The sequence below is a fragment of the Gordonia araii NBRC 100433 genome, from assembly GCF_000241265.1.
Taxonomy (GTDB): domain Bacteria; phylum Actinomycetota; class Actinomycetes; order Mycobacteriales; family Mycobacteriaceae; genus Gordonia; species Gordonia araii.
In genome coordinates this window covers 1-83,269 of record NZ_BAEE01000045.1, presented here as the reverse complement: position 1 = coordinate 83,269, position 83,269 = coordinate 1, and the positions used below count along the sequence as shown (strand labels likewise).

At 68.5% G+C, this 83,269-nt stretch carries 88 protein-coding genes; 59 read left to right on the top strand and 29 right to left on the bottom strand.

Annotated elements, in window-relative coordinates; genetic code table 11:
• The 7 genes from GOARA_RS07865 to GOARA_RS07835 all read right to left on the bottom strand — a co-directional run.
• Positions 1-262: hypothetical protein (locus GOARA_RS07865; RefSeq protein WP_040522207.1), on the bottom strand; the 262-nt coding region annotated here is incomplete at its 3' end.
• On the bottom strand, positions 259-1,029 hold the full coding sequence (locus GOARA_RS07860; protein WP_245548384.1) for an HTTM domain-containing protein: 771 nt from the start codon (positions 1,027-1,029) through the stop codon (positions 259-261). The genes GOARA_RS07860 and GOARA_RS07865, both read right to left, overlap by 4 nt.
• A gap of 72 nt (positions 1,030-1,101) precedes the next feature.
• Positions 1,102-1,317: a hypothetical protein gene (locus GOARA_RS07855; RefSeq protein ID WP_007321806.1), complete on the bottom strand. Its 216-nt coding sequence runs from the start codon at positions 1,315-1,317 to the stop codon at positions 1,102-1,104.
• Positions 1,318-1,408: 91 nt separating this feature from the next.
• On the bottom strand, positions 1,409-2,014 hold the full coding sequence (locus GOARA_RS07850) for an MspA family porin (RefSeq protein WP_245548383.1): 606 nt from the start codon (positions 2,012-2,014) through the stop codon (positions 1,409-1,411).
• 175 nt (positions 2,015-2,189) lie between these two features.
• Positions 2,190-3,785, bottom strand: coding sequence for an AMP-binding protein (locus GOARA_RS07845; protein ID WP_007321804.1), 1,596 nt, complete (start codon positions 3,783-3,785; stop codon positions 2,190-2,192).
• Positions 3,786-3,796: 11 nt separating this feature from the next.
• Positions 3,797-4,915: an acyl-CoA dehydrogenase family protein gene (locus GOARA_RS07840; RefSeq protein ID WP_007321803.1), complete on the bottom strand. Its 1,119-nt coding sequence runs from the start codon at positions 4,913-4,915 to the stop codon at positions 3,797-3,799.
• Positions 4,916-4,926: 11 nt separating this feature from the next.
• Positions 4,927-6,111: an acyl-CoA dehydrogenase family protein gene (locus GOARA_RS07835; protein WP_007321802.1), complete on the bottom strand. Its 1,185-nt coding sequence runs from the start codon at positions 6,109-6,111 to the stop codon at positions 4,927-4,929.
• 109 nt (positions 6,112-6,220) lie between these two features.
• Here GOARA_RS07835 and GOARA_RS07830 point away from each other — a divergent pair, with 109 nt between their 5' ends.
• The 12 genes from GOARA_RS07830 to GOARA_RS07775 all read left to right on the top strand — a co-directional run bounded on the left by GOARA_RS07830 (position 6,221) and on the right by GOARA_RS07775 (position 17,947).
• Complete coding sequence (locus GOARA_RS07830; protein ID WP_007321801.1) at positions 6,221-6,412, top strand: ferredoxin; 192 nt, start codon at positions 6,221-6,223, stop codon at positions 6,410-6,412.
• A gap of 129 nt (positions 6,413-6,541) precedes the next feature.
• A complete protein-coding gene (locus tag GOARA_RS07825) occupies positions 6,542-7,432 on the top strand; it encodes a 3-oxoacyl-ACP reductase (protein ID WP_007321800.1) in 891 nt (296 codons plus the stop codon).
• A gap of 57 nt (positions 7,433-7,489) precedes the next feature.
• On the top strand, positions 7,490-8,254 hold the full coding sequence (locus GOARA_RS07820) for an MlaE family ABC transporter permease (RefSeq protein ID WP_007321799.1): 765 nt from the start codon (positions 7,490-7,492) through the stop codon (positions 8,252-8,254).
• Between the two features lie 3 nt (positions 8,255-8,257).
• Positions 8,258-9,109 (top strand): MlaE family ABC transporter permease, encoded by an 852-nt coding sequence (locus tag GOARA_RS07815; RefSeq protein ID WP_007321798.1) that lies wholly within the window; start codon positions 8,258-8,260, stop codon positions 9,107-9,109.
• A 5-nt stretch (positions 9,110-9,114) separates the two neighbouring features.
• Positions 9,115-10,293, top strand: coding sequence for an MCE family protein (locus tag GOARA_RS07810; protein WP_007321797.1), 1,179 nt, complete (start codon positions 9,115-9,117; stop codon positions 10,291-10,293).
• A complete protein-coding gene (locus tag GOARA_RS07805; protein WP_007321796.1) occupies positions 10,286-11,344 on the top strand; it encodes an MCE family protein in 1,059 nt (352 codons plus the stop codon). Before GOARA_RS07810 ends, GOARA_RS07805 begins: the two co-directional genes overlap by 8 nt.
• Positions 11,344-12,546 carry an MCE family protein gene (locus tag GOARA_RS07800; protein ID WP_007321795.1) on the top strand — a complete coding sequence of 401 codons (1,203 nt, stop codon included), beginning with the start codon at positions 11,344-11,346 and terminating at the stop codon, positions 12,544-12,546. Before GOARA_RS07805 ends, GOARA_RS07800 begins: the two co-directional genes overlap by 1 nt.
• Before the next feature lie 2 nt (positions 12,547-12,548).
• On the top strand, positions 12,549-13,811 hold the full coding sequence (locus GOARA_RS07795; protein ID WP_007321794.1) for an MCE family protein: 1,263 nt from the start codon (positions 12,549-12,551) through the stop codon (positions 13,809-13,811).
• Complete coding sequence (locus tag GOARA_RS07790) at positions 13,808-15,124, top strand: MCE family protein (protein ID WP_007321793.1); 1,317 nt, start codon at positions 13,808-13,810, stop codon at positions 15,122-15,124. The genes GOARA_RS07795 and GOARA_RS07790 overlap by 4 nt, the downstream gene beginning before the upstream one ends.
• Positions 15,121-16,602 carry an MCE family protein gene (locus GOARA_RS07785; RefSeq protein WP_007321792.1) on the top strand — a complete coding sequence of 494 codons (1,482 nt, stop codon included), beginning with the start codon at positions 15,121-15,123 and terminating at the stop codon, positions 16,600-16,602. The genes GOARA_RS07790 and GOARA_RS07785 overlap by 4 nt, the downstream gene beginning before the upstream one ends.
• Entirely contained in the window at positions 16,569-17,336 is a 768-nt protein-coding gene (locus tag GOARA_RS07780) for an Rv1363c family protein (protein WP_138947596.1), read from the top strand. The genes GOARA_RS07785 and GOARA_RS07780 overlap by 34 nt, the downstream gene beginning before the upstream one ends.
• A gap of 2 nt (positions 17,337-17,338) precedes the next feature.
• Positions 17,339-17,947 carry a hypothetical protein gene (locus GOARA_RS07775; RefSeq protein ID WP_007321790.1) on the top strand — a complete coding sequence of 203 codons (609 nt, stop codon included), beginning with the start codon at positions 17,339-17,341 and terminating at the stop codon, positions 17,945-17,947.
• A gap of 133 nt (positions 17,948-18,080) precedes the next feature.
• Here GOARA_RS07775 and GOARA_RS07770 read toward each other — a convergent pair whose 3' ends face one another.
• From GOARA_RS07770 to GOARA_RS07760, 3 genes are read right to left on the bottom strand one after another with little or no spacing between them, the layout of a single operon-like run.
• Positions 18,081-19,574, bottom strand: coding sequence for an aldehyde dehydrogenase (locus GOARA_RS07770; protein ID WP_007321789.1), 1,494 nt, complete (start codon positions 19,572-19,574; stop codon positions 18,081-18,083).
• A gap of 52 nt (positions 19,575-19,626) precedes the next feature.
• Positions 19,627-20,289, bottom strand: a complete 663-nt coding sequence (locus tag GOARA_RS07765) for a class I SAM-dependent methyltransferase (protein ID WP_007321788.1) — start codon at positions 20,287-20,289, stop codon at positions 19,627-19,629.
• A gap of 10 nt (positions 20,290-20,299) precedes the next feature.
• A complete protein-coding gene (locus GOARA_RS07760; RefSeq protein WP_007321787.1) occupies positions 20,300-20,617 on the bottom strand; it encodes an antibiotic biosynthesis monooxygenase family protein in 318 nt (105 codons plus the stop codon).
• A 130-nt stretch (positions 20,618-20,747) separates the two neighbouring features.
• On the opposite strand from GOARA_RS07760, the gene GOARA_RS07755 reads away from it, so the two are divergent.
• Positions 20,748-21,554: an alpha/beta fold hydrolase gene (locus tag GOARA_RS07755; protein ID WP_007321786.1), complete on the top strand. Its 807-nt coding sequence runs from the start codon at positions 20,748-20,750 to the stop codon at positions 21,552-21,554.
• Between the two features lie 39 nt (positions 21,555-21,593).
• Here GOARA_RS07755 and GOARA_RS07750 read toward each other — a convergent pair whose 3' ends face one another.
• A complete protein-coding gene (locus GOARA_RS07750) occupies positions 21,594-22,484 on the bottom strand; it encodes an iron-sulfur binding domain-containing protein (RefSeq protein ID WP_040522204.1) in 891 nt (296 codons plus the stop codon).
• Between GOARA_RS07750 and GOARA_RS07745 the strand changes: the two genes are divergently transcribed.
• Both GOARA_RS07745 and GOARA_RS07740 read left to right on the top strand, forming a co-directional pair.
• Positions 22,483-23,136 (top strand): carbonic anhydrase, encoded by a 654-nt coding sequence (locus GOARA_RS07745; protein WP_040522202.1) that lies wholly within the window; start codon positions 22,483-22,485, stop codon positions 23,134-23,136. The genes GOARA_RS07750 and GOARA_RS07745 overlap by 2 nt on opposite strands.
• A 95-nt stretch (positions 23,137-23,231) precedes the next feature.
• A complete protein-coding gene (locus GOARA_RS07740) occupies positions 23,232-24,008 on the top strand; it encodes a hypothetical protein (protein WP_007321783.1) in 777 nt (258 codons plus the stop codon).
• 72 nt (positions 24,009-24,080) lie between these two features.
• Here GOARA_RS07740 and disA read toward each other — a convergent pair whose 3' ends face one another.
• A complete protein-coding gene (gene disA / locus GOARA_RS07735; RefSeq protein ID WP_007321782.1) occupies positions 24,081-25,157 on the bottom strand; it encodes a DNA integrity scanning diadenylate cyclase DisA in 1,077 nt (358 codons plus the stop codon).
• A 46-nt stretch (positions 25,158-25,203) separates the two neighbouring features.
• On the opposite strand from disA, the gene GOARA_RS07730 reads away from it, so the two are divergent.
• Positions 25,204-25,773 (top strand): PaaI family thioesterase, encoded by a 570-nt coding sequence (locus GOARA_RS07730; protein WP_040522200.1) that lies wholly within the window; start codon positions 25,204-25,206, stop codon positions 25,771-25,773.
• A 3-nt stretch (positions 25,774-25,776) separates the two neighbouring features.
• On the opposite strand, the gene radA is transcribed toward GOARA_RS07730, so the two are convergent.
• The 3 genes from radA to GOARA_RS07715 form a co-directional block, all read right to left on the bottom strand.
• A complete protein-coding gene (radA, locus tag GOARA_RS07725) occupies positions 25,777-27,168 on the bottom strand; it encodes a DNA repair protein RadA (RefSeq protein WP_007321780.1) in 1,392 nt (463 codons plus the stop codon).
• An 86-nt stretch (positions 27,169-27,254) separates the two neighbouring features.
• Entirely contained in the window at positions 27,255-29,075 is a 1,821-nt protein-coding gene (locus GOARA_RS07720; protein WP_007321779.1) for a YhgE/Pip family protein, read from the bottom strand.
• A gap of 235 nt (positions 29,076-29,310) precedes the next feature.
• A complete protein-coding gene (locus GOARA_RS07715) occupies positions 29,311-29,931 on the bottom strand; it encodes a copper chaperone PCu(A)C domain-containing protein (RefSeq protein ID WP_007321778.1) in 621 nt (206 codons plus the stop codon).
• A gap of 316 nt (positions 29,932-30,247) precedes the next feature.
• Here GOARA_RS07715 and GOARA_RS07710 point away from each other — a divergent pair, with 316 nt between their 5' ends.
• From GOARA_RS07710 to rlmB, 5 genes are read left to right on the top strand one after another with little or no spacing between them, the layout of a single operon-like run.
• Entirely contained in the window at positions 30,248-30,736 is a 489-nt protein-coding gene (locus tag GOARA_RS07710; RefSeq protein WP_007321777.1) for a CarD family transcriptional regulator, read from the top strand.
• Positions 30,737-30,767: 31 nt separating this feature from the next.
• On the top strand, positions 30,768-31,445 hold the full coding sequence (gene ispD, locus GOARA_RS07705; RefSeq protein ID WP_007321776.1) for a 2-C-methyl-D-erythritol 4-phosphate cytidylyltransferase: 678 nt from the start codon (positions 30,768-30,770) through the stop codon (positions 31,443-31,445).
• Between the two features lie 2 nt (positions 31,446-31,447).
• Positions 31,448-31,969, top strand: coding sequence for a 2-C-methyl-D-erythritol 2,4-cyclodiphosphate synthase (gene ispF / locus GOARA_RS07700; RefSeq protein ID WP_007321775.1), 522 nt, complete (start codon positions 31,448-31,450; stop codon positions 31,967-31,969).
• 11 nt (positions 31,970-31,980) lie between these two features.
• Positions 31,981-33,375 carry a cysteine--tRNA ligase gene (gene cysS / locus GOARA_RS07695; protein WP_040522198.1) on the top strand — a complete coding sequence of 465 codons (1,395 nt, stop codon included), beginning with the start codon at positions 31,981-31,983 and terminating at the stop codon, positions 33,373-33,375.
• A complete protein-coding gene (gene rlmB / locus GOARA_RS07690) occupies positions 33,375-34,328 on the top strand; it encodes a 23S rRNA (guanosine(2251)-2'-O)-methyltransferase RlmB (protein ID WP_007321773.1) in 954 nt (317 codons plus the stop codon). The genes cysS and rlmB overlap by 1 nt, the downstream gene beginning before the upstream one ends.
• Before the next feature lie 70 nt (positions 34,329-34,398).
• On the opposite strand, the gene GOARA_RS07685 is transcribed toward rlmB, so the two are convergent.
• Entirely contained in the window at positions 34,399-35,148 is a 750-nt protein-coding gene (locus tag GOARA_RS07685; protein WP_007321772.1) for a LamB/YcsF family protein, read from the bottom strand.
• Positions 35,149-35,236: 88 nt separating this feature from the next.
• Between GOARA_RS07685 and GOARA_RS07680 the strand changes: the two genes are divergently transcribed.
• From GOARA_RS07680 to GOARA_RS07670, 3 genes are all read left to right on the top strand, one after another.
• The gene (locus GOARA_RS07680; RefSeq protein ID WP_040522196.1) at positions 35,237-36,826 is read left to right on the top strand and encodes a carboxylesterase/lipase family protein; all 1,590 of its coding nucleotides are present in this window, start codon (positions 35,237-35,239) and stop codon (positions 36,824-36,826) included.
• Complete coding sequence (locus GOARA_RS07675; protein ID WP_007321770.1) at positions 36,826-37,347, top strand: DUF2599 domain-containing protein; 522 nt, start codon at positions 36,826-36,828, stop codon at positions 37,345-37,347. The genes GOARA_RS07680 and GOARA_RS07675 overlap by 1 nt, the downstream gene beginning before the upstream one ends.
• Before the next feature lie 211 nt (positions 37,348-37,558).
• On the top strand, positions 37,559-38,152 hold the full coding sequence (locus GOARA_RS07670; RefSeq protein WP_040522225.1) for a TIGR03086 family metal-binding protein: 594 nt from the start codon (positions 37,559-37,561) through the stop codon (positions 38,150-38,152).
• Here the strand turns inward: GOARA_RS07670 and GOARA_RS07665 are convergent.
• From GOARA_RS07665 to GOARA_RS07645, 5 genes are all read right to left on the bottom strand, one after another.
• Positions 38,149-38,985, bottom strand: coding sequence for a metal ABC transporter permease (locus GOARA_RS07665; RefSeq protein ID WP_007321768.1), 837 nt, complete (start codon positions 38,983-38,985; stop codon positions 38,149-38,151). The genes GOARA_RS07670 and GOARA_RS07665 overlap by 4 nt on opposite strands.
• A complete protein-coding gene (locus GOARA_RS07660; RefSeq protein ID WP_007321767.1) occupies positions 38,978-39,769 on the bottom strand; it encodes a metal ABC transporter ATP-binding protein in 792 nt (263 codons plus the stop codon). The genes GOARA_RS07665 and GOARA_RS07660 overlap by 8 nt, the downstream gene beginning before the upstream one ends.
• Positions 39,766-40,785 carry a metal ABC transporter solute-binding protein, Zn/Mn family gene (locus tag GOARA_RS07655; protein ID WP_007321766.1) on the bottom strand — a complete coding sequence of 340 codons (1,020 nt, stop codon included), beginning with the start codon at positions 40,783-40,785 and terminating at the stop codon, positions 39,766-39,768. Before GOARA_RS07655 ends, GOARA_RS07660 begins: the two co-directional genes overlap by 4 nt.
• Before the next feature lie 123 nt (positions 40,786-40,908).
• Positions 40,909-41,475, bottom strand: a complete 567-nt coding sequence (locus tag GOARA_RS07650; protein WP_007321765.1) for a TetR/AcrR family transcriptional regulator — start codon at positions 41,473-41,475, stop codon at positions 40,909-40,911.
• Positions 41,472-42,725, bottom strand: a complete 1,254-nt coding sequence (locus GOARA_RS07645; protein ID WP_040522192.1) for a cytochrome P450 — start codon at positions 42,723-42,725, stop codon at positions 41,472-41,474. The genes GOARA_RS07650 and GOARA_RS07645 overlap by 4 nt, the downstream gene beginning before the upstream one ends.
• Positions 42,726-42,810: 85 nt before the next feature.
• Between GOARA_RS07645 and GOARA_RS07640 the strand changes: the two genes are divergently transcribed.
• The 8 genes from GOARA_RS07640 to bla all read left to right on the top strand — a co-directional run bounded on the left by GOARA_RS07640 (position 42,811) and on the right by bla (position 50,230).
• Complete coding sequence (locus GOARA_RS07640) at positions 42,811-44,103, top strand: glycosyltransferase 87 family protein (RefSeq protein ID WP_170265639.1); 1,293 nt, start codon at positions 42,811-42,813, stop codon at positions 44,101-44,103.
• A 112-nt stretch (positions 44,104-44,215) separates the two neighbouring features.
• A complete protein-coding gene (mshA, locus tag GOARA_RS07635; protein WP_007321762.1) occupies positions 44,216-45,547 on the top strand; it encodes a D-inositol-3-phosphate glycosyltransferase in 1,332 nt (443 codons plus the stop codon).
• Positions 45,544-46,158 (top strand): type III secretion system chaperone family protein, encoded by a 615-nt coding sequence (locus GOARA_RS07630; RefSeq protein WP_007321761.1) that lies wholly within the window; start codon positions 45,544-45,546, stop codon positions 46,156-46,158. Before mshA ends, GOARA_RS07630 begins: the two co-directional genes overlap by 4 nt.
• A gap of 24 nt (positions 46,159-46,182) precedes the next feature.
• Positions 46,183-46,926 (top strand): phosphoglyceromutase, encoded by a 744-nt coding sequence (locus GOARA_RS07625; RefSeq protein WP_007321760.1) that lies wholly within the window; start codon positions 46,183-46,185, stop codon positions 46,924-46,926.
• A 39-nt stretch (positions 46,927-46,965) separates the two neighbouring features.
• Positions 46,966-47,268 carry a GNAT family N-acetyltransferase gene (locus GOARA_RS07620; RefSeq protein ID WP_007321759.1) on the top strand — a complete coding sequence of 101 codons (303 nt, stop codon included), beginning with the start codon at positions 46,966-46,968 and terminating at the stop codon, positions 47,266-47,268.
• Between the two features lie 74 nt (positions 47,269-47,342).
• The gene (locus GOARA_RS07615) at positions 47,343-48,662 is read left to right on the top strand and encodes a sensor histidine kinase (protein WP_007321758.1); all 1,320 of its coding nucleotides are present in this window, start codon (positions 47,343-47,345) and stop codon (positions 48,660-48,662) included.
• Positions 48,659-49,348, top strand: a complete 690-nt coding sequence (locus GOARA_RS07610; RefSeq protein ID WP_007321757.1) for a winged helix-turn-helix domain-containing protein — start codon at positions 48,659-48,661, stop codon at positions 49,346-49,348. The genes GOARA_RS07615 and GOARA_RS07610 overlap by 4 nt, the downstream gene beginning before the upstream one ends.
• A 9-nt stretch (positions 49,349-49,357) precedes the next feature.
• Positions 49,358-50,230 carry a class A beta-lactamase gene (gene bla, locus GOARA_RS07605; RefSeq protein WP_007321756.1) on the top strand — a complete coding sequence of 291 codons (873 nt, stop codon included), beginning with the start codon at positions 49,358-49,360 and terminating at the stop codon, positions 50,228-50,230.
• Positions 50,231-50,254: 24 nt separating this feature from the next.
• On the opposite strand, the gene GOARA_RS07600 is transcribed toward bla, so the two are convergent.
• The 3 genes from GOARA_RS07600 to GOARA_RS07590 form a co-directional block, all read right to left on the bottom strand.
• On the bottom strand, positions 50,255-51,289 hold the full coding sequence (locus GOARA_RS07600; protein WP_007321755.1) for an extracellular catalytic domain type 1 short-chain-length polyhydroxyalkanoate depolymerase: 1,035 nt from the start codon (positions 51,287-51,289) through the stop codon (positions 50,255-50,257).
• Positions 51,290-51,303: 14 nt separating this feature from the next.
• Entirely contained in the window at positions 51,304-52,545 is a 1,242-nt protein-coding gene (locus GOARA_RS07595; RefSeq protein ID WP_007321754.1) for an alpha/beta hydrolase, read from the bottom strand.
• 163 nt (positions 52,546-52,708) lie between these two features.
• Positions 52,709-53,539, bottom strand: a complete 831-nt coding sequence (locus tag GOARA_RS07590) for a DUF3109 family protein (protein WP_007321753.1) — start codon at positions 53,537-53,539, stop codon at positions 52,709-52,711.
• A gap of 89 nt (positions 53,540-53,628) precedes the next feature.
• Here GOARA_RS07590 and GOARA_RS07585 point away from each other — a divergent pair, with 89 nt between their 5' ends.
• From GOARA_RS07585 to GOARA_RS07550, 9 genes are all read left to right on the top strand, one after another.
• Positions 53,629-54,606: a Ppx/GppA family phosphatase gene (locus GOARA_RS07585; RefSeq protein WP_170265641.1), complete on the top strand. Its 978-nt coding sequence runs from the start codon at positions 53,629-53,631 to the stop codon at positions 54,604-54,606.
• Between the two features lie 11 nt (positions 54,607-54,617).
• Positions 54,618-55,922, top strand: coding sequence for an Rv0497 family membrane protein (locus tag GOARA_RS18910; protein WP_007321751.1), 1,305 nt, complete (start codon positions 54,618-54,620; stop codon positions 55,920-55,922).
• Positions 55,919-56,815: a sugar phosphate isomerase/epimerase family protein gene (locus GOARA_RS07575; protein WP_007321750.1), complete on the top strand. Its 897-nt coding sequence runs from the start codon at positions 55,919-55,921 to the stop codon at positions 56,813-56,815. Before GOARA_RS18910 ends, GOARA_RS07575 begins: the two co-directional genes overlap by 4 nt.
• Positions 56,812-57,726, top strand: a complete 915-nt coding sequence (locus GOARA_RS07570) for a thioesterase family protein (RefSeq protein ID WP_007321749.1) — start codon at positions 56,812-56,814, stop codon at positions 57,724-57,726. The genes GOARA_RS07575 and GOARA_RS07570 overlap by 4 nt, the downstream gene beginning before the upstream one ends.
• Positions 57,727-57,761: 35 nt before the next feature.
• On the top strand, positions 57,762-58,619 hold the full coding sequence (gene proC / locus GOARA_RS07565) for a pyrroline-5-carboxylate reductase (RefSeq protein ID WP_007321748.1): 858 nt from the start codon (positions 57,762-57,764) through the stop codon (positions 58,617-58,619).
• Between the two features lie 201 nt (positions 58,620-58,820).
• Positions 58,821-59,045, top strand: coding sequence for a helix-turn-helix domain-containing protein (locus GOARA_RS07560; RefSeq protein ID WP_007321747.1), 225 nt, complete (start codon positions 58,821-58,823; stop codon positions 59,043-59,045).
• Between the two features lie 198 nt (positions 59,046-59,243).
• Positions 59,244-59,345 (top strand): 30S ribosomal protein bS22, encoded by a 102-nt coding sequence (locus tag GOARA_RS19320; protein WP_003402602.1) that lies wholly within the window; start codon positions 59,244-59,246, stop codon positions 59,343-59,345.
• A 58-nt stretch (positions 59,346-59,403) separates the two neighbouring features.
• A complete protein-coding gene (locus tag GOARA_RS07555; RefSeq protein WP_007321746.1) occupies positions 59,404-60,465 on the top strand; it encodes an NAD-dependent epimerase/dehydratase family protein in 1,062 nt (353 codons plus the stop codon).
• Positions 60,466-60,591: 126 nt separating this feature from the next.
• Complete coding sequence (locus GOARA_RS07550) at positions 60,592-61,722, top strand: lysophospholipid acyltransferase family protein (protein WP_007321745.1); 1,131 nt, start codon at positions 60,592-60,594, stop codon at positions 61,720-61,722.
• A 21-nt stretch (positions 61,723-61,743) separates the two neighbouring features.
• Here GOARA_RS07550 and GOARA_RS07545 read toward each other — a convergent pair whose 3' ends face one another.
• Complete coding sequence (locus tag GOARA_RS07545) at positions 61,744-62,223, bottom strand: hypothetical protein (RefSeq protein WP_007321744.1); 480 nt, start codon at positions 62,221-62,223, stop codon at positions 61,744-61,746.
• Positions 62,224-62,243: 20 nt separating this feature from the next.
• Positions 62,244-63,380 (bottom strand): HAD family hydrolase, encoded by a 1,137-nt coding sequence (locus GOARA_RS07540; RefSeq protein WP_007321743.1) that lies wholly within the window; start codon positions 63,378-63,380, stop codon positions 62,244-62,246.
• Between the two features lie 80 nt (positions 63,381-63,460).
• Here GOARA_RS07540 and GOARA_RS07535 point away from each other — a divergent pair, with 80 nt between their 5' ends.
• From GOARA_RS07535 to mce1N, 10 genes are read left to right on the top strand one after another with little or no spacing between them, the layout of a single operon-like run.
• Positions 63,461-63,709 (top strand): glutaredoxin family protein, encoded by a 249-nt coding sequence (locus GOARA_RS07535; protein ID WP_007321742.1) that lies wholly within the window; start codon positions 63,461-63,463, stop codon positions 63,707-63,709.
• Between the two features lie 53 nt (positions 63,710-63,762).
• The gene (locus GOARA_RS07530; RefSeq protein WP_007321741.1) at positions 63,763-64,419 is read left to right on the top strand and encodes a redox-sensing transcriptional repressor Rex; all 657 of its coding nucleotides are present in this window, start codon (positions 63,763-63,765) and stop codon (positions 64,417-64,419) included.
• Positions 64,420-64,426: 7 nt separating this feature from the next.
• Complete coding sequence (locus tag GOARA_RS07525) at positions 64,427-65,782, top strand: glutamyl-tRNA reductase (RefSeq protein ID WP_007321740.1); 1,356 nt, start codon at positions 64,427-64,429, stop codon at positions 65,780-65,782.
• Positions 65,779-66,708 (top strand): hydroxymethylbilane synthase, encoded by a 930-nt coding sequence (gene hemC / locus GOARA_RS07520; RefSeq protein WP_007321739.1) that lies wholly within the window; start codon positions 65,779-65,781, stop codon positions 66,706-66,708. The genes GOARA_RS07525 and hemC overlap by 4 nt, the downstream gene beginning before the upstream one ends.
• A gap of 42 nt (positions 66,709-66,750) precedes the next feature.
• Positions 66,751-68,397 (top strand): bifunctional uroporphyrinogen-III C-methyltransferase/uroporphyrinogen-III synthase, encoded by a 1,647-nt coding sequence (locus tag GOARA_RS07515; RefSeq protein ID WP_007321738.1) that lies wholly within the window; start codon positions 66,751-66,753, stop codon positions 68,395-68,397.
• Positions 68,398-68,415: 18 nt separating this feature from the next.
• On the top strand, positions 68,416-69,399 hold the full coding sequence (gene hemB / locus GOARA_RS07510) for a porphobilinogen synthase (protein WP_007321737.1): 984 nt from the start codon (positions 68,416-68,418) through the stop codon (positions 69,397-69,399).
• 60 nt (positions 69,400-69,459) lie between these two features.
• Positions 69,460-69,771 (top strand): ArsR/SmtB family transcription factor, encoded by a 312-nt coding sequence (locus GOARA_RS07505; RefSeq protein ID WP_007321736.1) that lies wholly within the window; start codon positions 69,460-69,462, stop codon positions 69,769-69,771.
• A gap of 3 nt (positions 69,772-69,774) precedes the next feature.
• On the top strand, positions 69,775-70,329 hold the full coding sequence (locus GOARA_RS18905; protein ID WP_007321735.1) for an SRPBCC domain-containing protein: 555 nt from the start codon (positions 69,775-69,777) through the stop codon (positions 70,327-70,329).
• A gap of 45 nt (positions 70,330-70,374) precedes the next feature.
• Positions 70,375-71,091: a hypothetical protein gene (locus GOARA_RS18900; RefSeq protein WP_007321734.1), complete on the top strand. Its 717-nt coding sequence runs from the start codon at positions 70,375-70,377 to the stop codon at positions 71,089-71,091.
• The gene (mce1N, locus tag GOARA_RS07490; protein WP_007321733.1) at positions 71,084-71,689 is read left to right on the top strand and encodes a transport-regulating membrane protein Mce1N; all 606 of its coding nucleotides are present in this window, start codon (positions 71,084-71,086) and stop codon (positions 71,687-71,689) included. Before GOARA_RS18900 ends, mce1N begins: the two co-directional genes overlap by 8 nt.
• Positions 71,690-71,764: 75 nt before the next feature.
• Here mce1N and GOARA_RS07485 read toward each other — a convergent pair whose 3' ends face one another.
• Both GOARA_RS07485 and GOARA_RS07480 read right to left on the bottom strand, forming a co-directional pair.
• Positions 71,765-72,622, bottom strand: a complete 858-nt coding sequence (locus GOARA_RS07485; protein WP_007321732.1) for a hypothetical protein — start codon at positions 72,620-72,622, stop codon at positions 71,765-71,767.
• A 25-nt stretch (positions 72,623-72,647) separates the two neighbouring features.
• The gene (locus GOARA_RS07480; protein WP_007321731.1) at positions 72,648-74,627 is read right to left on the bottom strand and encodes an acyl-CoA dehydrogenase family protein; all 1,980 of its coding nucleotides are present in this window, start codon (positions 74,625-74,627) and stop codon (positions 72,648-72,650) included.
• 71 nt (positions 74,628-74,698) lie between these two features.
• On the opposite strand from GOARA_RS07480, the gene GOARA_RS07475 reads away from it, so the two are divergent.
• The 7 genes from GOARA_RS07475 to ccsB all read left to right on the top strand — a co-directional run bounded on the left by GOARA_RS07475 (position 74,699) and on the right by ccsB (position 81,726).
• Positions 74,699-75,589 (top strand): SGNH/GDSL hydrolase family protein, encoded by an 891-nt coding sequence (locus GOARA_RS07475; RefSeq protein WP_245548381.1) that lies wholly within the window; start codon positions 74,699-74,701, stop codon positions 75,587-75,589.
• A gap of 72 nt (positions 75,590-75,661) precedes the next feature.
• Positions 75,662-76,996 (top strand): glutamate-1-semialdehyde 2,1-aminomutase, encoded by a 1,335-nt coding sequence (gene hemL / locus GOARA_RS07470; RefSeq protein ID WP_040522184.1) that lies wholly within the window; start codon positions 75,662-75,664, stop codon positions 76,994-76,996.
• 12 nt (positions 76,997-77,008) lie between these two features.
• Entirely contained in the window at positions 77,009-77,677 is a 669-nt protein-coding gene (locus tag GOARA_RS07465) for a histidine phosphatase family protein (RefSeq protein ID WP_007321728.1), read from the top strand.
• 2 nt (positions 77,678-77,679) lie between these two features.
• Positions 77,680-78,276, top strand: coding sequence for a TlpA family protein disulfide reductase (locus tag GOARA_RS07460; protein ID WP_007321727.1), 597 nt, complete (start codon positions 77,680-77,682; stop codon positions 78,274-78,276).
• The gene (locus GOARA_RS07455) at positions 78,273-79,082 is read left to right on the top strand and encodes a cytochrome c biogenesis CcdA family protein (protein WP_007321726.1); all 810 of its coding nucleotides are present in this window, start codon (positions 78,273-78,275) and stop codon (positions 79,080-79,082) included. Before GOARA_RS07460 ends, GOARA_RS07455 begins: the two co-directional genes overlap by 4 nt.
• A gap of 2 nt (positions 79,083-79,084) precedes the next feature.
• The gene (resB, locus tag GOARA_RS07450) at positions 79,085-80,737 is read left to right on the top strand and encodes a cytochrome c biogenesis protein ResB (protein ID WP_373277736.1); all 1,653 of its coding nucleotides are present in this window, start codon (positions 79,085-79,087) and stop codon (positions 80,735-80,737) included.
• 14 nt (positions 80,738-80,751) lie between these two features.
• Complete coding sequence (gene ccsB / locus GOARA_RS07445) at positions 80,752-81,726, top strand: c-type cytochrome biogenesis protein CcsB (RefSeq protein WP_040522209.1); 975 nt, start codon at positions 80,752-80,754, stop codon at positions 81,724-81,726.
• A gap of 216 nt (positions 81,727-81,942) precedes the next feature.
• Here the strand turns inward: ccsB and GOARA_RS07440 are convergent, their stop codons facing one another.
• A complete protein-coding gene (locus GOARA_RS07440) occupies positions 81,943-82,677 on the bottom strand; it encodes a DUF6796 family protein (RefSeq protein WP_007321723.1) in 735 nt (244 codons plus the stop codon).
• Between the two features lie 411 nt (positions 82,678-83,088).
• Between GOARA_RS07440 and GOARA_RS20560 the strand changes: the two genes are divergently transcribed.
• On the top strand, positions 83,089-83,269 hold a 181-nt coding region (locus GOARA_RS20560; RefSeq protein WP_245548380.1), incomplete at its 3' end, for an MspA family porin.

Genomic DNA, 83,269 nt, shown 5'->3' with positions numbered 1-83,269 from the left:
TCGGGGAGTTCTCCGCCATGTGCTCGAGGTCGGCTGCGGCGAGCGGCACGGCCTGGCGAAGCGGTGTCCACACGTACCCGGGACGAACCCGCACGAGGCAGGGGATTCGCCGTGCGGCCAACTCGGCGACGAGCCAATGCCAGTAGTCGGGCGGCTGCCCGATCTCGGATTCCAGCACGACGACCGTGTCGGCAGCCGGCGGCACCTCCGGTGCGAGCAGGTAGTGGCGTGCGGCCCCGCGGGCCCTCCCGGCAGTGGTCATGGGGCGGGCGCGAGCCTTGCGCTGTGCCGTTGTCCGATCGCCCAGAACACGGCCGGGTAGGCGGCGCCGAAGGCGTAGACGAACTGCGGCAGCGACATCTTGGCGGCGACGACTAGGTGAAAACCCATCCCGGCTGCGGCGAGTGCCCGTGCGGCGCGCGGGTTGGGAACGAGGTAGAGGAGGGGATAACACACTTCGCCGACGGCCACGGTCCAGGTGATGGCCTGTCCTGCGCGTCGGTGATCGCTGAACCAGCGGTGCAGGGCCGGGTCGCCGAACGACTCGGTGCTCATGATCATGCGCACCGCCTCGCCGCTGTTCCACTCGTAGGAGGCCAGCTTCGCGACACCGGCCATCACGTAGGACAGGCCGAGCTGGACGTTCACCGCCGCCAGGTAGCGACGGGGGGCGGCGTCGCCCTCCGCGGCGGTGAGGAGCGCCATGACCGACAACGCGTCCATCATGTCGTCGGCACCCTCCCTGCCGAGATTGGTGCGCGCGGTCGAGAGACGGCTGAGCGCGAGGTCGCCCGCCGCGAGTAGGCCCTGGTGCCTCGGATTCCGGGTTGCGCACATGGCCACACCGAGGACGATCTTGAGAGTGTCTGCAGTGATCGCGGTCGCCGGCGCGTCGACCGCCTCGGCTACCCGCGGCCAGCGCTGAGCGAACCGCGGATGGCTGTCGGCGAACCGGCCGGCGAGCAGTCCGGACCGCCGATAGCCGTCGCGGGACCTGACACCGGCGACGCCATCGACGACACGAGCCACGCCTGCGAGCAGGCGTGACGTCGTGTAGCTGGCGTCGGGCCGGTGTCCTGCGTGTTGAGGACCAGCGCCCATTCAGTTGTTGATGGGGCGTTGCCCGGTGTTGCTGAGCGCGTAGATGCTCGCGGCGGAAGCAGCGACGGTGGCCAGCGACGACATCACGTCCGCCGACTGCGCCATGCTCGACATCATCGCGGTACGTTGCGGAACCGCGCTGACCAGCGGGCCGGTGCCGGCCGCCGTGGGCATGGCGCCACCGTTGAGCTGATCTTCGATCTCCCACATCTTCATGGCGATGTTTTCCTTCCACTGAGTGGTTTCACGAACGCTGCTGCGTTCGTGTCCGCGAGGGCGTGCCTCGGGGGTCTGGGCGCGCGACGGGTCACAGCGGTGTCACTCGTCCGTGAATGGCGTTCTGGTCATCGATCTCGTTGGTCCGGATCGTGAGGACCGAGAAGCTGCGAATGTTCGCCGTCCCGATGCAGCCGTCCACGGTGATGTGGCCATTGCGGACGGTCTGACTCGACTTGGCCGACTCCAGCGGCTTCTTGCCGAAGGTGACGATGACCGACCTGCCCGGCGAGAGCGACACGGAGATACCCGGCTGAATGAGCGCTTGCGGGCTGATCAGAAAGACCGGGCCGGTCTGCACACCGCCGTTGCCGCCCAGTCCGAAGCTGCCGCCGAGGCTCGGCGTCACCTCGTTCAGCGTGGCCATGCAACCGATCTGGTATCCCGACTCCAGCGTGGCGGTGATCTTGGCGCCCCGCTTCGCGGGCCGTACTCGAGAAAGTCCTGCCCAGGACCGCAGCGTCACGTAGGCCTCGCGGGAGAACCCGGATGCGGTCAGCGGCTGCACGCGAAAAACCTTCTGCCGGTCGGCTGCGACGGTCGCCCGCCAGCCGTCGTCAGTTGTCCACGTCCGCATGTGGGACGGCAACTTGATCGTGTCCGCCGATGCCTGGGCACCGCCTCCGACCATGGACATTCCAATTGACATAGCGACGGCCAAAATGACCCCCCGCGCCCCCCGCACCAATTCATTCTCCTCAACCGAACAACAAGTTGGGGACATGTATACATGGATATTCACCGATACGCAATCGCAACGTGGATTTTCGAGGCTGCAAAGGTTGGGCGGCGGGCCGTGATAAGCGGTCGCGCTACTCGGCGGCCGAATAGCGGCCGCTGGGACGCCTGCTCCAGTCGGCGTCGGCCGATTCGCCCGCCAGCGTGCGTTTGAGCGTCTTGAAGGTCGCGGTCTGCGGAAGTTCGTCGACGATCCGGACTCGGCTCGGCCACTGCTTCGGGCCGAGGTCGGGTTGGGCGGCGAGGAACTCCGAGAACTCCACGGGCGTCAGGTCGGGCGCGACGAGCGCTGCCCACAGCTCGTCGCCGATCTCCGCGCGGACGCCGTACACGGCGGCCTGGGCGATCCGGGGATGGCGGAGGAGGATCGTTTCGATTGGCGCGGTGCCGAGGTTCTCGCCGTCGACGCGCACCCAATCGCCGAGCCGGCCGGCGAAGCGGAGATAGCCGTCGTCGCCGACCCACCCCAGGTCGCCGGTCCGGTACACGCCTCCGCGGAGCCGCTCGCTCGTCGCCTCGTCGTCGTTGTAATAGCCGTCGAACAATCCGGGCCCGGAGAGGTTGACGATCTCGCCGACTTCGCCGGTCGGCATCGGGGACAGCGTCGTCGGATCGACGACGGCGACGGGCGGGCACAGCGGCCCCAGTGCGTCGGCGGGGGTATCGGGCGTACGCGAGATCGAGACGCCGCCCTCGGTGGAACCAAAGCCGTCCACGACCGTGCATCCGAAGCGGCGGGCAAACTCGGCGCGGTCGGAGGCGCTGGCCTCGTTGCCGTACACGACGCGGAGCGTGGAGTCGGCGTCGCCCGGCGCGGGTGGCACGGCGAGGATGTAGTGCAGCGGCTTGCCGACGTAGTTCGCGTAGGTCACGCCGTAGCGGTGGACGTCCTCGACGAAGCCCCGCGCGGAGAATGCCGGGCGCAATGCGATCGACGCGCCCGCGGCCAATGCGACCGCCCAGCCGGCGACCGTCGCGTTGGAGTGGAACAGCGGCATCGAGAGGTAGACGACGTCGTCGCGGCCGATGCCGAAACGGTCCGCGAGCATCACTCCGGGCGCGGCGAACTTGCGGTGACTGCACCGGACCGCCTTCGGATCACTGGTCGTGCCGGAGGTGAAGATCAACATGAGCAGGTCGTCGGGGTCGCGGTCCGCGATGACCGGCCCTTCTGGAAGCGGTTGCGCGGCAATCAGATTCGTCCACGCCGGATCTGCGACGTTGATGACGGGGATTGGCAGGTCGACGTCGTCGAACAGGCCGGCGGTCGTGTCGTCGACGAGGATCGCCTGGCAATCGGCGGTGCGGGCGTCGCGGGCCAGCGCCGCCCCGCGACGGGTGGTGTTGATGCCGACGATGACGAATCCCTCGATCACCGCAGCGCTCAACAGCGTGCAATAGTCGATCGAGTTGGGCAGCGCGACGCCGATGTGCGGCGGCCGGTCCTCGTCGAGCAGTTGCCGCGCTGCCGCACCCCATCGGGCGGCCTCGCGCAAGTGGTCGCGCCACGCCACGTATTCGTCCCCGCAGCGCAGTCCGCGGTCGGTGACACCGCGCAGGCCGTCCAGCAGCTCGCTGACCGTCCGCGCGTCGCCCACCGAAGGCACGGTCGGCGAGTTCTTGGGCACGGTCGGCGGGATATTGGGCACGGTCGGCGGGATATTGGGCACGGTCGGCGTCGTCAGGCGGGGTCGGCGGCGAGACGGTCGCCGAGCCGGGCCAGCACGGCGGGTTCACCGGCGAGCGCGTACTCGTTCTGCTTGGCGCGCAGGAAGTAGCGGTGCGTGGGGTGCGAAGTGTCCAGCCCGACGCCGCCGTGCACGTGGATGGCGGTGTGCGCCACCCGGTGCCCGGCCTGCCCGGCCCAGAACTTCGCGGTGTCGATCGCCGATGCGGCATCGAGACCCTCGGACAGCTGCCACGCGGCCTGCGTCGTGGTCAGGATCAGGCCCTGCACGTCGATGTAGCCGTCGGCGAGGCGCTGGGCGACCGCCTGGAAGGAACCGATCTTGCGGTCGAACTGCTCACGTTCGGCGGCGTAGGAGGCAGTGCGGCGCAACGCCTCGTCGAGGATGCCGGACTGTTCGGCGCACGCGGCAAGATTCAGCCGATCCACCAATGCCGCGACGGCTTCGGCCCCGGCGGCGACGACGTCGTCGGCGCCGACCGCCACGTCGCTGAAGTCGACCTGGGCGGTCGGCAGCAAGCCGGTCGACGGCGTCGGGGTGACCGAGACGCCCTCGCTCGTGGTTTCGACGAGCACGATGACCGGCCCGTCGTCGCCTTCAGCCGTCACCAGCAACGCGTCCGACCCCGCCGCGAACGCCACGTTCACCTTGGTGCCGCGCAGGACACCGTCGCTACCCGCGCCGCTCAGCGTCGTCGCGGCCGGGGCGTACGGGTCGTAGACGGTGTCTTCGTCGACGGCCGCGGCGATGACGGCCTCGCCCGCGGCGACGCGGGCCAGCCACTCGTCGCGCGAGCCCGACGTCCAGCCGGCCAGCGTCGGCAGCACGCCGATCGCCGTCGACGCGTAGGGGACGACGCCGAGTGCGCGGCCGACCTCGGTCGCGACCGCGACCGTGTCGACGGTGCTTTGGCCGCCGCCAACGCCGGCCAGGTCCTCGGGGAGTTCGAGGCCGATGAGGCCCGCCGCCCCCAGTTCCTGCCACAGTGCGGCATCCAGTGGTGCGGCCTGCGCTTCCAGTTCGGCGACGCGCTCGGGCGTGGAGATCTTGGTGGCGATGTCGCGGGCCAGCCCGGTCAGTTCGCCGGTCGTCTCTTCGGTGGTGAAGTCCATGGTCCTCTCTCCTATCGCCGGTACGGCTGGCCGAGGGCGAGCATGGCGATCATGTCGCGCTGGATCTCGTTGGTGCCGCCGCCGAAAGTGAGGATCAGCGACGAGCGCTGGAACCGCTCCAGCCGGCCGAGCAGGTGGGCGCCCGCCGAGCCCTGTCGCAGCGTCGCGGCCGGCCCGATCACCTGCATGAGCAGCCGGTAAGCCTCGGTGGCGAACTCGGTGCCGTAGACCTTCGTCGCCGACGCGTCGGCCGGGCTCGGCGCCTCGCCGGAACCCGCCTGCGAGGCGATCTTCCAGTTGATGAGCTTGAGGAACTCGACACCGGCGTGCACCCGTGCCAGGTTCGATCGCACCCACGGCGTGTCGATCACGCGGTCGCCGGCCGGGGTCTTGGTCTGCTGCGCCCATCGGGTCGTCTCGCGCAGCGCGGACTGGATGGGGGCCGCGCTGCACAGTGCGACGCGCTCGTTGTTCAGCTGGTTGGTCACCAGCGCCCAGCCGCCGCCGAGCTCGCCGACCAGCGCGGACTTCGGCACCCGTACGTCCTGGTAGTAGGTGGCCGAGGTGTCGACGCCGCCCATGGTGTGGACCGTGGTGTAGGAGAAGCCCTCGGCGGTGGTCGGCACGATGAGCATCGAGATGCCCTTGTGCTTCTTGGCCTCCGGGTCGGTGCGCACGGCCAGCCACACGTAGTCGGCGTAGGGGATCAGGCTGGTCCACATCTTCTGGCCGTTGATGACGAAATCGTCGCCGTCTTCTACCGCCGTGGTGCGCAGCGACGCGAGGTCCGTCCCGGCGCCCGGTTCGGAGTAGCCGATGGAGAAGTGCAGCTCACCCGCGGCGATCTTGGGCAGGAAGAACTTCTTCTGCTCGTCGGTGCCGAAGTGCATGATCGTCGGCGCGACGGAGTTGATCGTCAGGAACGGCACCGGAGCACCGGCGATCGCGGCCTCGTCGGTGAAGATCAGCTGATCCATCATCGACCGGTTGGCGCCGCCGAACTCCTCGGGCCAGCCCAGCGCCAGCCATCCGTCGGCGCCCATCTGGCGGACCACGTCGCGGTAGGCGTCGCCCTCGCCCATCTCGCCGTCGGCGGATTGGAGGGCCGCCCGGCGCTCGGGGGTCATCAGTTTTTCGAAGTAGGCGCGCAGTTCCCGGCGCAGCGCTTCCTGCGAATCGGAGTAGGCGATGCGCATTGGATCCAGCTTTCGTTCAGGGGGTTTGCTCGCTTGTTTCTGAAACACGTTCTAACCTGAAACGGCCGGCTCGTCAACCGTGGCGGGCCCCGAGGAGAGGAGTTGCGCGATGCGTATTACTTGTGACTTCGACTTGTGCGAGTCCAATGCCATCTGCGTCGGAATGGCGCCGGACGTGTTCGAGCTCGATGATGACGATTACTTGGTTATCCTGCAGGAAGATCTGCCGGAGGACCGTGCGGAGGAGATGCGCCAGGTCGTGGCCAGCTGTCCCAAGTCCGCCCTGACCCTGCACGAATAGACTCATCGACTTTTTCGGGGTGTCAGCCCACATCCCACAGCGAACCTGTATGGTGCGTTGGAACAGGTTCTAGTTCCGGTGCCGGGAGCGAAGCGAGCGGGCCGGGTCAAAGTTCGTCGGAGGACAAGCGTGAGTGAATCGTTGGACGGCCGCGTAGCCGTCGTGACCGGAGCCGGTGCCGGCCTAGGCCGGGCCGAGGCCATCGGCCTGGCGCGGGCCGGTGCGACGGTGATCGTCAACGACCTCGCGTCAGCCCTGTCTTCCAGTGACGTGCTCGACGAGATCGCCGCGGCCGGCTCGCGCGGCGTCTCGGTGGCGGGCGACATCTCCTCGTCGGAAACCGCGACGGAGATCATGCGCACCGCCACCGAGGATCTCGGCGGTCTGCACATCGTCGTGAACAACGCTGGCGTGGTCCGCGACACCATGCTGTTCAACATGACCGACGACGATTGGGACCTTGTTCAGCGGGTCCATCTGCGCGGCCACTTCCTGCTGAACCGCAATGCCGCCGCGTACTGGCGGGCAGCGGCCAAGAGCGGCGACGGCACCACCTACGGCCGGCTGATCAACACCTCGTCGGAGGCGGCGCTGTTCGGCCCGCCCGGCCAGGCGAACTACGCGGCCGCCAAGGCCGGAATCACCGCGTTGACCCTGTCGGCGTCACGCGCGCTCGGCCGCTACGGCGTCACCGCGAACGCGATCTGCCCGCGCGCTCGCACCGCGATGACGGCCGACGTATTCGGCGATGCGCCCGCGGACGGCGTCGACCCGCTCTCGCCCGAGCACGTCGTGAAGCTGGTCAACTATCTGGCCGGCCAGTCGGCATCGGGAGTCAGCGGCCAACTCTTCGTCGTCTATGGTCCTCAGGTCACCTTGATGGCCGCTCCGGAGATCGCCGAGGTCTTCCGCGCCGGAGGCGACGACTGGTCCGACGAAGAGCTGGAAAAGACACTGACCAGCTACTTCGGTGGCCGCGACCCGAAGATCAGCTTCTCGGCAACCGCCTTGATGAACTGACAACGATCAAGTACTGCGCATGGTAGTTTCGCCAAAGTCATGGGGGAAGGAGTGACGGTGCTCACCAGGCTCTCGACGCCGTTCGCTGCCTTCGGCGACTTCTTCGCACTCACGACCGAGGTGTCCCGCGAGTTGTTCCGCCGACCGTTCCAGTGGCGCGAGACCATTGAGTGTTCGTGGGCGATCGCCCGCGTCTCCATGGTCCCGACCCTGCTGGTGGCCATTCCGTTCACCGTGCTGGTCAGCTTCACCCTCAACATCCTGCTGCGCGAGATCGGGGCGCAGGACCTGTCCGGAGCCGGCGCGGCACTGGGCACGATCACCCAGATCGGCCCGATCGTCACGGTGCTGATCGTCGCCGGTGCCGGCGCCACCGCGATCTGCGCCGACCTCGGCGCCCGCACCATCCGCGAAGAGATCGACGCGATGAAGGTGCTGGGCATCAACCCCATCCACCGCCTCGTCGTGCCGCGCGTCATCGCGTCGACCGGCGTCGCCCTGCTGCTCAACAGCCTCGTGTGCACGATCGGCATCGGCGGCGGGTTCGTGTTCTCGGTGTACCTGCAGGACGTGAATGCGGGCGCCTTCCTGGCCAACCTCACGCTGCTGACCGGACTGGGCGAATTGATGATCTCGATGGTCAAAGCAGCGCTGTTCGGTCTTTTCGCCGGCCTGGTCGCCTGCTATCAGGGCCTCAACGTCTCCGGCGGCGCGAAGGGCGTCGGCGACGCCGTCAACGAGACGGTCGTGTACTCCTTCATGGCACTGTTCGTCGTCAACATCGTGGTGACGGCGGTCGGCCTGACGGCGACGGGGGGCTGAGCGATGGTCCTGCCCGAAACGACGACCTTCCGCCGCACCCGAGTCGCGCTGAAGCGCTCCGGCAGTTCCTGGGCCCGCCTGGGCGATCAGGCGTTGTTCTACTGGGACAGCGTCGTGTCCATCCCGCGCGCCCTGCGGCACTACAAGAAGGAGACGCTGCGCCTCATCGCGGAGATCTCGATGGGCACCGGTGCGCTGGCGATGATCGGCGGCACCGTCGTGGTCGTCGGGTTCCTGACGTTGTTCACCGGCGGCACGATCGCCGTGCAGGGCTACAACTCGCTGGCCAACATCGGCGTGGAAGCGCTGACCGGCTTCTTCTCCGCCTTCATCAACGTGCGCATCGCGGTGCCCGTGATCGCCGGCATCGCGCTGGCCGCGACGATCGGCGCGGGTGCGACGGCACAGCTGGGCGCGATGCGGGTCAGCGAGGAGATCGACGCGCTGGAGACGATGGCGATCCACTCGATCCCGTATCTGGTGTCCACGCGCATCGTCGCCGGCCTGGTCGCGATCATCCCGCTCTACGCGCTGGCGTCCCTGGCGTCGTTCCTGGCCAGCCGGATGGCGACGGTGTTCCTCTACGGGCAGTCACCGGGCGTCTACGACCACTACTTCAACACCTTCCTCATCCCGTCGGACATCCTCTGGTCCTTCGCGCAGGCGATCTGCATGGCCATGGCCGTGATGATGATCCACACCTACTACGGCTACACCGCGTCGGGTGGGCCGGTCGGCGTCGGCGTGGCCGTCGGCAACGCGGTCCGGACCTCGCTGGTCGTCGTCGTCGTAATCACGCTGCTCACCTCCCTCGCCATCTACGGCGCCGACGGCAAGTTCAACCTGGCGGGCTAGGGGCAATGGTGCGACGAGAAGAACGCAGTGTTGCGGTCCGCCGGACCGCCGCGGTCGTGATGGTCGGCGCCCTGACGCTGCTCATCGCGGGTGCGTCCGGGCAGTTCCTCGGCTGGTTCAAGTCCACGGTTCCGGTCACCGTCGTCGCCCCCCGCGCCGGCCTGGTGATGAATCCCGACGCCAAGGTGAAGCTGCGCGGCGTCGAGGTCGGCCGGGTGGAGTCGATCAGCGAGGAGAACGGCCGGGCCGTGCTGCGGCTGGCGATCAGCGCCGACCAGGTTTCGGGGATCCCCGGCAATGTCACCGCCGACATCAAGTCCAACACGATCTTCGGCGCGAAAGCCGTCACGCTGGTCGCCCCGAGCGAGGGGCCGGCCGGGAGGCTGCAGGCCGGGGCCCAGATCGACGGCGAGAACGTCACGGTGGAGCTGAACACCGTCTACCAGCGGCTGGTCAACGTGCTGGCGCAGTTGCAGCCGGACAAGCTGAACGCCGCCGTCGGGGCGATCACCACGGCGCTCGACGGCAACGGCGACGCGATCGGGCGCGGCATCGACAGCCTGTCGAAATTGCTGGGCAAGACCAACCCGCACCTGGACGAGCTCACCGAACTGATCAACGAGACCTCGGCGACGATGAATCTCTACGCCGACGCGATGCCGAACCTGATGCGCACCGTCGACAACGCGGTGTTCCTGGGCAACACGCTGGTGCAGAACACCGCCAACCTCGACGCGCTGCTGGTGAACGCGACCGGCATGGCGGGCACGATCAGCGGGGTGATCGAACCGAAGAAGGCACAGATCATCGCGATGCTCAACGACTCGAACCCGACCATGGCCCTGCTCGGCTACAACGCGCCGGGTATCGCCTGCTTCATCCGCACGGCGGCGGTCGGCGGCAAGATCGGCGCACCGATCTTCGGCCTGCACGACGGTTTGCTCAAGCTCAACGCCGGTCTGCTGCCGGGCAAGGACCCGTACCAGTACCCGCGGGACCTCCCGTGGGTCCGCGGCGCCGCCCCGCCGACCTGTGAGAACGGCCTCTCCAACCCGAGGACCAAGACGAAGGCGAACTTCCTGGTCATCGACAACGCCCCCCGCCCCTACCAGCCCCGCACCCAGCCCAAGGTGAGTACCACCAAAGTCTTCCAACTGTTATTCGGAGCGCCGCCCCGTGGATAGTCGCGCACGCAAGTTCCGCGCCACCGTGATCAAGCTCGGCGCCTTCACCACCGCGATGCTGCTGGTGTTCGTCGGCCTGGTTGCGGTGTTCAGCAGCTTCCAGGGTGTCCGTACCAACACGTACTCGGCCCTGTTCACGAGCGCCTCGGCCATCAAGCCGGGAGCGAAGGTCAAGATCGCCGGTGTCGACGTCGGTGCCGTCCGCGAGGTCGGCCTCAACGACGACAACATCGCCAAACTGGCGTTCTCCGTCGACCGCCAGCACGTGCTGCCGAAGTCCGTGCAGGCCCTCATCCGCTACGAGAACCTGACCGGCGACCGCTATCTGGAACTGCGCCGCGGTTCGGGCGACCCGGGACAGACGCTCGCGCCGGGATCGACCCTGCCGACGGCGCAGACCGAGCCGGCGCTGGACCTCGACAAGTTGCTGGGCGGCTTCAAACCGCTGTTTCGCACGCTCGACGGCCGTCAGGTCAACGAGCTGTCCAGCAGCCTGATCCACGTGTTCCAGGACCAGAACATGGGCCCGGCGCTGAACCACCTGCTGCGCACGACCGCAGAACTCACCGAGGCCCTCGCCGACCGCGACCAGCTGATCGGCTCGGTCATCGACAACCTGAACTCGACGCTGGCCACGCTCGACGCCGATCGGACCGGTCTCATCGACAGCATCGACCGGTTGGAGGTCCTGATGAGCGGGCTGGCCGGACAGCGGTCGACGATCGGTGCGTCGCTGAGCTCGACCGCGTCGGTGGCCAACAACATGGCGCGGCTACTCGGCGACACCAGGCCCGACCTGCAGGGCACGTTGCGCAACCTGGGACGCACCAGCGAGGAGATTCTGCGCGGCGAGGCCTACATCAGACCGCTGCTGTCGCGGTTGCCCGGCGACTTCAAGAAGCTCTCCAACCTCGGCAGCTACGGCGCCTGGCTGCAGATCTGGATCTGCCGTCAGCGGCTCATCTTCGGCGCACCGGGTACTCCGCAGCTGGTGATCCCGACCATCGACATGCTGGGCAACACCCAGAAGGCCGGCGGGAGGTGTCAATAGTGAATCTGCCCTTCAGCGCCTCGCGCAGCGGATCGAACGCCGCCGACGTCGAACGAGACACCGCCCGCGGTCAGCGCAGCCGCGCCGCCACCGGCATCATCGGGTTCCTGGTGACCGGTCTGGTCGTGCTCACCGCCTTGCAGATGGACAATCTGCCGTTCCTTTCGCCGGTCAGCACCTACCGCGCTTACTTCGACGACGCCGGCGGGCTGGTGCCCGGCGACGTCGTCTCGGTCGCCGGCGTCAACGTCGGCAAGGTCGAGGGCATCAGCCTGGCGTCGACGCCGGACGGCACCAAGGCGGCCGTCCGGTTCCGGCTGCAGGATTCGGTGTCGCTCGGCGTCGACACCCAGGCCGCGATCAAGACCGAAACGGTTCTGGGCCGGCGCAACCTGACCCTGATCCCGCACGGGCCGGGGCGGATCCGTCCCGGCGGCGAGATCGCCAACGAGAACACGGTGGCGCCGTACTCGCTGACCGACGCGCTCGACAACGCGACCGGTGCGCTCGAGGAGACCGACACCGATCAGCTGCGGACCGCGATCAACACCCTGTCGGACACGTTCTCGGCGACTCCGGCATCGGTGCGCGGCGCGGTCGACGGGGTCGCGCGGCTCTCGCAGGCGATCGCCGACCGGGACAAGTCGCTGCGCGAACTGCTCGGCAGGGCGAATCGGGTCAGCGCGATCGTCGGCGACCGCAACGAACAGGTCAATCGGCTGCTGCTGAGCGCCAACGCGCTGCTCGGCGAGCTGCAGAACCGTTCGGACGCACTCGACCAGATCATCACCGGCACGCGTGACGTCACCGCGCAGATCCGCGGCTTCATCGCCGAGAACAACGCGCAGCTCGCGCCGGTCCTCGACAAGCTCGACGGGGTCATGCAGATTCTCATCGACAAGCGAAGCGACCTCAAGAACGCCATCGACCGTCTCGGCCCGTACTCGAACCTGCTCGGTGAAGCGGTCTCATCCGGTCCCTACTTCTCCTCGCTCATCGGCGTGCCGACGTTCGGCGACTACACGGCGGTGTTCATGAAGGCGCTGCAGCGCAAGTACCCGGAGATCTTCCAGGCGTTCTGGTACACCGGCGGAAACTTCGACCCGACCCGCTACAGCATCGCGCCGGGATTCGACCCGAACAAGCCGCGGCCGCGCGCGCCGAAGGTCGAATACCCGTCGGGACCGCGGGGAGGGAGGTAGCCATGGCATACGGCAAGAAAGTGTGGCTCTCCCTGGTCGCCGCCCTCACGGCGGTACTACTGGTCATCGTCGGCTACTTCGGTTTCCAGAAGGCGACGACCGATACCGTATCCGCGTACTTCCGGTCGGTCACTGGCCTGTTCCCCGGCGACCCGGTGCGCGTGCTCGGCGTCAACGTCGGCCGCGTCGTCTCGGTCGAGCCGCAATCGGATTCGGTCAAGGTCCGGATGCGGCTGCACAAGTCGGTCGACGTGCCGGCCGACGCGAAAGCCCTGATCGTCGCGCAATCGCTGGTGTCGGGCCGCTTCGTGCAACTGGCGCCGGTCTACACCGAAGGCCCCAAACTTTCCGGCGGCGACGACATCCCGATGGAGCGCACCGCGATCCCGATGGAGTGGGACGACCTGAAGAAGCAGCTCACCCGCTTCACCGAAGCGGTCGGGCCGGACGGGACCGGCAGCAGCGCCGCCACCCGCGCGCTGGGTGTCGCCGACTCCAACCTGCAGGGCAACGGGACGGCGATCAACCGGTCGATCGTGCAGATGTCGAAAGTGCTGGGAACCCTGTCCTCGGGACGCGACGACCTCTTCTCGACGATCCGCAGCCTGCAGCAGCTCACCGAATCGCTCTCGTCGAGCCACGAGCAGTTGATGCAGTTCAACGGGAGGATCGCCACGGTCGCCGGCATTCTCGGCGACGACACCGGTGCACTCAGCGATGCGCTGAGCGGGCTGGATTCGGCGATGGTCGACATCAAGAAGTTCCTCGACAGCAACGGCCAGGCGATGACCAAGTCCATGCAGCAGGTCGCCACGGCGACGAACCTGTTGCGCGAGAAGGACAAGCAACTGCGCGGCCTGCTGCACTCGGCCCCGACGCAGCTGTCGAACTTCTACAACATCTACAACCCGATGACGGGCTCGCTCGGAGGCATCTTCGGCCTCGGCATGGGATCGAACCTCATCACCCTGCTGTGCGGCACGATGGAGGCCAACAACCGCCCCGGGCAGAGCCAGGCCGAAGTCGACAAGTGCGTCGACGTACTGGCGCCGGTGCTGAAGTCCATGGTGATCAACTATCCGCCGTTCCTGATCAACCCGGTGCAGGGCCAAGTCGCGCTGCCGCATCAGATCAAGTACCAGAACGCCGACGTGAAGGCGCGCGCCCAGCAGGGCATTCGCGACCTCGACGCGCAGACGCGCCGGGCCAACAACCTGCCGAACCCGCTGGGCAGCATGCTCGTGCCGTACGGAGCGGAGCGATGATGACCAGGACGGCAACGGCGGATACGAAGCGGCGCACAGCGGCAGCCGTCGCATTGGCGACGGCGCTGGCGACGGCCTTGGTCGGGTGTGGATTCGGCGCCAACAAGCTGCCCGTGCCGGGCGCGGCCGGTACCGGGGAGGGCGCCTACCGGATCAGCGCGATCATCCCCACGGCCGCCGGTCTCGTCACCAATGCGCCGATCATGCTGGAGGACGCGACCATCGGTTCCATCGGCAGCATCACCGTCGACGATTGGAACGCCCGGGTCGAGATGCGGCTCAACAAGGGCGCCCAGGTGCCCGCCGGATCGCATGTGATGGTCGGGATGACCAGCGTGCTCGGCTCGTCGCATCTGCAGATCGTCCAGCCGGACAACCCGAGCGGGCCGATGATGCGAGCGGGCGACACCATTCCGCTCGCCAAATGTCCGGAGCAGGAGAACCTGGCGCCGACCGCTGCGCAAGGTCAGACGATCCCCGATGTCAGTGTCGCCCAACAGATCTCGGTGTGCACCTTCCCGACGACCGAGCAGGTGCTCAGCTCGCTGTCGGTGGTGCTCAACGGCGGCGGGTTGTCCCAGTTCGGCGACATCGTCACCGAGGTGAACAAGACGTTCAACGGGCGCCAGGAGACCATCGCGAAACTGGTGCCGCGGCTCAACAAGCTCGTCGGGTCGCTCAACTCCCAGCGCGGTGACATCATCCGCGCGATCGCCGGTCTGGACCGTCTCACGGCGACGATGAACGAACAGCGCCCGACGATCGAGCGGGCGCTGGCCGACGGCCCGCGGATCCTGCAGCTCCTCGTCGACCAGCGTCAGCAGCTCGTCGATGCGCTCGGCGCGATCGGCCGGCTCTCGTCGACCGCCGACGACATCCTCAAGGCCAACAGCGACGACATCCGCCAGGCCGTGCGGGCGCTCAAGCCCACCCTCGACCAACTCCAGTCCACCGGTCCGTCGCTGACGCAGTCGCTCGGCGTGCTGTTGACCTTCCCGTTCCCGGAGTCGGCGATCGACAACGTGGTCAGGGGTGATTACGTGAACACCGACCTCAACCTGGATCTGACGTTCACCAGGCTGGGCGGCGGCCTGTTCCCGTCGGTGCTCGGCAGCCGCATCCTCGGTCCGGAGGCGCTCGCGGGCCGTCCGGCCGGTGCCGCCCGGCGCGGGCTCAACCCGTTCCAGTCGCCGATGCAACCGTCGGAGCGGCGCTCCGGCCCGCGCCGTCCCGGGCAGCGTCCCGCACAACCCAAACGGCAGGCCAACCCCAAGCCGCGCTCACCGCGGAACGAACAACGGGGGCAACGATGAAGATCACCAACTTCGTCCGATCCCAGCTGATCATCTTCGCGGTCGTGACCGTGGTCGCGATGCTGGCGATGGCCATCATCTACATCCGCATCCCGCAGATGTTCGGCGTCGGCGTCTACCGGGTGAACCTCGACCTGCCGACGACCGGCGGGCTCTACCAGAACGCCAACGTCAGCTTCCGCGGCGTGAACGTCGGCAAGGTCGACTCGGTCACCCTCACCGACAAGGGGGTGCGCGCCCGGCTCACCATCGATTCCAACGCGAAGATCCCGGAGAACTCGCAGGCGTCCATCCGGTCCGTGTCGGCGGTGGGCGAGCAGTTCGTCGAGTTCCTCCCGCCGGAGAAGCCGGACTCCTCGTCGCTGGGCAACAACGCGACGGTGGTGACCGACGACGTGCCGGTGGAGATCTCCACGATGCTCGACCAGGCCGACCGTCTGCTGACGAACGTGGGCGATTCCAAGCTGCGCGCGGTGATGGATGAGGCCTTCAAGGCGTTCAACGGGACCGGGGAACAGCTGCAGCGACTCCTCGATTCGATGACGCTGCTGACCGACGACGCCTATCAGAACTCCGACGCGATGATCGCGCTGGTGCGCGAGGCGGGCGACGTGCTCTCCACCCAGCGCCGCACCTCCGACGCCGTCCGCTCGTGGACGTCGAGCATGACCAGGGTGACCGATCAGCTGCGGGCCAACAAGCCGGAGATCACCGGCATCCTGGCCAAGGGCCCCGGCGTCACGTCGGACACCGGCCGCCTCTTCGAATCGATGCAGATCTCGCTGCCGCTGCTGGTCGACAACCTCGGCACGTCGGCGAAGACCATGGCGGTCTACCACCCGAACATGCGTCAGATCCTCGTGCTGTACCCGCGTCTGCTCGACATCCTCATCACCGCGGTGAACACCGGCGACGTCGAGCGCTACGGCGCGAACGCCGATTTCGCGCTGGGATTCCAGGACCCGGGCACCTGTACGGTCGGCTTCCTGCCGTTCGACCAATGGCGTCCCGGGTCGGCGACGACCGCTCGCGAGCTGCCGCCCGGTCTGCTGTGCCGGGTGCCGCAGGATCAGAACCTCGCCGTGCGCGGCAGCCGCAACTTCCCGTGTGTGGAATTCCCGGGCCGTCGCGCACCGACGCCGGAGGAATGCCGCACCGGCTACAAGCCCAACGCGAACCAGAACGTGCCGTTCCCGAACGGGTTGCCGTTCGGACTCAAATGGCAGGGGCCCGGACGCGGACCTGGGGTGGCTCCGGCCCGTCACCAGGGGGCCGGTGCGACCGGTAGCGTGGTACCTGCGACGCCGTCTCAGTTCCGGAAAGACGGCAACCAGCCCGCGGTGTACTCGACGACCTACGACCCCAAGACCGGGGACTACGTCGGGCCCGATGGCAAGACCTACAACGCCGGTCTCGGAAGGGACTCGCGAGGGAAAACGACAACATGGCAACAGATGATCAATCCGACGACCCGATGACCGAGGTATCGACGGATTCGGCTGACGCGCAAGGAGATTCATCCTCACCGGAGGTGACGAAGGCGGAGGACTCGGCGAAGGCCCCAGCGTCGCCGTCGGCACGTCCGGTCCGGGTCGCACCGCTTCGCCGTCGCGCCAAAGCGAAGGCGAAGCCCGCCGTGCCGGCCGGCGACGCCGGGGAAGAGCCGACGCCGAAGCGCACGCCGACAGTGAAATCCGGATCGTCGTTCGTGACGGTCGACCGCACGGATCCGGCCACCGCGGCCATCGGGATCGGGGTCGGCCTGCTCGTGGTGGCCCTGGTCGTCGCGTCGGTGCTGCTGGCCATCGGCGGCTACCGGGCCCAGCAGCGGGAGGATCTGCGGGCCGAGTACGACTCCTTCGCCCAGCAGGTCACGGTCAATCTGACGTCGCTGAACAAATCCAACGTCGACGGGATCCGCAAGACGCTGCTGGAGAAGACGAGCGGGACGGCTGCGGAGAACCTTCAGATGGTGACCCAGCAGATCATCACGCAGATCGAGCAGCACGGAATCCAGACCCAGGGCCAGGTGCTGTCGAGCGCCGTCACGAAGGCGGAACCGGATTTCGGTCAGGTGCTGATGGTGCTGGGGTGGAGCCAGCGCGAGGGCAATGCCGCGTCGGAGGTCGAATCCCAGGTGTTCCGATGGCGGGTGGAGATGCGTCGCATCAACGACCAGCTGAAGCTGACCAAGTTCGATTGGGTGTACTGACCGTGGCCGAGGCGAAGCGCAAGAAATCCGAAACAGGGGAGTCGGCCGAACGCCTGCCCACGGCGTGGTTTGCCGTCGCGGTCCTGGTCGCGGCATTGGTGGTGCTGACCGGGTTCCTCGGATTCCGCTACTACCGGCTGGCCGGGGTGGAGTCGGCGCGCGACTCGTCGCTGACGGCGGCGAAGTCCTACGCGCAGACGATGTTCAGCTATGAGCCCGAGAACGTCGACGAGAAGATCGCGCGGGCGCAGGGATTCGTCATCGAGGGTGCGCGCAAGGAGTTCGACGAGCAGGTCACCCAGCTCAAGATGGCCCACAACGTCAAGAGCAACCGGATCATCTCGAAGCTCGACGTCGCCGACGCCGGGGTGGTGACCAACACGCGCACGACCTCGACGGTGCTCCTGTTCCTGAATCAGTCGGTCACCAGCAAGGCGGAGCCGAAGGTCCGCATCGACCCGAGCCGCGTACAGTTCACGATGGTCCGCCAGGGCGGCGACTGGAAGATCAACTCCATCGAGATCTTCACCGACGACTCGCTGCGCAAGATCGTCGAGAAGCAAGGCGGCGACCGAGCGCCGGCTCCTTCCGGCGAACCCGCCCCGCGCTGACCCGCCGACTGGGCACCTCACCCCCGCCGAGTGGGCACCTCACCCACGCCGAGTGGGCACCTGACCTTTGCCGAGTGGACCAAAGAATTCGCCGACTGTGCCCAGGCGGGCGCAGCCGGCGAATCGAAAGGGATCAGCTCTGCGACGAGTAGCCCATCGGCATCAGGATCGACTTGTGCTCGAGGTAGGACTCCAATCCCTCCCGACCGTTCTCCCGGCCGATGCCGGAGTTCTTGTAGCCGCCGAAGGGCGACGCCGGATCGATGGCGTACCAGTTGATGCCGTAGGTGCCGGTGCGCACCTGCTTGGCGATCTCGACGCCGCGCGCGATGTCGGAGGTCCAGACCGAACCGGCGAGGCCGTAGTCGGAATCGTTGGCGATCGCGATGGCCTCGTCGACGGTGTCGTAGGCGATCACCGAGATGACCGGGCCGAAGATCTCCTCGCGGGCGATCGTCATGTCATTGGTGACGCCGGTGAAAATCGTCGGTGCGACGAAGTGGCCCGAGTCGAGACCCTCGGGGCGCCCGCCGTCGAGCACCGCGGTGGCTCCCTCGGACTTGCCCTTCTCGATGTAGCCCTCGACCTTGGTGCGCTGCTTCTCGGTAATGATCGGCCCGAGCTTGGCCTCCGGATCGCTGGGAACACCCGGCGTGAAGGTCTTGGCGGTTTCGACCATCGCATCGACGATCTCGTCGTGGCGGGAGCGCGGCACCAGCACACGGGTCTGCGCGACGCAGGCCTGGCCGTTGTTGAGCAGCCCGGAGAAGACCAGCATGTGGATGCTCGACGGCAGGTCGACGTCGTCGAGGACGATGGCCGCCGACTTGCCGCCCATTTCCAGCGAACAGCGCTTGAGCAGTTCGCCGCAGCGTGACGCGATGATGCGGCCGGCAGCGGTGGAGCCGGTGAAGGTGATCTTGTCGACGTCGGGGTGCTCGACGAGGGCCTGGCCGGCTTCGAGGCCGCCGGTGACCACCGAGAGCACACCCTCGGGGACGCCGGCCTCGGTGAAGATCTCGGCGAGCAGGTTCGAGTCGAGCGGGGTCTCGGGTGCGGGCTTCAGCACGATCGAACAACCCGCGGCGAGAGCCGGCCCCAGCTTGTTGCAGATGAGGAACAGCGGGACGTTCCACGCGATGATCGCCCCGACGACGCCGACGGGCTCGCGGACGACGAGGCTCTCGCCGAACAGCCCGGTGCGCTTCTCCTCCCACTGGTACGCCTCGGCGGCGTCGGCGTAGGCGTTCAGGACGCCGGTGCCGGGGAGCTGCTGCAGTGTCGCGACATCGCTGGCCGAGGCACCCATCTCGGCGGAGATGAGGCCGGTGATGTCGGCGGAGCGCTCGTTGATGAGTTCGGCGGCACGGCGCAACACCGCCGCGCGCTCAGCGGGAGTCTTGGACCGCCAGATGCCGGCGTCGAAGGACTCGCGCGCGACCTTGACGGCGGCGTCGACGTCAGCGGTGTCGCCGTCGGGAACCGATCCGACCTTCTCGCCGGTCGACGGCGAAATCACGTCGATTCGCTTGGCGGAGTGCGGAGCGACCCACTTGCCGCCGATGAACAGATTGGGCTGGTCACCGCTTCCGACGAGGGTGTCGGCTGCGGTAGCGGTCTCGGTCATGCGTGTGCTCCAAGGTAGGTGATCTGGTTCACCTCCGATACTAGAACACGTTCTACTTATCGACCAGGGGTGACGGAGGATCAGATCGTCGCCGCGGGTGCGTCGCGTCGTCGCGCGCCCGCAGCACGGCGCTGATCGAACCCCCGCTGCGGGTCGAGGCGGGGTCCATTCGAGTGCGGGTCTCGACCACCGAGAAGCCGGCGGCGTCGAGCCGTCGGGTCAGGTCGGCCGTTGGCCAGTACCAGGCCGGGTAGACCTTGTGCTCGAACCGGACGAGTTCCGGGCCTTCGAAGAAGCCGACCAGCAGCCGCCCGCCCGGCTTCAGCACGCGCGCCACATCGTCGAGCACGGGGTCGAGGGCGGCGGGATCGACGTGAATCAACGAGAACCAGGCGAGGATCCCGGCCTTCGACCCCGGCGGGAAGTCGAGTGCCCCGGCGCGACCGACCGCATAATGCGCGTCGGGATAGCGCCGGCGTGCTTCGTCGATGAACTCGGGAACCGGATCGACCCCGACAACGCTCGCGCCGTCGTCGTGAAGGAACGCGGTCCACTGGCCAGGGCCGCACCCGACGTCGACGATAGGACCGTCGATGTCGCGCGCCCATGAGGCGACGAGGTCGCGGTCGCGCGGGTCGGCCGTCTCGATGGTCCCGCAGACCTGGATGTATTCGGCTACCCGCGATGCGTAGGCATCGCGGACCGGCTGCGTCACGAGGAGTGCGTTATTGCGCCGACGCCGGCTTCGCGTCGATGACCACCTCGAACTCGAGGAGGTTCGCGCCCGACGCGACGGTGTTGCCCTTGCGCTCGCCGGCATGCGCGGCCCGTGCGTCGCCGTTGGCCCAGTTCTGGTAGTCCTCCTCGGACTCCCACTGCGTGTAGACGAAGTACCGGTCCTCGCCGCTCGTGGGGCGCAGCAACTGGAAGCCCAGGAAGCCCGGCGACCCGTCGACGGTGTGCGCGCGGTTGGCGAAGCGCTTCTCCAACTCGGGGCCCGCGCCTTCGGGGATGCTGATCGCGTTGATCTTGACTACTGCCATGACCCCACCCTAGCTGCGCCGACGCTCACTCGACAGGGACCATCGCCTCCAGCATCGTTTCGCCCGTGCTGCGCCGATCGACGCTGGATGACCGAAATCATGACGCGCGGGCCGGGCTACAGTCTCAACCGTGACCGACTCCGACTCGCTGACCGATCACGGGGGCGACGGCCCGCCCATCTTGCTGCTGCACGGATTGATGGGCCGCGGGCGCACCTGGTCGCGACAGGTCGGTTGGCTGCGGCGCTACGGACGCGTCTTCACCGTCGACGCGGCGTGGCACACCGGTCCGATACCGCCGTCGACGAAGGTCGAGCCCGACGAGATGGCCACCGAGCGTTTCGTCGACGACATCGCCGACGTCCTGGCGCGCATCGGGCGGCTCACCGGTCGCGACGACCCCGCGGTCCTGATCGGCCACTCGATGGGCGGATTGCACGCGTGGTGTACCGCCGCGAAGCATCCCGACCTGGTGCGCGGCATCGTCGTCGAAGACATGGCGCCCGACTTTCGCGGTCAGACGACGCGCAACTGGACGCCGTGGTTCGAGACGTGGCCCGACCGGTTCACCTCCGTCGAACACGCGCAGGAACTCTTCGGCGAGGTCGCGGGCCGCTACTTCTACGAAGCTTTCGACGATGGGCGCCTGCACGGCGACCTGGACGTGTTCATCTCCATCGCCGACGAATGGGGGCGCCGCGACTACTGGTCGGCGTGGGAGCGGGTGGAGGTGCCGGCACTGGTCCTCGAAGCCGGCTTCACCGTCACCCCGCCCGGCCAGATGGCGGCGATGGCGCTGCGCAACGTCAACGCTCAGCACGTCGTCGCGCCCGGCGCCGGCCACCTGATTCACGACGACGCGCCGGAGTTCTTCCGGGGCGCGGTCGAAGCCTTCCTCTCGGCCCTTCCTCCCGCACCGATCCGCACTTCCCGATGAGATCGCGTCGGGAACTGACGATTCGTGCGGGAGGAGTGATCAGCCGCCGAGCCGGAACAGGCCGTCGTCGGTGATCTCGACCAATCCGTCGACGAGCAGCGAATCCAGCGCGCGGGCCCGCTGGCCGGGGTCGGCCGGCCACGCGGCGTCGAGCCGGTCCCGCTCGACCGGGCCGGTCCGGTCGCGCAGCACGTCGAGCAGTCGTCCGCGCGCCTGTCGGTCGGTGCCCTCGTAGCGCTGCACGCGTTTGCGCGGTTCGGTCGAGGCGGGTCGTCCGGCGGCCACCCACGCGCAGGACCCGACGATCGGGCAGGCGTCGCAGCGCGGGTTGCGGGCCGTGCAGACCAGGGCGCCCAATTCCATCAGCGCCGCCGAGAAGCGAGGCGCCGTCGGTGCCGGTTCGCCGTCGGCGCTGCGCGGCGCGATCGCCGAAGCGTCGTCGAGATCGGACCGCCGCGCCGTGGAAGCGTCGGCCCGGCCGTGACAGGCGCGCGCGATGACGCGGCGCACATTCGTGTCGACGACGGGAACGGCGCGGCCGTAGGCGAAGCAGGCCACCGCCCGCGCGGTGTACTCGCCGACGCCGGGCAGTGCGAGCAACGCGTCCACGTCGTCGGGCACGACGTTGTCGTGTTGTGCCGCAATCGATTTCGCGCAGGTGTGCAGCCGTTGCGCCCGTCGCGGATAGCCGAGCTTGCCCCACGCCCGAAGCACGTCGGCGCCGCTGGCGGCGGCCATATCCGCGGGAGTCGGCCAGCGGGTCACCCATTCTCGCCACGGCCCGAGCACGCGCGAGACGGGTGTCTGCTGCAGCATGAACTCGCTGATCAGGATGTGCCAGGCGGTCGCCTCGTCGCGGCGCCACGGCAGGTCCCGTTCGTGGACGTCGAACCAGGCCAGGATCGGCCCCGGTGGCATACTCAATCCCATGTCCGCAGCCTCACAACGATTGACGCCAGCCCAGGCCTGGGCGAACCTCAAGGCCGGGAATGAACGATTCGTGGCTGGTAAACCGGAGCATCCCAACCAGGGTATCGACCACCGCGCGGTCCTCGCCGCAGGGCAGGCGCCCAACGTGGTCCTGTTCGGCTGCTCCGACTCGCGGGTCGCCGCCGAGATGATCTTCGATCAGGGGCTGGGCGACATGTTCGTCGTGCGTACCGCCGGCCACATCATCGACTCGTCGGTGCTCGGTTCGCTGGAGTTCGCGACCGAACTCCTGCACGTTCCGCTCATCGCCATTCTCGGCCATGACTCCTGTGGCGCCGTGGGTTCGACCGTCGCGTCGCTCAACGATCTGACCATCCCCGGCGGCTACATCCGCGACATCATCGAACGCGTCGGACCGTCGATCCTCTCGGCGCGGGCCAAAGGCAAGACGCGTCTGGACGAGTTCGAGGCCGAGCACGTCGTCGAGACGGGGCGTCTGCTGATGCAGCGCAGCCAGTTGATCCGTCAGCGCGTCGACAGCGGCGAGGTCGCGATCCTCGGGTTGACCTACCATCTGGCCGACGGTCGCGTCGCGCTGCGCGACGTTCTCGGTGACGTCGACGACCAGCCGGCCGAGCCCGACGAGGTGTAGCGGCCCGCAGCCGCGTTCGCTGTGATCAGCGGCAGTATTGCGACACGCCGGATAGCCTCATCGGTCAGGTAGTCGGGGGCCGTTAGCGTGGGAGTGTGATCGAACCACAGGGCCCTTTGCCGCCAGAGATCTACTGGCGTCGGCGCATCGTCGCCGGTGTCGGTGCTCTGGCGTTCGTGGGACTGGTCGTCGCGCTCATCATCTCGGCGCTGCCGTCATCCCCCGACGATCAGCAGGTCGCCGCCACGAGTTCCGCTCCCGCCCCGGAGCCGAAGGAGCCGCCCGCGCAGCCGGGCGAGAACAATCAGGCCGGCGGACAGCAGCAGAACAACCCCGACAACAATCAGGCGGCGCCGCAGGGCGGTGACCCGGCACCCCAGCAACAGCAGCCCGGCGAGGCTGCGCCCGCTCCGCAGGGCCCGGTTCAGCCGACCGACGCCGCGGCGGGAGTTCCGGCGCAGAATCTGTGCACCGATCAGAGCCTTTCGGTGGTGCTGTACACCGACAAGTCGACCTACAAGGTCGGTGACCAGCCGGTATTCACCATCGCCGTGACCAATGGCGGGCTCACCGAGTGCACCCGCGACATCGGCAAGGCAGCCCAGAACGTCGTCGTGCGGTCGCTGGACGGCACGCGCACGCTGTGGACGGCGCGGGACTGCTCGCCGCTGCGCACGGTGCGCAACGTGGCCTTCCAGCCCGGTCAGCAGGAGCGCGACACGGTGACGTGGTCGGGGACGACGAGCACTCCCGGCTGCAAGACCCCGCGCGAGCCGATTCCGCCCGGCGCCTACCGCGCGATCGGCAAGATCGGCGAGCGGGAGTCCGCGCCGATCACCTTCAACGTCGTCGCACCGGCCCAGCAGCCCTGATCTCGCTCCACCGTTCCGTTCCCGCGCCCTCGGCCGGTGTCGCGCGACCGTAATCGCGGCGCGTGAACGACGTCAGAACCGGTCGAGGCTCACCTCGGCGAGGCGGGAGAGTCCCTCGCGGATGTGCCTGGCCCAGATGCTGCCGATGCCTTCCACACCCTGCAGGTCGGCCGCGCTACTCGCCAGGAGCGCCTGCAACGACCCGAAATTGGCGACGAGCCGGTCGATGTGGGCGAACTGCAATCGGGAGATGCGCGCCAGCAACCGGTATCCGCGGGGAGTCATCGCCATGTCCAGCGCCTCGACCGTCGTCGGGTAGCCGAAGGAGCGGCCGATGAGCGACAGGTCGAGCAGGTCGGCGTCGGAGAGCGCCTCGATCGACGTCAGCGCCTGCTCCAGCTCCTTGATGGTCGGAGGCTCCGGCGACGCGTAGTAGTCGCGGACCAGCAGTTCGCGCATGATGGCGTTGTCGCTGATGAGCTCTTCGCGCTGCAAGCGGACCTGTCGGCCGTTGGTGCCCAGTTCCAGCAGGTAGAGATCGATCTCGTCGGAGACCCGTCGGACCATTTCCATCCGCTGCGCGACGCTCATGACATCGCGAAGCGTGACGTCGTCCTCGATCTCCGAGCGCGACAATTGGCCCAGCACCTCGTCGAGCCGGGAGCGGTAGCGCTCCAGCGTGGCCAGCGCGACGTTGGCGCGCGACAGGATCGGATCGGGGCTCTCGACGACCTTCCGGGTGCCGTCGACGTAGACGCTCACGATCGACATCGACGCGCTGACCGAGATCACCGGAAACCCGGTCTGGATCGCGGTGCGCTCGGCCGCGCGGTGCCGTGTGCCCGACTCCTCGGTCGGCAGCGACGGATCCGGCATGAGCTGCACATTCGCCCGAACGATCCGGGAGCCGTCGGTCGAGAGCACCAGGGCGCCGTCCATCTTCGCCAGCTCCCGGAGGCGGGTCGGGGCGAATTCGACGTCGAGATGGAACCCGCCGTCGCAGATCCGCTCGACGTTCTTGTCGTGGCCGAGGACGATGAGAGCGCCGGTCCCGCCGCGCAAGATTCGCTCGAGTCCGTCGCGCAGGCGGGTGCCCGGTGCGACGCGGGCAAGCGTCTCCCGGGTGAGGTCGGACATCGGTGCGGTCATGGGTGCGCTCCAGCGGGTAGGCGTGGCGAAACTAGACTATCGGTCTGTGAGAGGCAGTTTCGCAGTACCCGACGACCTTGAGCCCTTGAGCCGCCATCCCAAGGCGACGCCGCCGGGACAGCCCATCCGGTTCCACCACGCGCTCTGCTACGGCTGCGGCGACGATGCCGTCAACGGTTTGCACGTCACGGTGACCGCCGGCGAGGGGCTCGGATCGACGGCGACGATGAACGTCGCATCCTGGATGGAGGGCGGCCCCGGCGTGATTCACGGCGGGATCCTCTCCGCGGCGTTTGACGAGGTGATGGGCACGACCGCGCTGCTCATCGGGGTGCCGGTGGTCACCGGTCACCTGGAGATCGACTTCGCCCAGCCGATCCCGATCGAATCGTCGTTGCGGTTCACCGCCACGATCCTCGGCAAGCAGCGCCGCAAGGTCTACACGAGTTCCGCGGCGTATATCGACGGCCCCGACGGTGCGGGCGAGGCGAAGCCGGTCGCCACCAGCCAGGCCCTTTTCATCGGCATCGACCCGCGCCAGCATTTCTCCGAGCACGTGGCGAACTCGCAGCGGCCCGACGAACATCAGCGGTGGGCCAAGTACTCGAGTCCGTAGCGGTCAGAAGTCGACCGACGGCCGGCCGTCGGGCATGCACGCGTCGACCGCCTCGGCGAGATTCGCGACGCGGGTGATGCGGATGCCCTGCGGCAGGTCTTCGCGGTCGGCACCGGCGGCGGGAATGACCGCGTGACGGAAGCCGAGCCGTTTGGCCTCGGCCAGCCGCCGGGTGAGCGCGCTGACCGGCCGTACCTCCCCGGCGAGGCCCACTTCGCCGATGGCCACGGTGGTGAACGGGATCGTACGACCCTTGACCACCGACGCTACGGCCATGGCGATCGCCAGGTCGGAGGCGGGTTCGGTGACCTTCATGCCGCCGACGGTCGACGCGTAGACCTCGGACTTGCCGATCTTGTCCAGGCCGAGGCGGGCTTGCAGCACCGCCAGCACCATCGCGACGCGCGCGCTGTCCAAACCGGAGACGGCGCGACGGGGGTTGGCCATGTCGGTGCCGTTCGCCAGCGCCTGCACCTCGCCGACGAGGGCGCGTTTGCCGTCCATCGTGACCAGGACGGCCGAACCGGTGACGTCGCCCTGACGCTGGTGCCAGAAGATCCCCGACGGATCGGTGACCTGGTGGATTCCGTTGTCGCGCTGCTCGAAACAGCCCACCTCGTCGGCGGCGCCGAAGCGGTTCTTGATCCCGCGCACCATCCGCAACGGAGAATGGCGGTCGCCTTCGAAGCTCAGCACGACGTCGACGAGGTGTTCCAGCGACCGCGGTCCGGCTACGGCGCCGTCCTTGGTGACATGGCCGACGAGGATGACCGCGACGCCGCTGTTCTTCGCCAGCGACACCAAGGCCGTGGTGACGGCGCGGATCTGCGTGACGCCGCCGTGCACTCCGTCCGACTCGGTGGCCACCATCGTCTGCACCGAGTCGACGATCAGCAGCGACGGGTCCACTTCGGCGACGTGGCCGAGCACCGTTGCCAGGTCGGATTCGGCGGCCAGGTAGACGTTCTCGTCGACCGCGTCGGTCCGCTCGGCACGCAGCCTGACCTGCCCGGCCGACTCCTCGCCGGTGATGTAGAGCGCCCTTCGCCCGCCGCGCGCCCAGTGTTTGGCGGCCTCCAGCAGCAGCGTCGACTTGCCGACGCCGGGCTCGCCTGCCAGCAGGATCACCGACCCGGGCACGACGCCGCGGCCCAGGACGCGGTCGAATTCGCCGATGCCGGTGGGGATGACCCTGGCGGCTTCGGAACCGACCTCGGTCAGGCGCTTCGCCGGGCTGCTGGGTGCGACGCTGGCGGCGGAGCGGCTCTTCGTCGACGCGACGGCGGCTTCGTCGACGGTGCCCCACTCGCCGCACTCCGGGCAGCGGCCAACCCACTTCGCCGGCTGGTGCCCGCAGGCGCTGCACCGGTAGACGGCTCGAGTCTTAACTGCCACCAAGCCAGCCTAAACGGACCATCGGACAACTCCCCGGCCTCGTGCCGGCCGGGGAGGCCGCGCGTCGGTGGACGCCGCCCTGACCGTCAGATCGCTGGCGCGGGCGTCGCCACGAGTCCCTGTGCGCGTTCGTAGCGGGTGCGCTGGACCTTGGTGGCGCCGACCATGAGCGCGAGTCCGATCAACCCGATCACGATCAACGTGAACAGGGCGGACCAGAATCCGGGCACACCGTTGAAGGCGGCGATGTAGCCGTCGCGCACATAGGTCAGCGGTGAGATCGGGTGCAGCCACTGGAACGGCTTGGGAACGGTCTCGACCATCCAGATGCCTCCGTAGGAGAACAACTGCAGCATGAGCCAGGACAGCGATGCCAGGGTGCCGACCACGTAGCCGAACAAGGTGTACAGCACGGAGACCAGTGCGGCGTTCATCAATGTCGCGGCCGCCGTTATCGCCACGACTTGAGCCATGTTGGCCGGATCGGGCATCGGGTCGCGCGTGACGAAGGCGAGGATGCCGACCAGGACCATCACCCCGAGACTGATGCCGCTCACGGCGAGGGCGCGGCGGCCGACCTTACGCAGCGAGCGCGGGGTCTCGTTGTCGGTGACGAAACGGTGCCCGCGGAACGTCAGGATCACCATGATCGGCACGAGCATCGAGGCGATCAGCAGAATCGTCGGCGCGCCGCCGGGTCCGCTGAACTGGGCCTTGGCGACGTGGTTGGTCTCCTTGGTGACCGGCGTGGCCATCAGCTGAGCGAGTGTCGCCCGCGCCTGCTCGTCGCCGAAATCGGGGGCCTGTTGGGCACCGTTGGAGAGGCCTTGGTTGAGGCGGGCCGCCCCGTCCTGCAGACGCTGCGTCCCGTCGGCGAGTCGGCCGACGCCCTGGTCGATGGCGACCATGCCGGTGCTCAGCCGCGAGGCTCCGTCCTGCAGCCGGGCACCGCCGTCGACCAGCTTGTTGACACCGCTACGGTACTGCGCGGTCGGACTGGTCAGCTGGTTGGCGACCTCGCGACTGCCCGCTTTCAGGCGGGAGAGACCGTCGATGAGTTCGGCGAGCTTCGCGATCTGCGGGTTGCCGGGCGACAGGGCCTGGGCCTGCTTGATGGCCTCCTGCAGCTCGGCCAGCTTGGCGGTCGAGGTGAGGCGTTCGATTCCGTCGGCCACCTGGGTGGCGCCGTTGCCTAGCTTGTCGGTGCCGTTCTGCAGCGTGACCAGTCCCTCGGCCAGGGTGGTCGCGCCCTCGCTGAGCTGCGCCGAACCGTCCCGTGCCTTCTTGACGCCGGGGACCAGGTCGTTGGCGACACTGCTGTTCAGGGTCTGGGTGCCGTCGCCGATCTGGGCGGAGCCGTCGGCAGCCGCCCGCAGACCGTCGCCGAGTTTCTGGACTCCGTCGACGAGACCGCCGACGGTGGTGGACGCGATGCCCTTGAGGACGCTCTGGTGAATCTTCTCCATCGCCGAGCCGCCGATCTGGGAGGCCTTGAGCGTGTTGTAGTCGTTGAAGGTCACCGTGATCATCGACGCGGCAGCACCCGGAGTCGTGATCGTCTTCAGGTTCTTGCTGAAGTCGCGGGGGATGTCGATGACGAAGTAGTACTTGTCGGAACTCAAGCCCTCGTACGCGGTCTTCACGTCGGTCCGCTTGAAGTCCAGCGAGCCCGACTTGATGAGGTTGTCGGTCACGCGTTGCCCGGCGTTGGTCGTTCCGCCGTCGTCGGTGAACCCGTCGTCCTGGTTGACGATGGCGACTGGCATGTGCTTCACGGTCTTGGTCGGATCCCAGAGGACCCACATGTAGACGGCGGACAACACCAGGGGAACCATGACCAGGACGGCGATGACGAGGCGGGCGACCCGAGATCGTTGCAGGCGCGGCTGTGGGGTGGGAGAGGACATGACACTGCTTTCAGGACGGGTGGCCGTGGTGGTGTGACGCTGTCGGATTGAGAGCAGCGTCACTAGATTCTGAAACACCGATGTTTCAGAATCAAGCTTAGGGTGCCGCCTAGGCGGCGCGGGTGGTTATCGCGACATGGCGTCGCGGACGAAATATGAAACATGGTCCTGCAGGGCACCGAGGGGACGCGATCCCTCGACGGCGCTTCAGGGGGCTATCGGAAAGTCGGTGCGCTCAGTGGCGACCGCCGCCGTGTCCGGGGTCTTCGACCTTGTCTTTGCGTTCCAGCGTCGCACCGGCGTCGACCGGGGTCTCGACGGTGACGGTCTCGGTCTTGCCCTGGGTGGAGAAGGTGAAGACCAGCGGAACAGCGAGGCCCGGGGCCACGGTCTTGCCCGCATTGGTGAAGGTCGCCTGCAGGAGTTCCTGACCCGGCGCGGCCGTCATCCCGTCCGGCGTGCCGGCGCGCAGTGCCAATCCGGCGGGAACCGTGGTGTTGCCCGAGAGCGTGACGGTTCCGGTCGGGGCCTTGATGGAGACGAGCTTGCTGGCGTTGACCGGGTCGTCGTTGGCGACGACGAACGCGAGCTGGAAGGGGCCGCCCGCGGCGAAGACCTTGGCCGGGTCGTCGGCATCCGGGTAGACGATGAGCACGTCGCGCAGGGCCAGTTTGCCGAGGTCCATGTTCGCGCCGTTGATCGCCGGCGCCTGGGTCGCGGTCTGGGAGACCTGGCCCGCGCTGCATGCGGTTCCGGCGAAGACCAGGGCTGCGCCGACGGCGACGGCGAGCGCGCCGCGCAGTTTGCGGTGCCGGCCGACCGGCTTGACGAACGCGGACTGGGAGAGCAGTGACACCGTAATCCTCCAGCTGGTGGTCTCAACGGTTCCCGCGGGTGGTCAGCCACCCGGAACCTCACTACGCAGCGTAGTGGGCGTGCCCGCGTCCCGTCCGCCGGGGTAGCGAGATTCGTCGAAAATTCCTTCTCCCGCGGTCGGGCTCGCCGCGCCACATCGTGAGGCCCAGGTGGGCTGTACCACAGTCGGTAGTAGGTGGCGATAGTCGCCCTGGCCAGCGGAAAGGTGGCTCAACAGCCGCTTGACCTGCACCGTTGTGCAAAGGCTGTCCGGGCCGCGTGTTAGACTTACCTCAGTTGAAAGGGGCGCTAAGTTCATGAATTTCAAAGTTGGCGACACCGTTGTGTACCCCCACCATGGTGCCGCGAGGGTCGAGGACATCGTTACCCGCACCATCAAGGGTGAGCAGGTCGAATACCTCGTATTGAAGGTCACCGACGGTGACATGACCGTCCAGATCCCCTCTTCGAAGTTGGAGTACGTCGGGGTTCGCGACGTGGTCGGCGCGGAAGGTCTCGACCAGGTCTTCCAGGTATTGCGTGCGCCGCACACCGAGGAACCCACCAACTGGGCGCGCCGCTTCAAGGCGAACCAGGAGAAGCTGATCTCCGGCGACATCATCAAGGTCGCCGAGATCGTGCGCGACCTGTGGCGGCGCGAGCAGGACCGCGGTCTGTCGGCCGGCGAGAAGCGCATGCTGACGCGTGCGCGCCGCGTCCTGGTCGACGAGCTGTCGCTGGCTCAGAACACCGACGACGAGAAGGCCTCGAGCATTCTCGACGAGGTGCTGGCCGCCGCTTCCTGAGCGCGCTCACTTCCATCCAGCGCAGCCGCACTTGTCGACATCGGTCATCATCCCGGCCGCGGGGTCGGGGGTAAGGCTCGGTGAAGACCGCCCGAAGGCGTTCGTCGACCTCGGCGGGGCCACGATCTTGGCCCGGACGGTTTCGTCGGTGCTCGCCGCGGACGGTCTGGACCTCGACCGGATCGTCGTCGTGGTGCCGGGCGAGTTGATCGACGCGGTTCGCTCCGACCTGGCCGGCATCGACTCCGCGACGATCGTGGTCACCGCCGGCGGCGACGAACGCACCGATTCGGTTCGCGCCGGTTTGAACCACGTCGCCGGTGATTTCGTCCTCGTCCACGACGCGGCCCGGCCGTTCACTCCGGCCGCCGTGTTCCACAGGGTGGTCGAAGCCCTGCGCGCCGGGTTCCCGGCCGTCGTACCCGGGCTGCCCGTCGTCGACACGCTCAAGCGCGTCGACGACGACACGGTGATCGAAACCGTCGACCGTGCCGTCCTGCGCGCAGTGCAAACACCGCAGGGCTTCCACGCCGACGCGCTGGCGAAGGCGTACCTGGCCGCCGACGGGGGAGTCGCCACCGACGACGCCGGGCTCGCCGAACGAGCCGGTTTCGGAGTTCATGTCGTCGCGGGCGATCCGGACGCCTTCAAGATCACGACCCCGTGGGACCTGCGGCTGGCGCGGGCCATCGCGAAAGGCTGGGATTGACCATGCGAGTGGGAATCGGCACGGACGTGCACCGGATCGCTCCTGGCGTTCCGTGCTGGATGGTTGGCCTGCACTTCCCCGACGACGACGGGTGCGAGGGGCATTCCGACGGTGACGTCGGCGCCCACGCACTCTGCGACGCGGTGCTCTCGGCCGCCGGGCTCGGCGACCTCGGCTCCGTGTTCGGCGCCGGCCGACCCGAATGGGACGGGGTGACCGGCGCGGAGATGCTCGCCCACGTGGCGAAGCTGGTGGCCGCGACCGGGCTCGTCGTGCTGAATGGAGCGGTGCAGGTCGTCGGCAATCGCCCGCGGATCGGCCCGCGGCGCGAGGAAGCGTCGGCGGTGCTCTCCGCGGCGCTCGGCGCACCGGTCTCGGTCTCGGCGACCACCACGGACGGTCTCGGGCTGACCGGCCGCGGAGAGGGTATCGCGGCCGTGGCCACCGCACTCGTCACCGGCGCGGGGAGCGGCGGCGAACCGGTGGGGTCCAGCGGCGGCACCGACCCCGGACTCGACCGGTAGGATCGCAGGTCGTGACCCTACGCCTGTATGACACCGCGACCCGCGACATCCGCGAGTTCCGCCCGTTGACCGACGGCCGGGTGACGGTGTACCTGTGCGGCGCGACGGTCCAGGGTGTTCCGCACATCGGCCACGTCCGCAGCGGCATCGCCTTCGACGTCCTGCGGCGCTGGCTGGCGCATGAGGGCAACGACGTGCTCTTCGTTCGCAACGTCACCGACATCGACGACAAGATCCTGCGCAAGGCCGACGAGGCCGGGCGGCCCTGGTGGGAGTGGGCGGCGACCCACGAACGCGCCTTCGACGACGCCTACCGCGCTCTCGGGGTGCTGCCGCCCTCGGCCGAGCCGCGCGCCACCGGCTTCATCCCGCAGATGATCGGCTACATGCAACGGCTGATCGACCGCGGCCACGCCTACGTCGCCGACGGCAACGTCTACTTCGACGTGCAGAGCCTCCCGACCTACGGCGCGCTGTCGGGGCACAAACTCGACGACGTGCACCAGGGGGAGAGCGCGGGCACCGGAAAGCGCGATCCGCGCGACTTCACGCTGTGGAAAGCGGCCAAGGAGGGCGAGCCCTCGTGGGATACGCCGTGGGGCCCCGGGCGCCCCGGCTGGCACCTGGAATGCTCGGCGATGGCGACCAGCCTTCTCGGTCCGGAGTTCGACATCCATTGCGGCGGAATGGATCTGGTCTTCCCGCATCATGAGAACGAGATCGCGCAGAGCCACGGCGCCGGCGACGGGTTCGCCCAGTACTGGCTGCACAACGGCTGGGTGACGATGAGCGGCGAGAAGATGAGCAAGTCGCTCGGCAACGTCGTCGCGATCCCGGAGATGCTGCGCAAGGTGCGCCCGGTCGAAATGCGGTACTACCTCGGCAGCGCCCACTACCGGTCGATGCTGGAATACTCCGACGGTGCGCTGCAGGAGGCGGCTACCGCGTACAAGCGCGTGGAAGCCTTTGTGCGCCGGGTGGATTCGCGTGTCGCACCGGTGCCGGTGGGCCGGGTGAGCGCGGAGTTCGCCGCCGCCCTCGACGACGATCTCGGCGTGCCGGCCGGTCTCGCGGTGATCCACAACGCCGTCCGGGCCGGAAACACCGCGCTGGAGAACGGCGACGGGGACGCCGCCGTCGAGATCGCCGCGCAGGTACGGGCGATGATGGACATACTCGGCGTCGATCCGATGGCTCCGAATTGGGTTGACGCGGCAGATGATTCGGCCGCGATGGACGCCCTCGATGTGCTGGTCCGGGCCGATCTTGACCGTCGCGCCCAGGCGCGGGCGGACAAGGACTGGGCGGTCGCCGACGAGGTGCGCGACCGGCTGGCGAAAGCGGGTGTCGAGGTGACCGACACCCCCGACGGTGCGCAGTGGTCGCTGCGTGAGGCAGGTGCGTGATGGCCGGTAACTCCAAACGACGCGGCGCGGTTCGCAAGTCGGGGACGAAGAAGGGGCAAACGGTCGGATCGGGCGGTCAGCGCCGTCGTGGTCTCGAAGCGCGCGGCGCCACGCCCAAGGCCGAGGACCGGGTGTACCACCCGGCCCACAAGCGGGCAAAGGCCGCGGCGAAGAAGCAGACCGCGCAGCGGCGCTCGCGCAAGGACGACGACGGGCCCGAGTACGTGCTCGGCCGCAATCCCGTCGTCGAATGCCTGCGTGCAGGCGTCCCGGCAACGGCGTTGTACCTGGTCACCGGTGTCGAGGCCGACGAGCGGGTCACCGAGGCCGTGCAGATGGCCGGCGCCAAGGGCATCTCGATCCTGGAGGTGACCCGCAACGAACTGGACCGCATGTCGTCGAACGGGCTGCATCAGGGGATCGGCCTGCAGGTCCCGCCGTACGTGTACGCCCATCCGGACGACGTCATGGCCGACGCACTCGCGTCGGGGCAACCGCCGTTGCTCGTGGCGCTCGACAACATCACCGATCCGCGAAATCTCGGTGCCGTCATCCGGTCGGTCGCCGCCTTCGGCGGGCACGGCGTGCTGATCCCGCAGCGACGCAGCGCCAGCGTGACGGCGGTGGCATGGCGGACGAGTGCCGGAGCGGCCGCGCGACTGCCGGTCGCACAGGCGCCGAACCTGACCCGCACCTTGAAGGATTGGGCCAAGGCGGGCGCGCAGATCGTCGGACTCGATACCGAAGGGGCGGTCAGCCTCGACGAGTACGACGGCACCGGCCCGACGGTGATCGTCGTCGGCTCCGAGGGCAAGGGCTTGTCCCGGCTGGTCCGTGAGACGTGCGACTCGGTGCTCTCGATCCCGATGGCCGGCGACGTCGAAAGTCTCAACGCCTCGGTCGCCGCGGGCGTGGTGCTAGCCGAGTTCGCCCGCCAGCGTCGCCAATCCTGACCCTGATCCAGCGTCGTTTCGCTGTTCCCGCCTCGATCGGTGAGGGTTCGGCGAAACGTTGCTGGACCGGTCAGCGGGTGATCGGGGCCAGGTCGACGCCGGCCGTGATGAGCGCGTCGCGTGTCGCGCGCGCGTGCTCGACCGCGCCCGGGGTGTCGCCGTGCAGGCAGATCGACTCCGCGTCGACGGTGATGGTCGAACCGTCCACGGCCGCGATGGTGCCGGTCGTGACGAGTTCGACGACGCGCCTGGCGATTTCGGCCGAATCGGTGAGCAGTGCGCCAGCCTCGCTGCGGGGAACCAGCGTCCCGTCGGCGCGGTATCCGCGGTCGGCGAAGGCCTCGGTGATGATCGGCAGCCCGGCGTCGCGGGCCAGCTCGAGGACCACCGCGCCGGGCAGGCCCATGATCGCGAGTTCCGGGTTGACCGAGCGGACGGCTTCGACGATCGCGGCCGCCTGCTCCTCGTCGCCGACCACGGTGTTGTAGAGGGCGCCGTGCGGTTTGACGTAGGTGACTCGTGCGCCGGTCGACGACGCCAGCGCGGCGAGGGCGCCGATCTGATAGACGATGTCGGAGCGGAGGTCGTCGGGATTCATCGCCATGTACCGCCGGCCGAAGCCCTCGCGGTCGGGGTAGGACACCTGCGCCCCGATCGCGACGCCGCGCTCCTGTGCCGCCCGACACGTTTGCGCCAGGATCGTCGGAGAGCCGGCATGGAAGCCGCACGCGACGTTTGCGCTGGTCACAACGGTCAGCATGGCGTCGTCGTCGCCGACTCCCTCTCCGAGGTCGGCGTTGAGATCGATGGTCCTTGCCACGTTATCGATGGTAGTTGCCGTCGGGAAATCCCCGTCGCGGGCTTGCCGCGGCAACCATCGGCCGGCTCGGAGGTTTAGGCTGGCAATCATGACATCGATGAATGACTTGATCGCCACCGCCGAAGGCTTGGTTCTCGGTGTGCGCGGCAAGCGCGGTCGTGCCGGAACGATCAGCTGGAAGGGCATCCCGTTCGCCGCGCCGCCCGTCGGGGAGTTGCGCTTCCGCGCGCCACAGCCGCTGACCCCGTGGAAGGGCAAGCTCGACGCGAAGGCCTACGGCACCGCCGAGATCCAGGACAAGGTGTACACGGCGGTCGGACCTGGCCGGTATCAGCCGACCGGCGAGGACTGCCTGACGCTCAATGTCTTCTCGCCGGACCGCATTTCGGCCACGCCCCGCCCCGTCATGGTGTTCATCCATGGCGGCGCCTACCTGCTCGGCACCACCGCCACTCCGCTCTACGACGGGGCGCTGCTCGCCAAGGCCGGCGACGTGGTGGTCGTGACCGTGCAGTACCGGTTCGGCCCGTTCGGGTACCTCGACTTCTCGCAGTACTCCGACGACAGCCGGACCTTCGAGGACAACCTCGGCCTGCGCGACCAGGTCGCGAGCCTGGAATGGGTGCAGCGCAACATCGCCGCGTTCGGCGGCGACCCGGACAACGTCACCGTCTTCGGCGAGAGCGCCGGCGGGTCGTCGGTCACGGCGCTGCTGGCCACCCCGGCGGCGAAAGGGCTCTTCACGCGCGCGATCGCGCAGAGCCCGGCCAACGAACTCAACTTCTCGCGCGAGGTGGCGAACCACTTCGCGCAGGAGGTCGTCAAGCAGTTGGCGGACCCGGATTACCGGATGGGCAGCGGCGGTGCCGAGATCGATCCGGCTCGCGCGCGCGAACTGCTTGAGAACGCGAGCCCGCAGCAACTGCACAAGGCGGGCAAGCGTTTGACCGCGTATGCCCCGCATTCCGGCAACGGGGAACTCCTCCCGTTCGGGCCGGTCTTCGGTACGGATTACCTCCCGCAGCATCCCAACGCCGCCGCGCGCGACGGCAATACCCACGCGGTGCCGCTCATCATCGGGACCAACCGCGACGAAGCGCTGCTCTTCACCCGCGGCATGAGTCTGCTCCCCGGCAAGGAGCGCAACAAGATGGAAGGCCTCCTGCCAGAGCCGGAGCAGATCTTCGTCAGCGTCGCCGACGCCGCGGCGCGCGCGGCCCTGGTCGAGGCGTACAGCGACGGCCGTCGCGGTGACCAGGTGCGAATGCTCGGCGACTCCATCTTCTGGGGTCCGGCCGTGCCGTTCGTCGAAGGACATGCCGCCGCGGGTAATCCGACCTACGTGTACCGCTACGACTTCTCGACGAAGGTGTTGCGCGCCAGCGGTTTCGGTGCGACGCACGCCACCGAGCTGTTCGCCGTCTTCGGTGCGTTCCGGACCGCCATCGGAGCCGGGCTGACCGTCGGCGATTGGCGGGCGACGGGGAAGCTGACGCGCGTCATCCAGGGGCACTGGACGACGTTCGCCCGTACCGGCTCGCCCGAGCTGCAGTGGTCGCCGTACACGAGCGAGAACCGGGACCTGATGGTCTTCGACGTCCATTCGCGGATGGTGCGCGACCCGTACCCGCATCGCCGCGAGGCGTGGATGCGGGCGCACGGCACAGTGCTGGCTTGATGGGATTGCGCAGGTGGCGCGCGGCGCTCGTCGCGATGGTGGCGCTGACGACGCTCGGCACGGTCGGCTGCGGAACGGACGGCGACCGGGGCTCCGACGCGACGCCGGTCGCGACCGTGCCATCCGTCGAGGAGTCGCCGACCGCCGCTGACTCCGACGACGGTGACGCGACACCGAGCGAGCCCGTCGTCTACCTGCCACCGCCGTACATCGCGCGCACCGTCTGGGTCGAGACGATGGTCGGGCCGAGTCTGCAGGTGTACCCGACGGCCGCCGGGCGGCGGGTCACCACCCCCGACGCGCAGGGTAAGGCGTGGGCCGAGGTGGTCAGGAAATCGACGCGCTACGACGGCTTCTCGGCACGGTCGAAGGGCATGCGAGCCCAGTTCGACTGCCACTGGATCTGGGCGCGGGCCGTGCAGCCCGACAAACCGTCGTGGAACCTCGAACCGCGCAGGCCGGTCGTCACCGACGACCAGATGATCGCGACGCGCTGCAATCCGGGTGCGCCCGAGGAGTAGGGAGCGAGAGCGGTTCGCCATAGTCTCGTTACGCCGGCTCGCCCAGCGGCTCGCCGACACTCGACCACCCAAAGAGTGGAATAGGCGACGGCTCTACTTGGGTGAGCGAGTGTATCGAGGAGCGCAGCGACGCGAGTGTATCGAGATCACCTGAAGAGTCGTCGGGATGTCGGACCTCGCGGACATACTGGGTTCGGACGGAGGGAGAGTCATGACAGACACCGTGCTCGACATCTACAAGGATGGCCTGGATTTCTTCGAGGAGATCGTTCAGGCGGTCCCGGGCGGGGCGTGGGAGCGCCCGGCGCCGTGCGACGGGTGGACCGCTCTCGACGTGCTCGGGCACGTCGGGGAGACGACTCGGCTCGGTGCGCGCATCTTGCGAGGAGAGGCCGTCGGGCCGGACAACTTCGATCCGCCGTCGAAAGCGGTCGACGGCGATCCGGCGTTCTGGTGGGTCCAACAGGCGACGTCGGCGCGGGAGACCCTGGCGGAAGGCGTCGACCTCGATCTCGAGGTGGAGAGCCCGATGGGCCGGCGCACGATCCGGGACGGCTTGGCCTTTCCCGCGGCCGACCTGTACCTGCACGGCTGGGATCTGGGAACGGCGACCGGCCGGCCGGTGACGATTCCCGACGGCGTGATCGCCTTTATCAACGGCATGTTCCAATACATCCCGGACGAGGTCGCGCGTCGGCCGGGTGTCTTCGGACCGGCGGTGCAGGCACCGAGCGATGCCACCGCGACCGACGTGCTGATCGCGTTCACCGGGCGGGATCCGCGTTGGACGGGTCCGGCTGGCTAGGCGCGGGTGCGGTCGCGGCTGTTTGCGACGAACCGGCAAATCAGGTAGATCACGAACGAGATCGTCGTGACGAACACCGAAACCGGTAGCCCGGGCGCGAGTGAGAGCACCAGGCCGCCGATGGCGGCGATCTGGGCGAAGAGGATGGCCAGACCGGTGACGACGGTCGGGTTCGACGACAGACGCATCGCGGCGGCGCCGGGCGTGATGAGCAGCGACATCACCAGCAGGGCGCCGATGATCTGCACGCCCTGCGCGCAGGCGAGTCCCATGAGAACGGCGAACACGACCGACAACGTGCGGGTAGGCACGCCGCCAGCAAGCGCGACGCGGGGATCGACCGAGGAGAACAGCAGCGGGCGGTAGATCACCGCGAGAACCGCGATCACGACCACCGTCGTCACAGCGATGGCGGTGAGTCCGCCGACCCCGACGCTCACGACCTGGCCGGTGAGCATCGCGAAGCCTTTGGACGTGTCCTTGTACAGCGCGAGGAACAACACGCCCAAGCCCAGGCCGAACGCCACGACGACACCGATCACCGAGTCGCGTTCGCGCGCGCGGTTTCCGAGGACACCGAAGGTCAGCGCGGCCACGACGGCGCCGACGACGCCGCCCACGTTCACGCTGACACCGGCGAGCAGCGCGGCGGCCGCTCCCGTCACCGACAGCTCGCTGACACCGTGGACGGCAAACGACATCTGCCGCGCGACGATCAGCGGCGAAAGCAGTCCGCCGAGGAGCCCGAGCAGCGCCAAAGCGATGACGGCGTGCTGGACGAAGTCGCGGTTGAGAAGATCCCACGTCAGCGCCAGATCGAAGAAGTCACCCACCGCGCACCGTCTCGTCTTCGCAGTGGTGGCCGTCCTCGGCGCCGAGAACGATGAGGCGGTCGCCGACCCGCACGACGTCGACGCGACTTCCGTACAGGGCTGACAGCACCTCGGTGGTCATCACTTCGCCCGGAGTGCCGATCGCGAAGCGGCCGCCGGCCAGATAGAGCACCCGGTCGACGTAGGGCAGCACCGGATTGATCTCGTGGGTGACGAACATCAGCGCCGTGCCCGCGGAACGCCGCCGCTGGTCGAGCAGTTCCAGGATGCGCTGACCGCTGCCGGGATCGAGGCTGGTGAGCGGTTCGTCGCAGAGCAGCAGGGCTGGGTCGCGAGTGAGAGCCTGCGCGACCCGGAGCCGTTGCTGTTCACCGCCGGACAGCAGGCCGAACGGCCGGTCGGCGAACCCCGCCGCATCCACCTGTGTCAACGCGGCGTCGACGAGCTGCCGCCGGTGCCGCCGTCCGCGCCAGCCGACGCCCCATGCTGTGCCGTCGACGCCGAATCCCACGAGATCCCGGCCGCGGACCGCCAGCGGATCGGCATCGTCGGAGTGTTGCTGCGGCACATAGCCGACGACCCCCGTGACGTCGACGGTGCCCGCAGTCGCGGGCAACTGTCGCAGCAGCAGCCGCAACAGCGAGGTCTTGCCTGAACCATTGGGGCCGAGCACGGCGATGAACTCGCCGCGATGAATCGAGAGCGTCAGATCGCGCCAGAGGACGCGGTCGCCCAGCGTGAGCCCGACCCCGGTCAGCTCGGCGACCGTCCCTTCGGCTGTCACTTGTCGAGCGCGGCGGCAAGGGCGTCGATCTGGGCGCCCTGCCACTGAACGTAGGTCGTGACACCGGCGGGCAGCGACTCGGTGAGGGTGACCAAAGGGACGCCCGAGCGCTCGGCGGTGGTGCGCACCGCCGCGGTGACCGCGTCGGCGGACTGGGTGTTGTAGATGAGCGCTTTCGCGATGCGCGACGTCAGCAGATCGTCGAGCTTGGCGCGGTCGGCGGCCGACGGCGACTGGCCGTTCTCCACCGCCATGATGAACGCGCGCGGCGAGGCGTCGACCAGGCCCGCGGCCTCGATCAGGTAGCCGGCCAGCGGCTCGGTCTGCGCGACCTTGGTGCCCTTGTGCTTGGCGGAGATGGCGTTGAGCTTGCCCTGGAGGCCGTCGAGCTGCTTGCCGAAGTCGGTGGCGTTGCGACGGTAGTCCGCCGCGTGGTCCGGGGCGCGCTTGGCCAGCGCGTTGGCGAGCGCGTCGGCCGACTTTCGCACGGCCGTCAGGTTGTAGAAGACGTGCTCGTTCGGCGAACCGTCGTCATGCGCGTGCCCTTCGTGGCCGTGGTCGTCGCCGTGGGCCTCGTGACCGTGATCTCCGCCTTCATGGTCTCCGTCCTCGTGGCCTTCGTCCCCGTGGGCGTGGCCGGCGTGGTCGTCGTCTTTGATGCCGAGGAGTTCCGACGCGTCGATCACGGTGGCGGAGTCGGACTTCTTCGCCTTCGACAGGTACTCGTCGTAGTGACCGCCGTTGATCAGCACGATGTCGGCGTCGGCGACCGATGCGGAATCGGCGGCGGACGGCGTGAACTCGTGCGGGTCACCGTCGGGCGAGGTGTAGAGGGACTTGACCGTTCCATGGTCGCCGACGACCGCCTCGGCGACCGAGCCCCAAACGTTGGTCGAGGTGACGACGTATGGCCTCGTCACGGTCGAATCGCCGGAACCCGAGCAACCCGAGAGGACAGCGACGAGAGCGAGCCCGGAGGCCGCGGTGGCGGCGACGACACGGCGGGGATGGCGCACGGTTACCTCGTTTCGGTGGACCGGCGAGCGTGACTGGCCGGCCACTAATGAAAATGGTTTCCGAAAGCATAGCGCGTAGACATGTACTGAGTGCAAGTCCGGGTTCGTCGTGGCCGTCGGACCTCAGCCGACGACGACCGGGACGACGAACGAGGCGAGCATGCGCGCCTCGTCGTCGGGCGACGCGCCGGGCGTGCTGAGCAGCGACAGCATGATGCGCACCAGCCAGCGCGCCCGGTCGGTGGGATCGGTGTCGGAACCGGGATGCAGCGACGACAGGAACTCGCGAGCGACCCTCTCGATCGCGGGGGAGACGACGGCGAGCTGCGCGGCGGTCGCCACGCCATCGGGGTGGAACCAGTTCGCGAACGCGCGGTTCTCGCGAACCAGCCTCAGCACGGTCGTCACCGCCGCGATGAGCTGCTCGCCCGGATTGCCGACGCGGGCGGTGGTGGCCACCTGCTTGGCGATGCGCCCGGCCGAGCGCTCGACGAAGGCGGCCTGCACGGCTTCACGACTGGGGTAGTAGCGGTAGAGCGTCGCGCGCGAGCAGCCCACCGCGGTGGCCAGCGCGCGCATCGTGACACCGTCGACGCCGTCGGTGGCGTACAGCTTCTCGGCGACGTCGAGGATGCGCTGCGCGGCCGCGTCGGTGCGCTCGGTCTGCCAGTCGGAAGCGGTGGCCGTCATCGTCGCCGCCCGGCGTGGAACGGCACGTACTCGGGTCGGCGGACGTAGTTCCCCGGCGCCCAGCGGATGCCCGCCGAGTCGACGTCGAACCGCGGGAAGCGCGCCAGCAGTTCGGTGAGCGCGACGCGTGCCTGCATTCTGGCGGCGGCCGCGCCGAGGCAGTGATGGTTGCCGTGACTGAAGGTGAGAATCGATCGTGGCTGCCGCGCCACGTCGAGGTGCGCGGCGTCGGGGCCGAACCTCGCGGGATCGCGATTGGCCGCGCCGTAGCAGAGCAGCACCTTGCGTCCCGCTGGGATCGTGCGGGCGCCGCGCGGGGTGTCCGGAAACTCGACGTCGCGGGTCGTGGTGCGCGCCAAGCCCTGCACCGGGGAGGTCAGCCGGAGCAGTTCCTCGACCGCCGGCGCGATCTTCCCCGGGTCGTCGATCAGCGACTGGCGCTGATCGGGGTGAGCGGCGAGCAGCTCGACACTGCCGCCGAGCAATCCGGTCGTCGTGTCGTTGCCGCCGGCGACCATGGTGAACGTGAAGGCCAGGACCGCCAGGAGCCCCTGGGGGTCGTCGGCGCGGCCGGCGTCGACGAGCGCCGACACCGTGTCGTCGCCCGGGTGGCGCCTGCGGTGGTCGATCAGGTCGCTGAAATAGCCCAGCATCTCGGCCGTCGCCGCACCGGCGCCGGTCTCCGCGCCCGTTTGATCGACCAGTGCGCCGACGATCGCCTGCGTCCATCCGTCGAATCTGGGCCAATCGCTTTCCGGCACACCGAGATAGTGGGCGACGACCATCGACGGCAGCGGTTTGAACAACTTGCCGACGATGTCGACCGGCGCGTCGGCCTCCTCGATCTCGTCGAGGCGCTCGGCGACGAAGGCGCGAACGCGGGGTTCGACGTCGATGACCTGTTTCGGGGTGAATCCGCGTGCCACGAGTTTGCGGAACTGCGTGTGGACGGGCGGATCCTGCATGACCAATGGCGGGTTGTCAGCCATCCCGATCGCTTCGAGCTCGCCGTAGGTCACGGTGAGTCCCTGTGCCGAGGAGAACGTTGTCGCGTCGTTGGCGGCCGCCCACACATCGGCATGTCGCGTCAGCACCCAGTACTCGCCGGGGTCGGTGCCCGCGCCGCCGGTGGTCACACGGTGGACCGGATCGTGGGTGCGCAGTTCGTCGTACATGCCGAACGGGTCGCGCCACGTGTCTCCCGACCGCAACTCGTACTGCGGAACACTCTGTGACAGAACTGCTGACATGTTCTGAAAATAAGACACTTTGAACAGAGTGTCAATCACGCGTCGCTCCGGCTGAACCGCCTGGTTCCGGGTGTACCCTCGCCGCGTGGGTGGGCAGCCGACTCATGGTCGAGCCAAGCCGACGATTCCGGCGGCCGTGGTCGCGGTCGTGTGCGCGGCGGCCGTGGCGACGCTGGCCTGGATCGTGTGGGTCGTGCCCGAGGGCTACGGGTTGTTCTCCAACGGCGTCGACGCCAAGGTCTATCGCAGCGCGGTCCGCGCGCTGGTCGAAGGCCGCGCGGTCTACGACGATCCGGTCTACCGCGGCAGGTGGTACTTCACCTACCCGCCGTTCGCGGTGCTCGTGTTGGCGCCGCTGGGCCTGGTCAGCCAGTTTCAGGGCGCCCGTCTGATGTCGGCGGTGAACATCGTTCTCCTGTTCGTGCTGGTCTGCCTCACGTTGCGCGCCCTGGGATTCCGGTCGGATCGACGATTCTGGCTCACCGCGACGGCCGCCACCGTCGCATTCCTCGGCATCGAACCGGCGCGCACCACCATCGGGAACGGACAGGTCAACCTGGTCCTGGCCGTGCTGATCGTCGGATGCCTCACCCTGCCGACCGGCCGATGGCGCGGCGTGGGGATCGGGCTGGCCGCGGGGATCAAACTGACCCCGGTCTTCTTCATCGCCTACTTGATCGTCACCGGGCAGTGGCGCGCGGCGCGCACCGCCGTCGCCGTGTTTCTCGCGACCGTCGCCGTCGGGCTGCTCGTACTGCGGCGACAGGCGGTCGAGTACTGGGTTCACTTCGCCGACGACCAGGAGCGAATCGGGCCGGCCGCCGCTCCGCAGAACCAGTCGGTCGCCGGATTGCTCGCCCGACTCGACGCGGTGGGCCTGTGGCGGGCGCCGTCCTGGCTGTGGCTCGTGGTCGCCGCCGCGGTGGCGGTCGTGGCGCTGTACACCGTACGGCGAGCGCACCGCGCTGGCGCGACGATGCTGTCCATCACGATCGCCGGCATGGCGTCGTGCGCGGTCTCGCCGTTCAGCTGGGGCCATCATTGGGTCTGGTTCGTCCCCCTGATACTGATCGCGCTGGTGCACGCCGCACGCTCGGCGGATCGGGAAAGGCCCGTGACCTGGCTCTGGTGGATCGCCCCCGCGGCGCTGGTCACCGCGACCTGGGCCTGGCAGGTCCAGGAAACGTACGGAGGGCGACTCGTGTGGCGGTTCGGCAGCTACCGCCTGTTCTGGCATTCGGACCGTCCTTGGGTGGCCCTGCTCGGGACGGCGGTCAATCTCACGATCTTCGCGGTCAGTGTGGTGGCCACGCTTCGATGGGCCAGCATGCGGGACCGGATTCTGCGCGCGGGCGGCCTGGTCGAGACGAAACCCTAGGCACGGTCGGCGAGATTCTGGGCACGGTCGGCGGGAATCTGGGCACGGTCGGCGGGATTCTGGGCACGGTCGGCGGGAATGTGGGCACGGTCGGCGGGGCTATGGTGGAGTCATGCCTTCAGCGCTGCCCCGTCGCATTGCGGTGATCTCGGTGCACACCTCCCCGCTCGCGCAACCCGGCACCGGTGATGCGGGCGGTCTGAACGTGTACGTGTGGCAGACCGCGCTGCGCCTCGCCCGCCGAGGAGTCCAGGTCGAGATCTTCACCCGGGCGACATCCTCCTCCGACGAGCCCGTGGTCGCCGCCGCGCCCGGGGTCTTGGTGCGGCACGTTCAGGCTGGACCGTTCGAGGGGCTCGACAAGGACGACCTGCCCGCGCAGCTGTGCGGCTTCTCCGCCGGCGTGCTCAGCGTCGAGGCGGGTCACGCCAGCGGCTACTATGACCTCGTGCACTCGCACTACTGGCTTTCCGGGCAGGTGGGGTGGCTGGCCGCCAACCGATGGGGAGTCCCGCTCGTTCACACCGCACACACGCTGGCCGCCGTGAAGAACGCCTCGCTGGCCGATGGTGACACCGAGGAGCCCAGACTGCGGATCATCGGCGAGCAGCAGGTCGTCGACGTCGCCGACCGGCTCGTCGCGAATACCGCGACCGAGGCCGGTGAACTCGAATCGATGTACGGCGCCGATCCCGCCAAGATCGACATCGTCGCCCCCGGCGCGGATCTGGACTGCTTCACCCCGGGCTCGCGTGCCGCGGCACGGTCGGAGCTGGGGCTGGATCCCGACGAGACGATCATCGCCTTCATCGGCCGCATCCAGCCGCTCAAGGCCCCCGACGTCCTGCTGCGCGCAGCGCAGCCGCTGATCGAAGCCGCCCGCGGCGAAGGCAGGACGCCGGTGCGCGTCCTCGTCGTCGGCGGACCGTCGGGGACCGGGCGCGAGCACCCGACCGCGCTGGCCGACCTCGCCGCCGAACTCGGCATCGCCGAGAACGTCACCTTCTTTCCGCCGCAGCCCGCGCAGCGTCTCGCCGACGTCTACCGGGCGGCCGATGTGGTCGCGGTACCCAGCTATTCGGAGAGCTTCGGGCTGGTCGCCATCGAGGCACAGGCCTGCGGCACACCGGTGCTGGCCGCCGATGTCGGCGGCCTGAGCGTCGCCGTCGCCGATGGCCGCACCGGCGTTCTCGTCGACGGGCATCGCGTGTCGGACTGGAGCAACTCGCTGGAGAAGCTGCTCGCCGATCGCGACCGGCTGCGGGCGATGGGCCATGCTGCTCGCGAACACGCCGAACAGTTCTCCTGGGACCGTGCCGCCGATGGCCTGCTGGCCTCGTACGCGCGGGCGCTGGAGTCGAAGCGCCGGGGCCGCGGCACCGGACACGAGAGCCGCCGGCCGAAACGCTGGCGCCGCCGCGGTCGGCAGGAGGCGACGTTGTGAGCAATGCCGCGTCGAACCTCGCGTCGCTGGAGAAAGCGCTGACCGAGCGCGACATCGACTACACCCGCAAATCGTCGGGCGGCCCCGACGGCGAGCACGTGATCCTGGAACTTCCCGGCGAGAAGAAGCTCAAGACCACGGTGCTGCTCACCGCGACCGGTCATGGCGCCCGCGTCGAGGCGTTCGTCTGCCGTCACGCCGACGAGAACCACGAGGGCGTCTACAAGTACCTGCTGCAGCGCAATCGCCGCCTGTACGGCGTCTCCTACACCGTCGACAACATCGGCGACGTCTACCTGGTCGGCCAGATCAGCGCCGACGCGTTGACCCCCGACGAGCTGGACCGGGTGCTCGGCCAGATCCTGGAGGCCGCCGACGGCGACTTCAACGTGCTGCTCGAACTCGGTTTCGCGACATCGATCCGGCGCGAATGGGCCTGGCGCGTGTCACGACGCGAGCCCCTGCACAATCTGCTCGCCTTCGAGCACCTCATCGACAAGGAGTCGCTGCCGGAGCCGGGCGAACCGCTGCCCGAGCAGTACCGGCCCGCGCGTCGCGTCGACGAGGCCACAGCACCGGGGCAAGGGGAACCGCCCGATCCGCCCGCCTGATCGGGCTGTGAGAAACTTGCTCCCATGAGCAACGGCACCCTGATCCTGATGCGCCACGGCGAGAGCGAATGGAACGCCTCCAACCAGTTCACCGGCTGGGTCGACGTCGCCCTCACCGACAAGGGGCAGGCCGAGGCGGTCCGCGCGGGCGAGCTTCTCGTGGAGCACGACCTGCTGCCCGACGTGCTGTACACGTCGCTGCTGCGCCGCGCGATCATCACCGCGCAGATCGCGCTGGACACCGCCGACCGCCACTGGATTCCGGTCGTGCGCGACTGGCGTCTCAACGAGCGCCACTACGGCGCGCTGCAGGGTCTGAACAAGGCGGAGACCAAGGCGAAGTACGGCGACGAGCAGTTCATGCTGTGGCGCCGCAGCTACGACACCCCGCCGCCGCCGATCGACCCGGATTCGGAATACAGCCAGACCGGCGATCCGCGCTACGCCGACCTCGACCAGGTGCCGCTGACCGAGTGCCTGAAAGACGTCGTGACCCGGTTGATCCCGTACTACGAGGAGACCATCGTCGCGGAGTTGCGCGCGGGCAAGACGGTGCTGATCGCCGCACACGGAAATTCGCTGCGCGCCCTGGTGAAGCACCTCGAGCAGATCTCCGACGCCGATATCGCCGAGCTCAACATTCCTACCGGCAACCCGCTGCGCTACGACTTCGACGAGGCCGGAAACGTCACCGGCAAGGGTGTCTACCTCGACCCCGAGGCGGCCGCCGCAGGTGCCGCGGCCGTGGCCGCGCAGGGCCAGAAGTAAGCCTGGCGGGGCGGGACGCGCTCGCGCTAGGCTGGCGGCATGGCTGAGCTTCGCGTCGACCACCGACCGGCCCGGGAGCGCTATGAGGCGTTCTTGGATGACGAGGGCACAGAGAAGTCGGTCGGCTATATCGACTACATGACCGAGCCCGACACCCTCGTGCTCACTCACACGGTGGTGCACGAGCAGTTCGCCGGACGGGGCTTCGCCGGCCAGTTGGCCAAGGCGGTGCTCGACGACGCCCGGGCCAACGGCAAGAAGATCGTGCCGGTGTGCAGCTACGTCCAGAGCTACCTCGCCAAGCATCCGGAGTACGCCGACCTCGTGCGTGAACGCTCCTGAACGCTGAGTAAACGGGGGCCGAATATCACCGGTCGGGCTGGGTTTTCCTCACCCGTGCGTCGTAGGCTTGTGGTGTGACCGTTGCTTTGATCGTCGCGGCGATCGCCTCTGCGCTCGTTTGCGGCGTCGCCATCGGTCGGCTCATCTTCGGTCAGCCGGTCTTCCGGTTCGACGAACCGATCACGCCGCTGTCCGTCCTGCCGTCGGCTCCTCCGCAGCCTGACGGTCTCACCCCGCAGGACCGCAGCGACATCCTCCGCATGATCGTCCGCAGTTCGGAGCACGGCGTGATCGTCGTCGAGGAGAGCGGCGATCCGTCGTTGTTCAACGAGGCTGCCGTGAAGCTCGGACTGGTCGCCGACAACGCGCTCCGCCCCGAGATCGCCGAGCACGCCGAGCAGGTGCTGGCCACCGGCGAGGATCAGCGTTTCGAGTTCGTCCCGCCGCTCACGACGGCGGGATTCCTCGCGACGGCGAGGGCCAGCGCCGTTCACCCGGTTCTCTCGGTCCGCTGCCTGGCGCGCTACGTCGAGCGCAACGGTTTGCGGTTCGTGCTCATCTACGGCGACGACGACACGGAGAACGTGCGCGTCGAGGCGACGCGGCGCGACTTCGTCGCCAACGTCAGCCACGAACTCAAGACCCCCGTCGGCGCTATCGGGCTCCTCGCCGAGGCGATGCTGGAATCGGTCGACGACCCCGAGTCGGTGCGCCATTTCGGATCGCGAGTCGTCTCGGAGAGCAAGCGGATGGGCAATCTCGTCACCGAGTTGATCGCGCTGTCCCGGCTGCAGGGCGGCGAGACCGCCGACCTCGAACCCGTGGACGTCGACGCGTTGATCGACGAGGCGCTGACCGTTGCCCAGATCCCGGCCGAGGCCGCCCACATCACCCTGACCAGCGACGAACCGTCCGGTCTCTACGTCGACGGGGACCGGCCGCTGCTGCTGACCGCGCTCAACAACCTGCTGTCGAACGCGATCGCCTATTCGCCGGCGGGGACCGTGGTCTCGGTCAGCCGCCGGGTAATCGACCCCGAGGACGAGGACGGACGCCCGATGGTGGCGGTGGCGGTGACCGACCGTGGCATCGGCATCGCCCCGGCCGACCAGGAGCGCGTGTTCGAACGCTTCTTCCGGGTCGACAAGGCGCGCTCGCGCCTCACCGGTGGCACCGGCCTGGGGCTGGCGATCGTTAAACACGTCGCCGCCAACCACTCCGGATCGATCTCCGTGTGGAGTCGCCCGGGCACCGGCTCCACGTTCACCCTGGCGATTCCGCAGGGAATGGACGTGCCCGACGACGACATGCACACCCACGACGCGGATGCCGACCGGGCCGCGTCCCGACACACCAGCCCAGAATTTCATCGGACAGAAGAGGAAGTCTCGTGACCCACGTTCTCATCGTCGAAGACGAAGAATCGCTCGCCGACCCGCTGGCGTTCCTGCTGCGCAAGGAGGGCTTCGAGGCCAGCGTCATCAACGACGGCGCTTCGGCCCTCACCGCCTTCGACCGCGTCCACCCCGACATCGTCCTGCTCGACCTGATGTTGCCCGGCATGTCGGGCACCGAGGTGTGCAAGGCGCTGCGCGCCAAGTCGTCGGTACCGGTCATCATGGTGACCGCCCGCGACAGCGAGATCGACAAGGTCGTCGGACTGGAACTCGGTGCGGACGACTACGTGACGAAGCCGTATTCGGCGCGTGAGCTCATCGCGCGCATCCGCGCGGTGCTGCGTCGCGGTGTGGACACCGGCGTCGACGACGAACTCATCGACGGCGTGCTGGAAGCGGGTCCGGTACGGATGGACGTCGACCGGCACACCGTGACCGTCAACGGCGAGTCGATCACGTTGCCGCTCAAGGAGTTCGATCTGCTGGAGTTCCTCATGCGCAACGCCGGGCGCGTGCTGACCCGCGGCCAGCTGATCGACCGCGTGTGGGGGGCCGACTACGTCGGCGACACGAAGACCCTCGACGTCCACGTCAAGCGGCTGCGGTCGAAGATCGAACCGGACCCGTCGTCGCCGACCTATCTGCTCACCGTGCGCGGTCTCGGCTACAAGCTTGAGGCGTAGCGAGCTTTCGTGCCGGAGCTGAATCGTCGCGCGGTACTGGTCGGCGCTCTCGCCGTCGCCGCGGGAATCACCGTGCCGCTGGCTCTCCGTGGTGAATCCACGACCGGACGCATCGCCGCTCTTGAGCGGCGGCACAACGCGCGGATCGGGGTCTTCGCCGCTGATCTGGGCTCGGAGCGGACGGTGGCGCACCGCGCCGACGAGTCGTTCGCGATGTGTTCGACGTTCAAGACGTACGCGGCCGCGCGAGTGCTGCAGCTGGTCGAGCGGGGCACGTTGTCCCTGGACACCGGGGTCTTCGTCGACGCGGCCGAGATCGTCGAGAACTCACCGGTGACGCAGCGCCACGCGTCGTCGACGATGACCGTGTCGCAGTTGTGCGAGGCGGCGCTGCAGCAGAGCGACAACACCGCGGGCAACCTATTGCTGCGGGCGATCGACGGGCCGCAGGGGGTCACGGCATTCGCGCGCAGCATCGGTGACGGCCGCACCAGGCTCGACCGGTGGGAAACCGCGCTGAACGCCGCTGTTCCCGGCGACCCTCGCGACACGTCGACGCCATCCGCGCTGGCCGGCGGCTATCGCGCACTGCTGGCCGGCGATGCACTCAGTCCGGCGAGCCGCGAAAGGCTCGACGACTGGATGCGGGGCAATCAGACCTCGTCGATGCGCGCCGGACTGCCCGACGGATGGACCAGCGCGGACAAGACCGGTGCGGGAGACTACGGCAGTACCAACGACGTCGGCATCGCGTACTCGCCCGGCGGTGGGCGAATACTGCTCGCGGTGATGATCCGCTCCGCCGCCGACGACCCCGACGCCGAGGGGTTCCGGCCCCTCATCGGCGAGGTGGCCGGCCTCGTCGTCGGTGCCCTGCGCTGAACCGGCGATCCTGCGCGGAACCGATCATCGTGTGCGGCAAGTCCTCGTCCGCGTGTTGAAGAACTGCCACGAGATCTCGGCGGCATCGGGCCCCTTCGGATCGGTCCAGCGCGACCATCGGGGATCGGGAGATCCGCCCGACCAGTAGTGCCCCATTCCGTGAACGGTCCATCGCTGGGCGACGAGACAATCGCCGTATCGGTAGTCGCGTACCGTGGATCGATATCCGTGAGGTGCGCGGTGGTGCCGGACGGCAGAGGCAACCGTCGGCATGGGCGGCGAACCGAAACGGCGCGCGACCAGGTCGTTGGTCAGCAAGCCCTGCCGGAGTGCTTTCTCGTGGCAGCGGGACGGTATCCCGTCGTCGCGATCGCCGCCGATCACCAGTCTGGGGACGATTCGTGCACGGTGGCCCATCTCGATGTACGCGAGGCGGGCGAGTTCGTCGACCGGCCTGGTCGCCGGATTCACCGATAGGCATCCGGGATCGGCATAGGCCCCGGCCGACGCGATCGCGACCGCGGCGTAGAGATCAGGATCCGTCGCGGCCAGGGCCGACGTCATGAATCCTCCCGCGGACATCCCGGCGAGGTAGACCCGTCGAGGGTCGATGCCCGGTCGTCGCAGCACCTCGCGGGTCATGCGTGCGATGGCACCGGCCTCACCCCGTCCTCGGTGCCAGCTGTCCGAGTCGAAGAATCGCCAGCAGTTGTGCAGCGGTCCGGGCAGTGCCCTGCTCGACTGATCGACATCCGGGTAGAGGACGACGAAACCCTCGCGGTCGGCGATGTCGTTGTAGCGCGTGGCGGCCATCTGTTGGCGGGCGGTCGTCTGGCAGCCGTGGACCACGACGACGAGCGGGACAGTCCCGCGTGAGGCCTGGGAGACCGAACGCGGTGTGTATACGAGGTATTGATGTCGGCCCGGCGCGTCGCCGTCTCCACCGCGTGCGATGGTGCCGGTGCGGTCGGCGGGCTCGCCGTCGGCGACGGCGGATGGAGCGAGGACACCGAGCGCGAATACGATTCCCAAGCTCAGGTTCTTGAGGACGGTTCTCATGTGGACGCGGTACCTCATCGACAGGCGATCCGCCTCGTGTCGATCGCAGCTGGTGTCGAGGACCGGAGACGGCAGCCCTGGGCGTCGGTGATAGTCACCGGAGTGCCGGCGGCGGAGACATGAAGCGTGTTGCCGCTCCGGTGGAATCGGACGACCCGGTTCGGATGAGCGTCGAAACGATAGCGGAATCCCCACAGCTGGCCACGCTTCGCGACGGTGTCATTCGTCCACGTCGCCGGGGCTTGGGGCACCGGGGCGAATAGATTCCAAGCGATGGCGTCGCGAAGCTGGCGCCGGAAGTTGGGAAAGTCGTGAATCCCGGCATGGGCCCGGCTGGTCACCCTGACTCCTGCCTTGCGCAGCGCGGCGCGGTAGGACTCGAAGGCGGGACGCACAAGGGCGACTTCCGCCGAGAAGTCGCTGACGACGTTGTTGTCATTGGGCTCCCCGTCGCCAGTCGGCGTGCCGTCGCCGGTGGCCGTGTAGACGCGCGTGTGCTGCAGATTCCTGGCGAGACGCACTGGATTGTGGCCGTGTGCGTAGTAGCCGCCGAACGGGCCGTAGACCGCCGTCAGATCGAACGGTTGCCGGGCGTTGACCTGGGAGACCAATCCGGCCGCATTCGAGAACCCCGGGAACACGTCGAGGTCGGTGACGCCGGAGATCGTCGCGATCGATCCGAAGAACTCCGGTAGGCGGCCACCCAGGTAGGCCGCACCGAGGCCGCCCATCGAGACTCCGGCAATCGCATGCCACCGTCGCTCTTCGCGGATCGGGTAGCGCTTGAGGATCGTCGGGATGACCACGTCGAGGTAGTAGCTCTCCCACGAGGGCGTGTTTCGTCTGCCGCCGTTCCACCAGTCGGTGTAGAAGCCGGTACCGCCTTCCGGCATCACGATGATGCCGGGAAACCCGGCCGCGGTGGTCCTGATCCGGCCCAGTTCGGATTTGGACCACGTCCGGTAGTCGCTGCTGGCGCCGGCCAGCAAGATCAGCAGCGGATACTTCTTCGAAGGCATGTATCCGCTGGGCAGCAGCACCTTGGCCCGCGGCGGTCCCGGGTAGGGCGGTGCGTGCTTGGCGTTGAGTACCGAACCCAGCCATTGTCGGGGAATCTGCCCGGGGAGGGCCGGGATGGTGATCTCGGTCAGGCGGCCCTGGGCCCGCGCATCGGCGATCCCCCCGAACAGCACCGCCGACCCCGCGATCAGCGTGCATATCGCCAACGTCGCCGCTCGTCGCAACAAACCACCCACCACCAACGTCCTTCCCCCGGATCCGACGTGCGAGATCCACTCTCGCGTGTACTGGCGGATACGTCTGGTACCAATCCGGCGAGTTCGGTCAGCCCCCTCCTCGCCGCCGCATTGGTCGGATCGTAGACCGCGCGCACCTGCCACGTGAGCCGATTCGTCCAGGTCAGAGGATTTCGTACTTGATGTCGGTGTCGCGCCGCGACACCGCTGCGGCGGTCGCGGGGTGTATGGCCAGTAGACCGAGCCCGGCGCGCTGGCGGCACACCGCGGCGAGTTCGGCGTACGCGGATGCGCCGATCAGCTCGGTCAACTCCGGGGCGTAGGACTCCCAGACCTGCTTGGCGCCGACGTGGGCGTCGGGGGAACCCGAGCAGTACCAGGCGAGATCGTGGCCGCCCTCGCCCCAGCCGCGCCGGTCGTACTCGGTGATGGTGTCGACGAGGATCTGCGTCCCGTCGGGGCGTTCCTCCCACTCTTGGGTGCGGCGCACCGGCAGCTGCCAGCACACGTCGGGTTTGACCTCCAGGGGTTCGATTCCCTTGCGCAGCGCCATCGCGTGCAGCGCGCACCCCGGCCCGCGGTCGAAGCCGGGGCGGTTGAGGAATACGCACGCGCCGTCGTGCACGCGGGTCTTGAGCGCGGGTTCCTCGTCGTCGGAATCGACTTCCACCAGGTAACCGTCGGGCCCGAGGGGGTCGGTTCCGCCGCCTCCGATGTCGGCGAACTGCCAGTCGCCGGCCTCGAGTAGCGCGACTCCGTGCTCCAGCCGTTCCCGGTCGTCGGCGTCGGACAGGTAAGCACCGTGGGTGCAGCATCCGTCGTTCGGCCGCCCCTCGATGATCCCGGCGCACGCGGGGGTGCCGAATACGCAGGTCCAATGCGAGCACAGCCAGGTCAGATCGGCTCTGATCCAGTGCTCGGGATTGTCCGGATCGGCGAATTCATACCACTCGCGCGGGAAATCCAGGTCTACTTCGGGCTGCACAGCGTCCAACCTAATCCTCCGTTCCGATCACCGCCGCGACGCGGACACGCGCGAGGCAACTCGGAATGCTGGGCCTTGACGCACTACCGTTGTTAGACGTGCGACTTGGAGTACTCGACATCGGCAGCAATACGGTGCACCTGTTGGTGGTCGACGCCCACCGCGGCGGGCACCCGACGCCGATGAGTTCGACGAAATCGTTGCTGCGCCTGGCCGAGCGGATCGACAGCGACGGCCGGCTGGCCGACGACGCCGCCAAGGACTTGATCGAGGCGGTCGACGATTTCACGCGCATTGCCCGCACGTCGGGCTGCGAGCAGGTGATGGCCTTCGCCACCTCCGCGGTCCGCGACGCCACCAACAGCGACGACGTCCTCGCCGACGTGCACGAGAAGACCGGCGTGGCCATCGGCGTGCTCAGCGGGCGCGACGAGGCCCGCCTGACGTCGCTGGCCGTCCGGCGCTGGTACGGCTGGAGCGCCGGCCGGATCGTCGCCCTCGACATCGGCGGCGGCTCGCTGGAGATGTCGAACGGCGTCGACGAGGAGCCGGATGTTGCGCTGTCGGTCCCTCTCGGTGCGGGGCGGCTCACCCGCGACTGGCTGCCCGGCGACCCGCCGGACCGTCGCCGTATCGGCGTGCTGCGCGATTGGCTCGACGCCGAACTGAAACCGGTGGCGGCGCAGCTGAGCGCACCGGGGAAGGCCGACCTCGCCGTCGGCTCGTCGAAGACGTTCCGCAGTCTGGCCAGACTCACCGGCGCTGCGCCGTCGAGCGCTGGGCCGCGAGTCAAGCGACAGCTCACCGCGAGCGGCCTGCGCCAGTTGATCGCGTTCATCTCCCGGATGACCCGCGCCGACCGTGCCGACCTGGAAGGCGTCAACGCCGAGCGCGCCGGTCAACTGGTCGCCGGCGCGCTGGTCGCCGAGGCCGCAATGCGCGCGCTCAATCTCGATACACTCGATATCTGTCCGTGGGCGTTGCGGGAAGGCGTCATCCTGCGCCGCCTGGACTCCGACGCTTTCGACGACGAACTCCCTATCCTGGGAACGACCAGCCCAGACAACGACCAGTGAGGACGTAGCGCATGGCTAAGGATGATCCGGAGTCGCGGCCGATCCCCGTGTCCGAGTTGCTGGCGCGCAGGCGCGAGGAGGCCGCTGCAACGGAAGAGACCGGTGAAATTCCGCGGGTAGCCTTCCCGCGCTCGGCCAACCCGGTGCCTCAGCGGGCCGCCCGGCCCCAAGCCGATACCGCCGCCGCGAGCATATCGCGGACGGCTAGCGGCATGCCCGCGTACACCCCGGTGCAGCCGGCGGCATCGCCCGCGCAGCCCCAGGTCGACGACGAGGCGAACCGGGTCACCGGTGTCATCCCGACGGTCGAACCCGCGGTCGCGAAATCGGCTTCGGCCGAACCGGCCCCTCAACCCGAGCAGTCGGACCCGGCCACCGGCTCGTTCCTGCGTTCCGACGACGACGTCGACTTCGAGTCCTACCGCAACTTCGACGACATCGTCGAAGAAGAGCCGCAGGAGCGCAAACGCGGCCTGTTCGGCCGCAAGCGCGACAAGGGTAAGCGCGACGCGACCGCGCACGGCAAGGGCGACCGCGCCAGGGCGCAGCGACGGGAAAGCGCGACCGAGAGTGGCGCGACGACCGCTGCGCGTGCCCCGGAACCGGCCGTCGAGGAGGTCGACACTCGCGCGGTCCGCGCGGCGTCCGCGCAGGAATACGACACCGAGGTCGTCGAGGTGGTCGAGACCGGTGTCCCGTCGGGGCCGACGGCACTGGCCGGGGAGACCGAGATGCTGGCGCCCGTCGCCGCCGACGATCTCTACGAGGACGAGATTCCGGTGGTCAGCCAGCCCCTCGTCGACCCGTTCACCGGGCGATTCGTCGCGCCGCAGAACGGTGGCGCTTCCCGTTCCGCGCATTCGACCCGCGAGGCCGAGAAGGACGACGACGGTCCGGCCATCGTTCCGTCGGTCACGCGGCGCACCCACCGCTCGGAGGACGTCACGCAGGAGGAGACGCCGAAGCCCCGCAAGCAGACCAGACAGCATAGGCAGGACAGACAGCAGGAGTCCGACACCGCGATCGTCGACGAGGAGCCACTGGCCTCCAGGCACTCGCCGACGATGCAGTGGGTGATCGTGATCGGCCAGGCGCTGGCCGGCCTACTCGTCGGCGCCGCCGGATTCTGGGGCTTCGTTCAGCTCTGGCGCTGGAACGTCTATTTCGCGCTGGTGCTGTCGGCCGTGGTCATCTTCGGCATCGTCACCCTCGTGCATCTGGTCCGCCGCCGCCATGACCTGAGCACCACGCTGCTGGCGCTCGGCGTCGGGCTGATCATCACCCTCGGACCCCTCATCCTGCTGGCCACCTCGTGATCCTGGAGGAGGTCCCGGTCGGACTGTCCACGGCGTCGGTCTACCCGCAGAACATCGAAGCGGCTTTCCGCTATGCGGCCGATCTGGGCTACGACGGCGTCGAGGTCATGGTGTGGGGCGATCCGGTCAGTCAGGACGTCGGGCGCATCGAGGCGCTGTCGCACACCTATCAGATGCCCATCCTGTCCATCCACGCGCCGTGCCTGGTCATCTCGCAGCGGGTTTGGGGGCGCGACCCGATCGTGAAGCTGGCCCGTTCGGTGGAAGCGGCCGACGCCCTGGGCGCATCGACCGTCGTTGTGCATCCGCCGTTCCGGTGGCAGCGCCGCTACGTGGCGGCCTTCGAGGATCTGGTCGGCGAGCTCGAATCCGACAGCGGGATCGCCGTCGCCGTGGAGAACATGTTCCCGCTGCGCGCCGACCGATTCTTCGGAGCCGGTGATCGCTCGGCGCGCCGGCTCGAAGCGCGCGGAGGCAATCCCGGCCTGTCGGCTTCGGCGTTCGGAAAGTCGATCGACCCGACCGACGACGGCTATGCGAACTACACGCTCGACCTGTCGCACACGTCGACCGCGGGCATGGACGCACTCGCGATGTTCGAACGCATGGCGTCGGGGATGCGGCACCTGCACCTGACCGACGGCGCGGGGGCCGCCCACGACGAGCATCTGATCCCCGGTGACGGCAGCCAGCCGTGCGGGGAGATCTGCCGCCGCATCGCCGCCAGCGAATTCGACGGAGCGGTGGTTCTCGAGGTCACCACGAGCGCCGCGCGCAGCAAGACCGAGCGGGCGGCGATGCTGGCCCGTTCGCTGGACTTCGCGCGCACGCACCTGCGGCGGCCGGACCATGCCGGCGGATTCGATCACGCCACCAGGGAGGGGCGTCCGTGACGGCCCTGGACGACGCGCTCGCGCTCACCGTCATCGACCGTGACGATTCGACGGTGACCTACACGTCGACGATCGACCCGGTCTACACAATCGGCCCCAAGGTGCACGGGGGCACCGCGCAGATGCTGGTCGCCAACGCGGCGCACGCCGCCTTCTGCGAGTGGACCGACTCGGCAGCGCCCCCGCTGGCCCGCGCGACCGGAACCGCGCCGGTACCGGTCGCGCTGACCAGCACCTATCTGAGCGCCCCCAAGCCCGACGAGATCGAACTGCGCGCGCGGCTGGTCAAGCGCGGCCGGACGGTCTCGGTGGTCGACGTCGACGTCGTGCAGGACGGGCGCACCATGATCACTACGACGGCGGTCTTCGGCATGCTCGACCACGGCCAGCCACACCGATCGGTCCACACTCCGCTGCGCGACCTGCCGCCGGACCCGCCCGCCGACGCGTTCTTCCTCGACGGTTCGCCGATGACCGAGGTGATACACATGCATCCGGTCCTCGACTTCGCGATCGACCCGACGACGTTCGCGCCCGCGCAACCCGCGGAACCGGGTTCGGGAGGCGAACCGGTCATTCGCGGCTGGGTGCGCCCGAAGGCGGGTGCGGCGCATCTGCCTTTCGTGACCATGGTCTGCGACATCTCGCCGCCGGTGGTGATGAACCTGGGAATCTTCGGATGGGCGCCCACCGTGACGCTGTCGACCTACCTGCGGCGGATCCCGGCGGCCGGGCCGGCGGACGGCCCGGCGCCGTGGCTGCGGTTCGAGAACTCCAGCATCGAGGTCGGTCAGGGAATGTTCGAGTCCGACCACACTGTGATTGACTCGACCGGCGTGGTCGTCGGGCAGTCGCGTCAGCTCGCGCTCATCCCGGCCAAGACCGTCGACGGACCCACCCGGGTGACCTGAAACCATCACGATTCTGTCGAAGAACGGAGAACCGCATGTCTGAGCGCGTAGCGATCATCGGCGGAGGAAAAATCGGCGAGGCACTGCTCGCCGGACTGCTCTCCTCCGGCAAGCCGGCGCGGGATCTGGCGATCGTGGAACGCTCGGCCGAGCGCGCCGCCGAACTGGCCGACGAGTACAAGGTGCTAGTCAGCGACATCCCCACGGCGACCGAGCACGCGCAGGTCGTGGTCATCGCGGTGAAACCCGATGCGGTCGACAGCGTGCTGGCCGAGCTCGGCAAGGTCGAGGACAACAACGACGTCGAGCGGGTCACCGTGACCCTGGTCGCCGGGCTGCCCGCCGCCAAGTACGAGAACGCGCTCCCCGCCGGATCGCCGGTCATCCGGGTGATGCCCAACATGCCGCTGCTGGTCAACGAGGCGATGAGCGCGCTGTCGCCGGGGCGCTACGCCACCGAGGAACAGGTGAAGGTGGTCAGCGACCTCCTCGCCGCGGTCGGCAAGGTGATGGTCGTGCCCGAGCACCTGATGGACGCGGTCACCGCGATCTCCGGTTCCGGGCCGGCGTACGTGTTCCTGCTGGCCGAGTCGATGATCGACGCCGGCGTCGCGCTGGGCTTGACGCGCGCACAGGCCGCCGAGATGGCCAAGCAGACCATTCGCGGCGCCGGCGCGATGCTCACCGAATCCGGGATGACCTCGACGGACCTGCGTGCCGCGGTGACGTCGCCGGGCGGAACTACAGCCGCCGCGATCAGCGAGCTGGAGCGCGGGGGACTGCGATCGGCGATGTACGAGGCGACCGCGGCGGCCGCGGCCAGGAGCGCCCAGCTCAGCCGTCGATCAGAACTTGAGGGTTCGTCCGGTAACGGTGGAGACGGAAGAAAGTGACCTTATAGCAGCGGTCGCGACAAAGTCCCAGGTGACTCGCCGGTTTTGAGCACGCTCAGGCAACAAATCAGTACTTGTCCGCAACTCCCGTCGCTATTTTCACATCAGCCACGCTAAGCTGCCTTCAGCACGTGCGTGTCAGATGTCCGTCGGAGGGGAAGCCAACGGCCACGACTCGTGCTGTGAGAGGTATGAGTATCAATGGCACCTGCAGACATGTCTGGTGACCGCAGCGGAGGCAATGCGGCTGGTTCGCAGTTCCTCACCGTCGCCGAGGTCGCTGCGCTGATGCGCGTTTCCAAGATGACCGTCTACCGCCTGGTTCACAACGGTGAGCTGCCGGCCGTTCGCGTCGGACGCTCGTTCCGCGTGCACGCCAAGGCGGTCCACGACTACTTGGAGACGTCGTACTTCGACGTCGGCTGACGCTCACCAGCACTTAGTTCGTCATACGTCGGATCCCCGGCCGATCGGTTCGGCCGGGGTCTCGTCGTGTGATTCGCCGGATGTCGTCACCGCCGACGCGATTAGTGCCCCCGCGTCGTCGCCCGGTAAAGTGACCTCATTCCCGCCGCGGCCGTTCGTCGGCCCGGATGAATATCCAAAACGTTAGGAAGCTCCCTCATGGGTTCTGTCATCAAGAAGCGCCGCAAGCGCATGTCGAAGAAGAAGCACCGCAAGCTGCTTCGCCGCACCCGGGTGCAGCGTCGCAAACTCGGCAAGTAAGAAGTCCGGCAAGTAAGCTGCTGCCGACACCGAGCACGTCCGCGTAGGGGGAGCCGCCATGGCCGAGGAAACCGGTAAGAAGACCGCCGCCCCGCGCGTCGTCCTCGTCACCGGCGCGTCGACGTTCCTCGGCGGCCACCTCGTCGCACGGCTGGCCGCCAACCCCGACGTCGAGAAGGTTCTCGCCGTCGACTCCCGTGTGCCGAGCAAGGCGCTGCTGCGCCGCATGGGGCGGGCCGAGTTCCTTCGGCTCGACATCCGCCGGCCGACGATCGCCAAGACGATCGCCGCCCACGAGGTCGACACCGTCGTCCACGCCGCCACGTCGATCATGGACCTGGCGGCGCACTCGGCCGCCATCAAGGAATTCAACGTCGTCGCTGCGATGCAGGTCTGCGCGGCATGTCAGCGCAGCCCGTCGGTGAAGCGACTCGTGCTGCGCTCCACGGCCATGGTCTACGGGGCGAGCAGCAAGGATCCCGCCTTCTTCAGCGAGGGCGACCGCGCGGTGCGCGAGCCGTCCAGCGGCTACGGTCGCGACCTCCTCGACATCGAGGGCTACGCGCGCGGCTTGGCCCGTCGCCGGCCCGATATCGACGTCACCATCGCTCGCTACCAGGCCATCCTGGGGCCCCGGATCCAGACGCGCATGGGTGCGTACCTGTCCGCCCCCATCGTGCCGAGCGTGATCGGATACCAGCCCAGGCTGCAATTCCTGCACGAGGAAGACGCGCTCGGTGCGCTGGAACACCTCACGCTCTCCGGGCGTCCGGGCACGTTCAACATCGCCGCCGACGGCGTGATCACGCTGACCCAGGCGATCCGTCGAGCCGGTCGGATAGAACTGCCGGTCCCGTCGGGCCTGGTCACGCCGATCACCGGCGTGTTCGCCGACGTGCGGTCGGCGCGGTTGCGGTCAACGCAGATGGATTTCTTGACCTACGGTCGAGTCTTGGACAACACCAGAATGCGTACCGAACTCGGCTTCGAACCCCGGTTCACCACCGGCGAGACGGTCGACGACTTCATCGAGCGCGGGGCCTCCGACATGGTGATCCGACCGCAGCGCTGGCACGATCTGGAGCAGCGCATCGTCGCCACCGCGCACCAGCTGCTGTGATCTGCGTCGGTATTGCGCCGATGGTGATCTCCATCATTCACGCGCGGCGCCCAGAGCCCGTAAGCTGAACCCCAGGCGTTTCGCGCCGAATCCAACCGACCTATCGCGCCATTGGGGGTGAATCCTATGTCCGGTCATCGCGCCTCCGATCCGCGCACGGCCAAAGTCATCCAGCTGTACTCGACGCCGGGCGGGGAGCCGGCCCCCGATGTGGCCGCGCGCCGCCAGGCGGGCAAACAGCGCCACCCGTCACAGGCGGACCAACCCGGTCATCCGAACACCGACGGCTTCGGGAAGAAGCCTGCCGACGTCACTCCGATCAGCGACGACGCTCGAATCCACAACGAGACGCTGGGAGTCGAGCACGTCGGCCCGGCCCGGCCGAGCCCGCTGCTGAGTCTCGGCGGGTTGCGCGAGCAGGTCGCCGACGCGATCACCAGTAGCGCCGGGTATCTGCGCGAACGCCTCGCCGGCGAGTACGACGTCGACGACTTCGGTTTCGATCAGCACTTCACCGACTCGGTGTGGTTCCCGACGATCCGGCCGATCTACGACAAGTGGTTCCGCGTGGAGGTCTCCGGCGTGGAGAATCTTCCGGTCGAGGGCGGCGCGCTGCTCGTCGCCAACCACGCCGGCGCGATTCCGATCGACGCGGTCATGACGTCGTTGGCGGTGCACGACAACCACCCGACGGGCCGGCATCTGCGAGTTCTGGCCGCCGACATGGCCTTCGACTCGCCGGTCATCGGCGAACTGGCCAGGCGGATCGGTGCGACGCTGGCGTGCAACAGCGACGCCGAGCGATTGCTGCGGGCCGGCGAGCTGACCGCGGTGTGGCCGGAGGGCTACAAGGGCATCGGCAAGCCGTACAAGGACCGCTACAAACTGCAGCGCTTCGGCCGCGGCGGCTTCGTGACGACCGCGATTCGCACGGGCGCGCCGATCGTTCCGGTGTCCATCGTCGGGTCCGAGGAGATCTACCCGATGATCGGCGACATCAAGCCGCTCGCCAAACTGCTCGGCCTGCCGTACTTCCCGGTGACGCCGCTGTTCCCGTTGCTGGGCCCGCTCGGGGTGATCCCGCTGCCCTCCAAGTGGCACATCCACTTCGGCAAGCCGATCGCCACCGACGGCTACGAGGAGTCGGCCGCCGACGATCCGCTGGTCGTCTTCGATCTCACCGACCACGTCCGCGAGGAGATCCAGCAGACGCTGTTCCGGATGCTCAGCCGCCGCGGCGGCGTCTACCTCGGCTGATCGCCGCACCGGCGCACCAGGTCAGACGACGCGAAACAAGCCGTCGGACGGATCGACGAGAACCGGGAACTCCTCGCCCACCGCGTGCGCCTTTCGGGCCAATTCGCGGTGCGTCGCCGCAAAGGCGGGTACGTCGTCGCCCTCGATCGCGAGAGTGAGTTCCACACCGTCCTCCTCGCCGAGCGAGCGCGGTCGTGAGGCGGTGACGCGCGCGATCGCCGGGCGGCCCGTTCTCGCGATCCGCAGGCTGCGGCGGTGATTGCGTGCGACGGACATGATTTCGAGGACACCGCTGACGCCGATCGTCGCCGTGAGCGCCACGCCGCCCAGAATCCCCGGCCACCCGAGTTCGCCGACCACGGCCAGCACGATGACGAGTCCCGGGCCGCCGGCGATAGCTAGCGCGCCGAAGAAGTAGCAGACCACGCGGACGAAGAGCCCCTGAGGCCGTACCTCGTCGGCGTTGCCGTCCAGGACCAGGCGAGGGGTGTCCTTCGCCATTCCCGGACTTTACCGTCGACTCAGCCCTTCCGGCCCCGCCGGAGCACCGCGGCCGCACCGCCGGTCACCGCACCCACCGCGATCGCGGTGGGCACCCCGTACTTCGCGGCTTTGCGGGCGGTGCGGAAGTCGTAGCTCTCCCAGCCGCGCACCTTCGCGACCTCGCGAAGATCCGAGTCCGGATTGATGGCGACGGCCGTGCCCACCAGCGACAGCATGGGCACGTCGTTGTGGGAATCGGAGTACGCGGTGCAGCGCTGCAGGTTCAGGCCCTCGCGGATGGCCAGGGAGCGCACCGCGTGGGCCTTGCCGAGCCCGTGCAGCACGTCGCCGACGAGGCGCCCGGTGAAGATCCCGTCCTCGCTCTCCGCGACGGTGCCGAGGGCGCCGGTCAGGCCCAGGCGCTTGGCGATCGTCTGGGCCAGCTCGACCGGGGTGGCCGTCACCAGCCACACCTGCTGCCCGGCGTCGAGGTGGCGCTGGGTCAGCGCGCGGGTGCCCGGCCAGATCTTGTCCGCGATGTACTCGTCGAAGATCTGCTCGCCGAGTTCGACGAGTTCGGCGGTCGGGCGTCCGGCGATGAACGACAGTGCCTTGTCTCGTCCCTCGGCGACGTCGTCGGCGTTCTCCTTGCCCGTGATCCGGAACTTGATCTGCGCCCACAGCGCACTGGCCACGTCGCTGTAGGAGAAGTACTTGTGCGCGGCGAGGCCGCGGGCGAAATGCACGATCGAGGCACCCTGCACGAGGGTGTTGTCCACGTCGAAGAACGCTGCGGCGGTCAGATCCGCTCCGTCGGGCGGTGGTGTCGAGCGGGCGGCGAGCGATTCCAGCGCGGCCTTCGCCGCGGCCTCGCCCGCGAGGTTCTGCCGCAACTCCGCCGCCGTTTGGCGGAACCGGCCGCTTGCCGAGGACACCCACTCGCGCACGCGACGGTCGAACTCGACGTCGGTATCGCCGTCGGGCTCCTCGATGACTTCGACGACCGCGTTCTCGACCACGTCGTCGCCCAGGCGGCCAGACTCGTCGTCGGCGTCGCCGGAATCCGGCTCGTACTCGGGGTCCGTGCCCGGGTCGTAGTTGGGGTCGGGTTCGGGATCGAGGTCACGGTCCCGAATGGGGAAATCGCCCTGCGGCCCCTTGGGCTCGTCACTCACGTCGCTCACTCCGGTGGTCGCTGCGGCTGGCAAGTCAAGATTAGCCGCAATGGCAGACTGGTGGGGGTGAGGAGCGTGACATGAGAATCGTGTTGCTGACTCGGGCCGGCTGCAGTGCCTGTGCGGCCGCGCGCTCCGACCTGGAGCGGATATGCGGCGAATTGGGGCACGGGTTCGACGAGGTCGACGTCGACGAGCGGGCCGGCGCCGGCGACCGCGAACTACGGGCCGAATACGGCGATCGCCTGCCCGTCATCCTGCTCGACGGTGCCGAGCACAGTTACTGGACTGTCGACGAGCCGCGCCTGCGCGCCGATCTCCTGAAATAGCCGCTGCCGCACCTGCATCCGGTGCCCGGAATCGTGCCAGATACCCTGGAGCAATGACGTCGCTGTCTCCCAGCAGACCGACGGCCAAGATTCCAGGCCCGTCGGTCGCCCGTTTGGCGACCTACCTGACCGCGCTGCGTAACCGAGCAGCCAGCGGCGACACCGTCATCTCCAGCGCCGAACTCGCGAAGGCGGCGGGCGTAAACGCGCTGATCCTGCGCAAGGATCTCTCCTACGTCGGCGGGCACGGCGTGCGCGGTGTCGGCTACCACGTGAACAAGCTGATCGCGACCGTCGCCATGGCGCTGCACAGCGACAGCGCCCAGGTCGTCGCGCTGGCCGGTGTCGGCTCGCTCGGACGCGCACTGATCTCCCACACCTCCGGCGACCCGCGGTTCTCCCTCGGGGCGCTCTTCGACGACGATCCCGCGCTGATCGGAACCCGGCTCGACCCGGACGGGCCGGTCATCGCGCCGCTGCACGAGATCGGCGCCACCGGGGCCGACGGCGAACCCTTCGACATCGGCGTGATCGCGACCGCCGACGAGGACGCGCAAGCGGTCTGCGACGCCTTCGCGCAGGCCGGTGTGCAGCAGATCCTCAATGTCACGCCAGTGTCGCTAAGTCCGCAAGATGGTGTGTCCATCCGGCAGATTGACCTAGCCTTGGAACTACAGCTGCTGTCGTTCGCAGCGGCCGGAAAAAGGTGAGCTCGTTGTGAGTGTGCTGTTGTTCGGCGTATCGCATCGCAGCGCCCCCGTCGGGGTGCTGGAGCGATTGGCCATTTCCGAGCACGATCGGCCCAAGATCGTGGATCGGTTGCTGGTCGCGCCAACGATGTCGGAGGCGATGGTCGTCTCCACCTGCAACCGCATCGAGATCTACGCCGTCGTCGATGCCTTCCACCCCGCCCTGGAGGCAGTCGGCCAGGTGCTCGGTGAGCATTCCGGGCTCACCATCAACGAGATGACCGCGCACGCGTATGTGCGGTATTCGGAGGCGGCGGCCGAGCATCTGTTCACCGTGGCTGCCGGGCTGGACTCGCTCGTCGTCGGGGAACAGCAGATCCTGGGCCAGATCCGCGGCGCCTACGCCAGCGCCGACGCGCACCGCACGGCCGGGCGCGTGCTGCACGAGCTGGCCCAGCAGGCGCTGCGCGTCGGCAAGCGGGTGCACTCCGAGACCGGGATCGACCGGGCCGGCGCCTCCGTGGTGTCGGTGGCCCTGCACCGCGCCCGCAGCGTGCTGACCGCCAGCGGCGGCGAGCTGCGCCGCGGCGTGGTTCTCGGCGCCGGCGCGATGGGCGGGCTGTCCGCGGTGCACCTGGCACGCGAAGGGGTCCAGGAGATCACGATCGTCAACCGCAGCATCGACAAGGCTCAGCGGCTGGCCGACAACGTCGCGGCCAACCATCCGGGCATTACCGCGTTCGGGGTCGGCATCGACGGGCTGACCCACGCCATGGCCGGCGCCGACGTGATGATGACCTGCTCGGGCTCGGTGGGCTCGGTGGTGAGCGTCGCCGAAGTTCACCACGCGCTGGCCGCGCGCACCGCTGCGACCCCGCTGGTGATCTGCGACCTCGGGCTGCCGCGCAACGTCGACCCGGCCGCCGGCCGCCTGCCCGGCGTCGAACTCATCGACATCGAGGGGCTGCGCGGCGACTCGGAGACCCAGGCTGCCGAGGACGACATCCGCGGTGCCCGAGCCATCGTCGCCGCCGAACTGGCCGACTACCTGGCCGCCCAGCGCCGCGCCGAGGTCACGCCGACGGTGACCGCGTTGCGCCAGCGTGCCAGCGAGGTCGTCGAAGCGGAGATCCTGCGACTGGAGTCGCGCTTGCCGGAGATGTCGGAGGAGGAGCGCGACGAGGTCGCCAAGACCGTGCGCCGCGTCGTCGACAAACTGCTGCACGCGCCGACGGTGCGGGTCAAGCAGCTCGCGGCAACGGCCGGCGGCGACCAGTACGCCGAAGCGCTGCGCGAGCTGTTCGAACTGCGTCCCGGTGCGGCCGAGTCGGTGTCGGCCCCGGAGGTCGAGGCGCTTGTGCTGAAGCAGGACGGACACCCATGACATCACCGGTGCTGCGCATCGGAACCCGCGGATCATTGCTGGCCACCACGCAGGCCGGGCACGTTGCGCAGGCGTTGACCGACGCCGGCCACGCCGCGGAGCTGGTGATCATCAAGACCGAGGGCGACCTGTCGGCCGCCCCGGTGGCCGAGATCGGCGTCGGGGTGTTCACCACAGCGCTGCGCATCGCACTGCGCAACGACGAAATCGACGTCGCCGTGCACTCGTACAAAGATTTGCCGACAGCACCGGAATCCGACCTGGTCATCGCGGCCGTTCCGCCCCGTGAAGATGCGCGAGATGCGCTGGTCAGCGCCGGAAACCGGGTGTTGGGGGAGCTGCCGCCGGGGTCGACGGTCGGGACGTCTGCCCCGCGAAGGGTGGCACAGCTTAGAGCATCGGGTCTCGGTTTGGAAATCCGCCCCCTAAGAGGCAACCTAGATTCTCGGTTGGGCAAAGTCGCCAACGGTGAACTCGACGCAGTCGTGGTCGCCCGGGCCGGGTTGGCTCGCATCGGCAGGACAGAGGTCATCGCCGAAGCGTTCGACCCGGTGGTGCTGTTACCGGCACCGGCCCAGGGCGCACTGGCCGTCGAATGCCGCGCTGACGATGCCCAACTGGTGAGCACGCTCGCCACGTTGGACGATCCGTCCTCTCGTGCCGCGGTCGATGCCGAGCGCGCGCTGCTGGCGGCCCTGGAGGCCGGCTGCACCGCACCGGTCGGGGCCTACGCCGAGGTCGTCGAGTCACTCGACGACGACGGTCGGATCTTCCTCGAACTGTCGCTGCGCGCGGCGGTCGCGGCCGTAGACGGATCCGATGTGATCCGCAGTTCGGCGGTCGGACCGATCGAGCAGGCGGTGGACGTGGGGCGCGCGCTCGCAGCGGAAATGCTGGAGTCAGGAGCCGCATCGCTTCTGGCCTAGCAGACGAACTACCACCCCGCGAGGGGTAGGAGAGTGCGACTGATGAGCCGGACGACGAAGAAGGTCACCCCGGGGCGGATTCTGTTCGTGGGCGCCGGTCCCGGCGACCCGGACCTGTTGACGGTGCGCGCACGCAGCGTGCTGACCAACGCGACGACCGCCTTTATCGATCCCGACGTCCCGCCGGGCGTCGTCGATCTGATCGGATCGGTGCACCGGCCCGAGGTCGCCCCCACGACACGCCGCACCAAGGCGAGCCAGCCCGATCCGGTCGAGGCCGGCGACGAGGGCGAAGCCGCCGAGGACGCCGTTGAAGATCCGGTCAGCGTTCATCCGGCCCTCGGCGATCCCGCCGATGTCGCCAAGACGCTCGTCACCACCGCCAAGACGGGCATCGACGTCGTTCGCGTCGTTGCCGGCGACCCCCTGACCTCCAACGCGGTCCTGGCCGAGGTGACCGCCGTGGCGCGCACCGTCGTTCAATTCGAGGTGCTGCCCGGGCTGCCCGCCGCCGCGGTGGTGCCGAGCTACGCGGGGATGCCGCTGGGATCCGGCTACACCGTCGCCGACGTGCGGGGTGACGTCGACTGGGCCGGCCTGGCCGCGGCCCCAGCGCCGCTGGTCCTGCACGGCACGGCGAGCCACCTGGCTGAGGCGGCCGGTGCGCTGATCGAGCACGGGCTCTCGGCGTCGACGCCCGTGGCCATCACCGTCAACGGCACCACGTGCGCCCAGCGGACCATCGAGGCGACCCTGGAAACCGCCGCCGAGCGCGGCGGAGAGTTGACCGGACCGCTGCTGCTCACCGTCGGCAAGGTCGTCAACCAGCGCGGCAAGCTCTCCTGGTGGGAGTCGCGCGCGCTGTACGGCTGGACCGTGCTGGTGCCGCGCACCAAGGAACAGGCCGCCGACATGAGCGAGCGCCTCGTCAGCCACGGTGCGATCCCCAAGGAGGTTCCGACGATCGCGGTGGAGCCGCCGCGGTCCCCGGCGCAGATGGAACGCGCCGTCAAGGGGCTCGTCGACGGCCGCTACCAGTGGGTGGTGTTCACCTCGACGAACTCGGTGCGCGCCGTGTGGGAGAAGTTCGCCGAGTTCGGCCTGGACGCCCGTGCGTTCTCCGGCGTCAAGATCGCCTGCGTCGGCGAGGCCACCGCCGATCGCGTGCGCGCATTCGGCATCGAACCCGAGCTGGTGCCCTCCGGCGAGCAGTCGTCGCTGGGCCTGCTGGAGGACTTCCCGCCCTACGACGAGGTGTTCGACCCGGTCAACCGCGTCCTGCTGCCGCGCGCCGACATCGCGACCGAAACCCTCGCCGAAGGATTGCGCGAGCGCGGCTGGGAGATCGACGACGTCACCGCCTACCGGACGGTGCGCGCCGCGCCGCCGCCCGCCGAGACGCGCGAGATGATCAAGACCGGCGGGTTCGACGCGGTGTGCTTCACGTCGAGTTCGACGGTCCGCAACCTGGTCGGAATCGCGGGTAAGCCGCACGCTCGGACGATTGTCGCCTGCATCGGGCCGAAGACCGCCGAGACCGCGGCCGAGTTCGGTCTGCGCGTCGACGTGCGGCCCGAGACCGCGTCCATCCCGGACCTGGTCGAGGCGCTTGCCGCGCACGCCGCACGGTTGCGCGCCGAAGGCGCGTTGCCTCCGCCGCGCAAGAAGTCGCGCCGCTCGCGGTCCTAGGTTTCTAGACTCGACGACGTGACCGACAAGCCGACCATCCGCCCCCGCCGCCTGCGGTCGAGCGCCGCCATGCGCCGGCTCGTCGCCGAGACCGAGGTGGCGCCGCGGCAGTTGGTGTTGCCGATGTTCGTCGCCGACGGGCTCGCCGAGCCCAAGCCGATTGCCTCGATGCCCGGCGTCGTGCAGCACACGATCGACTCGCTGCGCGCCGCGGCCGAGGAGGCCGTCGCCGCCGGTGTCGGCGGACTGATGCTGTTCGGCGTGCCCCGCGCGGCCGACAAGGATGCCGTCGGTTCCGGTGCCGACCGTGTCGACGGGATCCTCAACCGTGCGCTGGAGGCGGTGCGGGCCGACCTCGGCGACGCCACCGTCCTGATGGCCGATACGTGTCTCGACGAGTTCACCGACCACGGCCACTGCGGCGTGCTCGACGACGACAGCCGCGTCGACAACGACGCCACGCTGGAGCGGTACGCGGCGATGGCGGTCGCACAGGCACGGGCCGGGGCGCACGTGCTGGGGCCCAGCGGCATGATGGACGGCCAGATCGCGGCGATCCGCGGTGCGCTCGACAACGCGGGGTTCACCGACACGGCGTTGCTCGCCTACACCGCGAAGTACGCGTCAGCGTTCTACGGGCCTTTCCGCGACGCGGTCGACTCCTCGCTCGACGGTGACCGCCGTACGTATCAGCAGGATTCGGCGAACCGTACCGAGGCGCTGCGCGAGCTGGAACTCGATCTCGCCGAAGGCGCCGACATGGTGATGGTCAAGCCGGCGATGGGCTATCTCGACGTGCTCTCCGACGTCGCCGACCACACCACCGTCCCGGTCGCCGCGTATCAGGTCAGCGGCGAGTACTCGATGATCAGCGCCGCCGCCGAGCGTGGGTGGATCGACCGACGTGCTGCGGTGCTCGAGTCGATCACGTCCATCCGCCGGGCCGGGGCGACGATCGTCCTGACGTATTGGGCGGCCGAAGCCGCCGGCTGGCTCCGCTGAGCGGAGATCGCGAGCTATATTCCTTGACAGGCATATTCCTGGCGGGGAATACTTGACTGCATGGCCGAGCGAGACGTGTTCACCGTGATCGCCGACGAGACCCGTCGCCGGATTCTCGATTCACTCCGGGGCCGCGAACGCTCTGTCGGCGAGTTGGTCGGCGAACTGGAGGTCGCGCAGCCGAGTGTCTCCAAGCATTTGCGGGTGCTGGATGACGCGGGGCTGGTCGCGGTCCGCGTCGACGGGACGCGGCGGCACTACTCCGTCGCCCCGGGAGCGCTGCGCGAAGTCGAAACCTGGCTCGCGCCCTTCCGTGAGATCTGGGCGGACCGTCTCGACGCCTTGGCCGAACACCTCGACGAAATGGAGTGAGCGATGACGAATACGGCACGAGAACACCTCGGGCAGATCCAGCGGGACGGCGATCTCGTCGGGATCCGGTACGAGCGCGTGCTGCGGCATCCGGTGGCCAAGGTGTGGCGCGCGCTGACCGAATCCGACAGCCTCCGGCAGTGGTTTCCCACCGACATCGCGGGTTTCGGCCGCCCCGGTGCGGACCTGACTTTCACGTTCTGGCCAGAAACCGTCGAATACGCGACCGATGAAATGGGGATGACGGGGCTGCCACCGGTGCTCCACGGCGAGCTGGTGACGTGGAATCCTCCGCACGAGCTCGAATTCCGGTGGGACACCGAACGGCTTCACTACGTGCTCACCCCCGACGGTGACGGCACCGTGCTGGTCTTCACCGTCTGGCTCGGTGCGGCCCCCGACGTGTCCGGGGTCGAGGACCCGGCCGCCGGCTACCACGTCTGCCTCGACCGACTGGCCGCCGCCCTAGACGCCGAACCGGTCGGCATGCCCCCGGCGTCGGAAGTGCACGCTCTGGAGCGTCGCTACGCCGACGCGTTCGGCAGCAGCCACGTGTAGGACCCAAGGGCTTCCACCGCCGACGGAGATCAGTAGCCTGGAGGAATGAGCGTTCCCCAACCCGTCGCCGGCGGATCGTGGCCCGAGCCGCCCAAGCGGCCGACGCTGGCCAGTTCCATCGCCATCGCGACCGAGTTGTGGCTGGTGGTGATCGCGGCGATGGCCGTCGCCCAGCTCGGGAGCTATCCGGTGGTCCGTGACGCGATGATCGAGCGCCGGAACACGCTGCCCAAAGACGCGAGCGAATCGGTGCGCAGGTCGGCGGAGTTGATGACCAACACCGGCGTGATCGTCGCGATATCGATCGTGACCGTGCTGATCGGGGCGACGATCGCCCTCGCCGCGATGTACTTCGCCCGCTCCGGATACAACTGGGGCCGCCTGATCCTGGCCGGGTTGAGCGCCTACGTCGTCGTCGGAGCGATCATGGCGTTCGGCGGCGCCTCGTCGTGGACGCAGGCACCGCAGATCATCGCGGGTGGTTGTGCCGCCGGGGCGCTGCTGTGCCTGATGCGGCGCGACGCGGACACCTACTGCCGGGAGATGGCCGAATTCCGGACAGCCGCCAAGGCGCCGGCGCTACCGACTGCCGGCACGTGGCAGCAGCCGTGGCAGCCACCGCAGTACGGGACGCCTCAATACGGTCCCGCGCAGCCGGAGGCGCCTCAGACAGGGCCGTCGCAACCAGGGTCGCCGCAGCCCGGAACAACGCCGCCCAGTGGGGCGCAGCCACCCGAGACGCCGGGAGGCAGTCGTGAGTGAGGCAGTAAGCGGCGCCGACGGCCGGCCCGAGGACGAATCGTTCGACGAGGACGCTTTCGACGACGAGTCGTCGTCGGAGGCAGAGCAGGACGAGGATGCGGCCGACGACGGCCTGACGCCGATACCCGAGGACGTCGGCGAGGTGCTCTACGCCGAGCCGGGGGCGGCGTGGTGGCCGATGGCTATCGGCCCCGTCCTCATCGGATCGATCCTGATCATGGAGGCCATGGGGCCGGGGCAGGTGCACTGGGTCGTCATGGGCATCTTCTTCGTCATCATCACCGGCTTCATGTACCTGTGGATCACCGCGGCACGCCGCCACGTGAGCGTCGAGCTGACCGAGAAGACCCTGCGGTGCGGGGAACGCCGACTCCACCTCGCCGACATCGACACCATCTACCCGTCGAACGAAGGCACCGAGACGAAGGAGTGGGAGAAGGCTCCCGCTCTCGGCGAGCTTCCCGGCGTACCGCGCGGCCGCAAAGGGATCGGGATCAAGACGACCAACGGCAAACTCGCCCAGGCCTGGGCCCGCGACGTGGATCGGTTGCGCACCGAACTCACCGAGGCCCACCTAGCGGTCCAGTTGGGCCTCTAGCCGGCCTGTCGGCCGAAGTGCCGAGCGTTCGGACCGTATAGCGACACATCCGCTCGGCACTCTCGCGTATCTGGGCTAGATCTCGCCGTCGCGGAGTCGTCTGTGGGCGCTGCCGTCCTCTAGTTCGCTTCTAGCCTCGGGGTGATCGAGGTAGAAGCGCAGCAGGGTCAGCAGCGGCAGCGTGCCGGTGGCATAGACATCGAGGGGTACCGTCATCGATCGATCGGGCGTCGGGGCGAACGGCCCCGGGAAGAAGACGTCGACGTCGGCCCGGGCATCGTCGACGAGCCGCAAGGCGATCCCGGCGTTGTTCTTGTGGAGCATCGCGTCGATGGCCGCGATATCGGTCCACGCCGCCGTTTCGCGCGCCCGGTAGCCGCCGATCGATAGCGTTTTGGCGGTGGCCTCGACCCGGGGGAAACGGATGAATCCGAGGAAGTAATACACCACCGTCGTCGTAGCGAGAACCGCCAGCACCGGTGTCGACCAGGCGACGACGCGGCTCATCGCCGACGCGGAGTCATAGTCGATGCGGCCGGTGGCGATACCTACGGCGGCAAGGCCGGCCGCGATCGCCGACAGCAGGTAGAAGAACGCCCAAGCGCCAACGTGGCTGCGGCCGGAATCCACCAAGAAGGAGCCGGAGGTATCGCGTTCGAGTCGCGGGCTCGTCCGGCGCCGGAAGACCAGCACGATCGAAGTCATGGCCAGCAGCGCCACTGCCGCACCCGCCGCCGCGACGAAGCAGGCCGCCGCAAGGTAGCGCGTGTGCACCGCCGCGTCGACTCCGACGACGAGCGCCGCCACAGCGATCACGCCGAAGAAGACGTAGACCCAGACGAGCTGCTTCTCCTTGGCCCGGATCCCCTCCCAACCCTGAACGTCGTGCAGTCGGTCCGAAGTGCCGAGCGCTCGGACCGTATAGCGACACATCGGCTCGGCACTCTCGCGCAGACTCTTACCCGTGCACGAGCATCGGCGCCGTCAGGAGTTCCTCGGGGATGCCGAAGGCGTCGACGAGGGTGCGCGCGTGGGGGCGCAGATCCTCGCACAGTTCGTTGACGCCGCGGCGGATCGCCTTGGCCCGCTCCACCGAGACGTGGCGGTGCATGAGGAACCACGACAGGTCCGCCTCTAGCGCGGAGTAGACGAACAGGTCGCACACCTTGCCGAGCAGTTCGGCTGCCGAGCGCGAGTCGGTGTCTTCGATCGCCTGGATGAACGACTCCAGGACCTGGCGCTCGATGTGGGCCGTCGCCGCTTTGAGCAAGTGGTCTTGTGCGTCGTTGAACACGGTGAACGGGTCGTCGGCGTCGGCCGCCTTGCGCAGGCGCTGTGCGCAGGTGCGCCGCAGGTGCTCCTCGCGGTTGCGGAACAGGCGGATCTGCGTGGAGCGCTCAGTGAGTTCGGAGCTGTCGGGGTTCTCGTCGGAGGAGTCGAGCAGCGTCTGCACGACCTGGCGGACCGCCGTCTTCTCCGCCACGACATCGCCCACCATGCCGGCGACGAACTTCACCCAGCCCGCGGCGTTGAGGCCGCGCATCTCCTCGCTGTACACACCGAGCAGTTCCTTGCCGACGAGTTGCGTCAGCACGGTGTTGTCGCCCTCGAAGGTGGTGAATACATCGATGTCGCCGCGCAGGATCGGCAGCTGGTTCTCATCCATGTAACCGGCACCGCCGCACGCTTCGCGGCACACGTTGATCGTGTGACTCGCGTGCCCGCTGCCGTAGGACTTGAGTCCCGCGGCCCAGCTCTCCAGGAGGCGCTGACGGTGCGGGTCGACCCCGTCGGGGTCCTGCGACTGAACGTCGTGCAGTTCGGCGGTCAGCTCGTTCTGCGCGAAGGCAAGCGCATAGGACTTCGCCAGCAACGGGAGCAGCTTCCGCTGGTGGGCGCGGTAGTCGAGGATCGCGATCTCGTGGGTGCCGTCGGGTGCCTCGAACTGGCGGCGGATCAGCCCGTAGCGGATCGCGAGCGTCAGCGCCTTGCGGGCAGCGGCGCCGGCCGTCGCCCCGACCGAGACGCGACCGCGGATCAGCGTGCCGAGCATCGTGAAGAAGCGCCGGTTGTCGCTTTCGATCGGCGACGAGTACGTGCCGTCGGGGGCGACGTCGGCGTAGCGGTTCAGCAGGTTCTCTGCCGGGATCCGAACGTTGTCGAAGATGATGCGGCCGTTGTCCACGCCGCGCAGACCGCCCTTGTAGCCACAGTCCGACGTGGTCACGCCGGGCAGGTCGTTGCCCTTCTCGTCGCGCAACGGCACGAAGAAGCAGTGCACACCACGGCTGTGCGGCTCCTCGCCGGGTCCGCCGGTGACGAGTTGAGCGAAGACCGCCGACACCGTTGCGTGCTCGGCCGCCCCGCCGATGTAGTCCTTGCGGGCCAGTTCGGTCGTGGAGTTGATCACGAACTCCTGGGTCTCCGGGTCATAGGTGGCGACCGTCTCCAGGGCCTGCACGTTGGAGCCGTGACCGGTTTCGGTCATGCCGAAGGAGCCGAGCAGGTCCAGATTGATCAGGTCCTTGACGTAGCGGTCGTGGTGGCGCTGGGTGCCGAGGTTCTCGACCGCGCCGCCGAACAGACCCCACTGCACGCCCGCCTTCACCATCAGCGACAGATCGGCGTAGCCCAGCATCTCGATGCCGACGATCGCCTGGCCGACGTCGCCGGTGCCTCCGTGCTCGGTGCGGAAACCGGCCGCGGCGAAGTTGTTGGCGGCGAGTTCCTTCATCTCGGCGAGGATCTTGGCGCGCGACGGTCCGAGATCGAGCGACGGGTCGGGCAGCAGGTCGGTGCGCGCAAGCGCTTCGCGCAATTCGTCGCGGGTGGCCTTCCAGGGGCCGTCCAGCGCGGCGCGCACGCCGTCGACGGTGGTCTGGTCGACGGTATCGTCGGTGGTCTGGTCGGGTGTCGTCGTGTCCGTTTCGGCAGCCATGGGCTCTACCGTATGCGCTAACGCGAGTTGGGGTGGCCTAACCCTGCGTCGGACGACCTAATCTCGAACACGTGACGTGGCGACGTGCGGTGGCGGCGATGGGAGTGCTGTGCTTCCTGGCCGGCGCGGTCGGCTGTGGCGGCCGCGAGGGTGCGGCCGAGTCGTCCCCCTCGTCGGCGCCGTCGGCCGACGGCGTGCGATACGCGCACCTCGGCGACAGTTTCGCGGCCGGCTCTGGGATCGACCCGATCGTCGAGGATTCGCCGGCCATGTGCCTGCGGTCGCAGCGCAATTTCGGCCGGCTCGTCGCACAACGACGCGGCATCGCCCCTGCCGACTTCGCCGACGTCTCGTGCGGCGGTGCGACGACGGCGAATCTGACCGTCGAGCAGTACCAGGGAGTGCCGCCCCAGGTCGAGGCGCTCGGCCCGGCGACCGAACTGGTGACCATCATGATCGGCGGCAACGACGGCAAGCTGTTCGCCGATGCCGTGGCCGGATGCGTGGAGATCGCCCAGCAAGACCTCGCGGGCGATCCGTGCCGGCGCGGCTACGGCGCCCAGTTCGACGACGAGGTCGACGAGACCACCGGGCCCGCGCTGCGCGAGGCGATCGGACTCCTCGTCCGCCGTGCACCCGGGGCGCGGATCCTCGTCGTCGGCTATCCGCGACTTCTGCCCCGGCGGACCGGCTGCTACCCGACGATGCCGCTGGCGACCGGTGACGTCGCCTACCTGAACGAACTGCAGGAGTCGCTCAACCGGGCGATCGCCGGCGCCGCCCGTGCCCACGGCGCGACCTTCGTCGACCTGTGGCGCGCCTCGGCCGGGCACGACGCGTGTGCGGCACCCGATCAGCGCTGGATCGAACCACTGCGCGGATCCCGCATCCGGACGACCGTGCATCCCAACGCCGCCGGGCAGCGGGCGATGGCCGGCGCGGTGCTGGCGGCCCTCGGCTGAGGCCAGTGGCGAACCTTACATGCGCCTAAGGCGAATTGGGGTTTGGCGAGCACGTTTGCCACACTGGAGGTCGTGACTGTGAGCCCCGATCGCCGTGCGCCTGGCGCCACCGCATCGGCCGGGCTGTTCACCCGCGCGGAACGGGTGATCCCCGGAGGCGTCAACTCTCCGGTGCGCGCTTTCTCCGCCGTCGGAGGCACCCCAAGGTTCATCTCGTCCGCCCGCGGCTGTCGACTGACCGACGTTGACGACAACGTCTACATCGACCTGGTGTGCTCGTGGGGCCCGATGATCCTGGGGCACGCCCACCCGGCGATCGTCGACGCCGTGCGCTCGGCGGCGACGGGCGGCCTCTCCTTCGGCGCTCCGACGCTGGCCGAGGTCGAGTTGGCTGAGGAGATCGTCTCCCGCGTCGACCCCGTCGAGAAGGTGCGGCTGGTCAACTCCGGCACCGAGGCGACCATGTCGGCCGTGCGCCTGGCCCGCGGCTTCACCGGCCGCGCCAAGATCGTCAAGTTCGCCGGCTGCTACCACGGCCACGTCGACGCGTTGCTCGCCGAAGCGGGCTCGGGCGTCGCGACGCTGGGGCTGCCGACCTCGCCCGGCGTCACCGGTGCCAGCGCGCACGACACCATCGTCCTGCCCTACAACGACCTCGCCGCCGTGGCCGCGGCCTTCGCCGAGCACGACGGCCAGATCGCCGCGGTCATCACCGAAGCCGCCGCGGGGAACATGGGTGCCGTCGCCCCGCTGCCCGAGTTCAACGCCGGCCTGCGCAAACTCTGCGACGACAACGGCACGCTGCTGATCATCGACGAGGTGATGACCGGCTTCCGCGTCAGCCCGGCCGGGTGGTTCGGTCTGGAGGGCATCGGCGGCGACCTCTACACCTTCGGCAAGGTGATGAGCGGCGGCCTGCCCGCCGCCGCCTTCGGCGGTCGCGACGACGTCATGGGCCACCTGGCTCCGGCCGGTCCGGTGTACCAGGCGGGCACACTGTCGGGGAACCCGGTGGCCGTCGCCGCCGGGCTGGCCACGCTGCGCACCGCCGACGCCGCCGCGTACGCCGTGCTGGACGCCAACGCGCAGCGGCTGGGCGGTCTGCTGAGCGACGCGCTCACCGCCGCGGGGGTCGCGCATCGCGTGCAGTTCGCCGGCAACCTGCTGAGCGTCTTCTTCACCGATTCGTCGATGCCGATCACCGACTACGAACAGGTGCGCGCCACCGAGACGTTCCGCTTCGCGCCGTTCTTCCACGCGCTGCTCGACGCGGGCGTCTACGCGCCGCCGAGCGCATTCGAGGCCTGGTTCGTGTCGACCGCCCTCGACGACGATGCCTTCGAAACCATTGCCGCTGCGCTGCCTGGTGCTGCCGCCGCGGCCGCATCCGCCACCGGCGGGGAGTAGGACCCGAACCTGATGAGCGATAAGGCCATTCGGAGCAGTGGTGTGCGCACCGGGCAACACACGGTCGTGCACATGATGCGGCACGGCGAGGTGCACAACCCCGACGGGATCCTGTACGGACGCCTGCCCGGATTCCGGTTGTCGGAGACTGGGCGGGTGCAGGCCCAGACGGTCGCCGACTCGTTGGCCGACCACGACGTCGCCGCCGTCTTCGCCTCGCCGCTGCAGCGCGCCCAGGAGACCGCGACGCCCATCGCGGCGGCGCACGGACTGGAGATCGTCACCAACGAGGACCTCATCGAGTCCGACAATGTCTTCGAGGGGCTCAAGGTCTCCGTCGGCGACGGCGCACTGTCCAAGCCGCGGCACTGGCCGAAGCTGCGCGACCCGTTCACGCCATCGTGGGGCGAGCCCTACATCCAGCTCGCGCACCGCATGCTGGGCGCGGCCACGACCGCGCGCGACGCCGCGCGCGGACACGAGGTCGTGTGCGTGAGCCACCAGTTGCCGGTCTACACGCTGCGGCGGTTCTTGGAGGGCCAGCGACTGTGGCACGACCCTCGTCGTCGCCAGTGCTCGCTGGCCTCGGTGACCAGCCTGATCTACGACGGCGACGCCCTGATCGACATCGTCTACTCCGAGCCGGCCGGCGCGTCGGATCCGCTGATCACGGGGGCCTGACGATGGCCGTTCGTACCCGGCGCCGCGGGCGCCTCGCCGCGATCCTCGCCGGAGTGGTGGGGGTGGCGGTCGTGGCCGGGTGCGGGACGGGCAAGGATGCCGTGCGCCAGGGCGACACGTGGCAGTTCGTCTCGCCCGGCGGGCAGACCGTCATCACCTACGAGCCGTCGCAGCGCAAGCCGGTCGCCCCGCTTTCGGGCCCCGAGCTGGTCACCGACAAGCCGGTGGCGCTGACGGACTTCGCCGGGAAGGTCGTGGTCGTCAACGTGTGGGGGTCGTGGTGCGGGCCCTGCCGCGGTGAAGCGGACCTGCTGCTGCGTACGTTCCACCAGACCCGCGACAGGGGAGTGGCCTTCCTCGGCATCAATCTGCGCGACCATCGGCCGACCGCGCGGGACTTCGTCGCCGACCGCGGCATCGACTACCCGTCGATCTACGACTTCTCCGGCGCGCATCTGGCCGCGCTGACCACGCCGACGTCGGTCGTGCCGACGACCGTGATCCTCGATCGCGACCACCGCCCCGCTGTGGTGTACCTGCGGGCGGTCGAAGCGATCGAGCTCAAAGAAGCGGTCGAGAAGGTGCTCGCCGAGAAGTGACCAGCGCCAATGTTCTCTCCGATGCAGCGACCTCCGGTCCGCTGCTGCTGGCGCTCCTAGCCTGCGTGGTCGCCGGCTTCCTCTCGTTCGCGTCGCCGTGCGTCGTGCCCCTCGTTCCCGGCTATCTGTCCTTCCTCGCCGGGCTGGTGGGCGCGCAGTCGCCGGCGGTCACCGTCGCCGAGTCGCAAGCCGAGGCGCGCGAGGGACGCCGTCGCGTCGTGCTGGCCGCCATGCTGTTCGTGCTGGGTTTCACGGTGGTGTTCGTACTGGCGATGGCCACCGTGTTCGGCATCACCGACCGCTTTCACGGCACCGGGGGACGTCCGCTGCAGATCGTGGGCGGGTTCGTGACCATCCTGATGGGCCTGGTGTTCATCGGTCTGGTGCCGGCGCTGCAGACGACGCGGCGCGTGTCGACCGAGCGGGTCACCGGCCGGCGTCTCGGAGTGTTCGCCGCGCCGTTGCTGGGCGCGGTGTTCGCGCTCGGCTGGACGCCCTGCCTCGGACCGACGCTGGTGGCCATCACCGCCATGGTCACCGGCACCGAGGGGGCGACCGCGACCAAGGGCGTTTCGATGATGATCGCCTACTGTGCCGGACTCGGCATCCCCTTCGTCGTGCTCGCATTGTCCTCGACGTGGGCGGTGCGCAGCTGGGGGTGGCTGCGCCGCCACACCCGCACCATTCAGATCATCGGCGGGATCGCACTCATCATCGTCGGCTTCGCGCTCCTGACCGGGGCGTGGGAGCATTTCGTCGTCTGGCTGCAGACGCGGTTCGCCCCGGATGCGGGGCTGCTGCTGTGAGCATCACGACCACCCCGCCCGCCGCCGACGACAAGCCCGTACGGCCCGCCTCGCCGTCGGTGCTGCAGCGCTACGTCGTCGCGCCGCTGCGCAACGGCTGGCGGTCGCTGACATCGATGCGGACCGCGCTCGCGCTGCTCTTCCTGCTCGCGGCCGCGGCAATTCCCGGCGCGCTTCTCCCGCAGCGGCCGCTCAACGAGTCGAAGACCCAGGAGTACATCGACACGCACGGCGCGCTCGGGCGGTGGATGGACCGGCTCCAGCTGTTCGACGTCTTCGCGAGCAGCTGGTTCACCGCCATCTACGTGCTGCTCTTCATATCGCTGGTGGGCTGTTTGCTGCCGCGGCTGGCCGAGCACATGGCCAGCCTGCGCGCCCGTCCGGTGCCGGTGCCGCGGAATCTCGCTCGGATGCCGCGACACGAGGAGGTCGAGGTCGACGGCGATGTCGGCCCCGACGAGTTGGCGCAACGGATCCAGACCAACCTGCGTGGCTGGCGGAGCACGATCTACCGGCCGGAGCAGAGTAAAGCGGGCACCTACGAGGTCTCGGCCGAGAAAGGCTATCTGCGCGAATTCGGCAACCTCGTCTTCCACTTCGCGTTGCTGAGCCTGCTGATCGCCGTCGCCGTGGGAAAGATGTACGGCTACGAGGGCACGCGCGGTCTCGTCGCCGACGGCGAGCAGGCCATGTGCAACACCTCGACGGCCGTCTACGATTCGTTCCGCGCCGGCCGCCTCATCGACGGCACCGACCTCGAGCCGTTCTGCATCCGCGTCGACGAGTTCACCGCGACGTTCCTGCCCAACGGGCAGCCCGACATGTACACGGCGCAGATGCGGTACACGCCCGGCGCGGCGACGTCCGACCCGGACACCTGGCCGCTGACGAGGGTTCGTGTCAACGAACCGCTGCGGTTGGCGGGCAGCCGCGTGTACGTACTCGGCAACGGTTTCGCGCCGACGATGACGGTGACCTTCCCCGACGGACAGCAGCGCACCCAGACGGTTCCGTTCGCACCGGACGAGATGTCGACGATGCTGTCGTCGGGGGCGATGCGCGTCGACCCGCCCGCTGGAATGTTCCCCGCCGAGAAGGCGCGCCGCCAGAACCAGATCGGCGTCGAAGGGATCTTCGCGCCGTCGGCGAAGTTCGACGGGACCCTGCTCTCGTCGTCGTCGCCGATCCCGAAGGACCCCTACGTCGCGATCCGCGTCTACCGCGGCGACACCGGATTGGACTCGGGCCGCCCGCAGAACACGTACGCGCTCGACACGTCGCTCATGCACAGCGGCCAGTTGCGCCGCGTCGGACAGGCCAATCTCAAACCCGGCGGTGTGCTTCGTCTCGACGACGGCACGACGGTGCGCTTCGACGGCTATCAGCGCTGGGTTTCGCTGCAGGTGTCCCACGATCCGGCGCAGGTGTGGGTCCTCGTGTCGTCGATCGTGATGGTTGCCGGCCTGCTGGTCTCGTTGCTGGTCAAGCGTCGTCGTGTGTGGGCCCGAATTCGGGTGGTCGATGACGGTCCGGACGGGCAACGACGTACGGTAGTAGAGGTGGCCGGTCTGGCCCGCACCGACTCCGCGGGCTGGGGCGACGGCTTCGCTGAGCAGGCGCGCGACCTGGTGAAGGGCGCGGACGGTAAGAGGTGACTGGCGTGAACCAGATGTTGGCGAATACCGGGGAAGTGACGGTCCACATCGATGAGACCGTTGCCGGATACTCCCAGGTGCTCTACGGCACCGCGGTCGGGGTGTACGCGCTGGCTACTCTGCTGCTGATCGCGGCATATGCCGCGACGCTGGACCGCTTCGCCGGCCAGCGGGTCTCGGCGGCGCGCGAGCTGGTCGGGGCAGGGGCTCCGGTGGTAGCCGCCGGCGACAACACCCCCGGTCGCGTCGTGGAGGAACAGCGGCGTCCGCGCAGTCAGGTCTTCGCCAACATGGGCTATGCCGTCGCGGTTGTCGGCATCATCGCCCACTTCGCCTCGCTCGTCACCCGCGGCATCGCGACCGACCGCATGCCGTGGGGCAATATGTTCGAGTTCATCTCGCTCACCAGCCTCGCGTGCATGATCGGCGGGGTTGTGGCGCTGCGTGAGCCGGCGAATCGCAAATACCTGGGGTTCGTGTCGCTGGTGGTCGTTGTGCTGCTCTTCATCGGCCTCAGATTCCTCTACACCGACGCGGCGCCGGTCGTTCCCGCGCTGAAGTCGTATTGGCTGATCATCCACGTTTCGATCATCTCGATCGCCTCGGGAGTCTTGCTGGTCTCCGGCGTCGCGAGCATCCTCTACCTGCTCGCTCAGCGGTTCGGCATTTTCGGTGAGGATGCCGTCGACCGTCTCGACCGCATCGCCTACCGCTGCGTCATCTTCGCCTTCCCGCTGTTCAGTCTTGGCGTGATCTGCGGTGCGATCTGGGCCGAGGCCGCGTGGGGCCGGTTCTGGGGCTGGGACCCCAAAGAGACCGTTTCGTTCATCAGCTGGGTCATCTACGCGGCCTATCTGCACGCCCGCGCGACGGCAGGCTGGCGCAACAACGCCGCCGTCATCAACGTCATCGGCTTCGCGTCGGTGCTGTTCAACCTCTTCGCCATCAACCTGGTGGTCTCGGGATTGCACTCCTACGCTGGAGTCTGATCGGGTTGGTAGGTCCGCGCGGGGCCTCGGCCCGACGCTATGGGTGGTCGGGCAAGTTCGGGCCGCAGGGTTTATGGGTGGTCGAGCAAGTCGCGAGCCGTCGGGCTTCATGGGTGGTCGGGCAAGTTGCGAGCCGCAGGGTCTATGGGTGGTCGAGTGAATCCGAGCCGCAAGGCGAGGATTCGTATCGAGACCACGGTGACCTGCGATGCTCGCTCACTCAGCCGCACTCTCGGGGCGCCGTCTGATCCACGCCGCCGCGGCGTTCGCCGCCAGCATTCCCAGGCTGAGGCTCGCGCCGCTGACGACATGCCCCGGCTTCGCGGGCAACACGCGCGTCGCGGCGATGACCGCGGCCGTCGGGGCCAACGGGGTCACCAGCGGTGCGGCCCAGCGCGGGAACCGGGATTTCCCCAGCGCGACCAGTGCCGTGGTCTCGAGCGCAGCCGCCCCGCCGATGAGGGCGAAGGCGGTGTACGGAATCTCGATGGATCGTTCGATTCGGCTCGCCTCGGCGAGTGCCTCGGCACGCTGCGTCGACCCGGGTTCTGCCCGGTCCGCGGCGTTGAAGGCCGCCGCCCACGGGTAGAACGTTCCGTGGATATATCCGACCCAGGCCATCGCGGCGGCGTAGGTTCCCGCGACCCGCGCCGCGCGGCGGGTTCCTCCGGGGCTGAGCGCGTCGTAGATGCTCCAGGCCGACACGACGTGCAGCGGAGCGGCTATCACGCCGAACAATGCTCCCGCTCGGGAACGTTGTGGGCCGACCGCCATCAGCGTGGCGGCCGAGGGATGTACATCTTCTTGCTCGCGCAGCAACCGGCGATCGTCGGGCGTCGCGCGTTTGCCGAGCAGTAGAACGTCGCCGACGGCGAATGAGGCCGAGGCGATAGCTCCGGCGATCGCGCTGATTGACGAGGGAGTAGGGCGGTAGTCGCGGCGCAGATTCATAAGGCCACCCTAACTTCACAGCGCCACGGCGGCGAGGCCGCGACGTGTGGCCAACGGAGAGAGGGTCGGATCGGGCCAGATGGCCGCTCTTGACGGTATTTGCTGTTTCGAATGCGATGGGATCGCCAATCCCGGTCAATCTTGCTGTTCTGATCCCGCTGACACTATCCCTGAGCTAGGCAAACGTCGCGACAACCGTATTCGAGAACCTCCCCCAAGATGCGAGATGGTGAACGGTATGACAGGATTCGATACGACCAATGCTTGTTATCGCAGGGGAGAAGTGTGTTCATGAGGGGGAGATTGCGCGCCGCCGTGTTGATAGGTGTCGTCGCTGCCGCTGGGCTGGGAGTCTCGGTGCCGAGCCATGCCGAGGCCGCGAACTCGTTTGCTGATCGCTCGATTGTGCGGGTGACTGAGGACGGGTGGCGGATCAAACTGTCGAAGAAGCGGGAGCGGGTGCGTAGTGTTCCCCCGTTGGATCAGAGCCCGTGGACCCGCGAGGGTTTCCTGACGTTGCGGGGCAGTGTGTCGATCACCGGGGCCAGTCGGATCCCGGTGAACGCGGGCACCGTCAGTAGTGGGTTTCAGG

Coding starts and splice junctions, on each gene's coding strand:
- GOARA_RS07855 (WP_007321806.1), bottom strand. CDS start 1,317: ATGAAGATGTGGGAGATCGAAGATCAGCTCAACGGTGGCGCCATGCCC.
- GOARA_RS07850 (WP_245548383.1), bottom strand. CDS start 2,014: ATGTCCATGGTCGGAGGCGGTGCCCAGGCATCGGCGGACACGATCAAG.
- GOARA_RS07840 (WP_007321803.1), bottom strand. CDS start 4,915: ATGGACTTCACCACCGAAGAGACGACCGGCGAACTGACCGGGCTGGCC.
- GOARA_RS07835 (WP_007321802.1), bottom strand. CDS start 6,111: ATGCGCATCGCCTACTCCGATTCGCAGGAAGCGCTGCGCCGGGAACTG.
- GOARA_RS07830 (WP_007321801.1), top strand. CDS start 6,221: ATGCGTATTACTTGTGACTTCGACTTGTGCGAGTCCAATGCCATCTGC.
- GOARA_RS07815 (WP_007321798.1), top strand. CDS start 8,258: ATGGTCCTGCCCGAAACGACGACCTTCCGCCGCACCCGAGTCGCGCTG.
- GOARA_RS07810 (WP_007321797.1), top strand. CDS start 9,115: ATGGTGCGACGAGAAGAACGCAGTGTTGCGGTCCGCCGGACCGCCGCG.
- GOARA_RS07795 (WP_007321794.1), top strand. CDS start 12,549: ATGGCATACGGCAAGAAAGTGTGGCTCTCCCTGGTCGCCGCCCTCACG.
- GOARA_RS07790 (WP_007321793.1), top strand. CDS start 13,808: ATGATGACCAGGACGGCAACGGCGGATACGAAGCGGCGCACAGCGGCA.
- GOARA_RS07785 (WP_007321792.1), top strand. CDS start 15,121: ATGAAGATCACCAACTTCGTCCGATCCCAGCTGATCATCTTCGCGGTC.
- GOARA_RS07780 (WP_138947596.1), top strand. CDS start 16,569: ATGGCAACAGATGATCAATCCGACGACCCGATGACCGAGGTATCGACG.
- GOARA_RS07770 (WP_007321789.1), bottom strand. CDS start 19,574: ATGACCGAGACCGCTACCGCAGCCGACACCCTCGTCGGAAGCGGTGAC.
- GOARA_RS07760 (WP_007321787.1), bottom strand. CDS start 20,617: ATGGCAGTAGTCAAGATCAACGCGATCAGCATCCCCGAAGGCGCGGGC.
- GOARA_RS07745 (WP_040522202.1), top strand. CDS start 22,483: ATGTCCGCAGCCTCACAACGATTGACGCCAGCCCAGGCCTGGGCGAAC.
- GOARA_RS07750 (WP_040522204.1), bottom strand. CDS start 22,484: ATGGGATTGAGTATGCCACCGGGGCCGATCCTGGCCTGGTTCGACGTC.
- disA (WP_007321782.1), bottom strand. CDS start 25,157: ATGACCGCACCGATGTCCGACCTCACCCGGGAGACGCTTGCCCGCGTC.
- GOARA_RS07720 (WP_007321779.1), bottom strand. CDS start 29,075: ATGTCCTCTCCCACCCCACAGCCGCGCCTGCAACGATCTCGGGTCGCC.
- GOARA_RS07710 (WP_007321777.1), top strand. CDS start 30,248: ATGAATTTCAAAGTTGGCGACACCGTTGTGTACCCCCACCATGGTGCC.
- ispF (WP_007321775.1), top strand. CDS start 31,448: ATGCGAGTGGGAATCGGCACGGACGTGCACCGGATCGCTCCTGGCGTT.
- rlmB (WP_007321773.1), top strand. CDS start 33,375: ATGGCCGGTAACTCCAAACGACGCGGCGCGGTTCGCAAGTCGGGGACG.
- GOARA_RS07680 (WP_040522196.1), top strand. CDS start 35,237: ATGACATCGATGAATGACTTGATCGCCACCGCCGAAGGCTTGGTTCTC.
- GOARA_RS07675 (WP_007321770.1), top strand. CDS start 36,826: ATGGGATTGCGCAGGTGGCGCGCGGCGCTCGTCGCGATGGTGGCGCTG.
- GOARA_RS07670 (WP_040522225.1), top strand. CDS start 37,559: ATGACAGACACCGTGCTCGACATCTACAAGGATGGCCTGGATTTCTTC.
- GOARA_RS07650 (WP_007321765.1), bottom strand. CDS start 41,475: ATGACGGCCACCGCTTCCGACTGGCAGACCGAGCGCACCGACGCGGCC.
- GOARA_RS07645 (WP_040522192.1), bottom strand. CDS start 42,725: ATGTCAGCAGTTCTGTCACAGAGTGTTCCGCAGTACGAGTTGCGGTCG.
- mshA (WP_007321762.1), top strand. CDS start 44,216: ATGCCTTCAGCGCTGCCCCGTCGCATTGCGGTGATCTCGGTGCACACC.
- GOARA_RS07625 (WP_007321760.1), top strand. CDS start 46,183: ATGAGCAACGGCACCCTGATCCTGATGCGCCACGGCGAGAGCGAATGG.
- GOARA_RS07620 (WP_007321759.1), top strand. CDS start 46,966: ATGGCTGAGCTTCGCGTCGACCACCGACCGGCCCGGGAGCGCTATGAG.
- GOARA_RS07600 (WP_007321755.1), bottom strand. CDS start 51,289: ATGAGAACCGTCCTCAAGAACCTGAGCTTGGGAATCGTATTCGCGCTC.
- GOARA_RS18910 (WP_007321751.1), top strand. CDS start 54,618: ATGGCTAAGGATGATCCGGAGTCGCGGCCGATCCCCGTGTCCGAGTTG.
- proC (WP_007321748.1), top strand. CDS start 57,762: ATGTCTGAGCGCGTAGCGATCATCGGCGGAGGAAAAATCGGCGAGGCA.
- GOARA_RS07560 (WP_007321747.1), top strand. CDS start 58,821: ATGGCACCTGCAGACATGTCTGGTGACCGCAGCGGAGGCAATGCGGCT.
- GOARA_RS19320 (WP_003402602.1), top strand. CDS start 59,244: ATGGGTTCTGTCATCAAGAAGCGCCGCAAGCGCATGTCGAAGAAGAAG.
- GOARA_RS07555 (WP_007321746.1), top strand. CDS start 59,404: ATGGCCGAGGAAACCGGTAAGAAGACCGCCGCCCCGCGCGTCGTCCTC.
- GOARA_RS07550 (WP_007321745.1), top strand. CDS start 60,592: ATGTCCGGTCATCGCGCCTCCGATCCGCGCACGGCCAAAGTCATCCAG.
- GOARA_RS07545 (WP_007321744.1), bottom strand. CDS start 62,223: ATGGCGAAGGACACCCCTCGCCTGGTCCTGGACGGCAACGCCGACGAG.
- GOARA_RS07535 (WP_007321742.1), top strand. CDS start 63,461: ATGAGAATCGTGTTGCTGACTCGGGCCGGCTGCAGTGCCTGTGCGGCC.
- GOARA_RS07530 (WP_007321741.1), top strand. CDS start 63,763: ATGACGTCGCTGTCTCCCAGCAGACCGACGGCCAAGATTCCAGGCCCG.
- hemC (WP_007321739.1), top strand. CDS start 65,779: ATGACATCACCGGTGCTGCGCATCGGAACCCGCGGATCATTGCTGGCC.
- GOARA_RS07515 (WP_007321738.1), top strand. CDS start 66,751: ATGAGCCGGACGACGAAGAAGGTCACCCCGGGGCGGATTCTGTTCGTG.
- GOARA_RS07505 (WP_007321736.1), top strand. CDS start 69,460: ATGGCCGAGCGAGACGTGTTCACCGTGATCGCCGACGAGACCCGTCGC.
- GOARA_RS18905 (WP_007321735.1), top strand. CDS start 69,775: ATGACGAATACGGCACGAGAACACCTCGGGCAGATCCAGCGGGACGGC.
- GOARA_RS18900 (WP_007321734.1), top strand. CDS start 70,375: ATGAGCGTTCCCCAACCCGTCGCCGGCGGATCGTGGCCCGAGCCGCCC.
- GOARA_RS07485 (WP_007321732.1), bottom strand. CDS start 72,622: ATGTGTCGCTATACGGTCCGAGCGCTCGGCACTTCGGACCGACTGCAC.
- GOARA_RS07480 (WP_007321731.1), bottom strand. CDS start 74,627: ATGGCTGCCGAAACGGACACGACGACACCCGACCAGACCACCGACGAT.
- GOARA_RS07465 (WP_007321728.1), top strand. CDS start 77,009: ATGAGCGATAAGGCCATTCGGAGCAGTGGTGTGCGCACCGGGCAACAC.
- GOARA_RS07460 (WP_007321727.1), top strand. CDS start 77,680: ATGGCCGTTCGTACCCGGCGCCGCGGGCGCCTCGCCGCGATCCTCGCC.
- ccsB (WP_040522209.1), top strand. CDS start 80,752: ATGTTGGCGAATACCGGGGAAGTGACGGTCCACATCGATGAGACCGTT.
- GOARA_RS07440 (WP_007321723.1), bottom strand. CDS start 82,677: ATGAATCTGCGCCGCGACTACCGCCCTACTCCCTCGTCAATCAGCGCG.